Genomic DNA, 114,946 nt, shown 5'->3' with positions numbered 1-114,946 from the left:
AGCACTTCCGAACCGACCTGGCGACGCTCGCGGCGGATCAGCGCGCGCAGGCGGGCTTCCAGCTCCTGGATCGCGAACGGCTTGGTCAGGTAGTCATCGGCGCCGAAACCGAGGCCGGTGAGCTTGTCGTCCAGCGTGTCGCGTGCCGTGAGCATCAGCACCGGGGTGGACTTGCGCGCATCGTTGCGCAGGCGACGGCACACTTCGATGCCATCCAGGCGCGGCAACATCAAGTCGAGCACCACGACGTCATAGCTGTTTTCCGCCGCAAGGCGGTAGCCATCCAGGCCGTCCTGTGCATAGTCGACTTCGAAGCCGCGACCTTCCAGGTATTCCCCGATCATCTCGGAGATGTTGCGGTTGTCTTCGACCACCAGCACCAAGCCGGAGGTCTCCTTCGTCTGACGCATGTGATTCCCTCTAACTTCAGCTTTGTGAAACATGCCGGATCGACGGTGGACGCGATGTGAAGTTCCGTCAAGAGGGATGTAAATCGTTCAGAGCAGGGGGCGCAGCAGCGGCCAGACGTTGTCCAGCACCTTCGGCTGCGCCTGTGCGGTCGGGTGCAGGCCGTCGGCCTGCATCATGCCCGGCTGCAGCGCCACGCCCTCCAGCAGGAAGGGCAGCAGCGGCACCTTGTACTGCGTGGCCAGCGCCTTGTAGGCCGCCGCCAGGCGCTGGCGATAGGCCGGACCGTAGTTGGGCGGCACGTCGATGCCCAGCAGCAGCACCTTGGCACCGGCCTTCTGGCTGGCCTGCACCATCTTTTCCAGGTTGCCCTGCACCTGCGCCGGGGTCAGCCCGCGCAGTGCGTCGTTGCCGCCGAGGGCAATCACCACCACGGCCGGTTTTTCCTTCGCCAGCAGGCCCGGCAGGCGGGTCAGCGCGCCGGCGGTGGTTTCCCCGCTCATGCTGGCGTTGACGATGCGCGCCGGGGTTTTCGACTGCTGCCTGACCCGCTGCTGCAGCAGGCTGACCCAGCCGGCGTCGGCGGGGATATTGTGGGCTGCACTGAGGCTGTCGCCGAGGACCAGCACGGTGCCGGCCGGACCTTTGGCACAGGCCAGCCCGGGCAGCAGCAGGAACCCTAGCAGCAGCACCATCATCACGCCGGCTCGCCGGCTCCATCCCGTCTTGCGCATTGGAGTCTCCTCATCGACAGCCTGTCCCCCCGCAGCGCGCCCGTCGCCATCGCCGTCGACCAAGTCGGCAAGTCCGTGCAGGGCCCGGAGGGTGAAGTCCACATACTGGACAACATCACCCTGACGGTCCATGAAGGCACCAGCGTGGCCATCGTCGGCGCCTCCGGTTCCGGCAAGACCACCCTGCTTGGCCTGCTGGCCGGGCTGGACCTGCCCAGTCACGGCCGCATCGCACTGGCTGGCCAGGACCTGTCGGCGCTGGACGAGGAGGCCCGCGCCCAGCTGCGCGCGCGTGAGGTCGGCTTCGTGTTCCAGAGTTTCCACCTGCTGCCGGCGCTGACCGCCGCCGAGAATGTCGCGCTGCCGCTGGAACTGGCCGGACGCGAAGACCGGGCGCGGGTCGATGAAGTGCTGGCCCAGGTCGGGCTGGCCCATCGCGCCCGCCACTATCCGCGCCAGTTGTCGGGCGGCGAGCAGCAACGCGTGGCATTGGCACGTGCGTTCGTCACCCGCCCGTGCATCCTGTTCGCCGACGAACCGACCGGCTCGCTGGACCACGCCACCGGCCAGCACATCAGCGACCTGCTGTTCGAACTCAACGCCGGCAGCGGCACCACTCTGGTGCTGGTCACCCACGACCTGCGCCTGGCCCAGCGCTGCCAGTACATCCACCGCATCGACAACGGCCGCCTGCTGCCGGTCGAGCGTGGGGCGCAGGCATGAACCTGCTGCGGCATGCGTGGCGCGCGCTGCGCCGCGAGGCGCTGGCCGGTGACCTGCTGACCGTGTTCGCCGCACTGGTGCTGGGCGTGGCGGTGATGACCGCGGTCGGCACGCTGGTGAACCGGGTCAACCTGGCACTGACCGGCAGCGCGGCGGAAATGCTCGGCGGCGACCTCGGCATCGCCGGGCGCGATGACCCGCCGCAGGCATTCGCCGACGAGGCGCAGCGGCGTGGACTGGCCTTCACCCGCATCGCCAGCTTCGGCAGCGTGCTGTTCAACGGTGATGCCAGCCAGATGGCCAGCATCAAGGCGGTGCAGGCGGGCTATCCGCTGCGTGGCACGCTGCGGGTGCGGGCCACACCCGGCGGCGCCCTGGTCGCCGAGGCCGGCATGCCGCCCAAGGGCCAGGCCTATGCCGACCCGCGCCTGCTGCAGGGGCTGGGACTGAAGGCCGGCGACGATCTCGAGTTCGGCGCTGGCACGCTGCGCATCGCCGGCATCATCGAGGCCGAACCGGATACCGGTGGCGACCTGCTGACGCTCTCCCCCACCCTGCTGGTCAACCGCGCCGATGTGGAGGGCACCGGCCTGCTCGGCCCTGGCAGCCGCATCAACTACCGGCTCATGTTCGCCGGCTCCGCCGACCAGGTTGCCGCGTTGCGCCAGTGGCTGCTGCCACAGGTAAAAGGCCTTCGCCTGCTGAGCGTGGACGACACCCAGCGCGGTGTGCGCCAGGCCTTCGATCTGGCCGGGCGCTTCCTCGGCCTGAGCGCGCTGCTGGCGGTATTGCTGGCCGGCGTGGCGACCGCGCTGGCGGCCAACCGTTTTGCCCTGCGCCGCATCGATCAGGTGGCGATCCTGCGCTGCCTGGGCGCGCGCCAGCGCGACATCCTGCTTGGCCTGGCGCTGCAGCTGCTGATGCTGGCGGTGCCGGCCTGTGCGCTCGGCATCGGCCTGGGCATGGCCGCGCAGGAAGGCCTGGTGCAGGTGCTGGGCAGCCTGGTGCCGCAGCGCTTGCCGCTACCCGAGGCAATGCCGGCGCTGACCGGCGCCGGCATCGGCCTGTTGCTGCTGTTCGGCTTCGGCCTGCCGCCGCTGCTGCGCCTGCGCGGGGTGCCGCCGATGCGCGTGCTCAACCGCTCCTTCGCCGCCCTGCCCCCGGCCTCGCTGCTGGCCTACGTAGCAGCGCTGGCGGCCAGCCTGCTGCTGGCGGTGCAGGTGACCGGTGATCTCAAGCTGGCGCTATGGGTGCTGGGCGGCCTGGCCGCGTTGGCGATGGCGGCCGGCGTGGTCGGTTTCGTGCTGCTGCAGCTGCTGCGCGGCCTGCAGCACCGCCTGCACGGCCACTGGCGGCTGGGCCTGGCGGCACTGACCCGGCGCCGGATGCTGGCGGTGATGCAGCTGGTCGGGCTGTCGCTGTCGCTGTGCGCGCTGTTGCTGCTGGCGGTGACCGGCCCCGGCCTGCTGCAGCAGTGGCGCGAACGCCTGCCCGCGGATACGCCGAACTACTTCCTGATCAACATCCAGCCCGAACAGCGCGACAGCGTGCTGGCCACGCTGCGTGGACTGGGCGCCAACGACGCCAGCATCGAACCGATGGCCACCGGCCGCCTGATCGCGATTAACGGCAAGCCGCCGCTGCGCGTGGATCGCTCGCCGGACCAGAGCGGGCAGCCGGCGTCAGGCGAAGCCCAGCGCGATGACGACGACGAGAACCGGCCGTTGAACTTCAGCTGGCGCAGCAGCTTCCCGCCGGCCAACACGCTGATGAACGGCACCTTCTGGGCGCCCGACAGCACGGCGCCGGAGGCGTCGGTTGAAATCGGCTGGGCCAAGCGCTACGGCGTGTATCCGGGCGACCGCATCACCATTGCAGTAGGCGAGCAGGAGCGCGAGTTCACCGTGACCAGTGTGCGCAAGGCCGACTGGAACACCTTCCGGCCGAACTTCTTCGTGCTGCTGAACCCGAACGCGGTGGGCGATACACCGCACAACCTGCTGTCGGCATTCCACCTGCCGGCCGGCAAGGCAGCCGGACTGGGCGAGCTGGTGCGCGCGCAGCCCAACCTGTCGCTGCTGGACGTGGACGCGGTGATCTCGCAGGTGCGCGATGTGATGGAACGGGTGGCACAGGCGGTGCAGCTGGTGATGGTGTTCAGCCTGCTGGCCGGCGTGCTGGTGCTGCTGGCCGCGCTGCAGGCCACGGCGGGCGAGCGTCGCTACGACAGCGCGGTGCTGCGCACGCTGGGCGCGACCCGGCGCCAGCTGCGCGGTGCGGTGCTCGTGGAGTTCGGCGCACTGGGCACGCTGGCCGCGTTGCTCGCGGTGGGCGCGGCGGCCGCCATCGGCGTGGCAGTCTCGCAGAAGGTGTTCGAGCTGCCATTGCTGCCGCCGTGGCCGGGCCTGCTGATCGGCGGCGTGGTCGGCATCGGGCTGAGCCTGCTGGCAGGCTGGTGGGGTACGCGGGCGATCCTGCATACGCCGCCGGCATTGGCGCTGCGCGAGGCCTGAGGCGGCCGTGACACGCTGCGGGTGGGGCCGGCTGTACGCTGCGCGCTCCACCTAAGCGCATCCACACATGGCGTGGGTCTACTGACGAGTGGCCGGGATGATGGACGCCTGTTGCTGGGCCCAGGCCACGGTCGTGCTCATCGCGCGCTGCACGCCCAGAAGCGTTATGAACAGGCAGAGCTCGTCCTTCTCCTCGTTATCCCCTACCCGCTTACGGACTTCGCTGTATTCAGGCGGGCTGTCAAAAATGACGATACGAACGATGTTGCCGCTGGGCAGGTGCTTGGCGGAGAAGATCGGGTTGGCATCGCGATCCTTAGTGCCATCGACGAAGAACGTGTTGTAGTGCGGGCTGCGGAAGTCTTCAATGCGCAGGCTTGCCGCGTTGATTCCCGTCATGAAGTGGTCGTGGATATGCTGCTCAAGACGATCGTAGACCTGCGGATCGGACAGATAGGTATCGAACATCTGGCGTTCTGGAACGACCATCAGCAAGCCTCATTTCCAGGCGTTGGATTTGCAGAGACACCAACCACGTCGTAATCCCCCGGCCAGGCCAGCACCTTCGAACACGGAGACTACGGCGTGGACTTCAGCCGAGGCGCTTCTGCCGCATTCGTGCCGGCGCCGGTTTCCAAACGCGATTCGCGGAACCCGAATTGTAGAAGTCGTCAAGGAGTAGCACGCCCTTCCGCGTGCAGCTCGAAATCGGCAAGGCTGGATGCCAGGAACATCTTCGCGCCGGCTGGGCGGCAGAGGTCGGAGAGTTTCATTGACCGCGATGACAAATGGGTGCGTGGGCCGCCACCCTACCGCATCCGCAAGACCCAGCAAGCGGCCTTGGGGCAAAGTGAGGCTAAATGCGTCATATTTTTGCGCGCAATACCCCATTCCGTCCGGTGCCACGCGCGGACGCCGCGTCAGTCGCCGCGGAAAGCGTGCCGAGCAAGCTCGGCACCTACCAAAAGCACATGACGGCGTTCCCAGTATTCAAGGAACAAGCACATCCACGCATGGCGTGGATCTACTGGGCCTTTTCCACGCACTTGGCGAACACTTCGTCGATCTGCTTGTCCTTCACCTTCTTGCCGGACTGGATCGCTTCGGCCTGGGTGAACAGCGGAATGATCATCGCCATGCCGTCGATCCTGGTCTTCAGGTGCACGCCCGGGGCCTGGGTCAGGAAACCGTCCCAGCGCTGGCGAACCTTGGCCCAGTAGCCGGCGGTGGCCTTCCAGTAGTTGCGCGCCGGGGTGAAGTCGACCTCGGTGGTCTTCACGTAGTCGTTGAAGCCGAACTCGCGTGCGATCTCCACCTGGCTGCCATCGGCGTTGCGCTGCACCTTGGTGTTGAACTGTTCGTGGGTCCAGCCATTGGGCGTGAGCGTGTGGCGGTTGACCACGGCCAGCGCGTTGTAGTCGCTGCGCTTGGTGTACTCACGGCGCGGCAGCGGGCGCCAGCTCAGATCGCTGGTCCAGCTCGGCACGTTGTTGGTGTAGGTCCAGGTGCCGGTGCCGCAGTAGCGCGGTGCGTCGCTCACTTCGTACACGCACTGGGTCCAGGCGCCCTGGTTCACCGCCGTCGGAATACTGCGCACCTTCCAGGTCTGGTCGGCGCTGAACTCGAAACGGTTCGGTGCTTCGTACACCCAGTCCTGGCGCCAGTGCTTGGTGATGTGGCCGCTCTTTTCATCCAGCAGCAGGTGCTGCAGCACGATGCGCTTCGGGGTGTCCTCGACCACGATGACCACTTCACTGCCGCCGCTGCGCATCGCCGGTGCACGCTCGTAGCCCGGCTTCAGCAGCACGGTCTCGTCGAAGGCGAAGTCCACGGTGTACTCACCCTGCATGGCGAGGATGCTGTCGTGGTCGCGGGCGATATCGGAGGGCTGCGCGCTGGCCACGCCGCTGGCGGCGAGCAGCAGCATGGCGCTGGCTGTCTGGAGCTTCATCGGGGTCTTCCTTCGGGGTTGCAGATCATTGAGGGGCCATCCGTGGCCAACGGGCGTTCCATCAGGAGAGGGTCACAGGCGGATCAGCGGCAGGTCGCCGGGAATCTGGGGCGCCGGACGCCGGGCGGCGTCGGCACAGCAGCAGTCGTCGATCGCCAGCTCGCCTTCAGCACCTTCCAGGCGTGCGATGCGGCGCGCGGTGGCCGCGCCCAGCGAGGACAGGGTCGACAGACTGGCGGCCAGCGTGCGTCCGTCGTCGGCGGCATGCAGGCGCAGCGCGCACAGGCGCCAGCGCTGGCCGCCAAGATGGCCGGCCAAACGCCGCCACAGGCGTTCGCCAACGCTCGCCTCGCTATCGTGTTCCGGTCCCGGCGGCAGCGCCGCGACCAGACGGTCCCAGGCCAGGAAATCGCTGTCGGGCAGCAGGTACAGGCGCCACACGCAGCGGCCGCGGCCATCAAGGAAGCACAGGCTTTCGCGCAGGCCCTCGCTGTCCACGCCCTGACAGGCGTGTACGCGTACGGCCTGGCGCCAGCCGCCCAGCTCGTTGCCGTCGGCGTGGTACAGGCACAACACGGTGCCGAGCGTGGCCAGCTGTGCCGGGGTCGGCCAGGCCGCGCTGTTCGGCGCGGCGATGGAGTCATTCCTGCGTGCGGACAGTGCTCGGCTCATGAGGTCACCAGGAAACGGCAAGGCTGGCGGAGAAGGTGCGGCCCGGGCTGCTGAAACGATCGCTCAGTGCGCGATCGGTGATCAGGCTCGGGGTGATCGACGACCATTCGATGTAGCGCTTGTCGGCCAGGTTGAACACGCCGACATTGAAGGTGGCACCCGGCGCGAAGTTCCAGTGCGCCATCAGGTCCAGCACGCCGTAGCCGGCCGGCTGGTAGACGAACGGCGCCGGTGCGTTCGGATTGGTCTGCGCCGCAGGCGGCGGCAGGCGCTTCTTGCGCTGCACGAAGGTACCGGCCAGTTCGACGCCCCAGGTATCGGTGTCGTACATCAGGCCCAGCGTGCCACGCAGCGGATCGACCGAGGCCAGCGGTTCGTCATCGGTCCGGTTGTCACCACGCGACCATGCCAACGCACTGCGCAGCGCCCAGCCCTTCAGTGCCGGGCTCAGTTCGCCGAATTCGATGCCGGCCTTCATTTCCGCGCCATAGATGCGCGCGTCGGCGATGTTCTGCGACTGGAACACGGTCAGACCCTGTGCGTTGCGACCGGTATCGACGTTGGACTGGATGAAATCCTTGTAGTCGTTGTAGTAGCCGCTGACGCTGACGTACGCCGCCGGCGCGATGAAGCGCAGGCCCAGTTCGTAGCCGTCGCTGGTTTCCGGCTTCAGGTCCGGATTGGCGATGGCGGTATAGCGGAAGGCGACGTTGGTCAGACCGATGTTGACGTCGTTGTACGGCGGCGAACGGAAGCCACGTGCATAGCCGGCGAACAGCGACCATTCGTCGGTGAAGCGCCAGACCATGCCCAGCTTCGGCGACACGCTGGTCTTCTTCAGCTGCGCCACGGCCGTGGTCGGGTTGTCTTCGGCGAAGATGCCGTCCACTTCCGGCTTCAGCTCGTAGCGGTCCACGCGCACGCCCGGCACCAGCGACAGCCTGCCATCGGCAAAGCGCATCTCATCCTGTGCATACAGGCCCAGCTCGGTGGTCTTGCTGATCGGGAAGTCACGCACCGGGAAGGTGTCCGGCAGCACCGTGTTGCTGACCACGCCAGCCTTGCTGACCTGATAGCCGTCGCGCTTCTGGCGGATCTCGGTACGGGTGCCTTCGAAACCGTAGGTCAATGCGTGCTCGACGCTGCCGGTGGTGAACGCCTTGTTGAACTGCGCCTGCAGGCCATAGGCATGCTGGTCGAAGGAGAACACGCGGTGGCGGCGGGTGCCGTCGGTGCGGGTCTCGTCGGTCTGCTGCCGGGTTTCGCTGTTCTGCGCGTACACCTGCCAATGCAGGCTGTCGGCGAACGGCTGGTCCAGCGCATCCATCTCGTGGGCGAAGGACACGCGGTTGCGCTTCTGGGTGTCGTGGGACTTCATGCCAGTGGCCGCAGCCATCGCGCCGGGGCGCGGTGCAACGCTGGCGATCGCCGACAGCACATTGGTATCGGTCGTGTCTTCGTTGCCTTCCACGGTCAAGCGGAAGCGCTGGTCCTCGCTGGGTGCATAGACCAGTTTGCTGAGCAGGCTGCGGCCGTCGCGATCCTGCGGATTGGACGCGGTGCGGGTGTCGTTGTCGCTGCGCACCGTGCCCTTGTTGTCCGTTTCCTGGCCCTGGTGATGGTTGACGTTGACCAGGCCGCTCCAGTGGTCGCCACCGAAGGCGGCGGTGGCACCGCCGAGCAGGCCCTTCCACTCACCGTCGTAGCCGAACTTCAGGCCGAAGTAGCTGTTCTTGCCGTCCTTGAGATAGTCGGCCGGGTCTTTGGTCACGAACGCGACCACGCCACCGAGTGCGTCGGAGCCGTACAGCGAGCTGGCCGGTCCACGCACGATCTCGACGCGCTTGAGCGTATCGAGGTCGGTGAAGTTGCGGTTGGAACTGGCGAACGAACCGATGTCGAACCGGGTCGGCATGACGATGCCGTCGGTCTGGATGCGCACGCGGTTGCCGTCCAGGCCACGGATGCGGAAACCATCCAGGCCGAAGCGGGTCGCGCTGCGGGTGACCGACAGGCCCGGCTCGTAGCGCACCAGATCCTTGATGTCCTGCACCAGGTGCCGGTCCATCTGCTCACGGTCGATGACATCCACCGTTGCCGCCACGTCGCTCACCGCCCGCTCGGTGCGGGTGGCAGTGACCTGCACCCGATCGAATTCGCGCGCATCGGGGGCAGCAGTGGCAGCAGCGTGGGCGGACAGCGGCAGCGCCATCCAGACAGCAAGGCAAAGGGCGGTATGGCGGGTCATCTGGGTTCGTTCGGTCAGGCAGGGGAACCCCCGGTTACCGGCACACCCGGAAGGTGCACGCGGTAGACCGAGGGGGAGAGAGCGGGAGCGGACGGGTCGCCCACCCTGTCGGCGCTGCCGGCAGGAGGGAGGGAGGCGGGCGACCAGACCGCGATTACTTGGTCAGGATCAGCTTGTCGTTGCTGGTGTGCCGCAGGCGATAGAAGCGGTCGCCGTGCTGGATCAGGATTTCACGACGGCCCTTGAGCAGGGCTTCGCTGTCGATGACCTCTTCCGGCGGAACGACGCGGACCGGTCGATCGCGGAGGGTCAGCGTTTCGGGGCGCAGCAGTACAGGTTGAGCATTCATGAGCATCTGGACTCGTGCGAGGGACGAGTTAAATGATAATGATTCTCAGTTGACAATCAACAACCATTCTCAATTTCATTGATGGGATTAATGATCGAGTTCCGTAATTCGATAGATCGCATCAATTAAATGGCAGGGCAGGTGTGTAGAGTCGACTGTTAGTCGACTGCTGTTGCTCGAAGCAGTCGGTTATTCGAAGCAGTCGGTTATTCGAAGCAGTCGACTGACAGGCGACTCTACCGTTCCCGTTCCCGTCCCGTTCCCGTCCCGTTCCCTCGGCCGAACCGGCCCGAGCGAGGCCCCCGAGGCCCGGTCGGCCCCGGGGTTCAGGCGAAGACGGCTTCCACCTGCGCCCAGCCGCTCGCGTCGACCTGCTCCAGCACGTCCAGTGCCTGCAGGTTCTGCAGCAGCTGGCTGACCCGGCTGGCGCCGAGGATCACGCTGGAAACGTTCGGGTTGCGCAGGCACCAGGCGATGGCCAGCGTGGCCGGGGCGTGGCCCAGCGCGCGTGCCACCTCGCTGAAGCGCCGCACCTGGCCCAGGCGGGCCCCGGCGTCGGCCCCCAGCACCAGGTCCTGCAACCACTCCATGCCTTCCCGCCCCAGCCGTGCATCGGCCGGAATGCCCTGGTCGTACTTGCCGGTGAGCAGGCCCGACGCCAGCGGCGAGAAGATGGTGGTACCCAGGCCGGCACCGGCATACAGCGGCGCGTACTCGACCTCGACCCGCTCGCGGTGCAGCAGGTTGTACTGCGGCTGCTCCATCGACGGGCCCTGCAGGTTGCGCGCCTCGGCGATGTCCAGCGCCTGCTGGATCTGCACCGCCGACCACTCCGAGGTGCCCCAGTAGAGGATCTTGCCCTGCCGCACCAGGGTGTCCATCGCATGCACGGTCTCGGCGATCGGCGCGTCCGGATCCGGGCGGTGGCAGTAGTAAAGGTCCAGGTAGTCCACCCGCAGGCGCTTGAGTGCAGCGTGGCAGGCGTCGGTCACGTGCTTGCGCGACAGCCCGCGCTGGGTCGGCCGCGGGTCCTTGGCGCTGCCGAAAAACACCTTGCTGGACACGCAGAAACCGTCGCGCGGCAGGCGCAGGTCGGCGATCACGTCACCCATGACCTGTTCGGCACGGCCGTTGGCATAGCCCTCGGCGTTGTCGAAGAAGTTGACACCATGATCCCAGGCGGCGGCCACCAGGTTGCGGGCCTCATCACGCGGGATCTGGTCACCGAAGGTCACCCAGGCGCCGAAGGACAAGGCGGAAATCGGCAGGCCGGTGGAGCCCAGGCGACGGTATTGCATGCGAATCTCCTGCTGCGGGCCCGCATCCGGGCCGGGATCGACCCCCATTCTACCTGCCGCCGCCAGCCGCAAGCCCTTGCCGTTGCTGGCCTGATCGGTACCGTTGGCCGCGCGCACGCTGCTTTTTCTTGCCCCGGCCCCTGCCCTGCACTAGGCTTCCCGTTTTTCGCGACGCCCCAGGGGAGTCACTCACATGGTCGAAGGTTTGGGCAGGATCGGCTTCGGCCTGTTCGGGTTGGCGGTGCTGATCGGCATCACCTGGTTGTTTTCCAATAACAAGCGCGCGGTTGACTGGAAGCTGGTTGCCACCGGTATCACCCTGCAGATCGCCTTCGCGGCGCTGGTGATCCTGGTGCCGGGCGGGCGCGACGTGTTCGACGCGCTGGGCCACGGCTTCGTCAAGGTGCTGAGCTTCGTCAACGAGGGTTCCGGTTTCATCTTCGGCTCGTTGATGGACACCAAGAATTACGGCTTCATCTTCGCCTTCCAGGTGCTGCCGACCATCATCTTCTTCTCGGCGCTGATGGGGGTGATGTACCACCTGAACATCATGCAGGCGATCGTGCGCGTGATGGCGTGGGCGATCACCAAGGTCATGCGTGTATCCGGTGCGGAAACCACCAGCGTCTGCGCCAGCGTCTTCATCGGCCAGACCGAGGCGCCGCTGACCGTGCGCCCGTACATCGCCAGGATGACCCAGTCCGAGCTGCTGACCATGATGATCGGCGGCATGGCACACATCGCCGGCGGCGTGCTGGCGGCCTACGTGGGCATGCTTGGCGGCGGCGACCCAGCGCAGCAGGCCTTCTACGCCAAGCATCTGCTGGCGGCCAGCATCATGGCCGCGCCGGCCACCCTGGTCGTGGCCAAGCTGCTGATCCCGGAAACCGGCACCCCGCTCACCCGCGGCACGGTGAAGATGGAAGTCGAAAAGACCTCCAGCAACATCATCGACGCGGCTGCGGCCGGCGCCGGCGACGGCCTGAAGCTGGCGCTGAACATCGGCGCGATGCTGCTGGCCTTCATCGCCCTGATCGCGCTGCTGAACGCCCCGCTGACCTGGATCGGTGAAGTGACCGGCCTGGCTGCGCAGATCGGCAAGCCGACCAACCTGTCGACCATCTTCGGCTACCTGCTGGCCCCGATCGCCTGGGTGATCGGTACGCCGTGGGCCGATGCCACCACCGTCGGTTCGCTGATCGGCCAGAAGGTCGTGATCAACGAGTTCGTGGCCTACACCGAGCTGTCGCAGATCGTGAACGGCCAGGTGGCTGGCGTCAGCCTGTCCAGCGAAGGTCGCCTGATCGCGACCTACGCGCTGTGCGGCTTCGCCAACTTCAGCTCGATCGCGATCCAGATCGGCGGCATCGGTGGCCTGGCCCCGGAACGTCGCCACGACCTGGCCAAGTTCGGCCTGCGCGCGGTGCTGGGCGGTACCATTGCCACCTTCATGACGGCGACCATCGCCGGCGTGCTGACGCACTTCAGTTGAACCCTTGGTTGAGAAAAGATTCCCTATGAGCAGCAGTGTCGTTGTCGTCGGTTCCTTCAATGTCGATCACGTGTGGCGGTGCGAGTCGCTGCCGGCACCGGGCGCGACCATTGCCGGCCGCTACAGCACCGGCCCCGGTGGCAAGGGCTTCAACCAGGCCGTGGCGGCCTGCCGCGCCGGTGCCGAGACGCACTTCGTGTGCGCGCTGGGCGACGACGCCGGTGGCGCCACCGCGCGCGAACTGGCGGCGCAGGATGGTTTCGGCCTCATCGCCGAAGCCAGCAGCGAACCGACCGGCACCGCCGGCATCTACGTCGATGCCCGTGGCCGCAACACCATCGTGATCGGCCCGGGTGCCAACGCTGCGCTGAGCACCGACTTCCTGCAACAGCAGCAGGCCCTGTTGACCGGCGCCAGGGTGGTGCTGGTGCAGCTGGAATCGCCGGTGCAGACCATCGAAGCGGCACTGGCCACGGCCCGCGAGGCCGGCGTCACCACCGTGCTCAACACCGCACCGGCCGATGCCCCCTCGACCATCGGCCTGCTCAAGCTGGCCGATGTGATCACCCCGAACGAGACCGAGTTCGCTGCCCTGCTCGGCCGCCATGTCGGTGAGCGGGTGGATGCCAACGACGTCGCCGCGCTGGATGGCGCCAGCCTGCACGCGCTGTGCCGCAAGCTGGTCGGCAACGGTACCGTGGTGGTCACCCTGGGTTCGGTGGGCGTGTTCGTGTCGCATGCCGACGAGAACCTGCGCGGCGATACCCAGCCGTACTACCGCGTCGGTGCCGAACAGGTGCAGGCGATCGACACCACCGGTGCCGGTGACGCCTTCAACGGTGCGCTGGCCGCGTCGCTGGCGCAGGTGGCCGACGCCCCGTTCGCCCGCCACGTGCGCTTCGCCAACCAGTTCGCCGGTCGCTCGACCGAGAAGGAAGGCGCTGCAGCGGCGATGCCGCGCTTCACCCCGGCCGACGCCGAAGCAAAGTAGATCCACGCCACGCGTGGATGAAGAAGCCCGGGTGTGCAGACACCCGGGCTTTTCTGTTTGCCTTTCAATGAGGCAGATCCACGCCATGCGTGGATGAACGAGACCGGGCAAGCCGCCGCAGCAGCAGGCCCGCGACGATTGCCAGCAGCGCCACGGCAGCAGCCACCACGCCCAGCGAGGCAAGTCCGAAGCGTTCGATGGCGCCACCTCCCAGCAGCGCGCCCAGGCCGATGCCGGCGTTGGCCGCGGACACATTCAAGGTTCCCGCCAGCGCCTGCGCCTGCGGCGCCGCACGCATCACCCGCACCTGGCACAGCGGGAACAATGCGGTATGCGCCACACCCCACAGGGCCAGTGCGATCAGCACGAACGTGCCGTGGCCGGCAAGGCCGACACTGGCCAGCATGCCCAGCGCCAGCACCGCGCAGAACACCAGGGTCGCACCCAGCGGCGCACGATCGACCCAGCGCCCACCCAGTGCATTGCCGATCAACCCGACAGCTCCGAAGCCCATCAGCCACCAGCCCACCTGTGCCGCCGGTACCTGCATCAGCCGCTCCAGCACATCGGCCAGGTAGGTATAGGCAGCAAACATCGCGGTGAACACCAGCACCGACAGCAGCACATCGCCCAGCAACTGCGGCTGGCGCAGTACTCGTGCCTGTTCGCCCAGCGCGCGCCGCGGTCCGGCCACGGTGTCCGGCATCCACAACGCCAGCGCGCCGGCCATCAACAGTGACAGGGCCGCCAACAGCCAGAAGCTGCCGCGCCAATCGAGGGCGTCGGCGGCCAACGTACCCAGTGGGATACCGAACAGCATTGCGGCGGTGATACCCAGGTAGACCCGCGCGATCGCACGACCGCCCTGCCCTGCAGGGGCCAGCTGCGCAGCAGTCTCACTGGCGGTGCCCCAGAACACCGGCAGGGCCAGTGCCGGCAGCACCCGCGCCAGCGCCAGCAGCCACGGCTGCGTAGCCATCGCGGCCAGCGCGTTGGAACCCGCGAACAACAGCAGGATGGCCACGAACAGGCGGCGCCGGCCGACGTGTGACAGCAGCGCGGTCAACGGTGGCCCGGCCAGCATCACGGTGAACGCGAACAAGGTAACCAGCTGCCCGGCGCGGGCGATGCCCAGACCAAGGTCGCGCGCCAGCGCGGGCAACAGGCCGACGATCAGGAACTCGGTGGTGACGATGACGAAGGCGGACACCGCCAGCAGGACAACCGAAAGGCGTGCGCGGGCGTTTGCGTGGACAGCGGCCGCGGCGGAATCGAGGGAGGACATGGGCGGGCATCAGAACAGGGGCCGCCAGCCTATTTCCTCCCCGGATTCCGATTGCTGCTATGTTTTCCATCGATTCCGGACAGAAATTCCCCATGCTTCCCACCGAGCGCCTGCGCGGCATCGAGGCCTTCGTCGCCACCGCCGATGCCGGCAGCTTCACCGCCGCCGCCGAACGCCTGCACCTGACCAGTTCGGCGGTGGGCAAGACCATCGCACGGCTGGAGGCACGCCTGGGCGCGCGGTTGTTCGAACGCAGCACGCGCCGCCTTCGCCTGACCGAGGCCGGTGAGGGCTTCTACCGCACCTGCGTGCGGGTGCTGGGCGAGCTGGCCGATGCCGAGTCGGTGCTGGTCTCGCACGCAGACGCGCCCGTGGGCCGCCTGCGGGTGGATGCGCCGGCCACCTTCGGGCGCCTCAAAGTCTGGCCGTTGCTGCTGCAGCTGGCCGCAGAGTTTCCACAGTTGCATCCGCAGGTGACCTTCAGCGACCGCTTCAGCGACCTCGCCGAGGACGGCGTCGACCTCGCCGTGCGCATCGGCGGTCCCGAGCCGCTGCCCGCCACGCTGGGCAGCCGCCTGCTCGGTTACGAATGCCTGCGCTTCTGCGCCTCCCCGGCCTACCTGCTTCGGCATGGCCAGCCCCGCTCGGCCGCCGAGCTGGCCGGGCATGACGGTGTGCTGTTCGGACGCGCGGACGGCAGCATCGGGCCGTGGCAGGTGGCCGATGGCAGGCAGCGCAGTACACCGCTGCAGGCCCGCGCGCGCCTGGTGGTTGGCAGCGCCGAGGCCCAGGTGGCGGCGGTCGAGGCCGGCTTCGGCATCGCGCAGCTGGCCACCTGGCTGGTCGATGACGCGCTGGCGCGCGGCAGCCTGGTCTCGATCCTGCCGTCACTGGACTGCCGCGGCCTGCCGCTGCGCCTGCTGTGGCCGCAGGGCCGGCAACGGCTGCCACGCGTGGACGTGGCCCTGGACCGTCTCGGCGCCGGGTTGCAGATCGATCCGCCGCGCTGAGCGAAGCGCCATCGGCGGCGGTCGCATCGAACAGCTGCGACTGCCGGTCGCATTGCCCGCATCCCGCCCCTCACCCACCATCCGCGCAGCGTTTCAGCGTGGGCAGGACATGGACGGATTCCCCTGGTTGCTGGTTGCCGCCGCCGGTAGTGCCATCGCAGCCTTGCTGCATATCGGCTGCATTGCCTTCGGCGCCGCGTGGTACAGGTACTTCGGTGCTGGCCAGCGCATGGTCCGGCTGGCACAGGCCGGGCATTGGTGGCCGCCGCTGATGACCGCCGGCATCACTGCCGTGCTGGTGGCCTGGACGCTGTACGCACTGGCAGCCGCGGGCTGGCATTCGCAGCTGCCGGCCAGCCGTCTGGTCCTGTCGGGCATCGCCCTGCTGTTGCTGCTGCGCGCGGCGATGGGCTTCGGGCTGGCCCTGCTCCGGCCCGGCTACAACGGCCGGCGCTTCTGGGTGGTCAGTTCAGTGGTCTGCCTCAGCCTGGGGCTGGCCTTCGCGCTGGGTACCGGCCAGGCCTGGCAGAGCCTGGGGTAGCCGCCCACCATCGCCCGCCCGTGGGGGCGGCGGAAGCAACCGTCAAGCATCTGCTGATGCCGGTACGGCATGAGGTCGGTGCCGATCGGCCTGAACCGGACCGCGCCCGACGCGGCCGTACCGCCGCGCGCGCCCTACAATGGGCGCATGCAGATCGGCCCGTACACCATTGCCCCCAACGTCGTGCTGGCGCCCATGGCCGGCGTCACCGACAAGCCCTTCCGCCTGCTGTGCAAACGGCTGGGCGCGGGTCTGGCCGCCTCGGAAATGACCATCAGTGATCCGCGCTTCTGGAACACGCGCAAGTCGATCCACCGCATGGACCATGACGGCGAACCGGCCCCGATCAGCGTGCAGATCGCCGGCACCGAGCCGCAGCAGCTGGCCGAGGCCGCGCGCTACAACGTCGACCACGGCGCGCAGATCATCGACATCAACATGGGCTGCCCGGCCAAGAAGGTGTGCAACGCCTGGGCCGGTTCGGCACTGATGCGCGACGAGCAACTGGTGGCGCGCATCCTCGAGGCCGTGGTCAACGCAGTGGACGTGCCGGTCACGCTGAAGATCCGCACCGGTTGGGACTGCGACCATCGCAATGGCCCGCTGATCGCACGCATCGCCGAGGACAGCGGTATCGCGGCGCTGGCGGTGCACGGCCGTACCCGCGACCAGCACTACACCGGCCAAGCGGAGTACGCCACGATCGGCGAGATCAAGGCCGCGCTGCGCATCCCAGTGATCGCCAACGGCGATATCGATTCGCCGCAGAAGGCCGCCTACGTCCTGAAGGAAACCGGCGTGGATGCGGTGATGATCGGTCGCTCGGCGCAGGGCCGGCCGTGGATCTTCCGCGAAGTGGCGCACTACCTGGCCACCGGCGAGGAACTGCCACCGCCGTCGCTGGCGGAAGTGCGCGACATCCTGCTTGGCCACCTGCACGCGCTGCATGCGTTCTATGGCGAGCCGCAGGGCGTGCGCATCGCGCGCAAGCACCTGGGCTGGTATGCCAAGGACCGGCCGGAGAATGCCGCTTTCCGCGCGGTGGTCAATCGTGCCGAGGATCCGGCCAGCCAGATCGCATTGACCACCGAATACTTCGACCGCCTGATCGCCGGGGAACCGGCGCTGCCTTCGGCGGCCTGAGCCACCAGCCCCGCGTTTGCGAACAGTCGAGCCAGCTCGACGCTACAAGAGCCCACCATGACCCCGCCGATTTCCTCCCCGACCTATCTGCACGGGTTTTCCGGCACCGAGCAGCAGCGCCTGATGACCCAGGCCCGGCTGCTGGAGTCGAGCATCTTCGGCCAGATCGACTACAGCGGGGCGCGTCGCCTGCTGGAAGTCGGTAGCGGCGTCGGCGCACAGACCGAGATCCTGCTGCGCCGCTTCCCCGAGCTGCACGTGACCGGCGTGGACCTGAGCGAAACGCAGCTGGCCACCGCGCGCGAGAACCTGGCGCGCACGCCGTGGTGCAGCGACCGCTATACCCTGCAGCAGGCCGATGCCGGTGAGCTGCCGTTCGAGGCACGCAGCTTCGACGCGGCGTTCCTGTGCTGGGTGCTGGAGCACGTGCCGTCACCCGCACGTGTGCTGAGCGAAGTGCGCCGGGTGCTGGCACCGGGTTCGCCGGTGTACATCACCGAAGTGATGAATGCCTCGTTCCTGCTCGATCCGTATTCGCCGCACATCTGGCGCTACTGGATGGCCTTCAACGATTTCCAGTACGACCACGGGGGCGACCCGTTCGTCGGCGCCAAGCTGGGCAACCTGCTGCTGGCCGGCGGCTTCCGCGACGTGCACACCGAGATCAAGACCATCCACCTGGACAACCGCGAGCCGGCGCGTCGCAAGACGATGATCGCGTTCTGGGAACAGCTGCTGCTGTCGGCCGCCGACCAGCTGCTGCAGGCCGGCTCGGTGGACGAGGAAACCGTGGAGGGCATGCGCCGCGAGTTCCGCCTGGTGCAGAACGACCCGAACGCGGTGTTCTTCTACTCGTTCGTGCAGGGCCGCGCGACGGTGTATTGAGGCCCATCCTCGCCACAGGATGGCCTGCGGCTCCGGCGGCAACCGGCTAGAATCCCGCAGTCCCGGCCTCGGAACGGCGCGTGCCGGGATCCCCCTCTATTGCCCTCAGGCATCGGTGTGCGGGTACGTCGCGCATGGATGGACCTTACCTGCGAGCGCATGATGAGTGACAGCGGACGAACGCCTTTCTCCACCCATGATGTGAACCTGCCGGGCGGGCTCCTGCCCAGCCAGACGCGCCTGCTCGCCGGGATCATCGCGCTGTTGTGCATTCTCTACGTCGCATTCGCGCTGACGCCATCCTCCTACTCGCTGGCCTACGAGTATCTGGGCCTGGCGCCACAGAACCCGGTACTTGGCAGCGCCCGCATGATCCGCAGCGATGAGTGGATCGTGTTCACGCCCTACATCCAGATCGCGGTCAACAACGATTTCGGCCAGTTCAACGCACACTCGCCGTACCACGAGTCACTGCGCACCTTCCAGGCGCTGCCGCTGCTCGACTGGGGCCTGCTGTTCAAGCCCTACCACTGGGCGTTCTTCGTGTTGCCAGCAGCGAACGCCTATTCGTTCTTCTTCATGTTCATGGCCATGGCCTTCCTGAGCGGATGGGCCCTGTTCCTGCGCCAACTGCGGATGCCGGTACCAGCCGCAGTGCTGGTTTCGGCCACGCTGTTCTTCGCGCCATTCGTGCAGGTCTGGTGGACCAGCAATGCCGGTGCCTTCGCTCTGGCGCCCTGGGCTGCGGTGGCATGGCTGGGCATCAGCCATCGCGCGCTGCGCATCGCCGCCAGCGCCTATGCACTGGCGGCATGGCTGATCTCGGTGTCCTACCCGCCTTTCATCATTTCCTCGGTGCTGGCCCTGGCAGTGCTGATACTGGCCTTCCGGCGCGATGCCCTCACGCTTCCACGACTGATCGATGCCGGCATCGCAGGCGCGCTGGCATTGGCCGTGTTCATCGGTTACTTCCACGACATCATCCCGATCGTGCGCAACACGGTTTATCCGGGCCAGCGCCAGAGCGCCGGAGGTGGGGTCGGGCTGACGTCCCTGTTCGCGCACGTCTTCCCGAACCTGATGACCTACCGGTTTGCACCGCTGCCAATGTTCAAAGGCTCCAACGAGTGCGAGATCGCCGTACTCGGCAGCCTGTTGCCGCTGTTCACCCTGGTCCTTGCTGACGGCGCACGACTGCGCGAATGGGTGCGGGGCCACCGCAGCAGCGTGCTGGCCCTCGCCGCTGGCGTACTGCTGATCGCCTGCTGGATCTTCCTGCCCGTGCCCGTTCTGGTCGGCAAGTTGACCGGGCTCTCGATGGTGCCGCCCGCACGCGCGCTGCTGGCGTTCGGCCTGCTGCTCAACATCGGCTGCGCGATGATCCTGGTGCGTTGCGGCGTACGCCTGGAGCGCAGGCGTCTGCTGCTGCTGGCTGCGCTGCTGATGGCTGGCAGCGTGGCCAAGTTCCTGTTCGGCGAAGGCCAGTTCAGCCGCCTGCACAGCGCCGCCGATGCCCTTCCCTATCTGTGCTTGATCGGACTGGCCGTTGCCGCCCGCCGCCCAAAGCTGTCGGCGCATGCGGCCACCTTGGTCCTGGCCACCGCCGCCTTGGCCAATCTGCTGGGCAATGGCTTGTTCAACCCTGTGCAGCCTGCCGGGCCGATCTTTGCGATGGACCGCGCTGCCGTCCTGCACTCCCTGCAAGCCCGGGGCTCAGCCACCACGCCCGAAGGCGCGCTGGTGGCTCCCGGTGGGTTCGGGGCCCTCCTGCCGGGTGTTGGTATTCCCGCCGTGAACCATGTGCTGTACCTGCCACAGATGGAATACTTCCGCCGGTACTTCCCATTGATGTCCGACGAGGCGTTCAATTTCACCTTCAACCGCTACCACCACATCACCGTAGCGCCTGAGGGCGACGCACCACGGGTGCTGCAGGGGGATCTGGTGGAACTGCCGGCAAAACCCCTGCTGGCCCACCCAGCCCCATGAATCCGATGACCACCACTTCGCCCTCCGCATCCACGCCGGCTCGGATCGCCGTGATCATCCCCTGCTACAAAGTGACCCGCCACGTGCTGTCCGTGCTGGCGGCGATCGATGATGCGGTAACGGCGATCTACTGCGTGGACGATGCGTGCCCCGACGGCAGCGGCCGCCTGATCCAGGCCGAAGCCAACGACCCGCGCATCACCGTGCTGTTCCATCAGCACAACCTCGGCGTCGGCGGCGCGATCAAGACCGGGTACCGCGCGGCCATCGCCGATGGCATGGACATTCTGGTCAAGGTCGATGGCGATGGGCAGATGGACCCGGCGCTGCTGATGGACTTCGTCGCGCCGATCGCCGACGGCCATGCCGACTACACCAAGGGCAACCGATTCTGGAACCTGACCCACATCCGCCGCATGCCCCCGGTGCGGCGCCTGGGCAACCTGCTGCTGTCCTTCATGACCAAGGCTTCGTCCGGGTACTGGCAGGTGTTCGATCCGACCAACGGCTACACCGCCATCCATGCCAAGGTCGCCAGCCACCTGAAACTCGAGGCGGTCAGCGACCGCTATTTCTTCGAGACCGACATGCTGTTCCGACTGAACACCGTGCGCGCGGTCGTGCAGGATGTGGCAATGGATGCCCACTACGGCGACGAAACCAGCAACCTGCGCATTGGTCGCATCCTGGGTGAGTTCACCTTCAAGCACCTGCGCAACACGCTCAAGCGCATTGCCTACAACTATTTCCTGCGCGACCTCAGCATCGCGTCGCTGGAGCTGATCGCCGGCAGCAGCCTGCTCGCCTTCGGGGGGCTGTTCGGGCTGTACCACTGGGTACGGTCGGCCCAGGCCGATGTCGCCACGCCGGTGGGTACCATCATGATCGCCATGGTCGCGCTGATCTCCGGCCTGCAGTTCCTGCTGGCGTTCGTTGGCTTTGACATTGCCAACGTCCCACGCCAGGTGCTGAACCGTTCGATCAAGCTCAACCGCCAACCGCAGTAGAGCCACGCCATGCGTGGCTGCCACTGCCGATGTCCCGCCATCCACGCATGGCGTGGATCTACGGGTGGGCCGCACCAGTCGCGGAGGCTGCAGGCTCGTGCCAGATCCGCTGCCACATCGCCGCCAGCCGGCGCCCGGCATCCGCGCGCGCGGCCGGGCTGCTGTAATCCGTCCGCACCTGCTCGGGCGTGATCGGTCGCCACTGCCCGTCGACCTGCTCGGCCACGGCGAAGTTGAAGGTGTAGTCCGGCTCCAGCCCCATGCGAAGGTCGCTCAGGACCAGCCGCCCGTCCACCACCTGTGCACGCATGAAGCCCCGGTTGAACCACGTCAGCTGCTGCACTGCCGGGATGCTCCCTGCTTCGCGCAACGCCTGTACATTGGACGCATGGCCTTCGAACTGCATCGGTCCATGGTCGGCCACCAGCGAGCGGTCGCCCACCACGTAGCCGTTCGGCGTCATCGCCACCACGCGCCACAGCAGGGTGTTGAACGGCATCGGCACCGAGAAGCGCGGTGCATCGCCCAGACCCATCGCCGCCAGGCTCTGCTGGGCAGCACGGTCGACCTGGGCCTTTGCGATCAGGCCCCAGCCCAGGTAGCCGCTGCTGACCAGCAACGCCACGCCCAGCACCTTGCCAGCCCAGGGGCGGGCGCGGCCAAACCAGGCCAGCACGCAACCCAGCAGCAGCCACACCGTGTAGCCAAGATCGATGATGAAGACACTGGAACCCATGGTCGGGTGTGGGCGCAGCGGCCACCACAACTGGGTGCCGTAGACGGTGAACGCATCCAGCACGGGATGGGTGACCAGCGCCAGCTGGATCGCCCAGAACCAGCGCACCGGTGACTGCGCGACGCGGCCGTTGCCGAAGCGCTTGAACAACCACCAGATCAGTGCCGCCACCCAGGGCAACACCAGCAGCGAATGGCTGAAGCTGCGGTGCTCGATCATGTTCGCCACCGGGTCGGCGGCGGTGAAGCCCAACCACAGGGCATCGAGGTCCGGCAGGGTGCCGAGCGCGGCACCGGCCAGCAGGGCCGCGCGGCGCTGGCCGGGCGGAGCGATGGCAGCAGCGACGGCGCCGCCGAGCACGATCTGGGTCAGGGAATCCATGGACCGATGCTAGCGGCTTGCGGGCGCGCCGTCTCACTCCCGGACACCGCGTCTGTAGAGTCGACTGCTGGTCGACTGCTCTCCCATCAGGCCGCGGAAACCACGCGCTACGCGCGACAGTCGACTCTACGGAACGGGTTACGCCGCCTGCGACAGCCGCGCGCCCGGCAGTTCCACCAGGGTCTGGCCATTGTGATCGAGCAGGCGCAGCGCGCCATCGTGGTCTTCGGCCAGTGCGGTCAGGCTCTCCACCCAGTCGCCGTCGTTGGCGTAGACCAGGCCATCGCGTTCGACCAGCGCCGCGCGGTGGATGTGGCCGCAGACGATGCCATCCAGACCACGCCGGCGCACATCGTCCAGCCCGGCCTGCACGAAGCGCTCGATATAGCGCTCGGCGGCGCCGCTGCGCTTCTTCAGGAATTCCGACAGCGACCAGTAGCGCATGCCCAGCCGGCGCCGCGCCGCGTTCAGCGCCTGGTTGCCGGTCAGGATGCGGTAGTACAGCCAGTCGCCGAACTTTTCCTGCAGGCCGCCGAAGTGGGTCACGCCGTCGTAGTCGTCGCCATGCGCGACCAGCAGCCGGCGGCCATCGGCGGTCACATGGATGGCGCGGCGGCGCACCTGCATCGCTGGCAGCATCAGCCCGCACACCTGGCGCAGCGAGGCATCGTGGTTGCCGGGGATGTAGACGATCTCGGTGCCGGCACGGCGCAGCGCGTGCAGGGCCTGGATGACCTCGCTGTGCGACTGCCGCCAGTTGGCACGGCGATGGGCCATCCACCACAGGTCGATGATGTCGCCGACCAGGTACAGACGCTCACAGCGCAGCTGCGAGAGAAAGCGTGCCAGTTCGGTGGCATGGCAATGACGTGAACCCAGGTGCACGTCGGAGACGAACACTGCGCGCCGGTGCGGCGACAGGTTCGCCAGCACGCTCATGCCGGCGTCCCCGCATCGCGCAGGTAGCGTTTGCGCTTGTTCGGCCGGATCGCGCACAGGTCCACTTCGATCAGGCCGTCGATCGAATCGCTGAAGTCCGGGTCGACACCGAAGGCGAGGAAGCGCGCGCCACCGGGTTCGCACAGATCGGTGTACTGGCGATACAGCGTCGGCACGCCGGTGCCGAGTGCGGCCAGGTTGGCCTTGAGCACATCGAACGCGGCGCCTGCATCCAGCTCGCCAAAACTCGGCGGCGCGGCGAAGTACTGGAACGGGCGGTTCGATTCGGCCAGGCCGGCGGTACCGCCGTAATAGCGCTGGTAGTACGCCACCAGCTGCTCGCGCGCATCGCGTGGCAGCGCCGCGCTGATCGACACGGCGCCGAACAGGTAGCGGATACCCGGCCGGCACTGCAGGTAGGCACCGATGCCCTGCCACAGGTAGTCCAGGCTGCGGCTGCCCCAGTAGTCGGGCACCACGAAGCTGCGGCCCAGTTCCAGGCCTTCGGCGATGTGGGTGACGGCATCGTCGGAATAGCGGAACAGCGACGCGCTGTAGAGCCCGGACAGTCCGTGCCGGGCCAGCGCATGGGCGCCGCGCATGATCCGGTACGCGCCGGCGATGCGCTGCGCGGCCGCGTCCCAGATCACGATGTGCTCGTACTGCGGGTCGTAATCGTCCAGGTCCCGGCTGCGCCCGGTGCCCTCGCCCACCTGGCGGAAGGTCAGTTCGCGCAGGCGGCCCAGCTCCAGCAGTAGCGGCGAATCGGCAGTACAAGTGGCCAGCAGAATCTGCTTGCCGTCGGCGGTCTGGCCCAGCTGGGTGGCTGCGGCAATCCCAGCGGCGACCTGCGAGGGTGGCACCGGCGCCGCCAGCGGCTCGGGGCCTGCGAAGGCAGCGGCATTGCCGGCCGCGCCATTGCGGCCCAGCGCATACAGCGCGCGGCGTACCGACAGCAGCTGTGCGCCCGGGTCACCGCCCTTGCCCAGCTGCATCGGCTCACCGATGCTCAGGCGCAGCGGGCGGCCGCGGCGGGTGAACATCTCGCGCGCCAGCAGCGCGGTGCCGGCCGGCTTGAACAGGGTCGAGGCGCCGTAGAACAGCGCCGAGTTGCGCGCTTCCACCCGTACCGGCAGCACCGGCGCGCCGGCGGCACGGGCAAAGCGGACGAAACCGCGCTGCCAGCGACCATCGCGGATGCCTCGCAGCGAGAGGCGCGAGACCTCGCCGGCCGGGAACACGATCACGCACTGCTCGGCGGCCAGCGCCTCCTCCACAGCGTGCAGGCTGCCACGCTGGGCCTTGCCACCGAGGATGCGCACCGGCAACAGCAGGTCCTGCAGTGGCGCGATCGCCCCCAGCAGGTCGTTGGCCACGATCCGCACATCGCGGCGGATGCGGCCGACCGCGTCCAGCAGGGCCAGCGCGTCCAGTGCGCCGGACGGGTGGTTGGCGACGATCAGCAGGCGACCGGTGGCCGGGATCTTCGCCAACGCGGCCGGATCCACCTGGTACTGGCCATCGATGAACTCCAGCCCGGCGGCGACGAAGCCGAATCCGCGCAATCCTGCACTGCGCTGCAGGAACGCTTCGATCTGGTCCAACCGCGACCAGCGCCCGACGCTGCGAAGCAATGGCCGCGCCAGTTGGCCACGACGGCCATGGAACCAATCGGGAAAGCGTTGCTGGAGACGCTGTTCAAGTTCCTGCATGGCGGATCCACTCATGCCCGGCGGCCGTATTGGCCGACAGCCTGCGCCCGGCAGGCGGCAGCCAGATGGCGGTTTCGGGGCAGAACGATGACGGTCGTCCCCGGCCGGAGGGGCCGCAACCGCCCCCTCGCCACCCGGCCCGCTGTCACACTGGTGGAACACTGGGCCTCGAGGCCGGAGCCCAATCCCGTCAGGACGGCCCTTGCCGGGCCTACGCGGGCTTAACCACCGGCAACCGGTACAGGTTCACAATGCACAGGCGGCGCACCCCGTGTATCATGCGCGCCCATCTTTCCATCCGAATCAAGGGATATTACGCCTGATGTCCAGCTATCTCTTCACCTCCGAGTCGGTCTCCGAAGGCCATCCGGACAAGGTTGCCGACCAGATCTCCGATGCGGTGCTGGACGCGATCCTGACCCAGGACCAGCGCGCCCGCGTGGCCTGCGAGACCATGGTCAAGACCGGCGTTGCCATCGTGGCCGGTGAAATCACCACCAGCGCCTGGATCGACCTGGAAGCCCTGACCCGCAAGGTCATCACGGACATCGGCTACGACAGCTCCGACGTCGGCTTCGACGGCGCCACCTGCGGCGTGCTGAACCTGATCGGCAAGCAGTCGCCGCACATCGCCCAGGGCGTGGACCGCAAGAAGCCGGAAGAAATGGGCGCGGGCGACCAGGGCCTGATGTTCGGCTACGCCACCAACGAGACCGACAGCTACATGCCGGCCGCGATCCACCTGTCGCACCGCCTGGTCGAGCAGCAGGCCAAGATCCGCAAGAAGAAGAACTCGCCGCTGTCGTGGCTGCGTCCGGACGCCAAGAGCCAGGTCACCCTGCGCTATGAAAACGGCGTGGTCTCGGCCATCGACGCCGTGGTGCTGTCGACCCAGCATGCCCCGGGCATCAAGCAGAAGGACCTCATCGAGGCCGTCCGCGAAGAGATCATCAAGCCGGTGCTGCCGGCCAAGTGGCTGCACAAGGGCACCAAGTTCCACATCAACCCGACCGGCAAGTTCGAGATCGGCGGCCCGGTGGGCGACTGCGGCCTGACCGGCCGCAAGATCATCGTCGACACCTACGGCGGCTGGGCCCGTCACGGTGGTGGCGCCTTCTCCGGCAAGGACCCGTCCAAGGTCGATCGTTCGGCGGCCTACGCGGCCCGCTACGTCGCCAAGAACGTGGTTGCCGCCGGCCTGGCCGACCGTTGCGAAGTGCAGGTCTCCTACGCCATCGGCGTGGCTGAGCCGACCTCGATCTCGGTCACCACCTTCGGCACCGGCAAGATCAGCGACGACAAGATCGAGAAGCTGATCCGCAAGCACTTCGACCTGCGCCCGTACGGCATCATCAAGATGCTGGACCTGATCCACCCGATGTACCAGCAGACCGCGGCCTACGGCCACTTCGGCCGCAAGCCGAAGGAGTTCAGCTACCTCAACGGCGAAGGCGAGACCGTCAACGCCACGGCCTTCTCCTGGGAGAAGACCGACCGCGCCGCCGCCCTGCGCGCGGATGCGAAGCTGAAGTAAAGCCGGCGGGTAGAGCCGACCGGTAGAGCCGACTGTTAGTCGGCTGACCTTGAAGAAGGGCCGCGCAAGCGGCCCTTCTGCTTTCTGGTAGAGCCGGCCGCTGGCCGGCTTTTTCATGGCCTCCGGAAACAATCGCGCGGTTGCCGATACAATCCGCCGCATGTCGACCGAACTGAAAACCCACCAGCTGTCCATGACCGTGCTGATGTCGCCGGAAATGGCCAATTTCTCCGGCAAGGTCCACGGTGGTGCGATCCTGCGCCTGCTCGACCAGGTCGCCTACGCCTGCGCCAGCCGTTACGCCGGCAGCTACGTAGTCACCCTGTCGGTGGACCAGGTGATGTTCCGCCAGCCCATCGCGGTGGGCGAGCTGGTCACCTTCCTGGCATCGGTGAACTACACGGGCACCTCGTCGATGGAGATCGGCATCAAGGTGGTGGCCGAGGACATCCTCAAGCGCAGCGTGCGCCACGCCAACAGCTGCTTCTTCACCATGGTGGCGGTGGATGAGGAAGGCCGGCCGACGCCGGTGCCACCCTTGCAGCCGGTCACCTCGGACGAAAAGCGCCGCCAGGCGGCCGCGCTGATCCGCCGCCAGCTGCGTCAGGAAATGGAACAGCGCCATCTGGAACTGCTGGCGTCGAATCCGCCGTCGCCGGAGGAATGAGGTAGTGCCGGCCGCTGGCCGGCAACCTCGCGCGTGCTGCCAAACATCATGAGGGTGCCGGCCAGCGGCCGGCACTACCGCTACACCTCACCCGGTGTTCTGCACGCCCTGTGAAACACCGTTCACGCACGCCACCAGCGCACGCAGCAGATCGTCATCCTCGCGTCCGCTGGCCCGCCAGCGCTGCAGCAGGTCCACCTGCAGCATGCTGATCGGATCGACATAGGGATTGCGCAGGCGGATCGACAGCGCCAGCCGCGCATCGTGGTCCAGCAGCGTCTGCTGGTCCATCAATGCCAGCAGCCAGTGCCGGGTGAGTTCCAGTTCGCGCTGCACCTGCGGGAAGAAGCGCCCGTGCAACTCGCCGGACAGCTGCGAGAACTGCTCGGCGATGGTGATATCGCCCTTGGACAGCACCATCGAGATATCGTCCAGGAACGTACGGAAAAACGGCCAGTCTCGCGCCATATCGCGCAGGGTCTGTTCGTGGCCGGCATCCACCGCCGCCTGCAGGCCACTGCCCACGCCATACCAACCGGGAATCACCGCGCGTGCCTGGCTCCAGGCGAATACCCACGGAATCGCGCGCAGGTTGCCCAGTGCTGCGTCCTGGCCGAGCCGGCGCGACGGACGCGAGCCCAGCGTCATCCGCTCGATCACATCGATCGGCGTGGCGGTACGGAAGTAATCCATGAAGCCGGCCTGGCCAACGAACGCGCGATACACCTCACTGCTGGCCCCAGCCACCGCATCCATCACCGGCCGCCAGTCGTCCTCGCGGGGCTCGGCAGCACGCGGGCGCAGGCTGGCGCGCAGCACCGCGCCGGTGGCCTGTTCCAGCGAGCGCAAAGCCAGCGCGCGGATACCGTACTTGCGATGAATCACCTCGCCCTGCTCGGTCACCCGCAGGCGGCCATCGATGCTGCCGCGTGGTGAAGCATCCACCGCGTGCGTGGTCTTGCCACCGCCACGGCTGATCGAGCCGCCACGGCCATGGAAGAAGGTCAGGCGGATGCCCGCCTCGGCCGCCACCTCCAGCAGCTCCACCTGTGCACGCTGCAGGCCCCAGCGCGAGGCAGCGATGCCACCGTCCTTGCTGCTGTCCGAGTAGCCCAGCATCACCATCTGCACGTCGTCGCGTGCCTGCAGGTGCGCGCGATAGATCGGGTCGGCCAGCAGGTCACGCAGGGTCGCGGTGCCGCGCTTGAGATCATCCACCGTCTCGAACAGCGGTGCGATATCCAGCGGTACTGATCCGTTCTCTTCCACCAGGCCGCCACGGCGTGCCAGCGCCAGCACCGCGAGCACGTCGCTGCGGTCGTGCGCCATCGAGATGATGTAGCTGCCCAGCGCATCGCTGCCATGCCGCGCACGCGCATCGGCCAGTGCAGCGAACACCGCGTCCAGCCGCTGGTTGCCTTCGTCGTCGCCGTTGGGCAATGCCGTTTCACCGCTGGCATGCGGGCTCAGCAGCCGCGCACGGCCCGCCACATCCAGCGCCTGCCAGGCCTCTTCGCCACCCAGCACGGCGGCCAGCGCGCGCGCATGCACGCTCGACTCCTGGCGCACATCCAGCCGCGCCAGATGGAAGCCGAAGGTCTTCACCCGCCACAGCAGGCGCTGCACGGCAAAACCACCAGCGTGCTCGCCACGGTTCGCAAGCAGGCTGTCGAGGATCAGCTGCAGGTCGTCGATCAATTCGGCGGGGCCGGCGTAGGCGCCCCCGCCATTGTCCAGCGTGGCCTGCAGGCGTGCGCGCATGCGGTCGTTGAGCAGGCGGTACGGCATATCGGCGTGGCGCGGGCGCGACTGCACCTGCGGCAGCAGCTGCTGGTACTGCGCCACGCGCGCCTGCAGCGCATCGCTCACCCCTACCCGCTCGGTGGACTGGCTGAGCAGGCTGGCCAGCTGCAGCAGTTCCTTCTGGTAGCGCCCGAGCACCGCCTGCCGCTGCGCATCCAGCGTATTGCGGATGGTGTGGGCATCCACGTTCGGATTGCCGTCCATGTCGCCGCCCACCCACGTACCAAAGCGCAGCAGGCGCGGCAGCGGCAGTTCTTCGCCGTAGGTATCGCGCAGCGCCTGCTGCAGCGATTCGTACAGCACCGGGATCACCCGGTACAGCACCTGCACCAGGTAGAAGCCGACGTGCTCGCGCTCGTCATCCACGGTCGGCCGCACCGGTGAGGAATCGGTGGTCTGCCACGACGCGGTCAGCGCCATGCGGAAGCGCGCGGCATCGGCGGCGGCCTCACCCGGGGTGCGCTGGCCGTCGAGGTTGTCGACCAGGCTGGCCACCATCAGCTGCTCTTTTTCCAGCAACGCGCGGCGCACGGCTTCGGTCGGATGCGCGGTGAACACCGGTTCGATGTCGATGCGCGGCAGCCACTGCGCCAGTTCGTCCAGGCCCACGCCCTGTGCCTTCAGGTGCTGCAGCGCATCCTGCAGGCCATCGGGCTGCGGCGCGGCGGTACCGGCGCGCTGGTAATCGCGGCGGCGGCGGATGCGATGCACGCGCTCGGCGATGTTGACCACCTGGAAGTAGGTGCTGAAGGCCCGCACCATGGTCTCGGCCTGCTGCGGCGTGCGCCCGGCCAGGCCATCGGCCAGCTCCGACAGCGGCGCCTGGTTTTCGCGACGGGCGATGGCGCGGGTACGCACGTCCTCGACGTCATCAAGAAACGCGGCCGACACCTGTTCGACCAGCAGGTCGCCGACCAGTGCGCCAAGCCGGCGCACATCATCGCGAAGCGGAAGATCGGGAGAAGCAAACTCGATGCTGCTGCGGTACTCGTTCATCGGCGACGCACAGGCCTCGGTCAACGGATCCAGGCCCCAAGCCTATCCCAGAACGGGCGTCGTGCTGCGATGCAAAAATGGTTTCATCTGGTAGTGCCGGCCGCTGGCCGGCCACCTCAGGTTGCATGGCTCCATGAGGTTGCCGGCCAGCGGCCGGCACTACCAGGCCCGGTCAGCGCTTCTTCTTCGCCTTGCCCTGCTCGGCCGGGCCGATGGTCTGCTCCAGCCAGCGCTCGCTCTCGGCCAGCATGGTCATGATCGATTCGCGTGCGCGGTAGGCATGCGATTCGTTCGGCAGCATCACCAGCCGCGCGGTGCCACCCAGGCCCTTCACCGCAGCAAACATGCGCTCGCTCTGGATCGGGAAGGTGCCGGAGTTGTTGTCGTCCACGCCGTGGATGAAGAGGATCGGGTCCTTGATCCTGTCGGCGTAGTTGAACGGCGCCATCTTCTGGTAGACGTCCTGCGCCTGCCAGTAGTTGCGCTCCTCGGCCTGGAAGCCGAACGGCGTGAGCGTACGGTTGTAGGCGCCGCTGCGCGCGATACCCGCCTTGAACAGGCGCGTATGCGCCAGCAGGTTGGCGGTCATGAACGCACCGTAGGAATGGCCGCCGATGGCGATGTGATCGCGATCGGTCACGCCACGGCGCACCACTTCATCCACCGCTGCCTGCGCGTTGGCCACCAGCTGTTCGATGTAGGTGTCGTTCGGCTCCTTGTCGCCCTCGCCGATGATCGGCATCGACGGGCTGGCCAGCACCACGTAGCCCTTGGCCAGGAACGCCTGCGGGCCCCAGTAGCTGACCGCGTTGAAGCGGTACGGCGAATCAGTCACCTGGCTGGCCGCGGCTGCGCTCTTGAACTCACCCGGGTAGGCCCACATCAGCAGCGGGCGCGGGCCGTCGCGCTTCGGGTCGTAGCCCGGCGGCAGCAGCAGGGTCGCGGTCAGGTCGACGCCGTCCTTGCGCTTGTAGCGGATCTGCTCCTTCTGCACGCCCTTCAGCTGCGGCAGCGGATGGGCGAAGTGGGTCAGCGCGCGCGGTGCGCTCCCAGCATCGGCCAGCGACTGCACGTAGAAGTTGGCCGGCTCGTCCGGGCTCTCGCGGCTCAGCAGCAGCGAACTGCCCTGGTTGTCCAGCAATGCCACCGGCAGCGAATAGCTCGGCGCCTGCGAGTGGAACAGGCGGGTTGCCTTGCCCGTGGCGATGTCGAAGCGGTCCACGAACGGACGATCGCCTTCCGGCGATGCACCGGCACCGGCCAGATACAGGCTGCTGCCATCGGCGCTGGTCTGCAGCAGCGAGCGCCCGCGGTCGTCGCTGGACAACAGCGGCCGGCCCGGATCGGCATAGCGGTCCTGCGCATCGCGGTCCCACAGCAGGCGCGGCTCGGCACCGGCGTTGTCCGGGGCGATCAACCAGGTCTTGGTCCTGCGGGTCTTCCACCACGATTCGGTCAGCAGGGCCAGGTCACCGCGGCCCCAGCTGATGCCGGCCAGGCGGCTGCCAAGCTGGGCCAGGGTGACCGGCGGTTTGTCGAACGGCGCGGCCTGCATCAGCACCGCATCGCGTACCTTGGCGTCCCTGTTCGGGTCGCCGCCGTCCTGCGCTTCGGCCCAGACCAGGGTGGCGTCGGCATCACCGCGCCAGCGGATGTCGCGCACGCCGGTCACTTCGGCGTCGTTGCCGGTCGGCAGCCCTTCCACCAGCGGGCGCACGGCCACGGTGTGCACCAGCTTGCCGCTGGCACGGTCGATCACTTCGATGCGGCGCGGGAAGCTGTCCACCGGCACCACGTACGAATACGGGCGCTGCACCGGCTGGCGCAGCACGAAGCGGCCATCCGGCGACACCGAGAAGCCCATGAAGATGCCGGCCGCGCCGATCGCGCGGGTACTGCCATCCAGGCTGACTTCCATCGGCTGGGTGGTCGCGTAGTAATCGAACTGGCGCGCATCGGCCTCGTTCTTCAGCAGGTCCTGGTAGGTACGGATCGACACCACGCCGCCACCCTGGCTGGTCTGCTGCACGGCCGGGCCGGTCGGAATGCCGTCGGCGGCCGGGGCCGCACCGAGGTTGGCCGGGCGGGTGAACACCACCAGTCCGCGGCTGTCCGGCAGCCACTGGTAGCCGCTGCCGATCACCGTGTTCAGGCCGGCAACCAGGCGACGGGCGCTGCCGCCGGCCACGTCCACCAGCCACAGTTCATTGGCGCCACTGCCGGCGTCGACCTGATTGAAGGCCAGCCACTTCTGGTCCGGCGACCACGTCACACTGGCGATCGACAGCTTGGCAGGCAGGCCGCTGATCTGCCGCTCCTTGCCGTCGGCCACGTTCATCAGCCACAGCTTCTCGCCGAAGCTGAAGCGGCTGTCGGAGAACGTGCGCGGGTTGATGCGCAGGCCGGCCAGCTTCAGTTCCGGCTGCGCCACCACCTGGATCGAAGGCAGCGACGGCATCTGCATCATCGCGGCCACGTCGCGGCGCGGCGACAGGTACAACGAGGGTGCACGCGGCGCGTCCACCACCGCCTGCAGCGCGGCCGACGGCAGTTCGTAGCCGTTGACGCCCTGGGCCTGTGCGGCCACCGGCTGCGGCGCTGCGGCCCAGGCCAGCGGGGCCACCGCCAGCAGTCCCATCGACAGTACCAGGCCGGTCCAGCGCCGAGTACGGCGCGCGTGCATGCTCATCGTTCCACCTGTGTGATGCGTGAAAACACCGACCTTAACAGGCCATGCACGCGGCCCCATCTGCCGATGGTTGGGTCATCCGGATGTCACGCCGGGGCCGCGATATAATGGGGGTTCTCCCCTGCCGAGGGGCGCTGCGACCGGATCCCACGAGGCCCGGCCAGGCTCGGTAAGGTGGCTTTGTAACAACGGCGCCCGGCTAGATGCGAGCATCCGCTCGTCCACAACCGGAGCACACGAATGAACGCTGTTGCCAAGACCTTCTCCACCGAAGGTGACTACAAGATCCGCGATATCACGCTGGCCGACTGGGGCCGCAAGGAACTGGACATCGCCGAGCACGAAATGCCGGGCCTGATGTCGATCCGCCGCAAGTACCAGGCCGAGCTGCCGCTGAAGGGCGTGCGCGTGACCGGGTCGCTGCACATGACCATCCAGACCGCGGTGCTGATCGAGACCCTGAAGGACATCGGCGCCGACGTGCGCTGGGCCTCGTGCAACATCTTCTCGACCCAGGACCACGCCGCTGCCGCCATCGCCGCCACCGGCACCCCGGTGTTCGCCTGGAAGGGCGAAACCCTGGAAGAGTACTGGGACTGCACCCTGGACGCGCTGACCTTCACCCTGGCCGACGGCACCCTGACCGGCCCGGAGCTGGTGGTGGACGACGGCGGCGACGTGACCCTGCTGATCCACAAGGGCTACGAGCTGGAAAACGGCAGCGACTGGGTCAACACCGCCTCCTCCTCGCACGAAGAACAGGTCATCAAGAACCTGCTCAAGCGCGTCGCCAAGGAGCGCCCGGGTTATTGGGGCCGCGTGGTCAAGGACTGGAAGGGCGTCTCCGAAGAGACCACCACCGGCGTGCACCGCCTGTACCAGCTGGCCCAGGCCGGCACCCTGCTGATCCCGGCGATCAACGTCAACGACTCGGTCACCAAGAGCAAGTTCGACAACCTGTACGGCTGCCGCGAGTCGCTGGCCGACGGCCTGAAGCGCGCGATGGACGTGATGCTGGCCGGCAAGGTGGCCGTGGTCTGCGGCTACGGCGACGTCGGCAAGGGCTGCGCCGCCTCGCTGCGTGCCTACGGCGCGCGCGTGATCGTCACCGAGATCGACCCGATCTGCGCCCTGCAGGCGGCGATGGAAGGCTATGAAGTCAACACCATCGAATCGACCCTGGGCCGTGCCGACCTGTACGTCACCACCACCGGCAACAAGGACATCATCCGCATCGAGCACCTGAGCGCGATGAAGGACCAGGCCATCGTCTGCAACATCGGCCACTTCGACAACGAGATCCAGGTCGATGCGCTGGTGTCGTTCGCCGGCATCAAGCACGTCAACATCAAGCCGCAGGTGGACAAGTACATCTTCCCGAACGGCAACGCGATCTTCCTGCTGGCCGAAGGCCGCCTGGTGAACCTGGGCTGCGCCACCGGCCACCCGAGCTTCGTGATGTCCAACAGCTTCGCCAACCAGACCCTGGCACAGATCGACCTGTGGGCGAACAAGGACAGCTACGAGAAGAAGGTCTACCTGCTGCCGAAGAAGCTGGACGAGGAAGTGGCCCGCCTGCACCTGGAAAAGATCGGCGTGAAGCTGACCACCCTGAGCCAGGAACAGGCCGACTACATCGGCGTGCCGGTGGAAGGCCCGTTCAAGCCGGACCACTACCGCTACTGATGCCTGCGGGGTGCCGGCCAGCGGCCGGCACTACCGGTGCATGCAACACCACGGAACGGGCGCCTTCGGGCGTCCGTTCTGCGTTTGCGTGTGGCCGTACACCCCGCATCCAGTCCCCACGGTAGATCCACGCCATGCGTGGATGCTCTCCGGCAGTAGGCTCGGTCAAGGCAACGCGCCCAGCGCGCGCTACCATGCCTACATGACCCCGGCCATCAACCTGCTCAAGCGCGAGAAGATCGCCCACACCGTGCGCAGCTACGTGCATGACGCCCACGCCGAATCCTATGGCGGCGAAGCTGTCGACAAGCTCGGCCTCGATCCGGCCCAGGTGTTCAAGACCCTGCTGGCCAGCACCGAGACACACGAACTGCTGGTGGCGATCGTGCCGGTGGCCGGCCAGCTGGACCTGAAGGCCCTGGCCGAAGCGGCCGGCTGCAAGAAGTGCGAGATGGCCGCCGCCGATGCCGCGCAGCGCGCGACCGGTTACCTGGTCGGTGGCATCAGCCCACTCGGGCAGAAAAAGCGCCTGCGCACCTTCCTGGACGCCAGTGCCGAAGCGCTGCCCGCGCTGCATGTCAGCGCCGGACGCCGTGGCCTGGAAGTGGAACTGGCGCCGGCCGATCTGCTGCGCCTGACAACCGGCAACTACGCTGCCATCGGCAAGTCACGCTGATGCACTGGCCGTGGTCTGCAGCGCCGATTCCCCGGCTCGACGATGCACAGGCCGATGTGCTGCTGCAGGACCTGTTGTCGCGCGACGCAACGCGCATCACCGATGCCGCCCGCGTCGTCGCACGACTGTTCAGTGCCTCATCGTTGGACGCGTTGAGCGCACATGTGGATCTGATCGAACAACGCTGCCAGGGCATCGCGCTTGGCGGCATGCTGATCAGCAACCAGGCGTATCTGAAGGCCGCCCTGCGTCGGCTGCGTTACTGGCGTGCACGCGAGGGTTGCCTGTGCGCGCTCAACCCCGGCTACCCGTTCTTCGATCCCCGTCGCCTGATTGAACAAGGACAGATGCAGCTGCTCTCGGTGGAAGAGGCTGAGGGCTGCTGGGGCGACTGCCACACCGTTGCCTGCACGCAATGCGGCCAGCATTGGCAGGCCATCGACCGCGAGTACCATTACCCGTGGTGGGAATGGAAAGCTGCCTGAAGGCCAAGCGGCCACGCATGGCGTGGCTCTACTGCGGTCCGCACATTCACGCGATGCGTGGATGACAAATGTTGCTCACGGCCGCCAGTTCGCGTTGTTCTCCCAGAACTCGACGGAACGCCGGTAGGCTTCGCGGTCCAGCGGCACGCCGGATCCGCCCTCGTCCACGCCCAGCGCATTGCGCATCATCGTGATCGGCGCCATCGGTACCTCTTCCGGTTCGGCGGTGTAGATGCAGCCGACGATGCCCCAGTCGGCCTCGATCGGCGAGCCTTCCCTGGCCAGCTGCCCAGCGCTGTACAGGATCACCACCAGGTAGTTCGCACGCGGTGATTCCACGCCCTCGAACCAGCGCACCAGCACCGGTAGTTCCTCGCGGTTGCGCGCTTCGTAACCACTGCGCAGCAGGTGGCGGTTGGCCTCAGTGATCGGTACGGTCAGGCAGCGCGTGCTGGTCCAGTTCTCGTAGACGAACAGCTTGCAGAACGGCGCGTAGCCATCCAGCACCTTCAGCGGCGCATGCGCATTGAGGTGTGCCTCGAACTGCTCGGCAGTGCAGTCCTGGATGGTGTTGCCACGCGGCACGCGCGGGAACAGGCGGGGACGGGCGAAATCGGTGAGGACGATGGACATGGCGCGGGTGTGATCAGGAGTTCTGCTGCACAGGGTAACCGCCCCGGAGGCAGACAGGGCCGGATGCCGATGGTCACTGGCGCCAGCGTCCCGCTTGCAGCACCCTGCGGGCGACCCACTACAAGGATCGCCGGCTCATGGATACAGCATGCGCATTGCCCCATTCCGCCCACCGTCGGCAGTGGCCGATCGTACTGGTCATCCTCATGCTGGCGCCGCCATTGCTGTTCGCCGCCGCTCTGCTCTGGCCGCTGTCGGCTCCGCCGTTGCCCGAGCCGGGCAACAGCCGCGTGATCGTCAATGCGCGGGTGGTGGACGTGGCGCGCGGCCAGGTCAGCGAACCCACCACCGTGACAGTGCGCCACGGCACCATCACTGCCATTGAGGAAGATCCGCAGGACGCGCGGCTTCCCGTGCTCGACGCCGGCGGCCGCTGGCTGCTGCCCGGTTTCTGGGACATGCACACCCATGCACTGCAATTGTCGCCGCAGCTGCAGTTCCCGCTGATGCTGGCCAACGGCATCACCGGCACCCGCGACATGATGGACTGCCCGCAGACCACCGATCCGCTGATCGCCTGCGTGGCCGACAAGCGCCACTGGACCGCACAGGCCATTGCCGGGCAGCAGGTTGCACCGCGCTTCGTACAGATCGCCAGTTTCTACTTCGAAGATCCGTCACTCACGCCGGAGGCCGCCGCTGCGCGTGCACGGACGTACAGCGCGCGCGGGGTCGACGCGTTGAAGGTCTACAACCGGCTGCGTGCGGACACCTATCAGCGGCTGGCCACCGAGGCGCAGCAGCTGCGCCGTCCGTTGGTCGGCCACCTGCCCAAGGCGGTGCCTCTGGACGATGCGGTGCAGGCGGGCCAGCGCAGCTTCGAGCACGCCCATCTGTTCGTGCGCCACTGCTTCGACAACGCGGCGGCATGGCGCGGTGGCACGCTCGACGGCGAAGACCCGATCGTATTGGCCGAACGCATGGTTGCCAGCTATCAGCCCACGCTCTGCAACAAGGCGTTCGCTTTGATGCAGGCCAGCGGTGCCGCGTTCGTACCGACCCATGTCACCCGCGAAGAAGATGCACGCGCAAGCGACCCCGCCTTCGTCGACGATCCGCGCCTGGCCTATCTGGACCCGCTTTCACGCTGGGCGTGGCGTGATGACCTGCAGGCCACCGCAGCGCGCTATCCCGGCCGACGCGGCCAAGACGCACTGAAGACCTACTTCGAGCATGGCCTGGCTCTCACCGGTGCGGCCCATCGTGCCGGCGTCACCGTGCTGGTCGGCACCGATACCGGATTGGGCGGCTTCCGCTACCACGATGAACTGCAGTGGCTGCGACAGGCCGGCCTGAGCCAGGCCGACGTGCTGCGCGCAGCTACGCTGCAGGCCGCACGTCATCTGCAACGGCAGGCATCGCATGGAAGCGTCGAGGTCGGCAAAGCCGCAGACCTGGTGCTGCTTGATGGCAACCCGCTGCACGACATCGCCAATACCCGCCGCGTGCATGCCGTGCTGCTGGCCGGCCACCTCTATGACCGCCCGCGGCTGGATGCGCTACAGACTTATGCGCGCAGGCAGGCACGCTCGCCCGCAGTGATGGCACGCCTGCTGTGGGGATTCATCACCAGCCCGGTCAGTGCCGAGCTGTAGCGGCAGCTACAACGCCATCCGCTCGCGCAGTTCACGTGCCTGCCGCCGCGATACCTCCACCTCGCTGCCGTCGTCCAGCGCCAGATCGTAGCCATCTGCAATGCTGGGCGTCACGCCACGAATGCGGCGCAGGTTGACCAGCGTGTTGCGGTTGGCGCGGAAGAACAACTCCGGCGGCAGGCGTGCTTCCAGCGCGCTCAGGCTGCGGGTCAGCAGGGCGTTCTGGTCGCGGAACCATAGCCGTGTGTAGTTGCCATCCACCACCAGCCGACGGATCTCCGAGACCGCGACGAACCAGCAGCGTTCGCCCTCGCGCACGAACACCTGGTCCTGCGCGCCCAGCGTGCTGCGCGGCTCCGGCGTTTCGCCCGCCACCACCTCGCGCTGGCGCGCCCGCTGCAACGCTTCCAGCAAGCGCGGCGCCTCGACGGGCTTTACCAGATAGTCCAGCGCATTGGCCTGGAAGGCGCGCACCGCGTAAGTGTCGTAGGCAGTAACGAAGACCACCGCCGGCACCGTCTCCAGCCCATCCAGCACATCGAAGCCGCTGCCGGAGGGCATCTGCACATCCAGCAGCACCAGGTCTGGCGCCAGTGTGGCGATCGCCTCGCGTGCAGCGGGCACATCGTCGGCCTCGCCCACGCACTGCACCCATGGCAGCGCCGACAACAGCGTGCGCAGCTCCTGGCGCGCCAGCCGTGCATCATCAACGATCAACACACGCAGCACGCCACTCATTGCGGAATCTCCAGCAGGGCCTGCATGCGGCCGCCGACCGGCTGCAGGGTGAAACGACCCTGCGTGCCGAGCTGCGCACGCAGGTAGGCAAGGCCAACGCCATGGCCATGGGTGGGCTCGTTGGCGCTGCCCAGCGGATTGTCCACCTGCAGGCGCAGCACGTCATTGTCCAGCGTGGCACGGATCTGCACCTCACCGCCGCCCGGGCGGCTGGCGATGCCATGCTTGATCGCATTCTCCACCAGCAGCTGCAGCGCCATCGCCGGCAGCTGTGCCTGCATGGCATCGGCATCAATGTGCTGGCTTACCTGCAGGCGCTGTTCGAAGTGGACTGCCTCGATGGCCAGGTAGTCGTCCACTACCACCAGTTCCTCGGCCAGGGTGACCTGCTCGCTGCGGTTGTGCGCCAGCGCTTGGCGCAGCGTGCGCGACAGGCGGGTGACCATATCGCGCGCACGCTCCGGGTCTTCCAGGATCAGCGCGCGCAGGTTGTTCAGCGCATTGAACATGAAATGCGGGTTGAGCCGTGCACGCAGTGCATCGCGCTCCAGCGCGCTGCGCTCGGCCTCGGCACGCAGGCGCGCCAGTTCCGCACTGCGTATCCGGCGCAGGCTGTGCAGGCCTGCCCAGAGCGCTCCCCACAGGGCCAGCATCACCGCAGTGGTGTACCAGTAGAGCAGCAGCGCCTTGGGGCTGAAGTCGGCCGTCTGCCGTCCCAGGCTCACCCAGTTCCAGGCCAGCGCCGAGTGCAGCGCGATGTTCACCAGCAGCTGCGCCACTGCCGCGCCCAATGCCACCGACAGCGCCAGCCGCAGCAACAGCCCGGCCGTGCCGCGCGCCCACCAGTCGGCACGCAGCGCCAGCGCGCGGATGGCACCGCTGCACCCGAACAGGGCCAACGCCAGACCCAGCGTGATCAACACGCCTGCGCTTCCGGCATCGCTGAAATAGGCCTGGCGCAGGCCGATTCCGGCAACGCCATAGAGCACCCACACCAGCGCATTGAGCAGCCAGAAGCGTACCGTCGAGGAGGAATCCGGCATGTCCATTCCGAGGCGTGTTGAAACTCAGTGGTGGTGGTCGAGGAAGGCCTGCACCTGACCGCGCAGCCAGCGCGGATCATCCCACATCAGGAAGTGGAAACCCTGCGCGCTCATCGCGATCTGCACGCCCTGCAGTTTCGCGTACTGCGCCTGGAACACCGCGCGCGTGCTGTCCTCGGTGCCGCCCATCGGCTGGTAGCCGGCCCAGCTGCCCAGCACCAGCGTCGGTGCGGTGATCGAGGCGATGTTGTCACGCAGGTCGGTGGTCATCACCGCATGCATGGCGTCAGCGGTGGTCTGGCGGTCGCTGGCTTCGCCCCAGCGCCCCAGCTCGGCCTGCCGCTGTGGATCGCGGGTCATGCCCGGCAGGCCGGCCTTCAGCTGCGCCTGCCACTGCGCGGCATCGGCGGCGAGCATGCCCTTGCGCAGCTGGTCGGCCATTGGCCGCACGCTGTCTGCGGTGGCGTTCGGGTCACGCGCGGCCGGCAGGAACGGCAATGCGTCGACCACCACCAGCGCACTGACTGCCTTCGGCTCGGCCTGCGCCATCTGCAGCCCCAGCAGGCCGCCAAGACTGTGGCCGATCACCACCACCGGGCCCAGCTGTTGGTCATGCAGGTAGGCCAGCAGCTGCCCGCGCATGGCCGGCAGGAATTCGGCCGGGCGCGGGTCGACGGGCGCAGCGCCGGCAAAGCCCGGCAGCTGCACCAGATGGCACTGCACGTCCTTCAGCGCCAGGCAGGTCTCGCGCCAGACCTCGGCGCTGCTGTTCAGGCCGGGGATCATCAGCAGCGGACGGCCCTTGCCGACCACCTCGACCTGCACCTTGCCGGTGCCGGTGGCGGCCGCCGCATGCGCCGAGCCGGAACCGAGCACGGCCATCGCCATGCCGATCATCGCCAGCCGGGCCAGGGCCTTCATTGCGTACCAGAGTGCCAGGAAGATCTTCATAGTCTGCTCCTTCATTGGGTGGGTGGTGCCGGGATGGGAGCAGCGTGGGCCTGGCGGAGGCACCCCGGTTGCGATTTCGGAGCAGCGGCCGCACGGCGGGGCGAACGGTCGCATGCCATGGATGGCCCACCCTCACATATCAATCGCACATCCATCTTGATGAAGCGATATACTGATCTGCACCGACCGCCGCCATCCGCGCCATGACCGCCATCAGCTTCGAGTTCTATCCGCCCAAGACCGACGAACAGCGCAGCCAGCTGGACCGTGCTGCGGCCAAGCTGAAGGACTACGCCCCCGAATACGTGTCGTGTACCTTCGGCGCCGGTGGCTCGACCCTGAGCTATACCTCCGAGACCGTGCGCCACCTCAACCAGCACCATGGGTTCGATGCCGCGCCGCACCTGTCGTGCGTGGGCGGCACCCGCCAGGAGATCCGCGAACTGCTCAAGCTGTACCGCGCCATCGGCTGCCGTCGTCTGGTCGCGCTGCGCGGTGACCTTCCCTCGGGCATGGGCTTCCCCGGCGACATGCGCTACGCCGCCGAGCTGATCGACTTCATCCGCACCGAGCACGGCGATGCGTTCCACATCGAAGTGGGCGCGTATCCGGAAACGCATCCGCAGGCGACCGATGCGCTGGCTGACCTGAAGCACTTCAAGGCCAAGATCGATGCCGGTGCCGATGCGGCGATCACCCAGTACTTCTTCAACCCGGATGCCTACTTCCACTTCGTCGATGAAGTGCGCCGGCTCGGCGTGCAGGTGCCGATCACGCCCGGCATCATGCCGATCGCCAACTTCAGCCAGCTGCGCCGCTTCTCCGAGCAGTGTGGTGCGGAGATTCCGCGCTGGATCGGCCGCAAGATGCAGGCCTACGGCGATGACGCCGAGTCGGTACGTGCATTCGGCACGGAAGTGGTGGCCCGGCTGTGCCAGCGCCTGATCGAAGGCGGCGCGCCCGGCCTGCACTTCTACACCTTGAACCTGGCCAAGCCGACCACTTCAGTGCTGAAACTGCTGCACGGCTGAAAGCACGCCATGCGGACCGGATCGGCGCTACCCTGCGAGGATGATCCGGCTTTCCTTCCTGCTGTTGCTGCTGCCGCTATGCGTGCTGTCGAGCGTCGCCCACGCACAGTCCACGCGCCTGAACCGCTGCACCGATGCGCAGGGCCAGAGCGTGTACACCGACCGGCCCTGCGACAGCGTGGGTGCACGGTCACGGCTGCCGCCGCCCTCCCCGACCGGCAATACCGCAGCGCGCGACACGCTGGGTGCACGCTGCCCGCGCCGGCTGAGCGAGCTCGTGGACGCATTGCGCAACGGCATCCTCAGCAACGACGTCAATCGGCTGTCCTCGCTGTACCTGTGGGGCTCGGTGTCCGACGCGGGCGCGCAGCGCATTCTCGGCCAACTGGAATCGTTGGCGCGGCGGCCATTGGTGGACGTGGTGCCGGTGTATCCCTCGCAGGCGCTGCCGCTATCGCAGGATGAAGGTCAGAGCCCTGCTGCGCAGGGGTCCGACCCTGAGCCGCCGGCCGTGCGCCATCCGGTCGGCCTGCGCCTGGAGCAGACGTTGCCGGGCAGCGTGGCGCGCGCCTCGACGGTGCTGGGATTGCAGCGGCAGTACGGGTGTTTCTGGATCACGTTGTGATCGGGCGGGGTCAGAGCCCTGCTGCGCAGGGATCTGACCCCGCATGCCGGCTCACTCCGGCCACAGCCCGCGAATGGCGGCGATGCCCTGCCCGCCATGGCGACGCGCTTCGGCGACGTGACCGCGGCCCATGCCGCCCAGCGCATAGATCGGCAGTGACACCTGCGCGCGCAGCTCGGCGAACGCGTCCCAGCCCAGCGGCACCGCGTCCGGATGGCTGGCCGTGGCCTGCACCGGGCCCAGCACGGCGAAGTCGCAGCCCAGCTGCTGTGCGGCCTGCAGCTGCTGCAGGTCGTGGCAGGATGCGGCCACCAGCTGGCCCTCGGGCAGCGGGCGCTGCGACAGCTGCAGCAGCTGTTCGCTGCCCAGATGCACACCCACGCCCAATGCGCGTGCCAGTTCGATATCGCGATTGAGCAGCCACTGCACCCCACTGCGACGATGCGCGCGCACGGCCTGTTCGACCATCGCCTGCCGCTGCGGATGCGCCGTCGGCAACCGCAGCTGGATGCGCTGCTGGCCCGCGGCCACCACGCGCTGCAGCTGTTCATGCCAATGCTGCAAGCCGCCCTCATCATCGGCCGGTGCCGGGGTGATCAGGTAGCTGTCGGGCTGGCGCAGGGCAGCCACCACCGGCAGGTCGGCCGGTGGCATTGAATAGCGGCCCAGCTTGTCCGGCGCCACCCAGGTGATCGCCTGGCCCTCCCGCCCGCGCGGCGTCCCCTTCCAGCTGCGTACATGGCGCACCTCCAGGGTCAGGTGCTTGTCCGGATAGCGCTGCGGCACATCCATCAGCCACTCGCCGACATCGGCCTCGATGCCCAGTTCCTCGCGCAGCTCGCGCACCAGCGCCTGTTCGGAGGTCTCGCCGGATTCGCGTTTGCCGCCGGGAAACTCCCACAGGCCGGCCATGTCGCGGTTCTCGGTACGGCGGTTGAGCAGCACGCGGCCACGGGCGTCGGTGATGACGGCGGCCACGACATGGATCGATCGGGTGGGGGAAGGCATGGGGGGAAGCATGCCCAGAACAGGGCGGCCGGCGCAATCACGGATGCGCTGCAACTCCCCTGCCACAAACGAAAAGCCCCGCTTTCGCGGGGCTCTTCGGCATCAGCTCAGCTGGCCGTGGCAATGCTTGTACTTCTTGCCACTGCCGCACGGGCACGGATCGTTGCGGCCGATCTTCGGCTCGTCGCGCTGCATCTGCGCCACGCCCTGCTGGGCAGCCTGCACCTGCGCGGCTTCCTCGTCGGCGCTGTAACCGCCCACGTCCTGGTGCTGGAACTGCGACTGGCTCAGGCGGGCTTCGGCCTGCTGGCGTTCGGCCGCTTCCAGCGCCTGCACTTCCTCGTCGCTGCGGATGCGCACGCGCGACAGCAGGGTCACCACTTCGCGCTTGACGTTTTCCAGCATGTCCGAGAACAGCTCGAAGGCTTCCTTCTTGTATTCCTGCTTGGGCTGCTTCTGCGCGTAACCACGCAGGTAGATGCCCTGGCGCAGGTAATCCATGCGCGCCAGGTGCTCCTTCCAGCTCTGGTCCAGCACGGTCAGCATCACGTGCTTCTCCAGCGCGCGCATGGTCTCTTCGCCCACGCCGGCTTCCTTCTCGGCGAAGTGCTGGTTGACGCGTTCCTGCACCTTGGCGGCAATGGCCTCGGCGTCCAGCTCCTCGTGTTCCTTGACCAGGTCGGTCAGCGACATCTGCAGGCCGAAGTCCGACTCCAGGGTCGCTTCCAGGCCACGCAGGTCCCACTGCTCGTCGATCGAGTTCGGCGGCACGAAGCGGGCCACCACGTCGAAGATCACGTCGTCGCGGATGCCGTCGACGTTGTCCTTCACCGACTCGGCGTCCAGCAGTTCGTCGCGCTGGGCGTAGATCACCTTGCGCTGGTCGTTGTTGACGTCGTCGAAGTCCAGCAGGTTCTTGCGGATGTCGAAGTTGTGGGCCTCGACCTTGCGCTGCGCCTTCTCGATCTGGCGGCTGACCAGGCGGTCTTCGATGACGTCGTCTTCCTTCATGCCCATCATGCGCATGGCCTTCTGCACCCAGTCGGAGGCGAAGATGCGCATCAGATTGTCTTCCAGCGACAGGTAGAAGCGGGACGAACCCGGGTCACCCTGGCGACCCGAACGGCCACGCAACTGGTTGTCGATACGGCGCGACTCATGGCGCTCGGTGCCGACGATGTGCAGGCCGCCCGCCGCCTTCACTGCCTCGTGGCGCTTCTGCCAGTCGGCCTTGACCGCGGCCTTCTGCTCGTCGGTCGCGTCCTCGCCCAGCGCGTGGAGCTCTGCTTCCAACGAACCGCCCAGCACGATGTCGGTACCACGGCCGGCCATGTTGGTGGCGATGGTCACCGCGCCCGGACGGCCGGCGTTGGCGACGATGGTCGCTTCGCGGTCGTGCTGCTTGGCATTGAGCACTTCGTGCTTCACACCGGCCTTGCTCAGGTGCTCGGACAGCATTTCCGAAGTTTCAATCGAGGTGGTACCGACCAGCACCGGCTGGCCGCGCTTGGCGCACTCTTCGATGTCGGCCAGCACCGCATTGAACTTGCCCTTGCGGTTGAGGAACACCTGGTCCGGGCTGTCCTTGCGGATGGTCGGGCGGTTGGTCGGGATCACCACCACTTCCAGGCCGTAGATGCTCTGGAACTCGAAGGCTTCGGTATCGGCCGTGCCGGTCATGCCGGACAGCTTCTTGTACATGCGGAACAGGTTCTGGAAGGTGATGCTCGCCAGCGTCTGGTTCTCGCGCTGGACCGGCACGCCTTCCTTCGCTTCCACCGCCTGGTGCAGGCCATCGGACCAGCGGCGGCCGGCCAGGGTACGGCCGGTGAACTCGTCGACGATGACCACTTCGCCGTCGCGCACGATGTAGTCAACGTCACGCTGGTAGATCGCGTGCGCGCGCAGGGCGGCGTTGAGATGGTGGACCACGGTCAGGTTCTGCGCCGCGTACAGGCCTTCGGTTTCGCCGTTGAGGATGCCGGCTTCCACCAGCAGCTGCTCGGCGTGCTCCATGCCCGCTTCGGACAGGTGCACCTGCTTGCCCTTCTCGTCGACCCAGAAGTCGCCTTCGCCGTCTTCCGCTTCCTGCTTGACCAGGTGCGGCACGACGCGGTTGACACGGATGTACAGCTCCGGGGAATCATCGGCCGGGCCGGAGATGATCAGCGGGGTACGCGCTTCGTCGATCAGGATGGAGTCGACTTCGTCGACGATGGCGTAGTGCAGGCCGCGCTGGTAGCGGTCGGCCTTGGACAGCGCCATGTTGTCGCGCAGGTAATCGAAACCGAATTCGTTGTTGGTGCCGTAGGTGATGTCGGCGGCGTAGGCTTCGCGCTTGTCGCTGTGCGGCATGCCCGGGTAGACCACGCCCACGCTCAGGCCCAGCCAGTTGTACAGCTTGCCCATCTGCGCGGCGTCGCGGCGGGCCAGGTAGTCGTTCACGGTGACCACGTGCACGCCCTTGCCTTCCAGCGCGTTGAGGTACACCGGCAGGGTCGCCACCAGGGTCTTGCCTTCACCGGTGCGCATTTCTGCGATCTTGCCCAAGTGAAGCACCATGCCGCCGATCAGCTGCACGTCGTAGTGGCGCATGCCCAGCACGCGGCGGCCGGCTTCACGGCAGACCGCGAAGGCTTCCGGCAGCACCTTGTCCAGGGCTTCACCATCGGCGATGCGCTGCTTGAACTCCGGCGTCTTGGCCTGAAGCTGCTCGTCGGAAAGCTTCTCGATCTCCGGCTCCAGCGCATTGATCTTGGCGACGATGCGGTTGAGCTGGCGCAGCTGTCGTTCGTTACGACTGCCAAATACGCGGGTAAGCAGGCTGTTGATCATTGAAGGAACCGGGTTGGATGGACACGACGCCCGGCCTCCCCCTTGGGATCCGTCCGCCGCAAACGAAACAGGGCGCCTGGCGCCCTGTCGATGGCAACACCCATTGTAGCTTGGGACGGCCGCAAGGGGTTTCAACCCTTTGGCGGCAATGGCATCCGAACATTCCCGGTAGTGCCGGCCGCTGGCCGGCAATCCGCGATGCTGCCGAAATCCATGAGGTTGCCGGCCAGCGGCCGGCACTACCAGATCAACCGCATCGGGTCAGAGCCCTCCCGCGGCGCGGAAGGGATCCGACCCGGGCATCAGCCGCGGCTGATGCGGCCGACCGGCGTGTTGCCGCCGTCGCCGAGGAACTTGCGCGGGTTGACCACGTTGCCGTTCTCCCACACCTCGAAGTGCACGTGGGCGCCGGTCGAACGGCCGGTGGAACCGGCCTTGGCCACTTCCTGCCCGGCACGGACCAGGTCACCGGCCTTCACCACCAGGCGCGAATTGTGCGCGTAGCGGGTGACGTAGCCATTACCGTGGTCGACATCGACCACGTTGCCGTAGCCGCCCTTCACGCCGGCGAAGCTGACCACGCCTTCGGCCACGGCCATCACCGGGTCGCCGACCTTGGCGTGGAAGTCCATGCCCTTGTGGGTGGCGGCACCGCGGCCGAACGGGTCGGCACGGGTGCCGAAGCCGGAAGTCACGTAGCTGTTGCGGATCGGCATGCGCGACGGCACGGCGTTCTGCTGCAGCTGGTGGTCGAACATCAGCGATTCCATCACCGACAACTGGCGGCCTGAAGCAGCGAAACGCTGCTCCAGCGCCTGTAAGTCGGCGTTGACGTCCTTGACCGGGATGTCGCTGGTCGGGCCGCCGGCATCGCCGTCACCGAGGCCAGGCGTCTCGTTGAAGTCGAACTCGCCGTCTTCCAGCTTGCCCATCTGGGTCAGCCGTTCGCCAAGGGCGTTCAGGCGGGTAGCCTGCGCCTGCAGCTCGCCGAGGCGTGCCGCCAGCGCGTTGACCTGGGTCTGCGCATCGCGCTTGACCTTGGCCAGTTCCGCATCCTGGCGCTCGACCTTGGCCTGCAGCCGGGAATCATTCAGCGCGCTGGCGCCAATGCCGCCAGCAAGGCCGATAATGCAGCCTACCCCGAGCACGCTGCCCAGCAGGGCGCGGGGGCGGTCCTCGAAATAGAACCGCAAACGCGCGATCGGCGACGACTTGGCCTGTCCTTCACGCGTTTTGATTACGATCTTTTTGAATGCCATCAGTGAGTTTTCATGTCTGAGCCGAAATCCAGCGTTCGCCCCGCGTCAGTGCCGAAGCCGGCGCTGGATGCGGTGATGGCGGACAAAAGCGGGAACCCGCTGCGGCGTGCCTTGTGGCTCGACGCGCTGGACCGTCAGTTGCGCCCCCAGTTGCCGCCACCTCTGCGCAGCCGTTGCCGGCTGGCCAATGTGGACGGGGAACACCTCGTTTTTCTCGTCGAGTCCCCGGTCTGGCATGCCAAGTTGCGGCTTGCCGAAGCCCAGTTGCTCGACGCGGCCCGTTCCATCGGGCTGAAGGCCACCAGGGTGACCATCAAGACTGCGTCTCCCACTCCCACGCGCTCCCCAGCGCTCGACAACCGGAATGGACCCCACGCAGTTTCAGCCGCCACGCACAAAGGGCTACGCGACGCCTTGGCTTGCCTGCAGGACGTTCCTTCGAAGCCGAAGAAGCGGTCCTGACGACAACGGAGCATCCGGCTCCGCTCCCCGTCGCACGTGTCACCACGGCGTGAAACATTTCGGGGGCCGGGTCGCATCCTAGCTGCCATCCGGGGGCCTGTCGTTAGATTGTTGTTAAAACTGCGTTAAATTCAGGCTTCCGATCCAACAGGTTCACAAAACCGTGACCTCGAACCGGCCTTGACGCGTATCAAGCATGCTGAATGCGCCGAACACGCCTGAAACGACAACGCCGCCCTGGAAGGCGGCGTTTTTGCCTTTAAATTCAACAGCCTACAGAAATCAGGCGTAGGCCGGAGTGGCATATTCGACCGGATCCGGCGTCGCCGGCGAGTCGAAACTGACCCATTCCCAGGCAGTGGCGTCGGCCATCAGCGCCCGCACCAGCTTGTTGTTGAGGGCGTGACCGGACTTGAAGCCTTCGTAGGCACCCAGCACCTGGCCACCGGCCAGGTAGAGGTCGCCGATCGCATCGAGGATCTTGTGGCGCACGAATTCGTCGGCATAGCGCAGGCCGTCTTCGTTGAGCACGCGGAACTCGTCCAGCACGATGGCGTTGTCCATCGAACCGCCAAGGCCCAGGTTGCGCTCGCGCATGTATTCCAGGTCGCGCATGAAACCGAAGGTGCGCGCGCGGGAGATTTCCTTGGTGTAGGCCAGCGTCGAGAACTCGATTTCCTGGCGCGACTGCTTGGCCGGAATCATCGGGTGGTCGAACTGGATGGTGAAGCCCAGCTTGTAGCCCTCGTACGGGCTGAAGCGGGCCACCTTGTCGCCCTCGGTCACTTCCACGGTCTTCAGCACGCGGATGAAGCGCTTGGGCGCATCCTGTTCCACGATGCCCGCCGACTGCAGCAGGAACACGAACGGGCCGGCCGAACCGTCCATGATCGGCAGCTCGGCCGAGGACAGTTCGACAATGATGTTGTCCACGCCCAGGCCGGCCAGCGCCGACATCAGGTGTTCGACGGTCTGGATCTTGGCGTCGTTGCAGGTCAGGCCGGTGCACAACGTCACTTCGGTGACCAGCTCGGCCTTGGCCGGCACTTCCACCACCGGGTCCAGGTCCACGCGGCGGAACACGATGCCATGGTTGACCGGTGCCGGGCGCAGGGTCATGTAGACCTTGTCGCCGCTGTGCAGGCCAACGCCGGTGGCGCGGATCGTGTTCTTGAGGGTGCGTTGCTGGATCATGGGGGATGGACCGGAAGTGACACATTAGATTAACACGCACGGTCCCCTACCCCGGCTGAAAGGCAGGCAGGACACACCGGCGCGCCAATGGGACGCACATGACGCAGGGCGGCCGGGCCCATCCTGGCCCGGCGCCCGCGTTTTCAGGACATGGTGGCGCAACCCGGGGAGGACAACCCCGGGCCGGCCCGCTCAGTCCGCCTGGCGGCGCAGGAACGCCGGGATGTCCAGGTAATCGTTCGGCAGTTCTGCCGCGGCCGGGGCCGAAGAGGACGGCGCCGACGGGGCCGAAGCCGCCGCGGTATCGCTGCTGGCGCGACGCAGGCCCAGGCCCATGCCGCCGACGGCCTTGGACACGGCGTCGCCGCCGTTGTCGAAGTCGCCGAACTCCGGCTGGCCGGTGGTGGCGTTGCGGACCAGCTTGATCGGCGCGCGCTCGCCCGGACGCTGGGCCTTGCTGGCCGACACGCGGTTCAGGCCGGTGGCAACCACGGTCACGCGCACTTCGTCCTGCATGTCCGGGTCGAGCACGGTGCCAACCACCACGGTGGCGTCTTCCGAAGCGAAGCCGTCGATGGTGCGGCCGATCTCGTCGAACTCGGCCATGGTGAAGTCCGCACCGGCGGTGATGTTGACCAGGATGCCGTTGGCACCGGCCAGGTTCACGTCGTCCAGCAGCGGGTTCTGGATGGCCGATTCGGCAGCGGCCTGGGCGCGGTCATCGCCACGGGCAGTGCCGGTACCCATCATCGCCAGGCCCATTTCGGACATGACGGTGCGCACGTCGGCGAAGTCGACGTTGATCAGGCCCGGACGCACGATCAGGTCGGCGATGCCCTGCACGGCGCCCTGCAGCACGTCGTTGGCGGCGCGGAATGCCTGGATCATGGTCGCATTGCGGCCCAGCACGGTGATCAGCTTCTCGTTCGGGATGGTGATCAGCGAGTCGCAGTGCTGGCTCAGTTCCTCGATGCCCTTCAGCGCCACCTGCATGCGGCGACGGCCTTCGAACGGGAACGGCTTGGTGACCACGGCCACGGTCAGGATGCCCATCTCCTTGGCCAGCTGCGCCACCACCGGTGCAGCGCCGGTACCGGTGCCGCCGCCCATGCCGGCGGTGATGAACACCATGTCCGCGCCCTGCAGGGCGTCCATGATGCGCTCACGGTCTTCCAGCGCGGCCTGGCGGCCGACTTCCGGGTTCGCGCCTGCGCCCAGGCCCTTGGTCACGTTGGTACCCAGCTGCAGCTGCAGCTTGGCACCGCAATTCTTGATGGCCTGCGAGTCGGTGTTGGCGGTGATGAACTCCACGCCGTCCACCGCCGAGTTGACCATGTGCGCCACGGCATTGCCGCCGCCGCCGCCCACGCCAACCACCTTGATCACCGCATTGGGTGCCATCTTTTCGATCAGTTCAAAATGCGCCATGTCCGTGTCCTCGTTGTATCCGCTTGTCGGTGGCATGGACGGTCGGGCCTCCTGCCTTCGCGTGTCATGTTGCCGTTGCGGCTGTGTGGGTTGTGTATTGCGTTGCTGCGTTGTGATGCGGGTACTGCAGGTGCTGCGCCGGGGTGACCCCGGTGTTACGGGTTCCGCGTCAGAACTCGCCGCGGAACCAGGTCTTGAGTTTCTTGAACATGCTTCCGGCGCGCCCGGTCGGTAGCGACGGCCGCCGCGGGTGCTCGATCTGGCTGCCCATCAGCAGCAGGCCCACGCCGGTGGCATGCACCGGGTTGCCCACCACTTCGCCCAGGCCGGTGACGTGCTGCGGGATGCCCACGCGCACCGGCATCTGCAGCATTTCCTCGGCCAGCTCGACCACGCCTTCCATCTTCGAGGCACCACCGGTCAGCACCATGCCGGCGCGCACCAGTTCCTCGAAGCCGGAGCGGCGCAGTTCGGCCTGCACCATCTCGAAGATTTCCTCGTAACGGCCCTGCACCGCCTGCGCCAGCGAATGGCGCGGCATGCGGCGCGGCGGACGGTCGCCCACCGACGGCACCTGGATGCTTTCCTCGGCGGTGGCCAGCTGGGCCAGGGCGCAGGCGTAGCGCACCTTGATCTGCTCGGCTTCCGGGGTGGGCGTGCGCAGCATGTGCGCGATGTCATTGGTGACGTGGTCGCCGGCGATCGGCAGCGAAGCCGTGTGGCAGATCGCGCCCTGCACGAACACCGCGATGTCGGTGGTGCCGGCGCCCATGTCGACCAGCACCACGCCCAGCTCGCGTTCGTCGGCGGTCAGCACCGCAACGCTGGAGGCCAGCGAGGACAGCACCAGGTCATCCACCTGCAGGCCGCAGCGCTGCACGCACTTGCTGATGTTGGCCGCGGCTGACTGCGCGCACACCACCAGGTGCGCATGCACCTCCAGGCGCACGCCGGTCATGCCGACCGGATTGCGGATGCCTTCCTGCGAATCGTCCAGCACGTACTCGCGCGGGATCGCGTGCAGGATCTTCTGGTCGGCCGGAATCGCCACCGCCTTGGCCGCATCGAGCACGCGATCCAGGTCGCCCCAGGTCACTTCCCCGTCGCGGATCGGCACGATGCCCGGCGAGTTCTTGCACTGCACGTGGTTGCCGGAGATCGAGGCGTACACCGAGCGGATCTCGCAGCCGGCCATCAGCTCGGCTTCTTCCACCGCGCGCTGGATCGACTGCACGGTCGATTCGATGTCCACCACCACGCCGCGCTTCAAACCGCGCGACTCGTGCGAGCCGATGCCGATCACTTCGATCGGGTTGCCCGGCGAGTACTCGCCCACCAGCGCCACCACCTTGGAGGTGCCGATGTCCAGGCCAACGATCAGCGATTTGTCACCCTTGCGATTCATGTCCTTTCCTGCGTGCTTCTGGCCGGGGTCGCCGGCGCTTTCGCCGGCGTGGCCGGGGTACCCCAGCTCAGCGTGAAACCATTGGTGTAACGGAGGTCGGCGCGCTCGATCGGCGCGTCCTGACGGTTGAGCTGCGGCAGTACCTTGACGAAGCGCTGCATGCGCGAGCGCGCGTCGTCGCGGCCGACCACCACTTCGGTGCCGTTGCTCAGCACCAGCGACCAGCTGCCGCGTGCATCCATCGTCACCCGGCGCACATCGACGCCGGCCGGTGCGAACAATGCACGCGAGTCGCTGTACAGCTTCATCACTTCTTCGGTCTGGCTGTCCGGGCCATCCAGTTCGGGCAGCGCAAGGTCGGCCAGCTTCTTCGGCGTGGGGAACAGCTTGCCCTGCTCGGAAACCAGGCGGTCGTTGCCCCAGCGCGCGAACGGCTTGTGCTCGACCAGGGTTACTTCCAGCACATCCGGCCACTGCTTGCGTACCCGTGCGCTTTCCACCCACGGCAACTTTTCCAGTGCGTCCTGGGCATCCTGCAGCTTGACCGCGAAGAACCCGGCGCGCGCATACGGCAGCAGCACCTGCTGCAGCTGTTCGGCTGGTACCCGCTTGAACTCGCCATGCACGCGCAGCTTCGCCAGCGGCCAGCGCTCGGCGCCGACCCAGCCATTGACCACGGCCACCACCGGCAGTGCAACCACCGACAGCGCCAACAGCCAGACGAAGATGCGCAGCACCGCGTTCATGCGTGCGAGGCCTCCAGGGTCTGTTCCAGCACGCGCCACACCAGCTCTTCGAAGCTGATGCCGGCCTGGCCTGCGGCCTTGGGCACCAGCGAATGGCTGGTCATGCCCGGCGCGGTATTCACTTCCAGCAGGAAGAAGCGGCCGCTGCTGCGGTCGCGCATCACGTCCACGCGGCCCCAACCACGGCAGCCAGCAGCGCGGAACGCGGCCAGCGCGATGCGGCGGATTTCCTCTTCGTCGCCACCGTCCAGGCCCGGGCACAGGTACTGGGTGTCCTCGGCGATGTACTTGGCGTTGTAGTCGTACCACTGGCCCTTGGGCACGATGCGGATCGACGGCAGCGCGACGTCGCCGAGAATGGCCACGGTCAGTTCGTCGCCGACCACCATCTGCTCCATCAGCAGCTGGCCGTCGTAGCGCGCAGCCAGGGCCACGGCCTCATCCAGGCCGGCGTCGTCGGTGACCCGGCTGATGCCCACGCTGGAGCCTTCGTTGGCCGGCTTCACCACCACCGGCAGGCCCAGCTCGGCCGCCAGTGCATGCACGTTCGATGCGTCGACCTTGCGGTATTGCGGGGTCGGCAGGCCCAGCGACAACCACACCTGCTTGGTACGGATCTTGTCCATGCTCAGCGCAGAGCCCAGCACGTCCGAGCCGGTGTACGGCACGCCGAAGGCGTCCATCAGGCCCTGCACGATGCCGTCCTCACCACCACCGTTGTGGCCGTGCAGGATGTTGAACACACGGTCGATGCCGCCGGCAGCCAGCGCCTTGGCCAGCGCCGGAATGCCGTCCACGGTGAACGCATCGACACCGCGCGACTGCAGTGCTTCCAGTACGTTGCGGCCGGAATCCAGCGACACCTCGCGTTCGCTGGAAGTGCCACCGAGCAGCACGGCGACGCGACCGAATACAGCCGGGTCGGTCACGCGCAGCGGCGGGAAGGTCAGCGCGCTCACGCCTCGCCCTCCCCCTTGAAGCCTTCCACCGCGATGTGGGTAGCCACGGCGCCGATGTCGCCCGCCCCCATCATCAGCAGCAGGTCACCGTCCTGCAGCACGTCCGGCAGCACGCTGGCCAGCTCGGCGGCCTTGCCAACCACCACCGGTTCGCTGCGGCCGCGCGCGCGGATGGCGCGGGCCAGCGCATGCGAGTCGGCACCGGCAATCGGTTCCTCGCCAGCCGGGTAGACCTCGCTCAGCACCAGCGCATCGACGCTGGACAGCACCGCGGCGAACTTGTCGAACTGGTCGCGGGTTCGGCTGTAGCGGTGCGGCTGGAAGGCCACCACCAGGCGCTTGTCGGCCCAGCCACCACGGGCGGCGGCGAACACGGCTTCCAGCTCGCTCGGGTGATGACCGTAGTCATCGATGATGCGCACCTTGGCGCCACTGGCGGTGGTCACTTCGCCCAGATCGTTGAAGCGACGGCCGACACCGGCGAAGCCTTCCAGCGCACGCGCGATGGCGTCCGGGGCCACGCCCAGCTGCCAGCCCACTGCGGCGGCGGCCAGTGCGTTGAGTACGTTGTGCCTGCCCGGCAGTGCCAGTACCACTTCCTGGCTGGTGCCCTGCGGCAGGCGCAGGGTGAAGCGCATGCGCGACCCTTCCTGCACCACGTTCTCGGCGCGCACGTCGGCCTGCGGGCTCATGCCGTAGCTCATCACGTGGCGCGGGGTCCTGGCGGCCAGCGCAGCCACTTCCGGGTCGTCGATGCACAGCACCGCCAGGCCATAGAACGGCAGGCGCTGCAGGAACTCGGCGAACGCCGCCTGCACGCGGGCAAAGTCGTTGCCGTAGTTCTCCAGATGATCGGCATCGATGTTGGTGATGATCGACATCAGCGGGTTCAGGCGCAGGAAGCTGCCATCGCTTTCGTCGGCCTCGGCCACCAGCCACTGGCCACCACCCAGCTTGGCGTTGGCGCCGGCGGCCAGCAGCTGGCCACCAATCACGAACGTCGGGTCCAGGCCGCCTTCGCTCAATACCGCAGCGGTGAGGCTGGTGGTGGTGGTCTTGCCATGGGTACCGGCCACGGCGATGCCGCGACGGAAGCGCATCAGCTCGGCCAGCATGGCCGCACGCGGCATGATCGGAATGCGCTGGCTGCGCGCTTCCATCAGTTCCGGGTTGTCTTCGCGGATGGCGCTGGAGACCACCACGCAGTCGGTGCCCAGCACGTTGGCCGCCGAGTGGCCGCGCATGATGCGCGCACCCAGGCTGGCCAGGCGGCGGGTCGCCACGTTGTCGGCGTTGTCCGAGCCGGACACTTCATAGCCCAGCGTCAGCATCACTTCGGCGATACCGCTCATGCCGGTGCCGCCGATGCCGACGAAATGCACGCGCGGGAACGCGCGCACCAGGTCGTTGGTGTCGTGCAGGCGGCGGATCATGCGCGGCCTCGCGCAGGGCAGGCGCGGTGGCATGCCTTCTTCATACAGCTTCCTCGAGAATGATATCGGCGATGCGCTCGGCGGCATCGACCTTGGCCAGGGCACGCGCGGCTTGCGCCATCTGCATGCGGCGGGCGGGATTTTCGGACAGATCGCGCAGCAGTGCGGCAATGCCGTCGGCCAGCGTTCCGTCCTGCTTCAGCAAAACCGCCGCGCCGCGCTCGACCAGGTACTCCGCATTGCGGGTCTGGTGATCGTCGACGGCAGCGGGGAATGGCACCAGCACACTGCCGACACCGACCGCGCACAGCTCGGCCAGCGTGGACGCGCCGGAGCGGCATACGACCAGATCGGCCCAGGCAAACGCCTCGGCCATGTCGGCGATGAACGGGGTGATCTCCGCCTGCACGCCGGCCTTGGCATAGGCCTCGACCGCTTCGGCATGCATCTTCTCGCCGCTCTGGTGGCGCACCTGCACCGGAACCCCGGCACCGAGCGCAGCGATCGCCTGCGGCACGCCGGTATTGAGCGCGCGTGCACCCTGGCTGCCGCCCACCACCAGCACGCGCAGCGGACCCTGGCGGTCGGCGAAGCGCTGTTCCGGCGGTGCGATAGCGGCGATCTCCGCACGCACCGGGTTGCCGACAAACTCCTCGCCCTGGGCGAAGGTGCCCGGGAAGCCGGTCAGCAGACGGCGTGCATAGCGCGACAGGATGCGATTGGTCAGGCCCGGTGCGCGGTTCTGCTCATGCACGATCAGCGGCAGGCCATGCAGGCGCGTGGCCATGCCGCCGGGACCGGAGGCGAATCCACCGAAGGCCACCACCGCACGCGGCTGGCGCTTGCGGATGATCATGCCGGCCGCGCGCAGCGCGCGCATCAGCCGCCACGGCGCGCCCAGCAGGGCCAGCTTGCCCTTGCCGCGCAGGCCGGTGATGGCCAGCGTGTCGATCGGAATGTCGTGCTGCGGCACCAGACGGGTTTCCATCGCACCGTCGGCGCCCATCCAGGTGACCGGCACGCCGCGCGCGCGCAGCACGCGGGCCACGGCCAGGCCGGGGAAGATGTGACCGCCGGTACCACCGGCCAGGATCATCACCGGGCGCACGTTGTCGGTGGCTGTGCTCATGACAGCCTCCCGAAGGTCGGTTCGATGCGCGACTGCAGGCGGCTGGTGCCACGCGCAGCGTTCGCTGCAGCGGCAGCCACCGGCTCGGCGCTCATCGGTACGCTGGCGGCCACCGGCGCGGCCGGCTCGTCGCTCGGCTCGGCAGCGGCGTCTTCGCTGCCGCCGATGCGCACGGCCTGGCGGCGCTCGGCGCGCTTGAGTTCATAGGACACGCGCAGCAGCAGGCCCATCGCCACGCAGGTCATCAGCACCGACGAGCCGCCGGAGGAGATCAGCGGCAGGGTCAGGCCCTTGGTCGGCAGGATGCCCAGGTTCACGCCGATCGAAACGAAGGTCTGCATGCTGATCCACAGGCCGATGCCGAAGGCGATGTAGCCGGAGAAGTGCCGCTTCATCTCCACGCAGCGCATGCCCAGCCAGAAGGTCCGGCCGACCAGCAGCGCGTACAGGGCCACGATCACGCAGGTGCCCAGGAAGCCGAATTCCTCGGCGGTGACCGAGAAGATGAAGTCGGTATGCGCTTCGGGCAGGTAGTACAGCTTCTGCACCGAGTTGCCCAGGCCGACGCCGGTCCACTCGCCACGGCCCACCGCCATCAGCGCGTTGGACAGCTGGTAGCCGTCGCCCTGCTGGTCGGCCCATGGGTCCAGGAAGGACGTGATGCGGCGCATGCGGTACGGCTCGATGATCGCCAGTGCGCTCATGCCGACCAGGCCGATGATCACCGGCATCGACATGCGCGGCATGTTCACCCCGCCCAGCACCAGCATGCCGGCGGTGATCGCCAGCAGCAGGGTGGACGAGCCGAAGTCCGGCTGCAGCAGCAGCAGCACCACCAGCGCCCCGGCCACGCCCAGCGGCTTGAGCATCGCCGGCCAGGTCGCGTTGACCTCGTCGCGGAAACGCACCAGGTAGCTGGACAGCCAGACAATGTAGAGCACTTTCACCGCTTCGACCGTCTGGAACTTGGAGATGCCCAGGTTGATCCAGCGGCGCGCACCGTTGACGGTGCTGCCCAGGCCCGGTGCGAACACCGCCAGCAGCAGCACGAAGCAGCCCAGCAGCAGCATCTGGTTGTACTGCTCGATGGACTTCAGTTCAGTGCGGGCGGCGATGACCGCCAGCACGATACCCACCGCCAGGAAGATCAGGTGGCGGTTGAGGTAGTAGAACGGACTGCTCATCAAGGCGATCGAGCTGGACGCCACCATCACCACGCCCACGCCGGTGAGCGCGATGATCGCGCCCAGCAGCCACTTGTCGTAGCTGCCTTCGATGGCTTCAAGGCGTGTTGCCTGGCGGGACAGGTCGTTCATCTCAGCGCACCTTCAACGTGGCCAGGCCGATCAGCACGAGCACGACGGAGATGATCCAGAAGCGCACGATCACGCGCGGCTCGGGCCAGCCCTTCAGTTCGAAATGGTGGTGGATCGGCGCCATGCGGAACACGCGCTTGCCGGTCAGCTTGAACGAGGCCACCTGGATCATCACCGACAGTGTTTCGATGACGAACACGCCGCCCATGATCACCAGCACCAGTTCCTGGCGGGTGATCACCGCGATCGTGCCCAGCACCGCGCCCAGCGCCAGCGCGCCGATGTCGCCCATGAAGACCATGGCCGGATAGGTGTTGAACCACAGGAAGCCGAGGCCCGCACCGGCGATGGCCGCGCAGATGATGACCAGCTCGCCGGCGCCTGGAATCTGCGGAATCTGCAGGTAGTTGGCGAACACCACGTTGCCCGAGGCATACGCGAACACGCCCAGCGCGCAGGCCACCAGCACGGTGGGCATGATGGCCAGGCCGTCCAGGCCGTCGGTCAGGTTCACCGCGTTGGAGAAGCCGACGATCCAGAAGTAGGCGATGGCCACGAAGCCGATGCCGGCCAGCGGCAACGCCACCGACTTGAACATCGGGATGTAGAAGGTCAGCGCCGCCGGCACGTCGGCCGTGTAGAACAGAAACAGGCCAGCAGCCAGTCCGAAGATCGACTGCAGCAGGTATTTCCAGCGCGACTTCAGGCCGTTCGGGTCGCGGCGGACGATCTTGATCCAGTCGTCATACCAGCCGATGGCGCCGAAGCACAGCATCACCGCCAGCACCAGCCACACGTAGCGGTTGCGCAGGTCGGCCCACATCAGCACCGACAGGGTGATGGTGAGCAGGATCAGCGAACCGCCCATGGTCGGCGTGCCGGCCTTGGAGAAATGGGTCTGCGGACCGTCCTTGCGGATCGGCTGGCCGCCCTTGAACTGGGCAAGCTTGCGGATCATCGCCGGGCCAAGCCACAGCGACAGGAACAGGGCCGTCAACGCGGCAAGGATGGCGCGGAACGTCTGGTAGTTGAACAGCCCGAACAGGCTCTCCAACTGCTGCAACCATCGAGCCAGTTCATACAACATGCGGGGATTCCTCTCCTTGCGCCAGCAGCGCTTTGACAATCGTATCCATGGCGCTGCCACGGGAACCCTTGACCAGGCAGCGCACGCCGGCGTGCAGCTCGTCCTTCAGCGCCTGCGACAGCGCGTCATGGGTGGCGAAATGACGGCCGCCTTCGCCGAAGGCGGTGGCGGCAGCGGCGCTGAGCGGGCCCAGCGCATACAGGCGCTTGAGACCAGCGGCGCGTGCGCGGATGCCGGCCTGCGCATGCAGCGCTTCGGCGTCCGGACCCAGCTCGCGCATGTCGCCCAGCACCAGCCAGCCCTCTTCCGGCGCGGCGGCCAGGGCGTCGATGGCCGCAGCCAGCGAACCGGGGTTGGCGTTGTAGCTGTCGTCCACCAGCACCGCGCCGTTGCGCAGCTGATGGGCGATCTGGCGGCCCGGCACCGGCTGCGCTTCGGCCAGGCCGGCCGCAATCAGTGCCAGATCGACACCAGCCGCCAGCGCCAGGCTGGCAGCGGCCAGCGCGTTGCTGACGTTGTGGCGACCCGGCAGGCCCAGCACCACGCGGGCTTCGCCGCTCGGTGCGACCAGGGTGAACTGGCTGCCCTGCGCGCCGGCGCGGATGTCGCGCGCGGTGATGTCCGCGGTGTGCTCCAGGCCATAGCGCAGTACGCGGCAGCGTGCCGGGGTGCCGACGAAGTGCTGTTCGAACCAGCGGCCGTAGGCATCGTCCACATTGATCACCGCCACGCCATCGGCCGGCAGCGCGGCATAGATCGCGCCCTTGGTCACCGCCACGCCGAGCAGGCTGCCCATGCGTTCCAGGTGCGCCGGGGCAATGTTGTTGACCAGCGCATAGCGCGGGCGGGCGATGTCGGTCAGATAGGCGATATCGCCCGGCTTGCCGGCGCCCATCTCGTAGACGGCGTAGTCGGCATCTTCCGGCGCATCGATCACCGCCAGCGGCAGGCCGATCTCGTTGTTGCGGTTGCCCGGGTTGGCGTAGACCACCTTGTGGGCGTGCTGTGCCACCTGCTGCAGGATCGACAGCAGCAGGCTCTTCACGCTGGTCTTGCCGTTGCTGCCGGTGATCGCGAACACCTCGGTGCCGCGGTCGCGCTGCATGCCGGTGGCGATCTTCGCCAGTGCCAGTTCGCTGTCGGCCACCAGCACCTGTGGCAGTTCGATCGGCAGCAGGCGCTCGACCAGCAGTGCGCTGGCACCGCGCGCCTGCGCGTCGGCGGCAAAGTCATGGCCGTCGAAACGCTCGCCGCGCAGCGCCACATACAGGCTGCCCGGGCCGAGGCTGCGGGTGTCATTGCTGACCGCATCGATGGCCACGTCGTCGCCGTGGATCTCACCGCCGGCCCAGTGTGCGATCAGCGAAAGCAGGGTGCGCTTCATGCGGTGCCCTCCCCGGCCTGCGCCTCTAGTACACCGGCCTTGGCCGCCAGTGCAGCGGCGGCCACTTCGGTGTCGTCGAAGTCATGGCGCACGCCATTCACTTCCTGGTACGGCTCGTGGCCCTTGCCAGCGATCAGGATGATGTCACCGGCACCGGCACGCTTCACCGCCAGGCCGATCGCACGGGCGCGGCTACGCTGCACGGTCACGACGGAGGCATCGGTGAAGCCGGCCAGGATGTCGGCCACGATCACGTCGCCATCCTCGCCACGCGGGTTGTCGTCGGTGACGATGACCTGGTTGGCCAGACGCTCGGCAATGGCCGCCATCTGCGGGCGTTTGCCGGTATCACGCTCGCCGCCGCAGCCGAACACGCAGAACAGCGTGCCCTGCAGGTGGCCATGCAGGCTGTCCAGCGCCTGTTCCAGCGCGTCCGGGGTGTGTGCGTAGTCGACCACCACGGTCGGCAGGCCGTCTTCGCCGCCCAGGCGGTTCATGCGGCCACGGATCGGCTGCAGCGCCGACAGTACTTCGGCGATGCGCGGCAGCGGCTGGCCCTGCGCGTGCAGGGTGCCGGCCACCGCCAGCAGGTTGTCCACGTTGAAGCGGCCCAGCAGCGGCGACAGCACCGCCGCGCGCTGGCCGTCGATGACCAGTTCGAAGGCAATGCCACGGCCATCCAGCTGCAGCGCCTCGGCGCGCACGCTGGCGTCAGTGGCACCGCGCGAGCTCAGGCCGATCGGCTGCACGCCCGCCGGCAGGCCGGCGAACAGCTGGCGGCCGAACGCGTCGTCCAGATTGATCACCGCGGCCTTCAGGCCCGGACGGTGGAACAGCCGCGCCTTGGCCGCGCCGTAGCTGGCCATGTCGCCGTGGTAGTCCAGATGGTCGCGGGTGAGGTTGGTGAACACCGCCACGTCGTAGTGCACGGCATCCACGCGACCCTGGTCCAGCGCATGCGAGCTGACTTCCATCGCCACCGCGCGCGCACCGGCGTCGCGCAGCTGCGCCAGCAGCGCATGCATCTGCAGCACCAGCGGCGTGGTGAAGCCGGTCGGCTCGACCGCACCATAAAGTCCGGCGCCCAGCGTGCCGATACTGCCACTGGGCGTACCGAGCAGGTGCCAGGCCTGGGCCAGCAGCTGCACGGTGGACGTCTTGCCGTTGGTGCCGGTGACACCGACCATCGCCATCGCCCGCGACGGCGCGCCATGGAACTGGTCGGCCATCGCACCCATGCGTGCGCGCAGGCCCGGCACGGCGATCGCATCGGCCGGTGCCGGCAGTTCGGCAGGCGCCGGCGGTTCAAACAGGATGACGCTGGCACCGGCGGCGCGGGCCTGCTCGACAAAGCCCAGGCCATGCGCGCCGAAACCGGCGATGGCGACGAAGGCATTGCCGGGACGCACGGCGCGGCTGTCCAGCACCAGGCCGGTCAGAACGGGGTCGTGCCCTGCAAGGGCAACGTCCGGAAGCAACTGCGAAAGCAACATCGAAGGACTCATTGCGTGCCTCCCGTAGTGGGCGGCGTCTGGGCGTGCGCGCTCGGCAGCGCAGCATCGAATTCAGCGGCGGCATCCACCGGCAGCGCGGTCTCGGCCGGCGGCGCAGGCAGGATCGAGGCCGAGTGGCCGACCTTGCCGGACTGCTGTGCGGCCAGCCACGACTGCAGGTCGTCCAATGGCACGTCCATCAGGCGCAGGGTGCCTTCCATCACGTTGTGATAGACCGGCGCCGACACCAGGCCGCCGTAGAACTTGCCGGCCTGCGGATCGTTGATGACGATGACGGTGGCGAAGCGCGGGTTGGTGGCGGGCACCACGCCGGCGAACAGCGCGTTGTAATGACCCCGCTCGTAACCACCCGGACCGGCCTTGCGCGCGGTACCGGTCTTGCCGGCCACGCGGTAGCCCAGCACCGCCGCCTGCTTGGCGCCGCCCTGGGTGACCACGGTTTCCATCATCGCCACCACCTGCCTGGCGACGTTTTCGTCGATGATCTGCTGGCCTTCATTGCGCTGGCCCTTGACGAAGGTCGGCGCGATCAGACGACCGCCGTTGGCCAGTGCCGAATAGGCGGTAGCGATCTGCAGCGGCGTCACGTTCAGGCCGTAGCCGTAGGACATCGTGGTCTTGGTGGTACCCGACCAGCGCGCCGGGCGCAGCACCACGCCGCCGGATTCACCGGGGAAACCGCTGTGCGGTACCGAGCCATAACCAAAGCGGCGCACGCCGTCGTAGAACACCTGGTCCGGCATCTTCGCCGCGACCTTGGCCGCACCCACGTTCGAACTGCGGGTGATCACGCCGGTCACGTTCAGCACGCCGTTGTTGCGCGGCACGTCACGGATGGTGAAGCGACCCAGGGTCATGTAGCCCGGATTGGTGTCGATGATGGTGTCCTTGGTCACCGCACCGGCCTGCAGCGCGGTAGCGATGGTCAACGGCTTCATCGTCGAACCCGGCTCGACCAGGTCGGTCACCGCACGGTTGCGGCGCGCATCGGGCAGCGCGCCGGTCAGCGAATTCGGGTTGTAGGTCGGCAGGTTGACCATGGCCAGGATCTCGCCGGTGGTCACGTCCATGATCACCATTGAACCGCCCGCTGCCTTGTTGGCCACCAGCGCGTTGCGCAGTTCCTTGAAGGCCAGGTACTGGATGCGGCGGTCGATGCTGAGGGTCAGGTCCTTGCCCGGTTCAGCGGCACGCAGCAGATCGCTCTCGACGGTCTCGCCCTTGCGGTTGCGGATCACCCGCTTCGCACCGGCCTTGCCGCGCAACCATTCGTCGAACGCCAGCTCCAGGCCTTCCTGGCCGCGGTCGTCGATGTTGGTGAAGCCCAGCACGTGCGCCATCGCTTCACCCTGCGGGTAGAAGCGGCGGAACTCGCGCTGCGCGGCCACGCCCGGAATCTTCAGCGCGACCACCTTCTCTGCCTCGTCCGGATTGATCCGGCGGCGCAGGTACATGAATTCCTTGTCCGACTTCTGCGACAGGCGGCTGCTCAGCTCATCCACCGACATGCCGACCGCCTGGGCCAGCTCCGGGATGCGCTCGGGCGAACGCAGCAGGTCCTGCGGATTGACCCAGATCGAGGCGACCGGCGTGGATACCGCCAGCGGCTCGCCGTTGCGGTCGGTGATCATGCCGCGCGAGGTCTTGATCGGCAGCTCGCGCAGGTAACGGGCCTCGCCCTGGCGCTGGTAGAAGTCGCTGTTGATGATCTGCACGTAGGCCGCGCGGCCGACCAGCGACACCGAGCACAGGCCGAGCGCCAGCGCGACCCAGCGCAGGCGCTGGCGCAGGTTGAAGGCATTGCGCGGGCGGTTGCGGCCGGCCTTGCTCATGGGCGCACCACCACGATGTCGGCGGCCTCGGGGAACTTCATGCCGAGCTTCTCGCGGGCAATGCGGTCCACGCGGTTGGCCTCGGCCAGGGTCGCCTGCTCCAGCTGCAGGCGGCCGAATTCGAGGTTGATGTCATCGCGCTTGCGTTCGGCGCGCGACAGCTCGATGAACGTCTGCCGGTGACGGTGACGCACGAACACGACGCCGATCGCCGAGGCCACGGTCGAGGCCAACAGGATGATCAGCAGCAGCCGGCTCATGCGTCGGCCTCCCGCTTCTGCGCCACGCGCAGCACGGCGCTGCGCGCACGCGGGTTGGCGGCCAGTTCCTCGTCGGTCGCCTTGATGGCACCGCCGATCAGGTCCAGCGTCGGCACGAACGCCACCGCCTCAGGCAGGCGGCGGTTGGCCGGCGGCGCCTTGGCCAGGCGGTTCATGTACTGCTTGACGATGCGGTCCTCCAGCGAATGGAAGCTGATCACCGCCAGCCGGCCACCGGGCTTGAGCCGTTCCACGGCCGCATCGAGCCCGGCTTCCAGATCGGCCAGCTCGCGGTTGATGTGGATGCGGATGGCCTGGAAGCTGCGCGTGGCCGGGTGGATCTTGTCTTTCCCACGCGGCATCACCGAGGCGATCAGCTCGGCCAGTTCGGCGGTGCGGGAGAAGGGCTGCTTCTCACGGCGGGCCACGATGGCACGGGCGATGCGGCGGCTCTGGCGTTCTTCGCCATAGGTCCACAGCACGTCGGCAATTTCGCGCTCTTCCACGCGGTTGATCCACTGCGCGGCGCTTTCACCGCTGTCCGGGTCCATGCGCATGTCCAGCGGGCCGTCCTTGCCGAAGCTGAAGCCACGTTCGGCCACGTCCAGCTGCGGCGACGACACGCCCAGGTCGAACAGCACGCCGTCCAGGCCTTCGGCCGTCGCATCCCACTGCAGCAGCTGGGCGAAGCTGCCACGGAAGATGGACACGCGCGGGTCCGGCGCGAAATCGCGCTCGGCAACGGCGATGGCTTCCGGATCCTTGTCCATGACCAGCAGGCGCCCCTCGGGACCGAGCTGGGTGAGCACGCCACGTGCATGACCGCCACGACCGAACGTGCCATCCAGATAACGTCCGTTTTCGATCACCCTCAGGCCTTCAAGGACCTGGGTGTACAGGACCGGCAGGTGCACCGCCGGCGACTGCGACACCGGAAGGTGACCGGTCTGCGCTTCTGGGCGCATCCGGGCACCCCGGCTCACAACTTCAGGTCGAGCAACCCATCACCCAGATCCTCGTCAGACAACGTCTGCTGGATCAGGGCCCGATGCGCCTGCTCGCTCCACAATTCGAACTTGTCGCCCATACCGAGCAATACCGCCTTCTTCTCAATGCCCACCGCACCGCGGTGGCTGGCGGGGATGCTGATGCGACCGTTGCCGTCCAGTTCCAGATGGGCGGCCGAGCCGACCAGCTTCTGCTGCAACAGGCGCACGACGCGCTGGGTGTTGGGCTTGGACATGACGTCGTCGCGGACCCGCTCCCATTCCGACTCTGCATACAGCCACAGGCAGCCGGCTTCGAACGGGTTGTAGGTCAGCACGAGACGGTTGTTGCTGGCGCGCGCGACGAGGTCGCGGTAAGCGGTGGGAACCGCCATGCGCCCTTTATCGTCAACTGTGATGGCCGTCTCGCCCTGGAACACGACGCGTGCACCTATCCTTCGCCCGGTGAAACATTGAACCACGAAAACCCACAAAACACCCGGATTTCCCTCTGATGCCCACCTTAGCAGCGGCCGAAGGGTTGTCAACAACTTTTCAGCGGGGAAATCGCCAGCCGCATCAATGGCTTGCAACAACCTTTAGAGAATTGTTCAAGGCTTATCCACAAGTTGCTGATCCGTCTCAATTTTTGAGATTGAACGGAAGTTCAGGGCTGTGGACAAGGCGTGAAACATCGCCCGCGCATTCATCCGGAACCGGCCGGAAACGCCGCCGGACTGCGCAAACGATGCACAATGAGGCCATGTGCCTGCTCGCTCTTGGCTGGATGCACCACCCGCGCTGGCGGCTGGTAATGACCGGCAACCGTGATGAGTTCCACGCCCGCCCGACCGCGGCGCTGGCCCCCTGGCAGGATGAGACCTCCGTCATCGGAGGGCGCGACCTGCGCTCCGGCGGTGGCTGGGCCGCCGTCGGCGCCGGCGGCCGCATGGCCGTGGTCACCAATGTCCGTGATCCGCTGGCCGCACAGACCGGCCCGTCCCGGGGAGCACTGGTGGCCGACTTCCTGCGCGGCCGCGACCCCGCCGCCGTGCATATCGACCGGCTGGCCACCGTGGCGGGCGCGTATGCGCCCTTCAACCTGCTGCTGGCCGATGGCGACAGCCTGGAGTACCTGGGCAACCACCCCGCCGAGCGCCAGAGCCTGGGCCCGGGTGTGCATGGCATGTCCAACGGCGCGCTGGACGCGCCCTGGCCGAAGACCCGACGGCTGATGGACGCGCTGTCGGCGTGGCTGCAGGCCGGCGATGAGGACCTGGCCCCGCTCTGGAAGGCCCTGGCCGACGAACACCGCCCCGCCGACAGCGACCTGCCCGACACCGGCATCGGCCTGGAACGCGAGCGCTGGCTGAGCCCGGCCTTCATCCGCGGCGACGATTACGGCACCCGCGCCAGCACCGTGCTGCTGATCGACGCCGGTGGCCACGGCGAGATCCACGAGCGCCGCTTCGGCCCGCAGGGTGCAGCCAACGGACAGAGCCACGTCATTTTCTGACCCGGTAGTGCCGGCCGCCGGCCGGCATCTCTTTCCAGCAGGGTAGTGCCGGCCGCTGGCCGGCAACCTCCGGATTTTCGGGCAGGCCACGCAGCTGCCGGCCAGCGGCCGGCACTACCCGCTCCAGGACTGCCAACGGCGTCATTCAGCTTCCCGGCGCAGCGCCTTCTCGCCCGCGCCACAGGGCCTGCGCCGCTGCGGTCGTCCCACTGTGCCCTTTTTGCGTCTCGCACTGTGTCTATAAATGCCGCCCGCAACCTCCCAAGGTGGTCATGCCCGGCGCCATGCCGCGCGATCCACATCCACATGGAGGCCCCATGCGCCGTACCCTCATCCTGCTCGCCACCCACCTGCTCACCCTCGGCCTGGGCTTCGGCCTGGGCATCTACCTGCTGCCGATCCTGATCGCTCCCGACGACCCGCCGGTCGCGAAGGTGCAGGCGGCAATGGGCGACGCCCGCTACCACACCACCTTCCGTCGCGACCTCAAGGGCAGCGACGCGGTGCACTGGGCCGAAGGCAAGGTCAGCGTCAGCGCCCGCCAGGTCGCGTTCGACGGCAAGATGGGCCCGGGGCCGGACTACAAGGTCTACCTGGTCCGCGACTTTGTCGACAACAAGACCGATTTCCTGAAGATCAAGGCGCAGGCCCAGCGCATCGGCGAGGTGAAGACCTTCAACCGCTTCCTGGTGGAGGTGCCTGCGAACGTGGACGTGGACGAATACACCACCGTGGTGGTGTGGTGTGAACGGTTCGAGCAGTTCATCTCCGCCGGGCAGTACCGTACGCCGGGTTGAGGACCGCGCGACGTCGAGGTAGTGCCGGCCGCTGGCCGGTATTCTGTCCGCCGCTGCTGGCAGCGTGAAGCTGCCGGCCAGCGGCCGGCACTACCGATGCGCGGTTCACGCATATGGAAGCACGCATGTAGAAGAAAGAGGCGGAGCCGGCCGATAAGCCGGGTTCTGTCGTGGACAGTCATTCCTCTAGGCGTTACGTCACCGCAACGCTCAAGCAACCTACCCGGATCCAACGCGGGCCGCGCCAAAGGATCCCTATTTGGTCTTGCTCCAGGTGGGGTTTGCCGTGCCGGTCTGTTGCCAGACTCGCGGTGCGCTCTTACCGCACCATTTCACCCTTACCGGCCTTCCGAAGAAGACGTAGGCGGTATCTTTCTGTTGCACTTTCCGTCGGCTTGCGCCGCCCAGGCGTTACCTGGCACCTTGCCCTATGGAGCCCGGACTTTCCTCGGCACCCCCGAAGGGATGACGCGACTGTCTGGCCGGCTCCGCCAGCGCACATTCTAGCCTACGCACGCCCTTCCTGCCGTGCTGATCGCGGCATCCGGTTCATCCATCCACGCATGGCGTGGATCTACCGACTCCGCTGCTCTGGTGGGTGCGGATTCCGCTTTGGTGGGTGCGGACCTTGGTCCGCACGATCCATCAACTGCCGTACAACGCCTTGCGCGGTGCACCGGTCAACTCTGCCGCCAGCTTCGCTGCGGTCGACGGCGGCAGATGCTCGCTCAGCTTGGCGTAGACGCGGCGACCATGCGCCAGCTGCGCTTCTTCATCGTCGCCAGCGCCCTGCACCATCACCACGAACTCGCCCTTGCGCTGGTTCTCGTCGGCTTCCACCTTGGCCAGCAGGCCGGCCAGATCGCCATCGAGCACGGTCTCGAACAGCTTGGTCAGCTCACGCGCCAGTACCGCAGGGCGTTCGCCGCCGAAGATCGCCGCCATGTCCGCCAGCGACTCGGCGATGCGATGCGAGGATTCGTAGAACACCATCGTGCGTACTTCACCGGCCAGCGCCTGCAGGCGGTCGCGGCGGCCGCTGGCCTTGGCCGGCAGGAAACCCTCGAAGCTGAAGCGGTCACTGGGCAGGCCGGCCACGCTCAGCGCGGCGATGGCGGCACAGGCACCGGGAATCGGGCTGACCTTGATGCCCGCCGCACGCGCGGCACGCACCAGGCGGAAGCCGGGATCGCTGACCAGCGGGGTACCGGCATCGCTCACCAGCGCCAGCGATTCGCCCGCCTGCAGGCGCGAGACCAGGCGCTGCGACAGCGCTTCCTCATTGTGCTCGTGCAGGGCCACCAGCGGTTGCTGGATGCCGAAATGGGACAGCAGCTGGCCGCTGCGGCGGGTGTCTTCGGCACAGATGGCCGCCACCGAGCGCAGCACCTCCTGCGCGCGCGGGCTCAGATCGGCCAGGTTGCCGATCGGGGTGGCGACGACGTACAGGGTTGGCACACTCATTTCAGCGGTACTCACGGGGCAAGGGTAGAATCGTAGCGTGTACCCGGCCAAGGCCGCTGCCCTCATCGCATGGACCCGATCATGAACAAGCCCGCCGCACGGATCTCCGCCCTGTCGTTGTCGCTGATGCTGCTGGCCGGCTGTGCCACCACCAGCTTGACCAGCGCGCCCGAATCGCCGGCCCAGAGCCAGGCGCTGGCGCTGATCGACCAGGGCAAGCCGCGCGACGCCGCACTGCAGTTGGAAGGCCTGGCTGCCACCCTGCGCGGCGGAGCCCGCACCAATGCCCTGGCCGATGCGGCCTGGGCCTGGCACCTGGCCGGCGACAGCGCCCGCGCGCGCAGCCTGCTGGGCCAGCTCACCGCCCGCCAGCTGACCGGCGCCAGCCTGCAGCGCTACCAGTTGACCAGTGCCGAGCTGGCGCTGGCCGACAAGCAGCCGGGGCAGGCCCTGGCCCTGCTGAAGGACCACGGCGACAACGTGCTGCCGGCACTGCGGACGCGCTGGTATCTGGCCCGCGCCACTGCGCTGCAGGGCACCGGCGATGCCTTCGGCGCTGCCACCGAACGCGCCCGCGCCCATGCCAGCCTGACCGGCAGTGCACGCAGCGAGAACCAGGCCGCCATCGCCGGCCTGCTCGGTACCCTCGACGACGCCACCCTGCGCAGCCGTGCCGCCGCCCTGCCGGCCAACGACCCGCTGTACAACTTCGCCGGCCGCGCACTGATCGCACGCGGCCTGCCGCTGCCGCGACCGTTCGACCGCGATGGCGCCGCCCAGTTCGACACCAGCAAGCGCCCGCCGGCGATGAGCGACGGTTACCGCCCGCCGGCCAAGCTGGCTGTGCTGCTGCCGCTCAGCGGCCGCCTGGCCACCGCCGCGCAGCCGGTGCGCGATGGCCTGCTGGCCGCGTACTACGGCGAGACCCGCCGCCGCCCGGACATCAACTTCATCGACACCGCCGGCACCCCGGCCGGTGCCCTCGCCGCCTATGACAAGGCCGTGGCCTCCGGTGCAGACTTCGTGGTCGGCCCGCTGGGCCGCGACGAAGTGGACGCGGTGTACGGCCGTAAGCAGCTGCAGGTGCCGGTGCTGGCGCTGAACCGTGGCAAGGATGCGCCGCCGGCCGGCAGCGCCGGTTTCTCGCTGGCACCGGAAGATGACGGCATCGTCGCCGCTGAATACCTGCGTGGTCGCGAGCGCGGCAAGGCGCTGGTGATCAACAGCGCCGACGATACCGGCCGCCGTGCCGCCGCCGCCTTCGCCCAGCGCTTCGCCCAGCGTGGCGGCCAGGTGGTGGCCACCATCGGCGTCAGCGATGCGGTCGGCGATGTCGGTGCGCAGGTGCGCAATGCCGGCCAGGTCGATGCCGTATTTCTCGCCGTGCGTGCGCCGCAGGCGCGCCTGCTGGCGCCGCAGCTGGCGCTGGCCGGTGCCGGCGGCGCCACCCGCGTCGGCACCTCGCAGCTGACCATCGGCAGCGGCAAGGTGGAAGAAGACGTGGCGCTGGACGGCATCGTCTACCCGAATGAAGCCTGGAACGTGCGCAGCGTGTCGGGCCTGCCGTCGGCCAGCCAGGTCGCCAGCACCCTGCCCAGCGCACGCGGTGCAGCCGGCCGCCTGTTCGCTTTCGGCGCCGATGCCTGGAAGATCACCGCCTATCTGGACAAGCTGTCCAACGAGGGCGGCCTGGACGGTGCCACCGGCACCCTGTTCCTGGACAGCAACGGCAACATCCTGCGCCAGCCGGCATGGTCCACCTTCAATGGCGGCCGGCCGATGCCGATCGTCGGTGGTCGCTGAGCGCAGCCAACGTGGCTCGGCGGTGGAGGCCGCCGCCGAGCAGCATCTGCAGCAGGCCGGACTGCAGCCGCGTGCGCGCAACGTGCGCTATCGCGGCGGTGAACTGGACCTGGTGATGGACGATGCCGGCACCGTGGTGTTCGTGGAAGTGCGCTATCGCGCGCGATCGGATTTCGGTGGCGGTGCCGCTTCGGTGGATGTGCGCAAGTGCCGACGCCTGGCGCACGCCGCGCAGCTGTACCTGCAGGACAACCCGACGCTGGCCAATGCGCCCTGCCGTTTTGATGTGGTCGACGCCACCGGCGAGCCGCCGCAGCTGCGGTGGCTGCGTGATGCGTTCCGGCTGGATGATTGCTGATGGGTACCGTCCGCTCTGGTAGAGGCCGACCTTGGTCGGCGCTTCTGTGCCAACCAAGGTTGGCACCTGCCAGATCGCAGCCAGGCCAGCACGACCACGGTGTGTGACTGATGCCTTCGATCATCACCCATGCTGCTGTGCCGCTGGCGCTGTGGTGCGCCGCTGATCGCGGCCGCATCCCGCCGCGCCTGCTGGCGGCCGGCGTGATTGCAGCGATGCTGCCCGATGCCGATGTACTGGCCTTCGCGCTGCACATCCCCTACGCCGATGCGTTCGGCCATCGCGGCGCCAGCCATTCGCTGCTGTTTGCCGGCGTGCTGGCGGCATTGGCCGCGGTGCTGGCGTTCTTGGGTAGCCGCCGATCTTGGTCGGCACCACACAGCCCCGGTAGTCGCCGACCTTGGTCGGCGGGTGTGTGCCAACCAAGCTTGGCATCTACCGTGCAGGCGGCAGTGTTCGTCTTCATCTGCGCTGCCAGCCATCCGCTGCTGGATGCGATGACCTCCGGCGGCCTCGGCGTGGCCCTCGCCTGGCCCTGGAGCGAACAACGCTTCTTCGCGCCGTGGCGACCGATCCGCGTTTCACCGTTCGCCCCACAGTTCTTCAGCGCGCGCGGCCTGGCCACCCTGCTGTCGGAACTGCGCTGGGTGTGGCTGCCACTGGCTGGCGCCGTTGTTGCCTGGAAACTGATCCAACCCGCTCCTGCTGCCCCACGAGATCCGTCATGAGTCCTGCCCTGCCTGCTGCCCTGGTTGCCGAACTGTCCGCCCTGCTGGGCGCGGAGGGCTGGCGCATGGATGACAGCGCGCTGGAGGCCAACGCGCAGGACAACTCGTGGCGTCATCAACGCCCCGCCGCCGTCGCGCAGCCTGCCAGCATCGAACAGGTGCAGGCACTGGTACGCGCATGCCGGGCCCATCACGTAGCGCTGGTCGCACGTGGCGCCGGCACTGGCACCACCGGCGCGGCCGTGCCGCTGCCCGGCAGCATCGTGCTGTCGTTCACCCGCATGGACCGCATCGTCGAGATCCGCGCCGGCGATCGCTGCGCGGTGGTGCAACCGGGCGTACTCAATGGCGCCCTGCAGCAGGCACTGGCCCCGCATGGCCTGTTCTGGGCGCCGGATCCTTCCAGCGCCGAGATCTGCAGCGTCGGTGGCAACCTGGCCTGCAATGCGGGCGGCCCGCGCGCGGTGAAGTACGGCACCAGCCGCGACAACGTGCTGGGCCTGGTGGCAGTGACCGGCACCGGCGATGTGATCCGCTGCGGCGGCGCCTACACCAAGGACGCCACTGGCTACGATCTGACCCATCTGCTGGTGGGCAGCGAAGGCACGCTGGCATTGATCGTGGAAGCCACGCTGAAACTGACCCCGCTGCCGGTCAGCCAGGCCGGGCTGCGCGTGCTGTACCGCGATGCCGATGCCGCCGCAGCCGCGGTATCGCGATTGATGTCGCAGCCGGTAGTACCCACCCGCCTGGAGTTCATGGACGCACGTAGCCTCGAGCTGCTGCGGCTGAACGGTGCCGACGTGCCGGAGGCCGGTGCAATGCTGCTGGTCGAGGCCGATGGTGACCACGACACCCTGCCCTATCTGCTGCAGGCACTGGCCAGCGCAGCTGAAGGCGACGGCATGATCGAACTGGACGTGGCGATGGAAGGACGCGCGCGCGACCAGCTGTGGGCCGCACGCAAGGCGTTGTCGCCTGCGCTGCGCAGCGTTGCGCCGGGCAAGATCAATGAAGACGTGGTGGTCCCGGTGTCGCGCATTCCGGAGTTGGTGGCGGGCGTGCAGGCCTTGGCGCGCGACTACACGCTGACCATCGTCACCTTCGGCCATGCCGGCAACGGTAACCTGCACGTCAACATCCTGTATCACCCGGACGATGCCGACGAAAACGCGCGCGCACATGCAGCGTTGCCAAAGATCTTCGCGCTGACGCTGGCGCTGGGCGGCACGTTGTCCGGCGAACACGGCATTGGCCTGGCCAAGCGCGATTTCATGGCGCAGGCCTTTACCCCGGAAACGCTGGCGACAATGCGCGCGATCAAGGCCGCGCTGGACCCGGATGGCATCCTCAACCCGGGCAAGGTGCTGCCGCCGGTGTGAACGCCGCCGGGCATGCCCGGCGCTACCGGGGCGCGCTGCCTACGCTGTCGATGAGGGTCTGGCGGAAGCTGGGCAACAGCACGCGATTACCGTGCCCGCTCAGATGGTCATTGTCGAAGAACAGGGGTTCACCGTCTTCCACCGCCGAACAGGTGTCTGGCCCGCACAGCAACGGCAGCGGATCCCACACGGTCAGTGACGGGTAACTTGCGGCCAGGTCCGCCAGCAGTGCCATCTGCGGCACGCGCAGCATTTCCAGATCCGCACGCGGCATGCTCAGGCCACCGGCACAGGCAGGATTGCGGCGGTTGAACCAATCCGAACAACGGTAGGCCCCGGCCTTGAACAACGGCAGCGGTGCATCCACAACCACGTGCACGGCCAGCTCCTGCAAACGCCCAAGAACACGATCAGCCTCGTCACGCGCGGCCTGTGCATGGGCCGGGGTGCGCTCGTCCAACAGCTGTTGATAGATCTGTTGTGCATCCTGGCGCTGCCAATCGAACCCACGCAGCTCCGGCATGCGCAATGCTGCCAGCAGCACGATGTCACCCGGACGCGCCTCACGCTCGATATTCGACAATGCGTTTTCAATGAAGTCCCGACAGTCGGCCGGGCTGGCCCGCAGTAGATTGACGAAGCTGCAACCACCGCGGTCATCCTGGCGCATCTCCATGCCGGTCTGGCGCGCGACCATGCTGGTCATGGTGCGGTAGGCCGCCGCATGCGAATCCCCCACCACGAACAGGCGCCGCCCTTCGAGCGCCGGCGCGCTCACCGGCTCCAGCGACCGCCATGCGGGATAGCGACGCGCCTGCCATGCGTAGCCATCGCGGGTAACGCTGAGCGAGATCTGCTCGTGGTATTCCACCGTAGCCCACGCGCCTGCGCCGCATAGCGCGACCACTGGCAGCCCCATCGCCAGCACCTTGGCCGGTGCCAGCCGCAGCAGCGGCGCCGCACTGCGCAGCGGGCGCTCGATGAAGTGGTAGGACGCGGCCGACACCGCCAGCAGCAGTACCGGATACAGCCACAGCGCAGCACCGTGCAGGCCGCAGGTCCAGCGCAGCAGCACCAGCAGCGGCCAATGCCACAGGTACAGCGAATAGGACAGCCTGCCCAGATACGCCAGCGGCGCGCACCCCAATGCGCGGCCGATGCGCGATGTACCCGGCGCCGACACACTCGCCAGCAGCATCAACGTGCCAGCCACGGTAGCCAGCACGCCCGGAACCGGCATCGCCAGCTGCGGTGCAATCACCACGCCTGCACCCAGCAGCGCCAGACCGGCCACGGCAACCGCATCCCCGTTCTGGCCCGGCGTGCGCGTGCGCATCCACTGGTACAGCAGCGCGCCCGCGGCCAACTCCCAGAACCGTGCGGGCAGCAGATAGAACGCCGCCGCCGGTGCCGTCTGCGCCTGCCAGCCTGCCCACGCCAGCGACAGCAGGGTGAGCACCGGCAACAGCCAACGCGACCACGGCCAGCGCTCACGCCCGCGCAGCCACACGAAGAACAGCAGCGGGAAGACCAGATAGAACTGCTCCTCCACGCCCAGCGTCCACGTGTGCAGGAACGGATTGAGTTCCGCACCGGGCGAGAAATAGTCGTCCTGCTGGCCGGCCAGCACGATGTTGCTGAGGCCGACCAGCGCGGCCCAGCCGGTCTGGTCGAACTGCTCATTGCGCCACGCGCGGGGAATGAACAGTGCCGACAGCACGAAGGTGGCCATCAACATCGCCAGCAGCGCCGGCAACAGGCGCAGCACGCGGCGCCGGTAGAAGTCGAGCAGCATCGCGCCCAGCGACGCATTGGCGCGCGAGGCCAGCGACTGGCTGATCACGAAGCCGGACACCACGAAGAACAGATCCACGCCGGTGAAACCGCCGGGCAACCACGCCGCATTGGTGTGGAAGACCACGACGGCCAGCACCGCCAATGCACGCAGGCCATCGATGGCGGCGTTGTGGGAACGTTCGGGAGGGGACATGCGCGTGGTCAGTAGCGAGCGATCCGGCAGCATCGCCACCGGCTGCACAGTCACTCAATGGACAATCACGACAGATGGGGCCTTCGTTCAGATACAGTCAAGACTTCGATCCTGCCATCTGCTTCTCCGCGCGGTGTACCCCAGTCGACTGACGACCATTCCCCCCCTCGCCGGCACATCGGCAAGGCGAGATAGGTCGTCATTGCCGTACGCGCACGTCATCCGGCATGGAGGTGAAGCATCCATTCGCAATGGCAAGCTCATTGGAACCTGAGTTCTTCCCCATGCAGCGACTGGATGAAGACTACTGGTAGGTTGCTGTGATGGTGATCTCGGTCTGCACCGAGCCCGCGTTGATACCACTGGTGGAGGGCAGGTAGTAGCCCGCACGCAGCGTGTAGCTGGCCGTCGCTCCAGTCACTATGACAGGAATGTCCTTGTCTCCCTTCTTCAGAGGTGTCGATCCGCTCGCGCCTGCCAGCAGCACAATGGAAAGGCCCTTGGCGGGCTCGCTCGTCGCCGTGTTTTTCCACCGCAGGGCATCGCCCTCCGCAGCGGTCCCATCAAAGGAAAGCAGTGCCTTGGTGACGCCGATGCATCCGGTGAAATTCAGATTGCTGGTCTTGAGATTGTTGTTGCCCACATTGAGTGCATCGGCCTTGACGCTGTCGAGCGTGATGGCGGGGGTGGCCAGCGCACAGGTACCCGGCAACACTCGGCCACTGATGGAAAGTGTCTGGCTGCTGGCCGGCGATGCGGCCATCAGCAATGCAAGCATGGCCGGCAGATGACGGTACTGATCGATCATGGAGATTCTCCTGGAGCAAGCGAAGATTGAATGTCAGGACCTGGAATCGCGGTCTCTACCCGCAACCCGGCGTCGCCCATTGGCGTGCACAGCGCCTGGGTCCAGGACAGGCCATAGGCGTCAGGCTTGGCGGGCATGCGGTACAGCAGTCGACAGCGGCTGGGGCCATCGGCATCGACGATCAATGCTCCTTCATCCTGGGCACCGCGCAGATGAATCACGCCCCCCTGCCCAACGGCTCCGCGCGGCGTGCCGTTCTCCTCCTGCACGCGCGCGGCAAACGGCAACGGCTGCCCAAGCGCGTCCGTCGCATCGATGAACAAGGAGCGCTCGCGTCGCACTTCGAACGGAACACGTACGATGCTGCCCGCTGTCGGCGCGATGCGCCGGGAGGTCTGTAGGAGTTCCACTTCCAGCGGCAAACCGGACGGGTCAAGATCAATGCGGTTCCAGCGGTAAGGGCTGATGTGCGGCAGCAGCGCATAACCACGGCGATCAACACGGAGATCAGCACCGGCTCCGATGCGGGCGCCGTGCGCGCCGGGCGCCTGCACCAGCGCAAATCCCTCTCCCACTGGCTGCCCCAGGGTGATCCCACCACGGTGCAAGGCGATGCTGCCGGCGGCCCCCAGCGTGTGACTGCTGAAATGCCCGGCTCGGGTGAAGCCCGCGCTGAGATGTGCGTAGCGGCCTTGATAATCGGCGAATGCAGTGCTGCTGCGTACCCCGCCCGCCCGCTGCTCTCCAGACAGTGAATAGTTGAGCGCGCGACGCTCTCCCACCGCACCTGTCAGGCTCAGCTGGGCCTGGCCTCCACCGTCAGAGCGACCCACGCGGGTGCTGGTCCGCTGCGTGCTGCCGTGGGATCCCAAGGGCAGACTGACCGTGAGGTCGTAGCGGGTGTCCTGACGACCGTTTCCCTGCCGGAAACGCATGACGGATACGCCGTAGTTGACCTTCCCCGCAACGGTATTGAAGCTCAGCTGCAGATCATTCTGGCGCTGCGTGCTGTCCCAGTACGCGACGTGGCCGCCGTCGAGATGCAGGCTGCTGCGCTCCCCGATCCTCTGTGAGAAGTTCAGCTGGTAGCGCTGGCGCGCACGTCCCACTGGATGCCACTCGTCCGGGCGGGCCGTTGCCAGATCGTGCAGCGTGAGGAAGCCCCGGGTGCTGTAACGATACGCCGCAAGCCCGAAGTTGGTGCCACTTTCTGCCAGGTAGCGCTGATAGTTCACCCGGTAGCTGTTGCCGATCAGGGGCCGCCCGTCCGCCTGGCGGGCGCGCGAATGGGTGACGTCCATGCCCAGCGCGCCGACAGGAGTGTTGACCGCCACCCCCAGCAGGCCGGCACCGTATCCTTCAGCCAGCTGCAATCCCCCGAGAGCTGTCAGTCGATTGTTCAGTCCATGTGCATGGGTGGCCTCGGCGAAGCCCAGCCGCTGCAGGACGTGACGGCCTCTTAGTGCACCGGCGGTCACGCTTGAGCGGGACGTACCCGCGCGCAGCGCCTGTGGCACCGCCGAGAAGCTGACGGTGAACTGCTGCTGCCGGCCATCGGCTTCCACTACGATCACCTGCAGGTCACCACCAAAGTTGGTGGGATACAGATCGTCTATCGCGAACGGCCCTGGAGCGACGTTTACTTCATGGATGACAACACCGTCCTGCTCGATGCGCACCACTGCACTGCTGTCGGCAATGCCACGTACCACCGGTGCATATCCGCGCAGTGAATCAGGCAGCATCCGTTCATCACTGGCGATACGCACCCCCGTGAACGGCACACTGTCAAACAGCTGCCCACTGGTGTTGCCCTCACCCAGCAACAGCTGGCTGTTCCACCCGGGAATGTCACGCTGGGCGTAACTGTTGATGGTGGTACGGCGCACCTGCCCCCGCGCATGGTTGAAGGCGGTGCGATGGCGGAAGCGCCAGCTCCCGATGTTCGCACCCATGCGCAGGCCGAGGTGGCTGCGATCGACGCCTGCACTACGGCCATGGCTGGCGCTGTAGTCCACGAACAGGGCGTTGATGCCTGGATCACGTAGCTCAACCGGCACCAGGCCTCGTGCCGCCCTCGCCTGTGCAGCCTGCGGCACGGAGATCAGCAGCTGCAGCGTGCCGCTGTCGAATGTCACTGTTGCCCCCGCGATCACGGACGGCAGGTCGATACAACCCGTTGCCCGCTCCAGCGCCATTCGATAGGTGGCCTGCAGTTCCAGCTCCCGCAGCAGATCCGCAGACAGGCAGGCACCCGCCCGGTCAGGGTCGTCGCCCGCTACGAAGGTGATGTCGCGTGTCTGCAGGTACTGGCCGTTGACCAGCACATCAACGCGGTAGTCGCCTGCGGGCATGGGGTTGCCGCGCACATAGCGACGCATATCGATGGTTCGCCCACCCACGAGGAAGCCGTCACTGAATTCAAGGCCCGTTTCGGTCTCCGCGTGGGCAGGTAACGCCAGTCCCGACAGAGCGAATGCCATGGCCGATGCAAGCCGTGAAGCACACAGACCTGGACGCGGCGTAGTGGAAGGGATCATGCCCGCATTCCATTCATGCGCGACGCACCTCAGTAGTAATCTGCCAGCAACGTTGCTTCACCACGTATCGATCCGGTGCGCAGCGTCCCGGTCGTGCGCAGGTAGCGCGCACTGAATGGAACCGGCAGGGTACTGCCTGATGCGGCGCCATGGGTCCAGGGGGCTTTCATCCGCACAGGATTCCCTCCACTGAGGATCTGCACTGCCACACCATTGGCGGTACTGCCCGGCGCCGCCTTCAGCGTGTTTGACGTGCTGGCAGGATCGTGAACGTCCACCAGCTCCAGAACCAGTCGGCGCCCGGAGGCGGCACAGCTGACGCGCACATTGAACGACTTCTCGCCCGCGCTGCCGTTGCGCTGCAGGGTTACCGCGTCCACCGGATCCAGGTCGACGTTCTGCGGAGTGACCGCGCAGGTCTGGGCACGAAAGCGGAAGCCAAGGTTGAAACGATGGAACCCACCCGTGCCGCCAGACGTCGTGCGCAGGGAGCCCGCAGGCCGGCGGGCCACGTCGTGCATTGGTCCGCCCCGTGAGAACGCGATGACCTGCATGGTGACGTTCTTTCTTGCTCCATTCAGCGAGTACCGGCTCGGAACACCGTCGCGCAGCGGAACGCCACCTTCCTCGACCTCCTCGATCGGGCATTCGGGATCGGATATTTCGCAGCCACCATAGCTGTAGCTGAAGGCCAACAAGGGCGAGGTGGAATCCATTTCGTAGGCGGCAATGGCACGGCTCCCCCAGGGCACGTCGCGAACGTACTTCATTCCAGACAGCTGAAGCAGCTCCTCCATCTGCGTTTCGCCTGCATCGCAGACCAGCGTCAGCGATCCAGATCGGAATCCCAGAGTGACATCGGCGCGCTCGGTAAAGGCGACGTCGAAAACGTGATCCAGCTGTGCGTCGCCCCCCGGTGCGCGGCAGGTCGCGCTCGCACTGAAAGCAACCGTCGCTCCCAACAGGGCGAGCCAGCCAGCGTATGCAGGACAGAGCGACATCATTGGCGTCTACTGGAGCAAAGGCGGGGACACGCACCGTACGCGTTTGCCGAGCCATCGCCCATGCAGAAAGTTGCAATTGCCGCAATGACGGGCTTTTGCAACATTCTTCATATCGTTGCGGACGACGCCCGGACAGACTCCCGCCAACCCACGACATCGCTGTCGTGCAGGATTCCATTGCAGAGAGAACAGTCCATGCCCCTTCAAACACAACTGCTGTGCGGGGCCTTCCTGGCCCTGACGATTCCCTCCCTGGCCCACGCCGAGCGCCTGGAAATCACCGGATCGCTGGAAACGTCCACCTGTACGGTCGGCACGACCGGTGGTGCGATCACCGTGCCGATGGGCAAGGTTGATCTTGTCTCGGTGAACGCGGCAACACGTGCAGGCCAGAAGAACTTCACCATCAACCTTGATTGCAGTGGCTCCGGTGCCGCGCAGAAGGTTGGCGTCCGCTTCGGTGGTACGCAGCATGACAGCACCGGCAATCTCGCCCTGACAGCGGCCTCGACAGCACGCAACGTCGGGGTTGCGCTGTATGACGCGGACGACAATCACCAGCGCATCGGTGATGACCCGACGCAGTGGCTGACGATTGCTGCCGGTGGCAGTGGACAGCTGACGTATAGCGCCTGGTACGCATCGCCCTCACAGAATGCGCAGGCCGGGCAGGCCAACGCATCCGGTGACTTCGTCGTTCTCTACGACTGACTTCCGTGGCAGTCTGGCCGGATGCGCCAGACTGTCGTCGTCCAGCGAGGCGCCGCATGAAATTCTCATTCCTTTCAGGGCTGTCCGCGTTGCTGGCTGCCCTATTCGCCCTTCCCGGCCAGGCCGCCGTGACACTGCAGGGAACCCGCATCGTGCACGATGCCGCCAAGGGCCGCGATGTCACAGTGAAAGCGAGCAACGTCGGCGAGCAGCCTGCCATGACCCAGGTCTGGATCGACGATGGCGACAGCCACGCACGACCGGAAGATGTACGCACGCCCTTCCGGCTGACGCCGGCCGAACCGCGCCTGCTGCTGTCACAGCATGCCCAGGCATTTCGCATCACCTATGCACCGCGCCCCTCGGATCCGCCGGTGCCCATGGATCGCGAGTCGGTGTTCTACTTCAATCTGCTGGACATACCGCCCAAGCCTTCCGGAACCGCAGACCGCAACCTGCTTCAGTTCGCAGTGCGCACGCGGGTGAAACTGTTCCATCGCCCGGCAGGGCTGCCGGGCAATGCGCGCGATGCGGCAGCTGCCCTGCTGTGGTCCGGCGATGGCGATGGCCTGCAGGTGCGTAACCCAAGCGCGTACCACGTGTCGCTGAGTTCGTTGACGCTTGCCGACGGCCGCAGCGTCGAGGTGGACATGATCGCGCCGGGAGCACAGGTACGCTATGCACTGCCGGATGGCGCAGTCATCCCAGCGTCAGTGTCATTCACATGGCTGGATGACTACGGCACACCTCGCGATGCGGAAGCCCGCGTTGAGCGGTAGACCCGTGTCGCTGATGCAGAGCCGAGCTTGCGCCCACCTTTCATGTATTGCGTAGAAGCAGCCGAGCATGACTCGGCTCTACAGGATACGAATCGTGTGCAGACCTTTGCGGGTCACGCGAAGTGCTGGTAGCCGCCGTCGGCGGCTTCGCCATCCACGTGCACGCCTTGCCCATCGGCAATGCGGCCGATGCGGGTGAGCGGCAGGTCCAGCGATTCGGCCAAGTAGTGCAGTGCGTCGCGCTGGTCGGCGGCGGCGGTGAAGCACAGTTCGTAGTCGTCGCCACCGCGCAGTGCGCAGTCGCGTGCATCGTCGCGGCCGAGCAGCTCACGCAGCGCGTGCGAGATCGGCAGCGAATCGGCATCCACATGCGCGGCTACGTTGCTGCGTGCGGCGATGTGGCCCAGGTCGGCCAGCAGGCCGTCTGACACGTCCACCGCCGCATGCGCGAACGCACGCAGGCGCAGGCCGAGGGTGACGCGCGGCGTCGGCCGCAGCAGGCGCAGACGCAGGCTCTCGTAGTCGGCCAGCAACGTGGCGGTGGCCAGGTTCAGCGCGCCCTGCTGCCACAGGCGCAGCGCACCGGCGGCATCGCCCAGCGTGCCACTGACCCAGATGTCGTCGCCCAACTGCGCGCGGTCGCGGCGCAATGCCTGGCCACGGCCGACCTGTCCCATCGCAGTAACCGACAGCGACAGCGGGCCACGCGTGGTATCGCCACCAATCAGTGCGATGTCATGCTGGTCGGCGAGGGCGAAGAAGCCATCGCCGAAGGCCTCGATCCAGTCTTCAGAGGCTTCCGGCAGGGACAGCGCCAGCGTGCACCACGCCGGGCGCGCGCCCATCGCGGCGAGGTCCGACAGGTTGACCGCCAAGGTCTTCCAGCCAATGTCGAAGGCCCGGGTTTCCACCGGGAAATGCACACCGCTGTTGAGCGTGTCGGCGGTGACCACCAGCTGTTCGTTGGCCCGCGGCTGCAGCAGCGCAGCGTCATCGCCGATGCCGAGCAGGATGTCGTCGCGCTCGAGGGTGCGGGCGCGGATACGGTCTATGAGGGCGAATTCGGCCAGGGACATGGGGCGTTCCGGCGGGTTGCATGGATGGGCGGCGGGCGCGGATGCCGACCAGGTGAACCGGCTGGGGGGGGGTAGAGTCGACTGTCAGTCGACTGCTCTCCGGTCCGACACTACGACTGCTGATCGAAAGGCAGTCGACTGACAGTCGACTCTACCGAAGCAGATTCCCGCGCCGTTCAATGAACGATGCGGGACGCAGTGGGTCAGTGACCCGATTCGACCTTGCGCCATTCCACGGCGGCACGATCCAGCACGCCGTTGACGTAGGTGTGGCCATGTTCGGAACCAAAGCGCTTGGCCGATTCGATGGCTTCGTTGATCACCACGCGGTACGGCACGTCCAGGCGATAACGCAGCTCGTAGCCGGCCAGGCGCAGCACCGCGCGCTCGATCGCGTCCACTTCCTCGATGCCACGGTCCAGGTACGGGCCGAGGGCTTCGTCAATATCACGACGGTTGTCGAGCACACCGTGCAGCAGCGCCTCGAAATACGCCAGGTCGGCGATTTCACGGGCCTGCTCGTGGGCGAACTGGGCGATCAGCGACTGGGCGTTGCCGCCAGAGATCTGCCAGGCGTAGATGGCCTGCACGGCGCGACGGCGTGCGCGCGAGCGCAGCACCGGGTCGACGCCATCGCGGCGGACGGGTTTACCGGAGGGCTTGCCCTGGGTGTTCTTGTTCATGGCAGCTGCTCCAGAAGGTTGACCATTTCCAATGCGGCGAGTGCGACTTCCTCGCCCTTGTTGCCGTGGCTGCCGCCTGCGCGGGCCTCGGCGTCTTCAACGCGTTCCACCGCCAGCACGCCGTTCAGCACCGGCACGCCGAAGTCCAGCTGCACGCGCATCAGGCCTTCGGCGCAGCGGTCGGCCACGTGTTCGTAGTGGCGGGTGTCGCCACGGATCACGCAGCCCAGGGTGAGGATGGCGGCGTGTTCATGGGCGGCGGCCAGGCGCGCGGCCACCAGCGGCAGCTCCCAGGCACCCGGCACGCGGATCACGTCGATGTTGGCTTCGGCGATGCCGTTGCCGGCCAGGCTCTGGCGGGCGCCGGCGACCAGCGTATCGGTGATGCGGGCGTTCCAGCGGCTGGCCAGGATGGCGAAGCGCGCCGATTCGGGAGTGCGAAGATCGCCTTCGTAGTGGCTCATATGCGGCTTGGGGGATTCGATTAAGGGGTAATTCTAGCGTGGATGGGTCCCGGCCGTGGCTGGCGGGGGCGCAAGGGCGTGCCGACCAACGGTCGGCACCCACCGGTGGCATGGGGTCGGCACCCACCGGTGGCATGGGGTCTGCACCCACCGGTAGTGCCGGCCGCTGGCCGGCAATTCCCATTACAGGGTGACCGCCTCCACCACTTCCAGGCCGTACCCGGCCAGGCCGATCTGGCGGCGCGGGGTGCCCAGCACGCGCAGCTTGCCCAGGCCCAGGTCGGACAGGATCTGCGCGCCGGCACCGTTGCGGCGCCACTGGCTCACGTCCTTGTCCTTGCCCGGTACCACCGGCGCCGGCTGCTGGCGCAGGCGGGCCAGCAGGGCTTCACCGTCGCGCGGGGCCTGCAGCACCACCATCACGCCGGCGCCTTCGGCATCGATCGCGCGCAGGGCATCGGTGGCAGCCACGCCGAAGTCGTCACGGCGCCAGTGCAGCAGGTCGGCCAGCGGGTTTTCCACCTGCACGCGTACCAGGGTCGGTGTTTCCGCATCCGGCGTGCCACGAACCAGCGCGAAATGCAGGTCGTGGGCGATGCGGTCGCGGTAGGTCACCAGCTTGAAGGGGCCGAACTCGGTGTCGATCTCGCGCTCGTCCACGCGTTCAACGGTCTTTTCGGTGGCCAGGCGGTAGGCGATCAGGTCGGCGATGGAGCCCATCTTCAGGCCGTGCTCGCGGGCGAACACTTCCAGCTCCGGGCGGCGCGCCATGCTGCCATCCGGGTTCAGGATCTCCACCAGCACGCCGGCCGGTTCCAGCCCGGCCAGCATGGCCATGTCCACGGCGGCTTCGGTGTGGCCGGCGCGGGTCAACACGCCGCCCGGCTGGGCGATCAGCGGGAAAATGTGGCCCGGCTGGTGCAGGTCCGACGGCTTGGCGTTGGGCTTCACCGCGGTGCGGATGGTGTGGGCGCGGTCATGCGCCGAGATGCCAGTGGTGACGCCCTCGGCGGCCTCGATGCTGACCGTGAAGTTGGTCTGGAACTGGGCGGTATTGGCCTGCACCATCGGCGCCAGGCCGAGATCGGCGGCGCGGGTACGGTTCAGCGGCAGGCACACCAGGCCACGGCCATGGGTGACCATGAAGTTGATGTCGCTGGCCTTGACCAGCTCGGCGGCCATGATCAGGTCGCCTTCGTTCTCCCGGTCTTCGTCGTCGACGATGACGACCATGCGGCCCAGGCGGATGTCTTCCAGGATGTCCGGAATCGGGGCGAAATTCATGCGACATCTCCCTGTGGGTGCTGACCGTTGGTCGGCACACTGATCAGTCGTTCCACATAACGGGCGACCAGGTCGATTTCAAGATTGACCGCGCTACCCACGCCCGAGGCGGAGAAGGCGGTGTTGGCCACCGTGTGCGGGATCAGTGCGACTTCAAAGCCCTCATCGTCCACTTCGTTGACGGTGAGGCTGACGCCGTCCACGCAGATCGAGCCCTTCTTGGCGATGTAGCGGCGCAGCGCGGCCGGCGCGCCGAAACGCCAGCGCTGGGCACGTGCGTCTTCGTGGATGGACAGTACCTGGCCAAGGCCGTCGACGTGGCCGCTGACCAGATGGCCGCCGAGGCGGTCGGTCGGCCGCATGGCGCGCTCCAGATTGATGACCGCCCCTTCGCCCAGCTGGCCCAGCGTGGTCAGGCCCAGGGTCTCGGTGGAAGCATCGGCCTGGAAGCTGTTGGTGTCGAATGCGATGACGGTGAGGCAGACGCCGTTGATAGCAATGCTCTCGCCCATCTGCACGTTGTCGAACGGCAGATTCCCGACATTGAAGGTGAAGCGGACATCGCCGCCGATGGGTTCGCGTGCGACCAGACGGCCGACGCCTTCGATGATTCCAGTAAACAAGAAACGTTCTCCGCGAAAAGTGAGCGAAAAACGCCGCAAGGCAAACAGGCGCACGCAGGGCAAGAGCCCTGTGGCACCGTCTTCTTTCATCCGGACTATGACCGTCGGCTCCGGCATTGGACCGGATCTGCTGACCCCCGGCCGTGGGCCGGGGCGCTCGCGGGCTCGTGCTTGCGCACCTACCGCCGGTGGGGAATTGCACCCCGCCCTGAAGACGTTTGTGTACCGGCGAACCGGCGTGGCTAGTGTACCAGCCCGGGCTGAACGGGGTCGGATGCCACAGCTGTGACGGCCGTCGCTCGCAATTTGTAAAACTTTCATTAAAATTCTGCCCCGGACGACATGATGTCGCCACGGGCAGCCGCGACGGCAGGCCCGCCAATGGACTGAAATTCACAGGAATTCCCATGCGCAAGATGCTGATCGTGGCCGCCCTGCTGGCCGCCGCCCCGTTCTCGGCTTCGGCCGACGCCCTGAGCTACACCTACGTTGAAGGCGGCTGGACGCAGGTCAAGGTTGACGACAACGCACTGGACGACCCGAAGGTCGACGGCGGCTACCTGCGTGGCTCGGTAGCCATCGCCGAACAGGTCTACGTGTTCGGTGGCTGGTCGCGTACCAGCAAGACCTATCACTACAGCGACGGTTCGCTGAAGGTTGAACTGAACCAGCCGGAGCTGGGCATCGGCTACCACATGCCGTGGACCGACCGCGTCGACTTCACCGCCGATATCGCTTGGGTGCGCCAGAACGCTGAGCTGACCGATCGTTATGACGGCTACAGCGACCGCTACAAGGACCACACCAACCTGGCCCGCGCCACCATGGGCATCCGCGGCAAGCCGTCGCGCATGACCGAAGCCTGGGCCAAGGCCGGTTACATGGACGGCGGCAACAACTTCAAGGGCACCTGGGTCGGCACCGTCGGCGGCCAGATCAACTTCACCAAGACCTGGGGTCTGGTGGGCGAGATCTCCGGCTACCGCGACGTCACGCAGTACTCGGCCGGCGTCCGCGCCAGCTTCTGATCCAACGATCGCTCCTCGTCGTGCGATCGAACGGGCCCCGCAAGGGGCCCGTTTTTTGTCCGCTGTACACCGTCACCTGGCTGCATCGCGCCATCGAAAGTGTGGGCAGATGCGCTAGGCTTGCGCGCCTCTGGAACAGGAAAACACCGTCATGAAGACCCCCACCCATACCCTTCTGGCCAGCGTGCTGCTGTGCGCCCCGCTGATTGCCAGCGCGGCACCGGCCCAACTGACGCCCGAGCAGGCCTTCGACCTGTATGCACGCGTGCTGCTGGAAGACGACGCGGCCGCCACGCGCACGCTCAACGACGCACTGAAGCCGGCGTTCGAGGGCCAGGACGCCGTGACCCCGAACCCGGGTGCGCTGGCCAAGGCCTTGGCCGAACCCTGGCAGACGGTACTGGCCAGCACCGGCGCCAAGGTCGACGCTGCGGCCACCGAAGCGCTGTATGCCAAGGCGCTGCGTGATTCGAAGTGCCGCGCGACCAAGAGCGTGATCGAAGACAACGAATACGTTGAAGACCAGAAGCTGGCGCGGATCAGCTACAGCTGCCAGGTGCCCGACCTGGGCAAGGTGCGCCCGCTGTTCGCCGCCAGCCTGGCCGACGATGCCAGCCCGGCCGCGCGCAAGCAGTTCACCGATGCCTATGCCCAGGCACTGCAGACTGGCGCGCGCGTTCCGGTCAGCGGCACCTTCACCCTGTACCCGGCCAAGGACAATGGCTACTGGTACAGCGGCAACTTCGATGATCTGGTAGGCACCGTGGCCGGTGCGCTGGCACCGTTCGAGGACTGGATGCAGGACGCGCAGGCGGCCAACGCGCCGAAGGTGACCGGCGTTCCGGGCTGCGACCTGTTGCTGCAGCAGCACCGCAGTTGCGTGGCGAAGATCGCACCGGACCAGATCGGCGGCGTGGACGCGATGGCCGAAGAACTGAAGGCCAAGGCCAAGGTGAAGTCGGCCGACGAGATGACGCAGGAGTGCAAGGCGCTGCGCCCGATCGCCGAGATGATGTGGACCGACGCGTGCGCGTGAGCCACGTATAGAGCCGAGTCCGCGCTCGGCTCATCGTCGCCGACGACAAGGGCCACTGCACTTTCAGAACCGTTGCATGGCCCTGCGCAGCCTGCATGGTCAATGCTGTTGCCCTCTTCCACCGGGGCAACCGCATGAAACACCGTATGACGTCGACCTCGCTCATGTTGCTGGCGCTGATGGTGTGCTGGCAGGCCGAAGCGTCCAGGTTCAAAGCCACCAGGATCTTCGTCGTCAAACCCTCGGTTGCCTTTGAGTCAACCCAGCTGAGCGACAGGCACCTGGATGCGTGGATGAGCAATGACGACCACTGCCGCGATTTCCTGATGTACCACGATCAGTGTGCCGTGCTGGTACTGCCGGATGAGTACGACGACGGTTTTACGCGTCGCCAGTTGCGGTTCAAGGCGAGGCAACTGCCGGGCGAGGCGCTCGGCGCGTACTGCCGCGACCTGCATGTGCTGTGGAAGCAGCAGTGGAAGGGCCAGTGCCCGGTCGGCGAAGAAGACGACGAAGCGGCGTGACGCCAAGGGCCCAGCCCCTGCTCTGCGTCATTCCATCATGGGCGCAGCAGCAGTCTGATGTCCTCACCCACCTGGCGCTGGTCAACCACACGCAGGCGGTGCTGCTGGTCCATGGCATCGATGCCGAGGCCGGCCAGCAATGGGCGTCCATTGTCGCCCAGCAGCGTGGGGGCCTGGTAAAGCAGCAGTTCGTCCACCCAGCCACCGCGCAGCAGCGCACCGGCCAGGGTGGCGCCGGCTTCGGTATGCACTTCGTTGATGCCACGCTCGGCCAGCAGCGCCAGCACCGCGCCCAGATCCAACCGGCCCTCTGCGCTGGGCACGCTGGCAAATTCTGCGTCAGCCGCATCCGGCGCACTCACCGCCGCATCGTGCAGGTACAGCGTCGGTGCCCCGCCCTCGCGCACGCGGCCGCACTCGAGCGAACGCAGGCGCGAATCGAGTACCACGCGCAGCGGTGGCATCACTTCGGTATCGGCCAGGCGCACGGTCAGCATCGGGTCGTCGGCCAGCACGGTGTCGGCGCCGGTCAGGATCGCACCAGCACGCGCACGCCAGTGCTGCACGTCTTCGCGTGCGGCTGGACCGGTGATCCACTTGGAGCTGCCGTCGGCCATCGCAGTACGGCCATCAAGGCTCGCGGCCAGCTTCACCCGCAGCCAAGGGCGGTTGCGCTCCACGCGTGACAGGAAGCCCTTGTTGAGTTCGCGCGCCTGCGTCGCCATCAGCCCTTCGGCAACCTCGATGCCGGCGTTGCGCAGCAGATCGAAGCCACCGCCATCCACCTTGGGGAATGGATCGCGCATTGCGGCAACCACGCGCGACACGCCCGCTTCGATCAGCGCCAGTGCACACGGCGGTGTGCGCCCGTAGTGGGCACAGGGCTCCAGAGTGACGTAGGCGGTGGCACCGCGCGCCTCGCTACCGGCCTCGCGCAGCGCGAACACTTCGGCGTGCGGTCCACCGGCGCGCTGGTGCCAGCCCTGCCCGACCACGCGTTCGCCATGGGCGATCACGCAGCCGACCATCGGGTTGGGGCGAGTGGTATAGGCAGCGCGCTCGGCCAGGCGCAGCGCGTTGGCCATGTGCAGGTGGTCGAGGACGGAGAACGAAGTGGTCATGCGGCCATGGTAACGCTGCCGGTGTGGATCCACGCCATCAGTGCCAACCAAGGTTGGCACCCACCAGAGCAAAGGAGATCCACGCCATCAGCGCCAACTGAGGTTGGCGCCCACCAGAGCAAAGGAGATCCACGCCCTCAGTGCCAACCAAGGTTGGCATCCACCAAGGCAGAGGCGGTCAGCCCTTCTTCTTCTTGGTCAGGGCGATCACGTCGCCCAGCAGCTGCAGCTGTTCGGTACTGGATGGCAGGTCGCGCTCCAGCTTCTCGATCTCCTCGCGGAAATCGGCCACGTCCTCGAAGCTGCGGTAGACCGAAGCGAAGCGCACATAGCCGACATGGTCGAGCTTGCGCAGTTCGTTCATGACGAACTCGCCGACCTTGATCGAGGGCACTTCGCGCTCGCCGCTGATGCGCAGCTGGTGGACCACAGCGCGTACTGCCGCTTCGATCTTGTCTTCGGCCACCGCACGCTTCTGCAGCGCGCGGTCGAAGCCAGCACGCACCTTGCGCTGGTCGAACGCTTCGCGGGTGCCATCGCTCTTGACGATGGCCGGCAGCTTCAGCTCGACTGTTTCCATGGTGCTGAAGCGCTCGCCGCAGGCTTCGCATTCACGCCGACGGCGGATCGTCGCGCCGTCTTCAGAGACGCGCGAGTCGATGACCCGGGTATCGGCATGTTGGCAGAAGGGGCAATGCATGGAACGCCTGGCTCAGGGAAGTACCTATTGCCACGGTCATGGCAGCGTCGCAAAGGTACCTGAGAAGGGGCCCGGCAGCAAATGCTGTCTGCGCGGAAGTGCCTGCATTTCGGTCGAACCGAGCCTTCAGCGCGGTCAGCGCTGCGCGTTCAAGCGAGTGCCGGCGGCGCCGAGGCCGCGCGCGCCCAACGCAACCACACCAGGTGCCCTGCCATCACCAGCAGCGGCGGGCCAAAGCCGAGGAAGGCCAATGTAGAGATTTCCCCGTGCTTGAAGGTGAAGTACAGCGTGGCCGCAACGACGCCCAACGCGGCCAGCGCCCCCACCCCCAGCCCTACCCAGGCAACAACCGGGGAGTGCCGCAGGCCGGTGACACCGCGCCACAGGAACAGGCCGCTCAGCCACAACCACGACAGCAGGCCGATGATTCCGGCCGACGACCACAGCAGCAACAGCCAGTGCTCGTCGCCCGTCAGATACTTGCCGTCCCATACGACCATCAACCCCAGCACGGCACCCGTGCCGCCTGCCGCCACGGCGGGCAGGCCCACCAGCAGGCCGGCGATCGCCATCCAGCGTTTGTGCAGACGCTCATCCATGCGTTCGATCTCCTTCCATGGGCCACGTCATCCGCGGCGTTTGATCCACAGCAGCATCGTAGCCGGCACCAGCATCGACGGGCCCAACAGCAACAAGCCGATGCCTTCGGCATGCACGGCGATGCCCCACCACAGCGCCAGCCCCAGCGGGGGCAAGGCGGCGAGACCGCCTGCCAGCAGCATCCACCACCAGAGGCGGTGCACGTGCAGCCCGGCACGCCCCTGCATCAGAAAACCCGCGCTGAGCCACAACCAGGCCAGGCAGCCGGCAATGCCGGCCAGGCCCCACAGCGGCATCAGGGTCACCGAGGCCAGCGTGCCATGACCGAACTGGCCCAGCCCCGTCAGCAGCAGCATCGTCGCTGCGGCACCGCCCACCACCAGGCTGGGCAGGCCAAACAGCACCGCCAGCGCGGTGTACAGGTACTTGAGGCGGCGCTCATCCATTCGGGCCTACTCCTCTGACCGCGCCGGACCGGATGGCTCGCCCATGGCTTCAGCACGCAGCCGCAGGAGGATCAACGTACCGGTGGGCACCAACAGGGACGGCCCGGCGAACAGCCCGCTGAGCACGGACGAACCCAGCTCGGCGAAGTAATACAGCGCCATCGCCAGCAAGGGCAGGCCTGCCAGCACGCCCAGGCCCAACAGCAGCCACCAGCGGCGTGATGCCATGTGCAGCCCGCGTGCACCATCGCGCAGCCAGACGATGCTGAGTGCGACCCAGGCCACGAGGCCGGCGATCGCGCACGATCCCCACGCGAGCATGCCGGCGGCAAACCACAGGTTGTCCGCGTCCAGCGAGACCAGCCCGATCACGCCCATGACCACGGCGATGCAGGCGCCGGCACCGCCGAAGAACAGGCTGGGCAGGCCGAACAGCACCGCCAGTGCGATGTACAGGTACTTGAGGCGGCGCTCATCCATGCGCGGGATTCCTGATGACGGGGTCAGAGCCCTTCCCTGCGGGAAGGGATCCGCCCCCTGCGTCGATTGGGTGGCGGGGTCGGATCCCTTTCCGCCAGGAAAGGGCTCTGACCCCCCTCTCCGATCAGCCGTAGACCGGGTACTTGCGGCACTGCGCGCTGACGGCATCGCGCACGCGGGCAATGACGGCGTCATCGTTCGGCGCGTCGAGCACGTCGGCGATCCAGTTGGCCAGGTCCACGCAGTCCTGTTCGACGTAGCCACGGGTGGTCACCGCCGGGGTGCCCAGGCGCAGGCCCGAGGTCACGAACGGCGAACGCGGGTCGTTCGGCACCGAGTTCTTGTTGACGGTGATGTGGGCCTTGCCCAGCGCCGCTTCCGCGTCCTTGCCGGACACGTCCTTGCCGATCATGTCGACCAGCATCAGGTGGTTCTGGGTGCCGCCGGAGACGATCTTGTAGCCACGCTCGATCAGCGTATTGGCCATCGCCTGGGCGTTCTTCACCACCTGCTGCTGGTAGGCCTTGAAGCCCGGTTCCAGCGCTTCCTTGAAGGCCACGGCCTTGCCGGCGATGACGTGCATCAGCGGACCGCCCTGGATGCCCGGGAACACGATCGACTGCAGCTTCTTGACCAGGTCTTCGTCGGCGCCCTTGGCGACGATGATGCCGCCACGCGGGCCGCGCAGGGTCTTGTGGGTGGTGGAGGTGACCACGTGGGCGTGTTCCAGCGGGCTCGGGTAGACGCCTGCAGCCACCAGACCGGCAACGTGGGCCATGTCGACGAACAGGTAGGCACCGACCTTGTCGGCGATGGCGCGGAAGCGCGCCCAGTCGATCACCTGCGAGTAGGCCGAGAAGCCGGCCACGACCATCTTCGGCTTGTGCTCCAGGGCCAGGCGCTCGACTTCGTCGTAATCGATCAGGCCCTGATCGTTCACGCCGTACTGCACGGCGTTGAACAGCTTGCCCGAGGCGTTGACCTTGGCGCCGTGGGTGAGGTGGCCGCCGTGGGCCAGGCTCATGCCGAGGATGGTGTCACCCGGCTGCAGCAGGGCGAAGTACACGGCCTGGTTGGCCTGCGAACCGCTGTGCGGCTGCACGTTCGCGTAGTCGGCGCCGAACAGCTGCTTCAGGCGGTCGATCGCCAGCTGCTCGGCGATGTCCACGTATTCGCAGCCACCGTAGTAGCGCTTGCCCGGGTAGCCTTCGGCGTACTTGTTGGTCAGCTGGCTGCCCTGGGCTTCCATCACCGCCGGGCTGGTGTAGTTCTCGCTGGCGATCAGCTCGACGTGGTCTTCCTGGCGCTGGGTTTCAGCGGCGATGGCCTTGGCCAGTTCGGGATCGTAGGATTCGATGCGGACGTCACGCGGGAACATCGGGTACTCCAGCAGGCAGGGAAAAGGGGTACGGCTCAGCCCTCGATTGTAGCCCCGCACTGGCCCGCTGGGGCCGAAACGGACGGGGCCGGCATTCCCGAAGGAATCCGGCCCCGTATGGTTTCGAGGGATGTTGTGGGGTCAGACCCCTTTCCGATGGAAAGGGGTCCGACCCCGGCCGCGATCCTCAGCGGCTGCTGAGCACGTACTGGGCGATCACACCGGTGGCGATGGCCACCAGCAGCATGTTGCCGCGGTCATCGCGGATCCACTGGTGCCCGTAGGGCGGGCGACGCAGGTTGTAGCGCGGGTAGTCGTTCACCACGTAGATCGGGCCGCGGTAGTAGTCGCGATAGCGGTGGCCGACCTTCCAGCCATAGCCCGGGCCGTAGGCCGGACGATAGACCACGCGCGGCGGTGCCGGGCGGTAATAGCGGTCATGGTCGCGATGCCAGTCGCGACGGTCGCGTTCCCAGTCGCGACGGGCCTCGCGGCGGTCGCGCTCCCAGTCGCGGCGCTCCTGGCGCCACTCACGGCGATCCTCGCGCCATTCACGGCGGTCGTGGTCGCGGCGATGGTCGTTGTCGGCGAATGCCGGGGCCACGGCGCCCAGTGCCAGCACAGAGGCCACGGCACTGGCCATTACTCGATTGATGCGCATGTCAGACCTCTGCTTGGTGGGTGGTGAGCCCATATTGCGCAACCGATCTGAACCGTTTCCGGCTGGAAACGCTTCCCGCTGCAGGACTGTGACCGAGTATTCAGGCGATAGCCAGCCCGGCGGCGCCTCCCGGGAGCGGCCCGGAACCGGTTCCGGCTATAATTGGCGGTATTCCATTTCAGTCTGTGCCCGCTGCCGCAACGGGATCTACCCGTGACGGGTCGGGCGCAGGGCCGCGCCTACGGAGACCGCATGTCCTCGCAATACATCTACACCATGAACCGCGTGTCCAAGGTGGTCCCGCCCAAGCGGCAGATCATCAAGGACATCTCGCTGTCCTTCTTCCCGGGCGCGAAGATCGGCCTGCTGGGCCTGAACGGCGCCGGCAAGTCCACCGTGCTGAAGATCATGGCCGGCGTGGACACCGATTTCGAGGGCGAGGCCCGCCCGCAGCCGGGCATCAAGGTCGGTTACCTGGCGCAGGAACCGGAACTGGACCCGACCAAGACCGTGCGTGAAGCGGTCGAGGAAGGCGTGGGCGAAGTGCTGCAGGCCCAGGCCGCGCTGGAAGCGGTGTACGCCGCCTACGCCGAGGAAGGCGCCGACTTCGACGCGCTGGCCAAGGAACAGGAGCGCCTGGAGGCGATCCTGGCCGCTGGCGACGCACACACGCTGGAAAACCAGCTGGACGTGGCCGCCGACGCGCTGCGCCTGCCGCCGTGGGATGCCATCGTCGGCAAGCTGTCAGGTGGTGAAAAGCGCCGCGTGGCCCTGTGCCGCCTGCTGCTGCAGAAGCCGGACATGCTGCTGCTCGACGAACCGACCAACCACCTCGACGCCGAGTCGGTGGAATGGCTGGAACAGTTCCTGGCGCGCTACACCGGCACCGTGGTGGCCGTCACCCACGATCGCTACTTCCTGGACAACGCCGCCGAGTGGATCCTGGAACTGGACCGCGGCCGCGGCATTCCGTGGAAGGGCAACTACACCGACTGGCTGACCCAGAAGGACGAGCGCCTGAAGCAGGAAGACAACCAGGAAAAGGCCCGCCAGAAGGCGATCCAGAAGGAACTGGAGTGGTCGCGCCAGAACGCCAAGGGCGGCCGCACCAAGGGCAAGGCCCGTCTGGCCCGCCTGGAAGAGCTGCAGTCGGTCGATTACCAGAAGCGCAACGAGACCAACGAAATCTTCATCCCGCCGGGCGAGCGCCTGGGCAATGCGGTGATGGAGTTCAAGAACGTCTCCAAGAAGTTCGGCGACCGCCTGCTGTTCGACAACCTGAGCTTCCTGGTGCCGGCCGGTGCCATCGTCGGCATCATCGGCCCGAACGGTGCCGGTAAGTCGACCCTGTTCAAGATGATCACCGGCCAGGAAAAGCCGGATACCGGCGAGATCGTGGTCGGCCCGACCGTGAAGCTGTCCTACGTGGACCAGAGCCGCGACGCGCTGGAAGGCAACCACAACGTCTTCCAGGAAATCGCTGGCGGCCTGGACATCCTCAACATCAACGGCATCGAGATCCAGTCGCGCGCCTACATCGGCCGCTTCAACTTCAAGGGCCAGGACCAGCAGAAGATGGTCGGTTCGCTGTCCGGTGGTGAGCGTGGCCGCCTGCACATGGCCAAGACCCTGCTGCAGGGTGGCAACGTGCTGCTGCTCGACGAACCGTCCAACGACCTGGACATCGAAACCCTGCGTGCGCTGGAAGATGCGCTGCTGGAGTTCCCGGGCAACACCTTCGTCATTTCGCACGACCGCTGGTTCCTGGATCGCATTGCGACCCACATCCTGGCGTTCGAAGGCGACTCGCACGTGGAGTTCTTCCAGGGCAACTACCGCGAGTACGAAGAAGACAAGCGCCGCCGCATGGGCGACGACGCCGCGCCGAAGCGCCTGCGCTTCAAGGCGCTGAAGTAAGGCAACCGGAAAGGCCGCGCTCGCGCGGCCTTTCTCCTTTTTGCAATGTGTACCGACCATGCATGCCGGCCAGCGGCCGGCATCTACCCATGAGCGACCCCATGTCCCTGTTCGAGCGCCTGTTCCAGCTGCAGCAGCACGGCACCACCGTGCGCACCGAGCTGCTGGCCGGTGTCACCACCTTCCTGACGATGTCCTACATCGTCTTCGTGAACCCCGAGATCCTCGGCACCACCGGCATGGATGCGGGTGCGGTGTTCGTGGCCACCTGCCTGGCCGCCGCACTGGGTTCGGCAGTGATGGCGCTGGCCGCCAACTTCCCGGTCGGCATGGCGCCCGGCATGGGCCTGAACGCGTTCTTCGCCTTCACCGTGGTCGGCGCCGCCGGCCTGCCGTGGCAGCAGGCACTGGGTGCGGTGTTCATCTCAGGCCTGGTGTTCCTGGTGCTGTCGCTGACCGGAGTACGCGCGTGGCTGGTATCGGGTATTCCCTCATCGCTGCGCTCGGCCATCGTGGCCGGCATCGGCCTGTTCCTGGCGATCATCGCGCTGCAGAAGTCGGGCGTGATCGTCGGCAATGAAGACACGCTGGTGGCACTGGGCCCGTTGAACACGGCGCCGCCGCTGCTGGCACTGGCCGGCTTCCTGCTGATCGCGGTGCTGGAAGCGCGCCGCATCCGCGGTGCGATCCTGATCGGCATCCTGGCCGTGACCGGCGCTGGCTGGGCATTGGGCGACGTGCAGTACCAGGGTCTGGTCTCGCTGCCGCCGAGCCTTGCACCCACCTTCCTGCAGCTGGACCTGCCGGGCCTGCTGCACCATGACGGCGGCGCACCCATCGCAGTACTTCTGCAGGTGGTGCTGGTGTTCGTGCTGGTGGAGGTGTTCGATGCCACCGGCACGCTGTACGGCGTGGTCGGCCGTGCCGGCCTGCTGAAGCTGCCGGGCGCGCAGAAGCGTTTCGGCCGCGCGCTGCTGGCCGACAGCACCGCCATCGTGGCGGGTTCGATGCTGGGCACCAGCAGCACCACCGCCTTCGCTGAAAGCGCCTCGGGCGTGCAGGTAGGCGGCCGTACCGGCCTGACCGCGCTGGTGGTGTCGGCGCTGTTTCTGGCAGCGCTGCTGTTCTCGCCGCTGGCGTCGATGGTGCCCAGCTATGCCACCGCGCCGGCCCTGTTGTTCGTGGCCGGCCTGATGCTGCGCGAACTGGTGGAAGTGGACTGGAGCGACCTGACCGAATCGGTGCCGGCGGCGCTGTGTGCGCTGGCGATGCCGTTCACCTACTCGATTGCCAACGGCCTGGCGTTCGGCTTCATTGCGTATGCCGCGCTGAAGGCCGGTACCGGGCGCTGGCGCGAAGTGCATCCGGCGGTGTGGCTGGTGGCGGTGCTGTTCACCCTGCGCTACGCGCTGGAATAAGCGGTAGGCGATGCCGGCCAGCGGCCGGCACTACCGGGTGGTGATTCACCTGCCACCTTGGGCGCGATGCCGGCCAGCGGCCGGCACTACCAGGCGCGGGGTTCACCCGCCACGCACGGCGCTCTGGGATGATGCAGGCATGGTTCGGCCCGACCTTCCCGCGGATCCGTCTTCGCCGTTGCGCCGCCGGCTGCTGCGCGCGGCGGTGCTGGCGCCGTTGGCCGCTACTTTCGCCACCCTGCCCGGCTGCTCGCTGCCGGTGCAGGTCGATGGCACCTTCCTGCAGCCGTGGCGCAGCCACCTGCAGTGGTGCCTGGCCGACTGGCAGCGATCCTTGAAGCTTGCGCATACGCTGGGCTGCCGTCAGCTGGTGCTGCAGTGGACTGGCATCGTCGGTGGCAGCGACGGCGACTGGTCGCTGCCCGACGGCAGCCTGCAGCAGCTGTTCACCGCGGCCAGCGAGAACGACATCCGCATCCGCGTCGGCCTGCCCTTCCAGCAACGCTGGTGGCAGGCGATCGGGGCCGACGATGCCACGCTGCAGGCGTTCCTGGCCGACAGCCTCGCGCATGCACGCAACTGGTTGGCACAGGCCCCCTGGGCGCAGCAGCCGGCCTTCGAGGGCTGGTACCTGCCCTACGAACTGGAGCAGTACCACTGGGCTGACCCGGCCCGCCAGCAGTGGCTGGCGCAATGGCTGCACCGGCTGGTGCAGGCCGCCAGCGCGCGCGGCGGCGACTGTGCGATTTCCTGCTACTTCAGCCGCCTGCAGACCGACGGCAACCTGGTCATGCTGTGGCAGGCGGTGCTGGCACAGGCCACGCTGCGGCCGATGGTGCAGGACGGCGTGGGCGTTGCCGGCGCTGGCAACGTGCAGCAGCTGCAACCGCTGCTCGATCATTTCCACGCACACGGCATCGGTTTCGATGCGATCGTTGAGTTGTTCCGCGAACTGCCTGGCGGTCCCGCCGACGGCAGCGGATTCAAGGGCGAAACGGCCGATGCCGCACGCGTCCAGCGGCAGTTGGCATGGGCACGCGCCAGCGGCGCACAGCACGTGCTGGTCTATGCGCTGGAGCCATGGCTGACCCAGGACACACCGCAGGCCGCCGCGCTGCGACGACGTTGGGGCCTGCCTCAGTAGTAGAGGATGGCGGTGGCGAACAGGCCCTTGGCGCGCTGCGTATCGCCGCCACCGATGGCGAAGCGGTACTGCACGGTCAGGTCCAGGTAGGAACGCGGCGTGTTGTAGTGGTCCTCGCGGAACCAGTAGCGCACGCCCACGCCTGGCCCTGCGCCGAGTGACCAGCTGCGCTGCGTATCGTTGAGCGCGAACGACTGCGCCGGGAACAGCGGGTAACGGATGTCGCGCACCCGCGAGCGCTGGTCCAGCCAGTCCGCCCCCACCACGACATACGGCGTGACCACCCAATGGGTCTGCCCGGCACCAAAGCGGAAGCTGCGGCCGGCGCGTAGTTCACCGGCAGCGAACCACTGTTCGCGATGCAGGCGCCCGTTGGCATCGCCGATTCGACGCACCGGCGCGCCATTGGCATCGAGTGCATCGAGGGTGAAGTGCGCGCTGTTGTCATCCCAGGTATAGCCGCCCTGCGCGTAGCCGCTGACCATCCACCACCGGTTGACGTCGGTGCGCAGATCGGTGCCGTGGTAATAGCCATAGGTCAGGTAGGACATCCAGCCACCGGAACCGCTGGCCAAGCGGTAGCGGGCCAGCGTGCTGGCTTCCAGTGGCGGGTTCCGGGCCAACTGCAGGCGGCACTGCACGGCCGCCGAGGCGGGGTAGACCTCGCCCTGGCGGGTTGCGCTGCCGAGGAACTGGCGGCGCTCGAGGCCGGCGCTCAGGCCGGTCTGGCCGAAGGCGTAGCGCATGCCGAACGAAGCGATGGTGGACGGCCAGCCGGTGGTGGAACGCGAATGGCTGAGGCGTTCGGCGCGTGCACGCGCATCCGGCGTTGATTCGCCGGTGCACGGGTCCACCGCGCGGATCGATTCGTAAGTGCCACCCTCGTCGTACAGCGTGTTGAGCAGGCGTGCGTAGAGTTCCAGCGTGCCATGCTGGTCGTTGAAGGCCGGGGGCCGCCAGAACGCCTCCAGCGTGCTGAACACCGAATCGCCCGGCGTGCTGATCGCTGCACCGCCGACATTGGTCGCCGCCTGGCGCGCACCACGGAAACCCGCCGAGGCGATCACGCCCCACTCGCGCGAGTAATTGGCGATGGCATTGCGCACGTTGTAGCGTTGGCGCTCATCCAGTGGCAGCTCACCGGCATCGGTGCGATCAATGGCGCTACGCAGCAGCGTCACCGCCTGTGGATGGTCACCGTTGGCTGCGCTGGCGTAGGCCTGGTCGAGCACTACGCTTTTCGGTGCCCTGCCGGTGGCCTCGGCGGCCCGGAAGTCGGCCAGTGCGCGCGCCGGCTCATGGGCCTTCTGGTTGAGGTAGCCGCGCTGCATCAGCGCCCCCGCGTCATCAGGGTGCTGTGCCAGTGCCGCATCCAGGCGCTGCCGCGCTTCATCCTGCTGGGCACGGTTGCCCGCCGCCAGCGTGGTGGTCAGCAGGCCTTGCAGGTTCGCGTCGTCCGGCGCGAGTTGCACGGCCTGCCGTGCCTCACCGATGGCATCGGCGTAATCCTGGCGCGCATAGGCAGCGTAGGCACGCTGTGCGGCACCACCATCGCCCTGCAGGTCGGCCGGCATCAGCTCGCAGACGCTGCCGCTGTCAACGGACTGGCAGTGCTGGACTGGTGCCAGGTACGCTTCGGCACCGATGCGGGGAAGCTCGCGACTGGAGCGGATCGCCCGGCTGCGTTGCTCGATGCCCTGCTGCAAAAGCTGCTGTGACCGTGCATCGCCTTCACCTGCCGGTACCGCCGCCTGCAACGGTGCCAGCAGTGCAGCTGCGCGCAACCGATCGCCTGCGGCCAGCGCCGCATCCACCGCCAGCAGGCGCACGTTGCGCTGCTGCATTGCTGACCCCGGCGCAGCGAGTGCGGTGTCGAAGTCCTCATTGGCGAGCACGGTATTGCCCTGGCGCTGGCGCAGGTAGCCGCGCATCACCCGTGCATTGAGATCCTGGCCGTCGGCCTGCAACGCCTGGTCGGCACTGCGCTCAGCGTCGGCCAGCTGATCGCCCTGCAGCTGCGCGGTGATCAGCAGCAACCGGTATGAAGCAACGTCGGGGGCCAGCTCCACGGCAGCGTGCGCCTGCTCAATGGCGGCGGCATTCTCGCCTGCAGACAGCGATTGATAGGCCTGCTGGGCCAGCAGCAGCGCGCGTTGGCGGCCCAGTGCCACCCGCCGCGCGCGCAACTCCTCGACGTTCGGTGCGCCCAGCTGCAGCGCGGTACCGATGGCGGCGTCGGCCTGTCCGGGCTGTTGCTGTGCCTCCAGCGCCGCCACCCACAGCAGCGCCCATGCGCCCTGTTGCGGCTGCTGCCGGAACGCCTGCTCGGCCTTGCTGGCGGCGACGCCCATCTGGCCGGCGTCGTAGGCCGCATAGGCTTCGGTTGCCAGCATATAGGCCTGCCGGCTATTGCGGTCGGTCACCGTTGCGGGTGCACGCGGTACCGCTCCGGTACGCGCCGCACCTGTGCTCGTCCTGGGCGCAGCGGCCAGCGCCGGCAAGGCCGGATCCTTCAACCCCGCATCCAGTGCACGACGTGCCTGCTGCTGCGCCTCGGCACCCCGCCCCAGTTTCTGCAGCGCATAGATCTGCAGCAGGCGCAGCCGCACCACGTCCGGGCGCAACCGGATCGCTTCGCTGGACTGCCGGTAGGCCGCGGGGTAATCGCCACGTTCATAGGCGGCAAACGCCTGCTCGGCGATGCGGTAGGCGGCACCGGACAATGGCAGTGGTGCATCGGTCTGTGCCAGCACCGGCGCGGCGGCCGTGGCCAATGCCACGGTGATGACAGTGGACAGCAGCGTGGTCTTCATGCCGGCAAGGCTCCGGGCGGCGGTGACTGCAGCGTGGCCGCACGCCGGCGCTGCTCCTGCATGGCCTGGGCCACGGCCTCTTCAGTGGTGATGCCCTGCTTGACCAGGTAGTCGCCAATGCGGCCGTCGCGCTGCGGCATGTAGTCGTCCAGTGCGATCTCGAAGCGTGCGTGATCGATCAGGCGCATTTCCACCAGCAGATCGCCCAGCAGGGGCACGTTGTCCAGCTGCCATTGCCGGTCGCCACCGATCAGCCGCAGGCCGGCGTTGATCTCGCTTTCGCGGGCGATGCTCTGTTCAATGTGGTTGCTGCGCGTTTCCTGCTTCAGCAGGGCCAACGCGTCTTCGGGCAGCGGGCTGGCCACGGCCAGCCGCAGGGTGCCTTCCTGGCGCGGCGGCAGCGGCAGCATGCGCCATTGCACGCAGGCATCGGCACTGATCGGGAACTGGCAGGCGCGCAGGTAGTCCACGTCGATAACCGCGCGTGGCAGGTCACCCTGGAAGGCGATGGCCTCGGCCAGCGTTTCATCATCCAACCAGCCCTGGGTGAGCAGGATGCGGCCCAGCGGTTGCTGGCGGCCTGCCTGCTGCTGCTCCAGCGCCTGCTGCAGGCGTTCGGGTTCCACCGCCTGCCAGGTGGTCAACAGCTCACCGAGCTGCTTGCGGGTCTGCACCAGCTGCGCCGCATCGGGGAAGTCGTGCATGGTCTTGTCCCAGACCATGCGCTTGCCGAACAGCAGGTAGGCCAGGAACACCTTCCAGGCACGGGCGGTGGCCATGAAATTGATCATGTTGCCGACCACCATGCGCGGGATGGACATCAGCGCGTGCTCCCAGCCGTACAACCGGTTGACGAAGTAGAAGCGCTGCACGACCCGGGTCGCCAGCGCTGCGGTGGTCAGCAGCGCGACATTCATCTGCCAGGTACCGGCCTGGAACACGCTGGGAAACTGCATCGTCCACAGCCCGGTCATCTTCAACAGCCAGAACAGCAGCAGTTGCAGGAAGATGATGTAGGCGACGATGCTGACGAACGAGGTGATGATGCCTTTTCGGTCACGCGCCAGCAGGTACTTGGTGGCCAGCGAGCCACGCCAGCCCAGCGACTCCCAGCTCTGCAGGCCGATGCCCAGCACCCAGCGCGCCTTCTGCCGGTACGACGCGCGGAAGTTGTCGGGGAAGTACTCGCGCACGCACAGCGCCATCTGCTGGGTGCGCTCGCGCACCGGCCCCCAGCCGAACCAGGATGGGCGGCGCACGCGGAACTGCACGGGGAAGCGGGCGAAGATCGACTGCATGCCCATGGCTGCCAGCCTCGCACCGACGTCGTAATCCTCGGTGAGGCTGTCGGTGTTGAAAGGCTGGTTGTCGGTCTGCGCGCTCAATGCCAGCAGCGCGCGCCGCGAGAAACAGGTACCAACACCGGCCGACGGCACCATGCCGGACACGCTCTCGCGCACCACCAGATCCTTGGCGTGCCATTCGGCGAACTCGTCCATGTAGACGCCGGCCACCAGTTCGTACCACTCGCGGTCCAGCGAGGTGACCGGCAGCTGGATCATGTCCTTGCGCGGCAGCAGGTAGTTGTAGAAGCGCAGTTCCATCGGGTGCAGCACGTCCTCGCTGTCGTGCAGGATCACGCCGGCGAACTCGATGTCGTGGCGCTTCTCGTAATCGAAGATCGCCAGGATCAGCCAGTTCAGGCAGTCGGCCTTGCTGGTCGGCCCGTCGTGCGGCACTTCAACGCGGCGCAGGCGCTTGTAGCGGCGGCGCATGCGCTCGACTTCATCGATGGTCTGCTGGTCGTTGGGATAGGTGCCGACGAACACGACGTACTCGCGGTAGTCGAGCACGTTGATCATGTTTTCCACCATCTGCGCTATGACGTCGTACTCCATCCACGCCGGCACCATGATTGCCAGGGGCTGTTGCGGCCGCTGCATCAGGTCTTCCTGGGTCAGCGGCCGGTACGCTTCGCGGCGCTTGATGGTGAGCGCGCGCCAACTCTCGCGCACCCAGTACCAGACGTCGATGAACAGATCATCGAGGCTGGAGATCAGGATCAGCACGGCCACCGCCGCCGCCGTGGTTTCCAGGACGGCGTAGTAGTTGGCCAGCTGGATGTTCCAGAACAGACCGTCCACGGTGGATCAGTGCCCTGTGTTGGCGGACTTGCGGCGGCGCACCTGGGTGACGCGGGCGGCCAGCAGCGCGAACACGATCACGCCGACCAGCAGCAGCAACCAGACCATGTGCCGTTCCCACTTTGATTGTGGATTGCCATCCTGGGCAACTCGGCCCCCGTAAGGATCCTGGCGATCGAACTCGCGCACGGCATCACTGCCGTCGAGCACCGCCAGATCACCGCGCAGCAGCCGGAACGGTGCGCCGAACGACGGTGCCTGTGCACCCAGATCGCTGTACAGCACGCCAAGCTGGCCGCCGGAGGTGCCGACCTGCACCACCGCGGCGCGATCCAGGCCGCTGACATCCAGCAGCGGCTGAGGCTTCCCGCCGATCAGCAGGTGGCCGTCCTTCAGGCCGGCCACATCGACACCCGACGGCGCCACACCGAAAGCCAGCCACGGCACACCCGGGCTGACCGCCGCACCGGCATCGACCACCTTCAGCTCCGACGCCTCCGGTGACGCGCCCACTGCACTGGCCACGGCGATGACCTTACCCAGTGAGGTCGGCGCGTCCTGCAGCCACGTAGCGGGCACGAACATCTGGTTGCCGCGTGACAGCTGGCTGCTGGCACCGACGAAGTCACTGCCCAGCGAACGTTTGGCCAGGGTCAGGTGGCTGCTGGGCAGGATCGAGACCGGATACGCGGTGGCCGGATCGTGGCAATAGGGGCGTGCCGGCTGGCGCAGGAAGCTGACGCGGATCTCGTTGCGTGCCGACAGCGCGTAGGCCGGCACCTTGGCCACCAGCCGCTGCGGCTGGCCGTTGGCCGACAGCACCTTGCCGCCCAGCAGGTAATCGTTGAAATGGATCGTGGCCACCGCGCCCTGCCCGGCCGCATTGGGGGCCGCCGAGACGTCGATCACCACCTCCTCGGGCAGGCGCCCATCGGCCGACAACGCGCCGAGGTCGAAGCTGGCGCTGCGGTCCGCGCGGGTCACGACATCCACCGTGCCGGCGATGTTGCCGAGTCGACTCAGCAGCACCTGGTCACCGTCCAGCTTCGGCGTGCCCGCTGCGCTGACCTGCAGGCTTCGGCCCAGTGCATAGCTGCGCCACTGTTCGGCGAACAACCCGGCGACCTTGCCCGCCGCCGGCGGATCGACCACCAGCGTCGGACGGCCGGCAACGGCCACCACGCTGACCGAGGCGGTGGCCGCGGGCTTTTCCAGGCCGCCCATGTCGGTACCGCGCCACGCGGCGAACGCCGTGCCCGCGTCAGCGCCAGCGGTGGCAACCTGTGCGGCCAGCGCATCCAGTGCCGTGCGCACGCCAGCGCGCAATGCGTCGCTGCCGATCATCACATCGGCAGCCAGCGGCCCACTGTCACGCAGCGACAGCAGTGCCCCCACTTCGGCCAGATCCTTGATCGCATGCGCGCGCTCGCCTGCGGCCAACGCGGCATAAGCGGGCACCCCCTGCAGGCTGGCCGGGATGCTGATGCCGGTCAGGTCGACGCTGTCACCGACCTTGGGCAGCGCCAGCACCTGCACCTGCTTGCCACCGGCCTGCAGGGCCGTGCCAATGCGCCAGGCCGCGTCGTAGATGGGGGCCTGCAGCGCCTTGCCGTCCACCAGCAGGCGCACCTGCGGGGGCAGCGCGCCCCAGGCCTTGGCCACGGTGTCCACGGCGCGGCCGTCGAAGCGGTAGCTGAAGCGCGAGTCCGGCGACAGCCGCAGCACGTTGGCCGGCGCGCTCTGGTCGGCACATTGGTAGTCGGACACGATCGACCACCAGCCGACGCCGACCCGCACGAAGCCGTTCTGGCGGGGTTCGCCATCGATGGCCAGCAGCTGGCTGGCGTCACCCTGTGCATCGGTGATCGAGCGTGCGGCGATCGGATCGCCATCGACCGACCACAGGCCGGACGTGCGCCCGGCATGGCCGCGCACGTAGCGCCCGTCCAGCTGCAGCTGCGCATCGCGGGTGGCGACACCGGCCGGCACCGGCAGGTAGATCTCGCGCTGGCTCTCCTGCCCGCTGAGCACCAGCGGTTGGCGGAAACCGAGTTCGCGCAGGGTCATCTGCCGGCTGACCGTGCTGTCACCGCTCCACTCGGCGAACTGGCCGGCGACGCTGTCGGCGGCATGGACACTGCCAACCACGCCCGACAGGACGAACGCGGCGGCGGATGCAAACAGGGGAGAGCGGCCGGTCTGGGTCATGGCGTCACTTCGCGTGGATGGGGGTGGACGGCGCCGCTGCTGCGGAGGCCGGGCGAGAATTCGGGAAGCGGCGTGCCACGCAGGGCGGCGACGATGCGCGCGCTGGCACGGCCATCGCCGTAGGGGCTGGCGCCGGGATCGAAGCGGGTCGGGTGCGGTGGTTGTGCCAGTGCCGCATTGACAGCTTCGACAATGCGCGAGGGCGCGGTGCCGACCAGCGTCACCACACCGGCCTCGACCGCCTCCGGGCGTTCGGTGACGTCGCGCATGACCAGTACCGGCTTGGCCAGCGCCGGTGCCTCTTCCTGCACGCCACCGGAGTCGGTGAGGATGACGTCGGCGCGCTGCATCAGCCGCACGAAGCGCAGGTAGTCCTGCGGCGGCACCAGGTGCACGTTGTCGAGATGGCCGAGGTGGGCGTTGACCGGGCCCTGCACGTTCGGATTGAGATGCACCGGGTACAGCACCTGCAGGTCCGGCCGCCGGGCCAGTTCAGCCAGCGCACGGCAGATGTCCTCGAAGCCCTGCCCGAAGCTCTCGCGGCGGTGGCCGGTGACCAGCAGCAGGCGACGATCGGGGTCAAGCATGTGGAAGGGTTCGTCAGCCCGCGCACGCAGCGCCGGGTCGGCATCCAGGCGCTCTACGGTCTGCTGCAGGGCATCGATGACGGTGTTGCCGGTGACCAGGATCTGCCCGCCCAGGTGTTCACCGGCCAGGTTGGCGCGCGAGCTGGGCGTGGGCGCGTACAACTGGTCGCCGACCACATCGATCACCCGCCGGTTCATTTCCTCCGGCCACGGCCGGTTGATGTCACCGGTGCGCAGTCCGGCCTCGACATGACCGATCGGAATCCGGTGATGGAACGCGGCCAGCGCGGCGGTCATCGCCGTGGTGGTATCGCCGTGCACCAGCACCCGGTCCGGACGGACCTGCGTGTACAGCGCGTCAAGCCGTTCGAACAGCCTGGAACACAGGCCATTGAGGGTCTGGTTGGGCACCATGACATCCAGGTCATGGTCGGCGGTGATCTCGAACAGCGACATCACCTGGTCCAGCATCGCCCGGTGCTGGCCGGTGATGCAGACCACCGATTCGATGTCCGCAGCCTCGGCCAGAGCCCGCACCAGCGGCCCCATCTTGATCGCTTCCGGTCGCGTGCCGAACACCGACAGGACCTTCACCGCAGCGCTCCGGCGGACCGACGCGGGGGAATGCCAGGAGCTGTAGCCACGTCTGGATCCTTTCGGCGTTCCCGTCCAATACCCGCAGGCAGGAGACGGTCACCTCATGAGGAAACTCCAAAATCGCGACGTACATCACATTCGAATGATGGTACGCGCGTCGTGGCATTGATCTTCATCGTTGGAAGATCAAGACGCAGTCAACGCCGCCCGTGTCACGGGCGACGTTGCGGTGGAACGCAGCAGTGGCTGCGGCCTGGGGCCGCCTTACTCGTACTGGATGGTGAAGGTGGCCTGGCCGTTCGCGACACCGGCACCGACCGTGCCGGCCTGGGTCTGCACATAGCGGGCGCGCAGCGGCAAGGTCATCGTGCTGGTGCCGGGGGTGGTGGTACCGACATTGACGGTCTGGCCGAAGCGCACTTCGCGCTCGGTGGTGCCATCGCGCTGGACCATCTGGATGCCGATGCGGGTGGCGCTGTTGGTGGCCGCACTGAGCTTCAGCACGCCCGGCATGTTCGAGCTGTCCTGATCGGCATCGAGGCGGATGCCGATCTTGCTCTGGTACTGCGCGACATTGCTGCCCTGGCAGTTCAGGCGGATCTCGAAATCGCGGTCAACGGCCTTGGAACCGACACCAGTAAAAGTGGTGTTGGGCACGCTGCCGAAATCGACGGCGATATTGCGGCTGCCGGCCTGCACTTCACAGGTCGGGCTGACCACGGTGGTGCCCGAGCCCTTGAAGGTCGAGGTCAGCACCGGCCGGCCAGGGCCATCGCCGTCGAAGTAGTACGTGGTGAAGCGGCCATTCGGCGCGATCACGCCGGAACCGGTCTGAGCGGCAGTCTTGATCAGCTGGATGCGGAAGCGACCGCCGTTCAGCGTGACGGTCGTGTAGCCGAAGGGAATCGAATGCGGGTAATAGACCTGGAACGTCCCTGCGTCTCGGAACAGCTTGATGCCAACGCCTGGGACATCGGTTTCAAAGGTGTCTGCAAATCCCGGTACCGGACGCCTCTGCGCCGCGTTGACATACTCGCCGCGCGAGTAGCCGCCGTTCCAGTCACAGCTGGCGACCCGGTCACGCTGGTTGATCGATTCGCTGATTTCCTTGATCACGCCACCGACCGGCGTGCTGGGCAGGATCACGATCTGCCCCATGTCCATGGTGACGTCCTGCGCAACGAAACCGTTGATCTGGATGCGGCAGGCCGCACTGGCCTGCTGTGCCAGCAACACACCGCCCAGCAATGCGAGGCCGGTGAATGCCTTGCGGCCACGGGAAGAGATCATCGGCATGTTGCCTCCAGCGGAATGAAGCCGGTCTTGGACGCATCGGCGCCCGCCGGAACCTGGTAATCGACGGTGCAGCGCTGGTCGGCGCCGGCGCCCCACTCCACCAGCAGGCGGCCCTGGTTCTTTTCACTGCGCACGTACAGGCGGCCACCCTGGCTGACCATGCCCACCGGCTGGCCCTGCTCATCCTTGACCTGCGCACCGAACGGCATGGTGCGGCCATCCGGGTTGCGTACCTGGATCAGCAGCGCGTTGCCCTTGCGGGTATCGAAGCGTAGGTAGCTGATGGCACCGGCGAACGGCGCGATCGACTGGCTGGTGCTTTCCAGCTCGACGTCGTGGGCCATGCCCTGCGGGTCGAGGGTGACGGTGTTGAGGCGGTACGGGGAAACGTACGGGACCACCGCGTAGCCGCGGCCATCGACGCGCAGGCCCGGGGCGTTGCTGACGATCGCATCGCGTGCGCCCGGCGCTTCCACCAGCACCATGGTGTCGCCACGCTGCGGGGTGAAGGTGAAGCCGCCCGGATGCACGACCACGCTGCCGTTGGCACCGACCGAAGCCTGGCGGAAATCACGCGAGTGGCTGTAGGTCGCGTTCAACGCGGAGTAGCGGCTGCGGTACTCGGCGTTGCCGACCGCGGTGGTGCCACCTTCGCGGGAATCGGACAGCGCCACGCCGTAGCTGAAGTTGTTGTCGACACCGGCCGAACCGGTGATGCCGACGCGGCTGTTGTCGTAGCCACCGCGGTCGCGCACGCCGAGATCGGCGCTGAACGACACCGGGTGGGAACCACGACCCAGCGGCACGCTCATCGACAACAGGTACTGGGTGTCGGAACGGCCCAGCACGCCCTCTTCGGTGCGCAGCGCAGAGAAGCCGTAGTTCACCGAGCGCCAGGCATTGTTGTAGCCCACCTGGTACTGCTTGGAGGTGCCGGAACGGTCGTAGAAGTCACGCACCGAACCGGTCACGTACAGCGCGCCGCCGCGACGGCCCAGCGGCTGGTTCAGCGTTACCTGGAACTGGCTGCGCTGGCGGCCACGGGTGGTCGGATCGATGCCGCGCTTGTCCGAATCACGGCCGTACAGCGCGTCCTGCAGGCTGTAGAAGCCTTCGGTCGAATAGCGGTAGGCGGCCAGCGTCAGGTTGGTCCCGGTCTCGCCGATCATGTTGCTGTAGCTCAAGCGCACGCTGGCACCGGTGTGGTTGCCGTAGTGATCGAACGAGGTACGCGCATGGGTGACGTCGGCAGCGAATGCGCCGACCGGCGTGGACAGGCCGACGCCGTACAGCAGCGACAGGTAGCCATCGCTCAGTGCACTGCCACCGTACAGGGTCAGCTGGTTGCCGATACCGCGCTGGTAGGTGCCCTGCACCAGCCACGGCTCATCGGCCAGCAGCTTGTTGCGCACCTGGCCGGCCGTCAGCGAGTAACGCGACACGCCTTCGCGCAGCATCTGCGGCACCGAACCGAACGGCACCTTGAATTCGCGGCGGCGGCCATCGGCCTCGATCACGCTCACTTCCAGATCACCGCCGTAACCGGTCGGGTACAGGTCGTCGATGACGAAGCTGCCCGGCGACACGGTGGAGGAGTAGATCAGCTGCTCGTTCTGGCGCACTTCGATGCGCGCGTTGGTCTCGGCGATGCCGCGCACGACCGGCGCGTAACCGCGCAGCGAATCGGGCAGCATGCGGTCGTCGCTGGCCAGGCTGGCACCGCGGTAACCGATCGAATCGAACAGTTCACCGGTGGTGTAGGCCTCACCGATGGTGAGCATGCCGCGCACCTGCGGAATGCCGCGCTGCGCATAGGTGGCGATGCTCTGCCAATGGCGGCCGTCGCCCTCGGACCAGGTCAGGTTCGAATCGTGGCGGAACTGCCAGCCACCCAGGTTCATGCCGGCGTTGAGGCCGAGGTAGGCACTGCGGTTGCGCTGGCCACCTTCGACGCGACTGTCGCTGTCGATGGCATTGAAGCTGTAGCCGACGAAACCGGCATTGATGCCACGGTCCCACAGCGCCGGGTTGACGTAGCCACGCGCCTCGCGGCGCAGGAACACCTGCGGGATGCTCAGGTCGTAGCGCAGGTTGCCGCTGTCATAGACACCATAGGCGTTGGCCATGCGCTGCTGGACCGGCACGCAGCTGGTCTTGTCGGTGGGCACGGACGGATCCTGCTGCAGCAGCACGGCCTCGCTGTCCACGCCCATTTCTTCCAGCATCGGCAGCGGCAGGCAGGCGCCGACACGGCCCTGCGCATCGGCCTTGAACTGCAGATCGCGACGGCCCTGCCAGGCACCGTTGACGTACACGTCGACACGATAGTTGCCGGCCACCATCGGGTTGCCGTTGCTGAAGGCCGCCAGGTCGACCTGCTTGGCCTGGCCAGACAGGAAGCTGGAGTTGAACTGGGCCGATTCCGGTGCACGCGCATTGGCCGCACCACTCTGCGCCATCAGCGCCTGTTCGCCGAGATTGGCCGGGGCAGCCAGCGCCCATCCTGGGCAGGCCACGCCAGCAACCAACAGGCAAAGCGCCTGATGGATCGACAATGTCAATCTGTTTCCGATCACACTGACATTCCTTCAATTCGCCGCACAGCGGCGGTGGCGGGATGCGCAGGCCAGGGGCCGGCGCGGCGCGTTCAGCCCCCGGTGCTGCCGAGGCGGATGGTGTGTTCCACCCGGCCGCCGTAGTCGTTGATGGTGATGAAGCGGACCTGGTCGGTGCCCGCCGGTGCGGCGAACTCCAGGCTCTGCTTCGGCGCGACCATCGCGCCCTTGTCCTCGACGGCCTTTTCACTGCTGCCGGTCACGGCATGTACTTCGGCCAGAGTGACGTGGAAGGGGCTCGGGTTTTCCACCCGCAGGCGGTCGCCATTGCGGGTCCAGCGCAGCGCTGCCGGTGCATCGTTGGCGACGCCCTTCAGGCCCTGCGGCCGGTAGAAAAGCTTCAGGCGCGAACGAAACGCGACCTGCAGGTAATTCTGTTCGCCGCTGTCAGCGTTGTCCGGGGACGGCGGCACATCCAGCACGTTGAGCCAGAACAGCGACTCGCGGTCGGTCGGCAGCTGCCCGCCGGAGAAGATCAGTCGCAGCGCCTGGCTGCGGCCCGGCTCGACACGCGCGATCGGCGGCGTCAGTACGAACGGGGCATCGCTGGTATCGGCGGTCTGGTTGGCGTCGCCGCTGTCGATCCAGGCCTGCACCAGCGCCGGCGAATCGCCCACGTTGTCGACCTGCACGGTGACTTCGCGCGCCTGCGCCGGATAGATCACTCGCGTGCCATTGACCACCACGCCGGCCAGAGCGTTCTGGCAGAAGGGCAGCGTGAACGCTGCCAGCAGCAGCGCCCGGGGAAAGAATGCTTTCATCGGAAGTACTACGCTCGAGGTATGTGGCCAGGGGCCGCGATGCACGGGCCGGCGCGTACGCCGGCCAGTGCGGGTACGGCTACGATCAGTTGTAGATGATCGTGTACTTGACGCTGCTGGTGACGTCGCCCGGGGTGGCGGCGGCAGTGGCGTAGTACTCAGCGTAGTAGTTCAGGTCGGCCGAGCCGTCGGTGCCGACGGTGACCCACTGCGAGTTGGTCTGGGCCAGGCCAGCGCCGGCAGCCTTGATCGGCAGGACCTGGTTGTTCGAGCCCAGCAGCTGCAGCTGCACGTTGGTGGCAGCGTTGGCCGAGGCCTGGTTCAGCAGGCGGCCGGTGTTGAAGTCGACGGTCGAACCCGGCTCGAAGTAGGTCGCGACGTTGCCGGCGCTGCACTTGGTCAGGTTGATGGCGAACGGGGTACGACCGGCAACGGCACCGGCGGTGGCCAGGGTGTTCTTGGACACGGTCGGCAGGTTGACGGCGAAGTCCTTGCCGCCCGGGGTCGAGATGGTGCAGGTCTTGTCGGTGACCTTGCCGTTGAAGGTGATGGTGCCGTCGGCGGCGTTGGCGGCCAGCGGAGCGGCAGCCAGCATCAGAGCGGCAATGAGGTTGATCTTGTGCATTCGCTTTTACCTAACCCTACTGAAGAGATGAGAAGTAGAGGAGGAAGCAAGGAGCACTGCCGGGCTATCAAGACCCATCCTTGCGTCTCACCTGTGGCCGGACTCGGACATACCTTCCCCTGAATCCGTGACGCAAGTATAGGCACAACTGTGATGAAAGTCTCATTATTTTTCTGAACGCCAATTCATTGACGCCTCAAATGTGACGTGTTAGGCGAAATCATGGTTGGGGGAGCGCAAGGAATTTGACGGTGGCCGGATCAGGCCACAAACGACCCTGCATGACGCACCTGGCGGCGCATTCGGCATGCGCGGAAACAGGCCTTTTTAAGGTGGAAATCACCTTATTTGATGCGCATCACTCTTTGTTGGTGATGGCCCTAGCAGATTCGGAATCGTCCTATTAAAGACGGATCGAACCTGTCGCTAACTAGGACACACCGAACCAGAGAACGTGTCATGAGAACCTCCCTTCTGCTGTGCGTGGCCCTGATGTCCGTCAGTGCGCTGGCCCAGGCCAGCAGCGGCAGCATTCGCTTCAGCGGCCGTATCGCCGAGCCGGGCTGCATGACCAACCTGTCCCAGGGCGAGCTGAGCCTGGCGGCCTGCCCGCCGTCGGCCAAGGGCTCGACGGTGGCTGTGACGGCGCTGGCCGATGGCCAGGCCGCGACGCTGCGCGACGGCAAGCGCCAGGGGCAGAAGCTGTCGGTGTCGGCCAGCGCGATGCGCGCCGGCGATATCGCCTTCTCCGAGCGCTACAGCGTGCAGGCTTCGAAGCAGCAGCCGCTGCAGGGCGCCTACCTGGTGGTGGTCGACTACCTGTAAGCCGACGTGTTTACGCCGGCGGCAGCTCGAAGACCTGGCGCAGGTAGGCCAGGTAGCCGGGGTCGTCGCACATGCTCTTGCCCGGCGAATCGCTGAGCTTGGCCACCGGCTGGCCGTTGCAGCGGACCATCTTGATCACGATGTTCAGCGGCGTCGGACCCAGATCATTGGTCAGGTGGGTGCCAACGCCGAAGGCGACCTGGCAGCGACCACGGAAGTAGTCGTACAGGCGCATCACCTTGGCGATGTCGAGCCCATCGCTGAACACCAGCACCTTGGTGCGCGGATCCACCCGGCGCTGCTGGAAATGCGCCAGCATGCGGTCGCCCCAGTCGAACGGATCGCCCGAGTCGTGGCGCACGCCGTCGAACAGCTTGCAGAAATACATGTCGAAATCGCGCAGGAACGCATCCAGGCCGACCACGTCGGACAGCGCGATGCCGAGGTCGCCGCGGTACTCGCGTGCCCACGATTCCAGTGCCGCCACCTGCGAATCACGCAGGCGCGGGCCAAGTGCCTGGAATGCCTGCAGGTACTCATGGGCCATGGTGCCGTGCGGGGTCATGCCGTACAGGCGGGCGAAGTGCACGTTGCTGGTGCCGACCAGTTGCGGGCCGAGCGCATCGCGCAGCAGCGGCAGCAGGCGCGCATGCCAGTCACGCGAATAACGGCGGCGGCTGCCGTAGTCGGCAATGCGGCACTGTTCGAAACCGGGAGTATCACGCAGCAGCGCGGCCTTGGCCTGCAGCCGACGCTCGCCCTCGGCAAAGTCAGCGGTGGTGGTGTTGCGGAACCAGACTTCGTTGATGATCGCCAGCAGCGGGACTTCGAACAGGATGGTATGCAGCCACGGGCCAGTGATGTCCAGTTCGATTTCGCCGGGCACGGCCGTCGACGCGCGCAGCTGGATGTACTTGCGGTCCAGATGGAACAGGCCGAGGAAATCGGCGAAGTCGGGCTTCACGAAGCGCAGGCCGCGCATGTAGTCCAGTTCCGCGTCGCTGAAACGCAGGCTGCACAGGTGGTCGATCTCTTCGTCGATCTGGTCGATGTAATGGGCCAGGTCGATGCCGGGCGTGCGGCACTTGAACCGGTACTGCACCTGGGCACCGGGGTGCTGGTGGAGCACCGCCTGCATCATGGTGAACTTGTACAGGTCGGTGTCGAGCAGGGACTGGATGATAGGCATGAGGCGGATTATGCGCCCGGACGGGTGAACCGGGGTGGCCGCGGGCACGCTCGGCTCTCCGCGTGGGTAGATCCGCGCCATGCGTGGATGCAGGTTCGGCCCTACAACGACCTGCGCAACAGGCGCGGTACCAGCATCAGGGCGTGCGCCCAGATCGCGGCCCACACCGCCACGCGCACCGGCAGCGAACGCTGCTTCGCTTCGAACTTCTGGAAATAGCGCCACAGGCCCCGGTGCTTGTGCCATTCCACGAAGAACGGCCGCGAACGGCTGGAGACGCCACGAACGTGGACGACCTGCAGGTCATTGGCGATGGCCACCACCGCCCCCGCTTCGCGCGCGCGCCGGCACAAGTCCAGGTCTTCGGCGTGCAGGCGATAGCCGGCGTCCCAGCCACCGATGCGGTCGAACAGCGCACGCGGCATCAGCAGCAGCGCGCCAGACAACGCCGGCACCCGCTGCAGCGCCTGCTGCGGATCGCGCGGGACCGACAGCTTCGAGCCTTTGCCGGGCGAACGCAGCATCAACAGGAAATCCGGATCACGACGGCGCACGGCCTCGTCGGCATGGCCATGCTCGTCCAGCTGTTCGACACCCAGCAGGCAATCCCCCAACCGTTCGGCACGGCTGCGCAGCTCGGCCAGAGTATCGGGCTCGACCATCAGGTCCGGGTTGATGAAGGCCAGCCACGGGCTGTGCGAATCGGCCACCCCCTGGTTGTTTGCGGCGGCAAAGCCGGGATTGTCCGGATTGCCGACAAAACGCACGCGCGGGTCGTGGCTGGCATGGCGCTGCACGATATCCAGCGTGCCATCCATCGAGCCGTTGTCGATCACCCGGATTTCGGCCACGTCCCGCGCCTGGCGCAGGCGCGAGAGACAGGCATCGATGGTGCTGCCGCTCTGGTAGGTGACGACGATGGCGGCGATGGCAACATTCAAACGGGTGGCTCCGGCGCGGAAGGAACGAACAGGTCGCCCTGTTCCTTCGGCATTATCGCCTGCCGCATGCGCTGCTGCAGGTCGGCACGCAGCCCGTGCAGCGGGTCGTGCATCAGGAAGTCCGCCAACCTTGGCACCCAGCCCGGCCAGCGCGCAGCCAGCGCTTCAAGATCGCCGTCACGGCTGACCGCCTCCCCTGCCCGGCTGACGAAGGCGGTCTCGCACAGCACGTTGCGCCATCCCAGGCCGGCCATGCGCAGGCTCAGGTCCACCAGCGCCGCGTTCCAGCCGGCGTAGCTGTCCACGTCCAGGCCCCCGGCACGTCGACGCGCGTTGCCCCGCACCAGCACCGCATGGGTGACTGCGGACGGCAGCTCGGGGTGCAGGGTTGGCAATGTGGCACAGGTATGCGCCAGCAGGGCCGGATCATGGGGTTCGGGATTGATCTCGCCCAGCCTGGGCCACGCAGCGGTTTCGCCAGCATTGCACCACGGGGTTGCGGTGGCGATGGCGGCATCGCGGGCGAAGGTGTCCTGCAGCTGCTGCAGCCAGCCCGGCGCGGGCACGCTGTCCGGTGCCAGCACCGCCACGTCCATGCCATCGCAGGCGCGCAACATCTCGTCCAGGTGGGCCACCTCGCCCAGCGGCCGCGCGCGGCGGGTGTACTCGGCCTGCAGTGGCGTATGCGCCAACCAGTGTTCCACCACCGCCTGCGCGCGCGGCCCGGTCTGCGCATCGTCGGCCAACCAGACCGCCGTGCCCGGCGCGGTGCCGGCATCCAGTGCGGCCAGGCAGCGGTCGAGCGCGGCATCGTCCACGCACAGCGGCAACAACACGATCGCCCCCATCCCGCCTCCGTGGTTGTCGTTAGCCACAGCCTAGCACCGGGAGGGTATCGGCCGGGTTGCACCCGGCACCGGCACCGGCAGAGGCCAGAGCCAGAGCCGAAGCAACAGCCGGAGCAAAAGCTGGGTTCCTGGGGGATGGCGGGGTGGGTCCGGTTGCGGGGGACGCTGCAAGTAAGTCCATGTAAGCTCGGTCGCCGCATCCATGCGGCTCACGCCCCCACAACCGGACCCACCCCGCCTTCGACAGTTTTCCGCGATCTGTCGGGCATTGCCTTCTGTAGAGCCGAGCCATGCTCGGCTCAGATGTTTCAGATCTCGAAATATTCGATTTCGATGGAGAGTCATCCACGCATGGCGTGGATCGTGTCGACCAAGGTCGACACCTACCAACAGCAGCAGGCAACTGTCGAAGGCGGGGCACTGTGGGTTTGCGGGGTGTGAGCCGCATGGATGCGGCGACCAAGCCTTATCTGATGAAAATCTGTCAGCGTAGGTGTCGAGAGCCGGCGTGGGCCGCCGTACGAGCCTGGATCTCGACGATCGCCATGTAGCTTGGCGCCCACGCCGGAATCTCCCTT

97 protein-coding genes, 1 other RNA gene, 1 pseudogene and 2 riboswitches (1 of these 101 cut by a window edge) are annotated in these 114,946 nt (G+C 67.1%); of the genes and pseudogenes, 34 read left to right on the top strand and 65 right to left on the bottom strand.

Annotated features, from left to right (window positions below):
• Both AC5P67_RS11725 and AC5P67_RS11720 read right to left on the bottom strand, forming a co-directional pair.
• On the bottom strand, positions 1-410 hold the 5' portion of the coding sequence (locus tag AC5P67_RS11725) for a response regulator transcription factor (protein WP_495214716.1). Its footprint begins 304 nt before the window's first position; 410 of the gene's 714 nt are visible here — the first part of the coding sequence; the start codon lies at positions 408-410; the stop codon falls past the left edge of the window.
• 87 nt (positions 411-497) lie between these two features.
• Positions 498-1,142 carry an arylesterase gene (locus AC5P67_RS11720; protein WP_483003331.1) on the bottom strand — a complete coding sequence of 215 codons (645 nt, stop codon included), beginning with the start codon at positions 1,140-1,142 and terminating at the stop codon, positions 498-500.
• Positions 1,143-1,217: 75 nt separating this feature from the next.
• On the opposite strand from AC5P67_RS11720, the gene AC5P67_RS11715 reads away from it, so the two are divergent.
• Positions 1,218-1,865 (top strand): ABC transporter ATP-binding protein, encoded by a 648-nt coding sequence (locus AC5P67_RS11715; protein WP_109337971.1) that lies wholly within the window; start codon positions 1,218-1,220, stop codon positions 1,863-1,865.
• Complete coding sequence (locus AC5P67_RS11710; RefSeq protein ID WP_109337972.1) at positions 1,862-4,378, top strand: ABC transporter permease; 2,517 nt, start codon at positions 1,862-1,864, stop codon at positions 4,376-4,378. Before AC5P67_RS11715 ends, AC5P67_RS11710 begins: the two co-directional genes overlap by 4 nt.
• Before the next feature lie 78 nt (positions 4,379-4,456).
• Here the strand turns inward: AC5P67_RS11710 and AC5P67_RS11705 are convergent, their stop codons facing one another.
• The 6 genes from AC5P67_RS11705 to AC5P67_RS11680 all read right to left on the bottom strand — a co-directional run bounded on the left by AC5P67_RS11705 (position 4,457) and on the right by AC5P67_RS11680 (position 10,896).
• Positions 4,457-4,873 (bottom strand): hypothetical protein, encoded by a 417-nt coding sequence (locus AC5P67_RS11705; protein WP_087802802.1) that lies wholly within the window; start codon positions 4,871-4,873, stop codon positions 4,457-4,459.
• A 529-nt stretch (positions 4,874-5,402) separates the two neighbouring features.
• Positions 5,403-6,329 carry a DUF6607 family protein gene (locus AC5P67_RS11700; RefSeq protein ID WP_099472857.1) on the bottom strand — a complete coding sequence of 309 codons (927 nt, stop codon included), beginning with the start codon at positions 6,327-6,329 and terminating at the stop codon, positions 5,403-5,405.
• A 72-nt stretch (positions 6,330-6,401) separates the two neighbouring features.
• Entirely contained in the window at positions 6,402-7,001 is a 600-nt protein-coding gene (locus AC5P67_RS11695) for a ChuX/HutX family heme-like substrate-binding protein (protein ID WP_005408118.1), read from the bottom strand.
• A 4-nt stretch (positions 7,002-7,005) separates the two neighbouring features.
• Positions 7,006-9,249, bottom strand: a complete 2,244-nt coding sequence (locus tag AC5P67_RS11690; RefSeq protein WP_349675289.1) for a TonB-dependent hemoglobin/transferrin/lactoferrin family receptor — start codon at positions 9,247-9,249, stop codon at positions 7,006-7,008.
• A gap of 154 nt (positions 9,250-9,403) precedes the next feature.
• A complete protein-coding gene (gene hemP, locus AC5P67_RS11685; protein WP_005412278.1) occupies positions 9,404-9,598 on the bottom strand; it encodes a hemin uptake protein HemP in 195 nt (64 codons plus the stop codon).
• Positions 9,599-9,924: 326 nt separating this feature from the next.
• Entirely contained in the window at positions 9,925-10,896 is a 972-nt protein-coding gene (locus AC5P67_RS11680) for an aldo/keto reductase (RefSeq protein ID WP_044571190.1), read from the bottom strand.
• Positions 10,897-11,089: 193 nt separating this feature from the next.
• Here AC5P67_RS11680 and AC5P67_RS11675 point away from each other — a divergent pair, with 193 nt between their 5' ends.
• Together AC5P67_RS11675 and AC5P67_RS11670 are read left to right on the top strand one after the other, a co-directional pair.
• The gene (locus AC5P67_RS11675; RefSeq protein WP_005408115.1) at positions 11,090-12,388 is read left to right on the top strand and encodes a NupC/NupG family nucleoside CNT transporter; all 1,299 of its coding nucleotides are present in this window, start codon (positions 11,090-11,092) and stop codon (positions 12,386-12,388) included.
• A gap of 25 nt (positions 12,389-12,413) precedes the next feature.
• A complete protein-coding gene (locus tag AC5P67_RS11670) occupies positions 12,414-13,379 on the top strand; it encodes a ribokinase (RefSeq protein WP_005408114.1) in 966 nt (321 codons plus the stop codon).
• Between the two features lie 64 nt (positions 13,380-13,443).
• Here the strand turns inward: AC5P67_RS11670 and AC5P67_RS11665 are convergent, their stop codons facing one another.
• Positions 13,444-14,664 (bottom strand): MFS transporter, encoded by a 1,221-nt coding sequence (locus tag AC5P67_RS11665; RefSeq protein ID WP_109337973.1) that lies wholly within the window; start codon positions 14,662-14,664, stop codon positions 13,444-13,446.
• A 92-nt stretch (positions 14,665-14,756) separates the two neighbouring features.
• Here AC5P67_RS11665 and AC5P67_RS11660 point away from each other — a divergent pair, with 92 nt between their 5' ends.
• The 6 genes from AC5P67_RS11660 to AC5P67_RS11635 all read left to right on the top strand — a co-directional run bounded on the left by AC5P67_RS11660 (position 14,757) and on the right by AC5P67_RS11635 (position 21,239).
• On the top strand, positions 14,757-15,674 hold the full coding sequence (locus AC5P67_RS11660) for a LysR family transcriptional regulator (RefSeq protein ID WP_005408112.1): 918 nt from the start codon (positions 14,757-14,759) through the stop codon (positions 15,672-15,674).
• Positions 15,675-15,783: 109 nt separating this feature from the next.
• Positions 15,784-16,215 (top strand): hypothetical protein, encoded by a 432-nt coding sequence (locus AC5P67_RS11655; RefSeq protein ID WP_111118156.1) that lies wholly within the window; start codon positions 15,784-15,786, stop codon positions 16,213-16,215.
• Positions 16,216-16,362: 147 nt separating this feature from the next.
• Entirely contained in the window at positions 16,363-17,358 is a 996-nt protein-coding gene (dusB, locus tag AC5P67_RS11650; protein ID WP_012479176.1) for a tRNA dihydrouridine synthase DusB, read from the top strand.
• Positions 17,359-17,415: 57 nt separating this feature from the next.
• Entirely contained in the window at positions 17,416-18,243 is an 828-nt protein-coding gene (locus tag AC5P67_RS11645) for a class I SAM-dependent methyltransferase (protein ID WP_005408109.1), read from the top strand.
• Positions 18,244-18,381: 138 nt separating this feature from the next.
• Entirely contained in the window at positions 18,382-20,232 is a 1,851-nt protein-coding gene (locus AC5P67_RS11640) for a DUF7657 domain-containing protein (protein WP_138969805.1), read from the top strand.
• Positions 20,229-21,239 carry a glycosyltransferase family 2 protein gene (locus tag AC5P67_RS11635; protein ID WP_049459457.1) on the top strand — a complete coding sequence of 337 codons (1,011 nt, stop codon included), beginning with the start codon at positions 20,229-20,231 and terminating at the stop codon, positions 21,237-21,239. The genes AC5P67_RS11640 and AC5P67_RS11635 overlap by 4 nt, the downstream gene beginning before the upstream one ends.
• A 58-nt stretch (positions 21,240-21,297) precedes the next feature.
• Here the strand turns inward: AC5P67_RS11635 and AC5P67_RS11630 are convergent, their stop codons facing one another.
• The 3 genes from AC5P67_RS11630 to olsF all read right to left on the bottom strand — a co-directional run bounded on the left by AC5P67_RS11630 (position 21,298) and on the right by olsF (position 25,007).
• Positions 21,298-22,356 carry a metal-dependent hydrolase gene (locus tag AC5P67_RS11630; RefSeq protein WP_099484688.1) on the bottom strand — a complete coding sequence of 353 codons (1,059 nt, stop codon included), beginning with the start codon at positions 22,354-22,356 and terminating at the stop codon, positions 21,298-21,300.
• A 138-nt stretch (positions 22,357-22,494) separates the two neighbouring features.
• Positions 22,495-23,295 carry a UDP-2,3-diacylglucosamine diphosphatase gene (locus AC5P67_RS11625; protein ID WP_241889501.1) on the bottom strand — a complete coding sequence of 267 codons (801 nt, stop codon included), beginning with the start codon at positions 23,293-23,295 and terminating at the stop codon, positions 22,495-22,497.
• A complete protein-coding gene (olsF, locus tag AC5P67_RS11620) occupies positions 23,292-25,007 on the bottom strand; it encodes a bifunctional ornithine lipid synthase OlsF (protein ID WP_495214713.1) in 1,716 nt (571 codons plus the stop codon). The genes AC5P67_RS11625 and olsF overlap by 4 nt, the downstream gene beginning before the upstream one ends.
• A 322-nt stretch (positions 25,008-25,329) precedes the next feature.
• On the opposite strand from olsF, the gene metK reads away from it, so the two are divergent.
• The gene (gene metK, locus AC5P67_RS11615; RefSeq protein ID WP_005408103.1) at positions 25,330-26,541 is read left to right on the top strand and encodes a methionine adenosyltransferase; all 1,212 of its coding nucleotides are present in this window, start codon (positions 25,330-25,332) and stop codon (positions 26,539-26,541) included.
• A 160-nt stretch (positions 26,542-26,701) separates the two neighbouring features.
• Entirely contained in the window at positions 26,702-27,208 is a 507-nt protein-coding gene (locus tag AC5P67_RS11610) for an acyl-CoA thioesterase (RefSeq protein WP_005412266.1), read from the top strand.
• Positions 27,209-27,295: 87 nt separating this feature from the next.
• Here AC5P67_RS11610 and ppc read toward each other — a convergent pair whose 3' ends face one another.
• A complete protein-coding gene (gene ppc, locus AC5P67_RS11605) occupies positions 27,296-30,007 on the bottom strand; it encodes a phosphoenolpyruvate carboxylase (RefSeq protein ID WP_495201426.1) in 2,712 nt (903 codons plus the stop codon).
• A gap of 172 nt (positions 30,008-30,179) precedes the next feature.
• Entirely contained in the window at positions 30,180-32,696 is a 2,517-nt protein-coding gene (locus AC5P67_RS11600) for a S9 family peptidase (RefSeq protein WP_197596906.1), read from the bottom strand.
• Between the two features lie 120 nt (positions 32,697-32,816).
• A riboswitch (S-adenosyl-L-homocysteine riboswitch) is annotated at positions 32,817-32,900 on the top strand.
• A 36-nt stretch (positions 32,901-32,936) separates the two neighbouring features.
• On the opposite strand from AC5P67_RS11600, the gene ahcY reads away from it, so the two are divergent.
• The 3 genes from ahcY to AC5P67_RS11585 all read left to right on the top strand — a co-directional run bounded on the left by ahcY (position 32,937) and on the right by AC5P67_RS11585 (position 35,543).
• Entirely contained in the window at positions 32,937-34,382 is a 1,446-nt protein-coding gene (gene ahcY, locus AC5P67_RS11595; protein WP_004154241.1) for an adenosylhomocysteinase, read from the top strand.
• A 202-nt stretch (positions 34,383-34,584) separates the two neighbouring features.
• Positions 34,585-35,058: a Cys-tRNA(Pro) deacylase gene (gene ybaK, locus AC5P67_RS11590; RefSeq protein ID WP_049459464.1), complete on the top strand. Its 474-nt coding sequence runs from the start codon at positions 34,585-34,587 to the stop codon at positions 35,056-35,058.
• Positions 35,058-35,543, top strand: a complete 486-nt coding sequence (locus AC5P67_RS11585; RefSeq protein WP_049459465.1) for a hypothetical protein — start codon at positions 35,058-35,060, stop codon at positions 35,541-35,543. Before ybaK ends, AC5P67_RS11585 begins: the two co-directional genes overlap by 1 nt.
• Before the next feature lie 75 nt (positions 35,544-35,618).
• Here AC5P67_RS11585 and AC5P67_RS11580 read toward each other — a convergent pair whose 3' ends face one another.
• Complete coding sequence (locus AC5P67_RS11580) at positions 35,619-36,176, bottom strand: DUF3228 family protein (RefSeq protein WP_033834446.1); 558 nt, start codon at positions 36,174-36,176, stop codon at positions 35,619-35,621.
• Positions 36,177-36,313: 137 nt separating this feature from the next.
• Between AC5P67_RS11580 and AC5P67_RS11575 the strand changes: the two genes are divergently transcribed.
• Positions 36,314-37,831: an amidohydrolase family protein gene (locus tag AC5P67_RS11575; protein ID WP_241889357.1), complete on the top strand. Its 1,518-nt coding sequence runs from the start codon at positions 36,314-36,316 to the stop codon at positions 37,829-37,831.
• 6 nt (positions 37,832-37,837) lie between these two features.
• Here AC5P67_RS11575 and AC5P67_RS11570 read toward each other — a convergent pair whose 3' ends face one another.
• Genes AC5P67_RS11570 through AC5P67_RS11560 form a run of 3 tightly spaced genes read right to left on the bottom strand, consistent with a single transcriptional unit; the run spans position 37,838 to position 40,563 of the window.
• Positions 37,838-38,569: a LytR/AlgR family response regulator transcription factor gene (locus tag AC5P67_RS11570; protein WP_005408094.1), complete on the bottom strand. Its 732-nt coding sequence runs from the start codon at positions 38,567-38,569 to the stop codon at positions 37,838-37,840.
• Positions 38,566-39,612: a sensor histidine kinase gene (locus AC5P67_RS11565; protein WP_111193737.1), complete on the bottom strand. Its 1,047-nt coding sequence runs from the start codon at positions 39,610-39,612 to the stop codon at positions 38,566-38,568. The genes AC5P67_RS11570 and AC5P67_RS11565 overlap by 4 nt, the downstream gene beginning before the upstream one ends.
• A gap of 24 nt (positions 39,613-39,636) precedes the next feature.
• Entirely contained in the window at positions 39,637-40,563 is a 927-nt protein-coding gene (locus AC5P67_RS11560) for an alpha/beta fold hydrolase (RefSeq protein ID WP_060380071.1), read from the bottom strand.
• Positions 40,564-40,766: 203 nt separating this feature from the next.
• On the opposite strand from AC5P67_RS11560, the gene metF reads away from it, so the two are divergent.
• Complete coding sequence (metF, locus tag AC5P67_RS11555; RefSeq protein ID WP_005412254.1) at positions 40,767-41,594, top strand: methylenetetrahydrofolate reductase [NAD(P)H]; 828 nt, start codon at positions 40,767-40,769, stop codon at positions 41,592-41,594.
• A 40-nt stretch (positions 41,595-41,634) separates the two neighbouring features.
• On the top strand, positions 41,635-42,219 hold the full coding sequence (locus AC5P67_RS11550) for a DUF4124 domain-containing protein (RefSeq protein ID WP_495214708.1): 585 nt from the start codon (positions 41,635-41,637) through the stop codon (positions 42,217-42,219).
• Between the two features lie 51 nt (positions 42,220-42,270).
• Here the strand turns inward: AC5P67_RS11550 and AC5P67_RS11545 are convergent, their stop codons facing one another.
• From AC5P67_RS11545 to AC5P67_RS11535, 3 genes are all read right to left on the bottom strand, one after another.
• Positions 42,271-43,227, bottom strand: a complete 957-nt coding sequence (locus AC5P67_RS11545; protein WP_049397432.1) for a Nudix family hydrolase — start codon at positions 43,225-43,227, stop codon at positions 42,271-42,273.
• A 102-nt stretch (positions 43,228-43,329) separates the two neighbouring features.
• On the bottom strand, positions 43,330-46,062 hold the full coding sequence (secA, locus tag AC5P67_RS11540) for a preprotein translocase subunit SecA (RefSeq protein ID WP_005408088.1): 2,733 nt from the start codon (positions 46,060-46,062) through the stop codon (positions 43,330-43,332).
• A gap of 302 nt (positions 46,063-46,364) precedes the next feature.
• Positions 46,365-47,321, bottom strand: coding sequence for a M23 family metallopeptidase (locus tag AC5P67_RS11535; RefSeq protein ID WP_235647320.1), 957 nt, complete (start codon positions 47,319-47,321; stop codon positions 46,365-46,367).
• Positions 47,322-47,333: 12 nt separating this feature from the next.
• Between AC5P67_RS11535 and AC5P67_RS11530 the strand changes: the two genes are divergently transcribed.
• The gene (locus AC5P67_RS11530; protein ID WP_005408086.1) at positions 47,334-47,783 is read left to right on the top strand and encodes a DciA family protein; all 450 of its coding nucleotides are present in this window, start codon (positions 47,334-47,336) and stop codon (positions 47,781-47,783) included.
• A 282-nt stretch (positions 47,784-48,065) separates the two neighbouring features.
• Here AC5P67_RS11530 and lpxC read toward each other — a convergent pair whose 3' ends face one another.
• The 15 genes and pseudogenes from lpxC to mraZ all read right to left on the bottom strand — a co-directional run bounded on the left by lpxC (position 48,066) and on the right by mraZ (position 64,896).
• Complete coding sequence (lpxC, locus tag AC5P67_RS11525) at positions 48,066-48,977, bottom strand: UDP-3-O-acyl-N-acetylglucosamine deacetylase (protein WP_005408085.1); 912 nt, start codon at positions 48,975-48,977, stop codon at positions 48,066-48,068.
• A 192-nt stretch (positions 48,978-49,169) separates the two neighbouring features.
• On the bottom strand, positions 49,170-50,405 hold the full coding sequence (gene ftsZ, locus AC5P67_RS11520; RefSeq protein WP_005408084.1) for a cell division protein FtsZ: 1,236 nt from the start codon (positions 50,403-50,405) through the stop codon (positions 49,170-49,172).
• Between the two features lie 169 nt (positions 50,406-50,574).
• Positions 50,575-51,810: a cell division protein FtsA gene (gene ftsA / locus AC5P67_RS11515; protein WP_005408083.1), complete on the bottom strand. Its 1,236-nt coding sequence runs from the start codon at positions 51,808-51,810 to the stop codon at positions 50,575-50,577.
• A 68-nt stretch (positions 51,811-51,878) separates the two neighbouring features.
• Positions 51,879-52,556, bottom strand: a pseudogene (locus tag AC5P67_RS11510) (cell division protein FtsQ/DivIB); the annotation flags it as partial.
• Positions 52,553-53,515 (bottom strand): D-alanine--D-alanine ligase, encoded by a 963-nt coding sequence (locus AC5P67_RS11505; RefSeq protein WP_087802810.1) that lies wholly within the window; start codon positions 53,513-53,515, stop codon positions 52,553-52,555. The pseudogene AC5P67_RS11510 and the gene AC5P67_RS11505, both read right to left, overlap by 4 nt.
• Positions 53,512-54,948, bottom strand: coding sequence for a UDP-N-acetylmuramate--L-alanine ligase (gene murC / locus AC5P67_RS11500; RefSeq protein WP_005408080.1), 1,437 nt, complete (start codon positions 54,946-54,948; stop codon positions 53,512-53,514). The genes AC5P67_RS11505 and murC overlap by 4 nt, the downstream gene beginning before the upstream one ends.
• Before the next feature lie 40 nt (positions 54,949-54,988).
• Positions 54,989-56,077, bottom strand: coding sequence for an undecaprenyldiphospho-muramoylpentapeptide beta-N-acetylglucosaminyltransferase (gene murG / locus AC5P67_RS11495; RefSeq protein ID WP_005408079.1), 1,089 nt, complete (start codon positions 56,075-56,077; stop codon positions 54,989-54,991).
• On the bottom strand, positions 56,074-57,393 hold the full coding sequence (gene ftsW, locus AC5P67_RS11490; RefSeq protein ID WP_005412246.1) for a putative lipid II flippase FtsW: 1,320 nt from the start codon (positions 57,391-57,393) through the stop codon (positions 56,074-56,076). Before ftsW ends, murG begins: the two co-directional genes overlap by 4 nt.
• A gap of 1 nt (position 57,394) precedes the next feature.
• Positions 57,395-58,480 carry a phospho-N-acetylmuramoyl-pentapeptide-transferase gene (gene mraY / locus AC5P67_RS11485; RefSeq protein ID WP_004154219.1) on the bottom strand — a complete coding sequence of 362 codons (1,086 nt, stop codon included), beginning with the start codon at positions 58,478-58,480 and terminating at the stop codon, positions 57,395-57,397.
• Entirely contained in the window at positions 58,470-59,864 is a 1,395-nt protein-coding gene (locus AC5P67_RS11480) for a UDP-N-acetylmuramoyl-tripeptide--D-alanyl-D-alanine ligase (RefSeq protein ID WP_241889355.1), read from the bottom strand. The genes mraY and AC5P67_RS11480 overlap by 11 nt, the downstream gene beginning before the upstream one ends.
• Complete coding sequence (locus tag AC5P67_RS11475) at positions 59,861-61,369, bottom strand: UDP-N-acetylmuramoyl-L-alanyl-D-glutamate--2,6-diaminopimelate ligase (RefSeq protein ID WP_043035362.1); 1,509 nt, start codon at positions 61,367-61,369, stop codon at positions 59,861-59,863. The genes AC5P67_RS11480 and AC5P67_RS11475 overlap by 4 nt, the downstream gene beginning before the upstream one ends.
• Positions 61,366-63,210, bottom strand: coding sequence for a peptidoglycan D,D-transpeptidase FtsI family protein (locus AC5P67_RS11470; protein WP_005412243.1), 1,845 nt, complete (start codon positions 63,208-63,210; stop codon positions 61,366-61,368). Before AC5P67_RS11470 ends, AC5P67_RS11475 begins: the two co-directional genes overlap by 4 nt.
• A complete protein-coding gene (gene ftsL / locus AC5P67_RS11465; RefSeq protein ID WP_005412242.1) occupies positions 63,207-63,470 on the bottom strand; it encodes a cell division protein FtsL in 264 nt (87 codons plus the stop codon). The genes AC5P67_RS11470 and ftsL overlap by 4 nt, the downstream gene beginning before the upstream one ends.
• Positions 63,467-64,435 (bottom strand): 16S rRNA (cytosine(1402)-N(4))-methyltransferase RsmH, encoded by a 969-nt coding sequence (gene rsmH / locus AC5P67_RS11460; protein WP_012479154.1) that lies wholly within the window; start codon positions 64,433-64,435, stop codon positions 63,467-63,469. Before rsmH ends, ftsL begins: the two co-directional genes overlap by 4 nt.
• 14 nt (positions 64,436-64,449) lie before the next feature.
• On the bottom strand, positions 64,450-64,896 hold the full coding sequence (gene mraZ / locus AC5P67_RS11455; protein WP_004143635.1) for a division/cell wall cluster transcriptional repressor MraZ: 447 nt from the start codon (positions 64,894-64,896) through the stop codon (positions 64,450-64,452).
• 323 nt (positions 64,897-65,219) lie between these two features.
• Between mraZ and AC5P67_RS11450 the strand changes: the two genes are divergently transcribed.
• The gene (locus tag AC5P67_RS11450) at positions 65,220-65,972 is read left to right on the top strand and encodes an NRDE family protein (protein ID WP_043035383.1); all 753 of its coding nucleotides are present in this window, start codon (positions 65,220-65,222) and stop codon (positions 65,970-65,972) included.
• A 317-nt stretch (positions 65,973-66,289) separates the two neighbouring features.
• Positions 66,290-66,769, top strand: coding sequence for a DM13 domain-containing protein (locus AC5P67_RS11445; RefSeq protein ID WP_043035361.1), 480 nt, complete (start codon positions 66,290-66,292; stop codon positions 66,767-66,769).
• A 138-nt stretch (positions 66,770-66,907) separates the two neighbouring features.
• Here AC5P67_RS11445 and rnpB read toward each other — a convergent pair.
• Together rnpB and rsmI are read right to left on the bottom strand one after the other, a co-directional pair.
• Positions 66,908-67,259, bottom strand: an RNA gene (gene rnpB / locus AC5P67_RS11440) — RNase P RNA component class A.
• Positions 67,260-67,414: 155 nt separating this feature from the next.
• Positions 67,415-68,233 (bottom strand): 16S rRNA (cytidine(1402)-2'-O)-methyltransferase, encoded by an 819-nt coding sequence (gene rsmI, locus AC5P67_RS11435; RefSeq protein WP_005408070.1) that lies wholly within the window; start codon positions 68,231-68,233, stop codon positions 67,415-67,417.
• An 81-nt stretch (positions 68,234-68,314) separates the two neighbouring features.
• Between rsmI and AC5P67_RS11430 the strand changes: the two genes are divergently transcribed.
• From AC5P67_RS11430 to AC5P67_RS11415, 4 genes are all read left to right on the top strand, one after another.
• Entirely contained in the window at positions 68,315-70,036 is a 1,722-nt protein-coding gene (locus tag AC5P67_RS11430; protein WP_099490436.1) for a penicillin-binding protein activator, read from the top strand.
• Positions 70,026-70,394: a YraN family protein gene (locus AC5P67_RS11425; RefSeq protein WP_181453355.1), complete on the top strand. Its 369-nt coding sequence runs from the start codon at positions 70,026-70,028 to the stop codon at positions 70,392-70,394. Before AC5P67_RS11430 ends, AC5P67_RS11425 begins: the two co-directional genes overlap by 11 nt.
• A gap of 110 nt (positions 70,395-70,504) precedes the next feature.
• Entirely contained in the window at positions 70,505-71,122 is a 618-nt protein-coding gene (locus tag AC5P67_RS11420; protein ID WP_154329236.1) for a metal-dependent hydrolase, read from the top strand.
• Positions 71,119-72,504, top strand: a complete 1,386-nt coding sequence (locus tag AC5P67_RS11415) for an FAD-binding oxidoreductase (RefSeq protein WP_005408066.1) — start codon at positions 71,119-71,121, stop codon at positions 72,502-72,504. The genes AC5P67_RS11420 and AC5P67_RS11415 overlap by 4 nt, the downstream gene beginning before the upstream one ends.
• Positions 72,505-72,526: 22 nt before the next feature.
• On the opposite strand, the gene AC5P67_RS11410 is transcribed toward AC5P67_RS11415, so the two are convergent.
• From AC5P67_RS11410 to AC5P67_RS11395, 4 genes are all read right to left on the bottom strand, one after another.
• Positions 72,527-74,527 (bottom strand): acyltransferase family protein, encoded by a 2,001-nt coding sequence (locus tag AC5P67_RS11410; RefSeq protein ID WP_154329677.1) that lies wholly within the window; start codon positions 74,525-74,527, stop codon positions 72,527-72,529.
• A 271-nt stretch (positions 74,528-74,798) separates the two neighbouring features.
• Positions 74,799-75,302, bottom strand: a complete 504-nt coding sequence (locus AC5P67_RS11405; protein WP_012479145.1) for a fimbrial protein — start codon at positions 75,300-75,302, stop codon at positions 74,799-74,801.
• Positions 75,299-77,785, bottom strand: coding sequence for a fimbria/pilus outer membrane usher protein (locus tag AC5P67_RS11400; RefSeq protein ID WP_099470549.1), 2,487 nt, complete (start codon positions 77,783-77,785; stop codon positions 75,299-75,301). Before AC5P67_RS11400 ends, AC5P67_RS11405 begins: the two co-directional genes overlap by 4 nt.
• An 86-nt stretch (positions 77,786-77,871) precedes the next feature.
• On the bottom strand, positions 77,872-78,846 hold the full coding sequence (locus tag AC5P67_RS11395) for a fimbrial protein (protein ID WP_080047680.1): 975 nt from the start codon (positions 78,844-78,846) through the stop codon (positions 77,872-77,874).
• Between the two features lie 195 nt (positions 78,847-79,041).
• Between AC5P67_RS11395 and AC5P67_RS11390 the strand changes: the two genes are divergently transcribed.
• Positions 79,042-79,557 carry a fimbrial protein gene (locus AC5P67_RS11390; RefSeq protein WP_012479142.1) on the top strand — a complete coding sequence of 172 codons (516 nt, stop codon included), beginning with the start codon at positions 79,042-79,044 and terminating at the stop codon, positions 79,555-79,557.
• Positions 79,558-79,613: 56 nt separating this feature from the next.
• Positions 79,614-80,336, top strand: coding sequence for a fimbrial biogenesis chaperone (locus AC5P67_RS11385; RefSeq protein ID WP_065183599.1), 723 nt, complete (start codon positions 79,614-79,616; stop codon positions 80,334-80,336).
• Between the two features lie 113 nt (positions 80,337-80,449).
• Here the strand turns inward: AC5P67_RS11385 and thiL are convergent, their stop codons facing one another.
• The 5 genes from thiL to AC5P67_RS11360 all read right to left on the bottom strand — a co-directional run bounded on the left by thiL (position 80,450) and on the right by AC5P67_RS11360 (position 84,466).
• Positions 80,450-81,412, bottom strand: coding sequence for a thiamine-phosphate kinase (gene thiL / locus AC5P67_RS11380; RefSeq protein WP_012479140.1), 963 nt, complete (start codon positions 81,410-81,412; stop codon positions 80,450-80,452).
• Positions 81,413-81,615: 203 nt separating this feature from the next.
• A complete protein-coding gene (nusB, locus tag AC5P67_RS11375) occupies positions 81,616-82,095 on the bottom strand; it encodes a transcription antitermination factor NusB (protein ID WP_012479139.1) in 480 nt (159 codons plus the stop codon).
• Positions 82,092-82,559 (bottom strand): 6,7-dimethyl-8-ribityllumazine synthase, encoded by a 468-nt coding sequence (gene ribH / locus AC5P67_RS11370; protein ID WP_012479138.1) that lies wholly within the window; start codon positions 82,557-82,559, stop codon positions 82,092-82,094. Before ribH ends, nusB begins: the two co-directional genes overlap by 4 nt.
• Before the next feature lie 183 nt (positions 82,560-82,742).
• Positions 82,743-83,843, bottom strand: a complete 1,101-nt coding sequence (gene ribB / locus AC5P67_RS11365; RefSeq protein ID WP_012479137.1) for a 3,4-dihydroxy-2-butanone-4-phosphate synthase — start codon at positions 83,841-83,843, stop codon at positions 82,743-82,745.
• Positions 83,840-84,466 carry a riboflavin synthase gene (locus AC5P67_RS11360; protein ID WP_012479136.1) on the bottom strand — a complete coding sequence of 209 codons (627 nt, stop codon included), beginning with the start codon at positions 84,464-84,466 and terminating at the stop codon, positions 83,840-83,842. The genes ribB and AC5P67_RS11360 overlap by 4 nt, the downstream gene beginning before the upstream one ends.
• Positions 84,467-84,540: 74 nt before the next feature.
• Positions 84,541-84,686: riboswitch (FMN riboswitch) on the bottom strand.
• 187 nt (positions 84,687-84,873) lie between these two features.
• Between AC5P67_RS11360 and AC5P67_RS11355 the strand changes: the two genes are divergently transcribed.
• The 3 genes from AC5P67_RS11355 to AC5P67_RS11345 all read left to right on the top strand — a co-directional run bounded on the left by AC5P67_RS11355 (position 84,874) and on the right by AC5P67_RS11345 (position 87,054).
• The gene (locus AC5P67_RS11355; protein WP_043033820.1) at positions 84,874-85,494 is read left to right on the top strand and encodes a hypothetical protein; all 621 of its coding nucleotides are present in this window, start codon (positions 84,874-84,876) and stop codon (positions 85,492-85,494) included.
• 151 nt (positions 85,495-85,645) lie between these two features.
• Positions 85,646-86,530: a hypothetical protein gene (locus tag AC5P67_RS11350; protein WP_043033821.1), complete on the top strand. Its 885-nt coding sequence runs from the start codon at positions 85,646-85,648 to the stop codon at positions 86,528-86,530.
• Positions 86,531-86,625: 95 nt separating this feature from the next.
• Complete coding sequence (locus AC5P67_RS11345) at positions 86,626-87,054, top strand: hypothetical protein (protein WP_080334763.1); 429 nt, start codon at positions 86,626-86,628, stop codon at positions 87,052-87,054.
• A gap of 35 nt (positions 87,055-87,089) precedes the next feature.
• Here the strand turns inward: AC5P67_RS11345 and ribD are convergent, their stop codons facing one another.
• The 7 genes from ribD to AC5P67_RS11310 form a co-directional block, all read right to left on the bottom strand.
• Positions 87,090-88,175 carry a bifunctional diaminohydroxyphosphoribosylaminopyrimidine deaminase/5-amino-6-(5-phosphoribosylamino)uracil reductase RibD gene (gene ribD, locus AC5P67_RS11340; protein ID WP_043033981.1) on the bottom strand — a complete coding sequence of 362 codons (1,086 nt, stop codon included), beginning with the start codon at positions 88,173-88,175 and terminating at the stop codon, positions 87,090-87,092.
• A gap of 178 nt (positions 88,176-88,353) precedes the next feature.
• Positions 88,354-88,875, bottom strand: coding sequence for a transcriptional regulator NrdR (gene nrdR / locus AC5P67_RS11335; protein ID WP_004143350.1), 522 nt, complete (start codon positions 88,873-88,875; stop codon positions 88,354-88,356).
• Positions 88,876-89,024: 149 nt separating this feature from the next.
• A complete protein-coding gene (locus AC5P67_RS11330) occupies positions 89,025-89,474 on the bottom strand; it encodes a hypothetical protein (protein ID WP_043033823.1) in 450 nt (149 codons plus the stop codon).
• Positions 89,475-89,501: 27 nt separating this feature from the next.
• Positions 89,502-89,921, bottom strand: a complete 420-nt coding sequence (locus AC5P67_RS11325) for a hypothetical protein (RefSeq protein WP_043033824.1) — start codon at positions 89,919-89,921, stop codon at positions 89,502-89,504.
• Positions 89,922-89,927: 6 nt separating this feature from the next.
• Positions 89,928-90,401, bottom strand: a complete 474-nt coding sequence (locus AC5P67_RS11320; protein ID WP_043033825.1) for a hypothetical protein — start codon at positions 90,399-90,401, stop codon at positions 89,928-89,930.
• 124 nt (positions 90,402-90,525) lie between these two features.
• Entirely contained in the window at positions 90,526-91,779 is a 1,254-nt protein-coding gene (gene glyA / locus AC5P67_RS11315; protein WP_005408051.1) for a serine hydroxymethyltransferase, read from the bottom strand.
• Positions 91,780-91,966: 187 nt separating this feature from the next.
• Complete coding sequence (locus AC5P67_RS11310; protein WP_012479128.1) at positions 91,967-92,440, bottom strand: RcnB family protein; 474 nt, start codon at positions 92,438-92,440, stop codon at positions 91,967-91,969.
• Between the two features lie 252 nt (positions 92,441-92,692).
• On the opposite strand from AC5P67_RS11310, the gene ettA reads away from it, so the two are divergent.
• The 3 genes from ettA to AC5P67_RS11295 all read left to right on the top strand — a co-directional run bounded on the left by ettA (position 92,693) and on the right by AC5P67_RS11295 (position 96,919).
• Positions 92,693-94,357: an energy-dependent translational throttle protein EttA gene (ettA, locus tag AC5P67_RS11305; protein ID WP_005408049.1), complete on the top strand. Its 1,665-nt coding sequence runs from the start codon at positions 92,693-92,695 to the stop codon at positions 94,355-94,357.
• Between the two features lie 101 nt (positions 94,358-94,458).
• Positions 94,459-95,775: an NCS2 family permease gene (locus tag AC5P67_RS11300; protein ID WP_024957255.1), complete on the top strand. Its 1,317-nt coding sequence runs from the start codon at positions 94,459-94,461 to the stop codon at positions 95,773-95,775.
• Between the two features lie 139 nt (positions 95,776-95,914).
• A complete protein-coding gene (locus AC5P67_RS11295) occupies positions 95,915-96,919 on the top strand; it encodes a DUF4434 domain-containing protein (protein WP_062607816.1) in 1,005 nt (334 codons plus the stop codon).
• Here AC5P67_RS11295 and AC5P67_RS11290 read toward each other — a convergent pair.
• The 8 genes from AC5P67_RS11290 to AC5P67_RS11255 form a co-directional block, all read right to left on the bottom strand.
• The gene (locus AC5P67_RS11290; protein ID WP_062607818.1) at positions 96,913-99,732 is read right to left on the bottom strand and encodes an NfrA family protein; all 2,820 of its coding nucleotides are present in this window, start codon (positions 99,730-99,732) and stop codon (positions 96,913-96,915) included. The genes AC5P67_RS11295 and AC5P67_RS11290 overlap by 7 nt on opposite strands.
• Positions 99,729-101,876, bottom strand: coding sequence for a glycosyl transferase family protein (locus tag AC5P67_RS11285; RefSeq protein ID WP_197614418.1), 2,148 nt, complete (start codon positions 101,874-101,876; stop codon positions 99,729-99,731). Before AC5P67_RS11285 ends, AC5P67_RS11290 begins: the two co-directional genes overlap by 4 nt.
• A gap of 6 nt (positions 101,877-101,882) precedes the next feature.
• Positions 101,883-104,084: a cellulose biosynthesis cyclic di-GMP-binding regulatory protein BcsB gene (locus AC5P67_RS11280; protein ID WP_087802816.1), complete on the bottom strand. Its 2,202-nt coding sequence runs from the start codon at positions 104,082-104,084 to the stop codon at positions 101,883-101,885.
• The gene (gene wecB, locus AC5P67_RS11275) at positions 104,081-105,265 is read right to left on the bottom strand and encodes a non-hydrolyzing UDP-N-acetylglucosamine 2-epimerase (protein ID WP_087802818.1); all 1,185 of its coding nucleotides are present in this window, start codon (positions 105,263-105,265) and stop codon (positions 104,081-104,083) included. Before wecB ends, AC5P67_RS11280 begins: the two co-directional genes overlap by 4 nt.
• Before the next feature lie 267 nt (positions 105,266-105,532).
• On the bottom strand, positions 105,533-106,564 hold the full coding sequence (locus AC5P67_RS11270) for a fimbrial protein (RefSeq protein ID WP_099484705.1): 1,032 nt from the start codon (positions 106,562-106,564) through the stop codon (positions 105,533-105,535).
• Positions 106,555-109,119 (bottom strand): fimbria/pilus outer membrane usher protein, encoded by a 2,565-nt coding sequence (locus tag AC5P67_RS11265; RefSeq protein WP_338091947.1) that lies wholly within the window; start codon positions 109,117-109,119, stop codon positions 106,555-106,557. The genes AC5P67_RS11270 and AC5P67_RS11265 overlap by 10 nt, the downstream gene beginning before the upstream one ends.
• Before the next feature lie 92 nt (positions 109,120-109,211).
• A complete protein-coding gene (locus AC5P67_RS11260) occupies positions 109,212-109,940 on the bottom strand; it encodes a fimbrial biogenesis chaperone (protein ID WP_495214702.1) in 729 nt (242 codons plus the stop codon).
• Positions 109,941-110,025: 85 nt separating this feature from the next.
• A complete protein-coding gene (locus AC5P67_RS11255) occupies positions 110,026-110,565 on the bottom strand; it encodes a fimbrial protein (protein ID WP_005408038.1) in 540 nt (179 codons plus the stop codon).
• Between the two features lie 459 nt (positions 110,566-111,024).
• Between AC5P67_RS11255 and AC5P67_RS11250 the strand changes: the two genes are divergently transcribed.
• On the top strand, positions 111,025-111,390 hold the full coding sequence (locus AC5P67_RS11250) for a hypothetical protein (protein ID WP_005408037.1): 366 nt from the start codon (positions 111,025-111,027) through the stop codon (positions 111,388-111,390).
• Positions 111,391-111,400: 10 nt separating this feature from the next.
• Here the strand turns inward: AC5P67_RS11250 and pncB are convergent, their stop codons facing one another.
• From pncB to AC5P67_RS11235, 3 genes are all read right to left on the bottom strand, one after another.
• Positions 111,401-112,579: a nicotinate phosphoribosyltransferase gene (gene pncB, locus AC5P67_RS11245; RefSeq protein ID WP_021203170.1), complete on the bottom strand. Its 1,179-nt coding sequence runs from the start codon at positions 112,577-112,579 to the stop codon at positions 111,401-111,403.
• A gap of 101 nt (positions 112,580-112,680) precedes the next feature.
• The gene (locus AC5P67_RS11240) at positions 112,681-113,520 is read right to left on the bottom strand and encodes a glycosyltransferase family 2 protein (RefSeq protein ID WP_241889348.1); all 840 of its coding nucleotides are present in this window, start codon (positions 113,518-113,520) and stop codon (positions 112,681-112,683) included.
• Positions 113,517-114,368 carry a glycosyltransferase family 2 protein gene (locus AC5P67_RS11235; protein ID WP_005412209.1) on the bottom strand — a complete coding sequence of 284 codons (852 nt, stop codon included), beginning with the start codon at positions 114,366-114,368 and terminating at the stop codon, positions 113,517-113,519. Before AC5P67_RS11235 ends, AC5P67_RS11240 begins: the two co-directional genes overlap by 4 nt.
• Positions 114,369-114,946 lie beyond the last annotated feature (578 nt).

This window comes from Stenotrophomonas sp. YJH_SMC_21, from assembly GCF_059369555.1.
This window is presented reverse-complemented; position numbering and strand designations above follow the sequence as displayed.

Coding starts and splice junctions, on each gene's coding strand:
- AC5P67_RS11720 (WP_483003331.1), bottom strand. CDS start 1,142: ATGCGCAAGACGGGATGGAGCCGGCGAGCCGGCGTGATGATGGTGCTG.
- AC5P67_RS11710 (WP_109337972.1), top strand. CDS start 1,862: ATGAACCTGCTGCGGCATGCGTGGCGCGCGCTGCGCCGCGAGGCGCTG.
- AC5P67_RS11700 (WP_099472857.1), bottom strand. CDS start 6,329: ATGAAGCTCCAGACAGCCAGCGCCATGCTGCTGCTCGCCGCCAGCGGC.
- AC5P67_RS11695 (WP_005408118.1), bottom strand. CDS start 7,001: ATGAGCCGAGCACTGTCCGCACGCAGGAATGACTCCATCGCCGCGCCG.
- AC5P67_RS11690 (WP_349675289.1), bottom strand. CDS start 9,249: ATGACCCGCCATACCGCCCTTTGCCTTGCTGTCTGGATGGCGCTGCCG.
- hemP (WP_005412278.1), bottom strand. CDS start 9,598: ATGAATGCTCAACCTGTACTGCTGCGCCCCGAAACGCTGACCCTCCGC.
- AC5P67_RS11680 (WP_044571190.1), bottom strand. CDS start 10,896: ATGCAATACCGTCGCCTGGGCTCCACCGGCCTGCCGATTTCCGCCTTG.
- AC5P67_RS11675 (WP_005408115.1), top strand. CDS start 11,090: ATGGTCGAAGGTTTGGGCAGGATCGGCTTCGGCCTGTTCGGGTTGGCG.
- AC5P67_RS11670 (WP_005408114.1), top strand. CDS start 12,414: ATGAGCAGCAGTGTCGTTGTCGTCGGTTCCTTCAATGTCGATCACGTG.
- AC5P67_RS11665 (WP_109337973.1), bottom strand. CDS start 14,664: ATGTCCTCCCTCGATTCCGCCGCGGCCGCTGTCCACGCAAACGCCCGC.
- AC5P67_RS11660 (WP_005408112.1), top strand. CDS start 14,757: ATGCTTCCCACCGAGCGCCTGCGCGGCATCGAGGCCTTCGTCGCCACC.
- AC5P67_RS11655 (WP_111118156.1), top strand. CDS start 15,784: ATGGACGGATTCCCCTGGTTGCTGGTTGCCGCCGCCGGTAGTGCCATC.
- dusB (WP_012479176.1), top strand. CDS start 16,363: ATGCAGATCGGCCCGTACACCATTGCCCCCAACGTCGTGCTGGCGCCC.
- AC5P67_RS11645 (WP_005408109.1), top strand. CDS start 17,416: ATGACCCCGCCGATTTCCTCCCCGACCTATCTGCACGGGTTTTCCGGC.
- AC5P67_RS11640 (WP_138969805.1), top strand. CDS start 18,382: ATGGACCTTACCTGCGAGCGCATGATGAGTGACAGCGGACGAACGCCT.
- AC5P67_RS11635 (WP_049459457.1), top strand. CDS start 20,229: ATGAATCCGATGACCACCACTTCGCCCTCCGCATCCACGCCGGCTCGG.
- AC5P67_RS11630 (WP_099484688.1), bottom strand. CDS start 22,356: ATGGATTCCCTGACCCAGATCGTGCTCGGCGGCGCCGTCGCTGCTGCC.
- AC5P67_RS11625 (WP_241889501.1), bottom strand. CDS start 23,295: ATGAGCGTGCTGGCGAACCTGTCGCCGCACCGGCGCGCAGTGTTCGTC.
- olsF (WP_495214713.1), bottom strand. CDS start 25,007: ATGCAGGAACTTGAACAGCGTCTCCAGCAACGCTTTCCCGATTGGTTC.
- metK (WP_005408103.1), top strand. CDS start 25,330: ATGTCCAGCTATCTCTTCACCTCCGAGTCGGTCTCCGAAGGCCATCCG.
- AC5P67_RS11610 (WP_005412266.1), top strand. CDS start 26,702: ATGTCGACCGAACTGAAAACCCACCAGCTGTCCATGACCGTGCTGATG.
- ppc (WP_495201426.1), bottom strand. CDS start 30,007: ATGAACGAGTACCGCAGCAGCATCGAGTTTGCTTCTCCCGATCTTCCG.
- AC5P67_RS11600 (WP_197596906.1), bottom strand. CDS start 32,696: ATGAGCATGCACGCGCGCCGTACTCGGCGCTGGACCGGCCTGGTACTG.
- ahcY (WP_004154241.1), top strand. CDS start 32,937: ATGAACGCTGTTGCCAAGACCTTCTCCACCGAAGGTGACTACAAGATC.
- ybaK (WP_049459464.1), top strand. CDS start 34,585: ATGACCCCGGCCATCAACCTGCTCAAGCGCGAGAAGATCGCCCACACC.
- AC5P67_RS11585 (WP_049459465.1), top strand. CDS start 35,058: ATGCACTGGCCGTGGTCTGCAGCGCCGATTCCCCGGCTCGACGATGCA.
- AC5P67_RS11580 (WP_033834446.1), bottom strand. CDS start 36,176: ATGTCCATCGTCCTCACCGATTTCGCCCGTCCCCGCCTGTTCCCGCGC.
- AC5P67_RS11575 (WP_241889357.1), top strand. CDS start 36,314: ATGGATACAGCATGCGCATTGCCCCATTCCGCCCACCGTCGGCAGTGG.
- AC5P67_RS11570 (WP_005408094.1), bottom strand. CDS start 38,569: ATGAGTGGCGTGCTGCGTGTGTTGATCGTTGATGATGCACGGCTGGCG.
- AC5P67_RS11565 (WP_111193737.1), bottom strand. CDS start 39,612: ATGCCGGATTCCTCCTCGACGGTACGCTTCTGGCTGCTCAATGCGCTG.
- AC5P67_RS11560 (WP_060380071.1), bottom strand. CDS start 40,563: ATGAAGATCTTCCTGGCACTCTGGTACGCAATGAAGGCCCTGGCCCGG.
- metF (WP_005412254.1), top strand. CDS start 40,767: ATGACCGCCATCAGCTTCGAGTTCTATCCGCCCAAGACCGACGAACAG.
- AC5P67_RS11550 (WP_495214708.1), top strand. CDS start 41,635: ATGATCCGGCTTTCCTTCCTGCTGTTGCTGCTGCCGCTATGCGTGCTG.
- AC5P67_RS11545 (WP_049397432.1), bottom strand. CDS start 43,227: ATGCCTTCCCCCACCCGATCGATCCATGTCGTGGCCGCCGTCATCACC.
- secA (WP_005408088.1), bottom strand. CDS start 46,062: ATGATCAACAGCCTGCTTACCCGCGTATTTGGCAGTCGTAACGAACGA.
- AC5P67_RS11535 (WP_235647320.1), bottom strand. CDS start 47,321: ATGGCATTCAAAAAGATCGTAATCAAAACGCGTGAAGGACAGGCCAAG.
- AC5P67_RS11530 (WP_005408086.1), top strand. CDS start 47,334: ATGTCTGAGCCGAAATCCAGCGTTCGCCCCGCGTCAGTGCCGAAGCCG.
- lpxC (WP_005408085.1), bottom strand. CDS start 48,977: ATGATCCAGCAACGCACCCTCAAGAACACGATCCGCGCCACCGGCGTT.
- ftsZ (WP_005408084.1), bottom strand. CDS start 50,405: ATGGCGCATTTTGAACTGATCGAAAAGATGGCACCCAATGCGGTGATC.
- ftsA (WP_005408083.1), bottom strand. CDS start 51,810: ATGAATCGCAAGGGTGACAAATCGCTGATCGTTGGCCTGGACATCGGC.
- murC (WP_005408080.1), bottom strand. CDS start 54,948: ATGATCCGCCGCCTGCACGACACCAACGACCTGGTGCGCGCGTTCCCG.
- murG (WP_005408079.1), bottom strand. CDS start 56,077: ATGAGCACAGCCACCGACAACGTGCGCCCGGTGATGATCCTGGCCGGT.
- ftsW (WP_005412246.1), bottom strand. CDS start 57,393: ATGAACGACCTGTCCCGCCAGGCAACACGCCTTGAAGCCATCGAAGGC.
- mraY (WP_004154219.1), bottom strand. CDS start 58,480: ATGTTGTATGAACTGGCTCGATGGTTGCAGCAGTTGGAGAGCCTGTTC.
- AC5P67_RS11480 (WP_241889355.1), bottom strand. CDS start 59,864: ATGAAGCGCACCCTGCTTTCGCTGATCGCACACTGGGCCGGCGGTGAG.
- AC5P67_RS11475 (WP_043035362.1), bottom strand. CDS start 61,369: ATGAGTCCTTCGATGTTGCTTTCGCAGTTGCTTCCGGACGTTGCCCTT.
- AC5P67_RS11470 (WP_005412243.1), bottom strand. CDS start 63,210: ATGAGCAAGGCCGGCCGCAACCGCCCGCGCAATGCCTTCAACCTGCGC.
- ftsL (WP_005412242.1), bottom strand. CDS start 63,470: ATGAGCCGGCTGCTGCTGATCATCCTGTTGGCCTCGACCGTGGCCTCG.
- rsmH (WP_012479154.1), bottom strand. CDS start 64,435: ATGCGCCCAGAAGCGCAGACCGGTCACCTTCCGGTGTCGCAGTCGCCG.
- AC5P67_RS11450 (WP_043035383.1), top strand. CDS start 65,220: ATGTGCCTGCTCGCTCTTGGCTGGATGCACCACCCGCGCTGGCGGCTG.
- AC5P67_RS11445 (WP_043035361.1), top strand. CDS start 66,290: ATGCGCCGTACCCTCATCCTGCTCGCCACCCACCTGCTCACCCTCGGC.
- rsmI (WP_005408070.1), bottom strand. CDS start 68,233: ATGAGTGTGCCAACCCTGTACGTCGTCGCCACCCCGATCGGCAACCTG.
- AC5P67_RS11430 (WP_099490436.1), top strand. CDS start 68,315: ATGAACAAGCCCGCCGCACGGATCTCCGCCCTGTCGTTGTCGCTGATG.
- AC5P67_RS11420 (WP_154329236.1), top strand. CDS start 70,505: ATGCCTTCGATCATCACCCATGCTGCTGTGCCGCTGGCGCTGTGGTGC.
- AC5P67_RS11415 (WP_005408066.1), top strand. CDS start 71,119: ATGAGTCCTGCCCTGCCTGCTGCCCTGGTTGCCGAACTGTCCGCCCTG.
- AC5P67_RS11410 (WP_154329677.1), bottom strand. CDS start 74,527: ATGCTGCCGGATCGCTCGCTACTGACCACGCGCATGTCCCCTCCCGAA.
- AC5P67_RS11405 (WP_012479145.1), bottom strand. CDS start 75,302: ATGATCGATCAGTACCGTCATCTGCCGGCCATGCTTGCATTGCTGATG.
- AC5P67_RS11400 (WP_099470549.1), bottom strand. CDS start 77,785: ATGGCATTCGCTCTGTCGGGACTGGCGTTACCTGCCCACGCGGAGACC.
- AC5P67_RS11395 (WP_080047680.1), bottom strand. CDS start 78,846: ATGATGTCGCTCTGTCCTGCATACGCTGGCTGGCTCGCCCTGTTGGGA.
- AC5P67_RS11390 (WP_012479142.1), top strand. CDS start 79,042: ATGCCCCTTCAAACACAACTGCTGTGCGGGGCCTTCCTGGCCCTGACG.
- AC5P67_RS11385 (WP_065183599.1), top strand. CDS start 79,614: ATGAAATTCTCATTCCTTTCAGGGCTGTCCGCGTTGCTGGCTGCCCTA.
- thiL (WP_012479140.1), bottom strand. CDS start 81,412: ATGTCCCTGGCCGAATTCGCCCTCATAGACCGTATCCGCGCCCGCACC.
- nusB (WP_012479139.1), bottom strand. CDS start 82,095: ATGAACAAGAACACCCAGGGCAAGCCCTCCGGTAAACCCGTCCGCCGC.
- ribH (WP_012479138.1), bottom strand. CDS start 82,559: ATGAGCCACTACGAAGGCGATCTTCGCACTCCCGAATCGGCGCGCTTC.
- ribB (WP_012479137.1), bottom strand. CDS start 83,843: ATGAATTTCGCCCCGATTCCGGACATCCTGGAAGACATCCGCCTGGGC.
- AC5P67_RS11355 (WP_043033820.1), top strand. CDS start 84,874: ATGCGCAAGATGCTGATCGTGGCCGCCCTGCTGGCCGCCGCCCCGTTC.
- AC5P67_RS11350 (WP_043033821.1), top strand. CDS start 85,646: ATGAAGACCCCCACCCATACCCTTCTGGCCAGCGTGCTGCTGTGCGCC.
- AC5P67_RS11345 (WP_080334763.1), top strand. CDS start 86,626: ATGGTCAATGCTGTTGCCCTCTTCCACCGGGGCAACCGCATGAAACAC.
- ribD (WP_043033981.1), bottom strand. CDS start 88,175: ATGACCACTTCGTTCTCCGTCCTCGACCACCTGCACATGGCCAACGCG.
- nrdR (WP_004143350.1), bottom strand. CDS start 88,875: ATGCATTGCCCCTTCTGCCAACATGCCGATACCCGGGTCATCGACTCG.
- AC5P67_RS11330 (WP_043033823.1), bottom strand. CDS start 89,474: ATGGATGAGCGTCTGCACAAACGCTGGATGGCGATCGCCGGCCTGCTG.
- AC5P67_RS11325 (WP_043033824.1), bottom strand. CDS start 89,921: ATGGATGAGCGCCGCCTCAAGTACCTGTACACCGCGCTGGCGGTGCTG.
- AC5P67_RS11320 (WP_043033825.1), bottom strand. CDS start 90,401: ATGGATGAGCGCCGCCTCAAGTACCTGTACATCGCACTGGCGGTGCTG.
- glyA (WP_005408051.1), bottom strand. CDS start 91,779: ATGTTCCCGCGTGACGTCCGCATCGAATCCTACGATCCCGAACTGGCC.
- AC5P67_RS11310 (WP_012479128.1), bottom strand. CDS start 92,440: ATGCGCATCAATCGAGTAATGGCCAGTGCCGTGGCCTCTGTGCTGGCA.
- ettA (WP_005408049.1), top strand. CDS start 92,693: ATGTCCTCGCAATACATCTACACCATGAACCGCGTGTCCAAGGTGGTC.
- AC5P67_RS11300 (WP_024957255.1), top strand. CDS start 94,459: ATGTCCCTGTTCGAGCGCCTGTTCCAGCTGCAGCAGCACGGCACCACC.
- AC5P67_RS11295 (WP_062607816.1), top strand. CDS start 95,915: ATGGTTCGGCCCGACCTTCCCGCGGATCCGTCTTCGCCGTTGCGCCGC.
- AC5P67_RS11290 (WP_062607818.1), bottom strand. CDS start 99,732: ATGAAGACCACGCTGCTGTCCACTGTCATCACCGTGGCATTGGCCACG.
- AC5P67_RS11280 (WP_087802816.1), bottom strand. CDS start 104,084: ATGACCCAGACCGGCCGCTCTCCCCTGTTTGCATCCGCCGCCGCGTTC.
- AC5P67_RS11270 (WP_099484705.1), bottom strand. CDS start 106,564: ATGCCGATGATCTCTTCCCGTGGCCGCAAGGCATTCACCGGCCTCGCA.
- AC5P67_RS11260 (WP_495214702.1), bottom strand. CDS start 109,940: ATGAAAGCATTCTTTCCCCGGGCGCTGCTGCTGGCAGCGTTCACGCTG.
- AC5P67_RS11255 (WP_005408038.1), bottom strand. CDS start 110,565: ATGCACAAGATCAACCTCATTGCCGCTCTGATGCTGGCTGCCGCTCCG.
- AC5P67_RS11250 (WP_005408037.1), top strand. CDS start 111,025: ATGAGAACCTCCCTTCTGCTGTGCGTGGCCCTGATGTCCGTCAGTGCG.
- pncB (WP_021203170.1), bottom strand. CDS start 112,579: ATGCCTATCATCCAGTCCCTGCTCGACACCGACCTGTACAAGTTCACC.
- AC5P67_RS11235 (WP_005412209.1), bottom strand. CDS start 114,368: ATGGGGGCGATCGTGTTGTTGCCGCTGTGCGTGGACGATGCCGCGCTC.